Origin of the sequence: Kamptonema formosum PCC 10802 (assembly GCF_000332335.1) — a bacterium.
Taxonomy (GTDB): Bacteria; Cyanobacteriota; Cyanobacteriia; order Cyanobacteriales; family Oscillatoriaceae; genus Oscillatoria.
Genome location: NZ_KB235948.1, coordinates 1,741,644 through 1,833,254 on the forward strand (window position 1 = coordinate 1,741,644; position 91,611 = coordinate 1,833,254).

The 91,611-nt window shown below is 53.8% G+C and carries 74 protein-coding genes, 1 rRNA gene and 1 CRISPR repeat array (1 of these 76 cut by a window edge); of the genes, 38 read left to right on the plus strand and 37 right to left on the minus strand.

Going from position 1 to position 91,611, the window contains the following annotated elements:
• Nucleotides 1-1,072 (plus strand): 16S ribosomal RNA (locus OSC10802_RS39085) (it extends 479 nt beyond the left edge of the window).
• A 285-nt stretch (nucleotides 1,073-1,357) separates the two neighbouring features.
• Here OSC10802_RS39085 and OSC10802_RS39090 read toward each other — a convergent pair.
• The 4 genes from OSC10802_RS39090 to OSC10802_RS0107455 all read right to left on the minus strand — a co-directional run bounded on the left by OSC10802_RS39090 (nucleotide 1,358) and on the right by OSC10802_RS0107455 (nucleotide 9,198).
• Nucleotides 1,358-5,350, minus strand: coding sequence for a non-ribosomal peptide synthetase (locus OSC10802_RS39090; protein ID WP_017716158.1), 3,993 nt, complete (start codon nucleotides 5,348-5,350; stop codon nucleotides 1,358-1,360).
• Between the two features lie 146 nt (nucleotides 5,351-5,496).
• Complete coding sequence (locus tag OSC10802_RS0107445; protein WP_017716159.1) at nucleotides 5,497-6,852, minus strand: ATP-grasp domain-containing protein; 1,356 nt, start codon at nucleotides 6,850-6,852, stop codon at nucleotides 5,497-5,499.
• A 143-nt stretch (nucleotides 6,853-6,995) separates the two neighbouring features.
• Nucleotides 6,996-7,832, minus strand: coding sequence for an O-methyltransferase (locus OSC10802_RS0107450; protein ID WP_017716160.1), 837 nt, complete (start codon nucleotides 7,830-7,832; stop codon nucleotides 6,996-6,998).
• A gap of 4 nt (nucleotides 7,833-7,836) precedes the next feature.
• Nucleotides 7,837-9,198, minus strand: a complete 1,362-nt coding sequence (locus OSC10802_RS0107455; protein ID WP_017716161.1) for a sedoheptulose 7-phosphate cyclase — start codon at nucleotides 9,196-9,198, stop codon at nucleotides 7,837-7,839.
• Nucleotides 9,199-9,850: 652 nt separating this feature from the next.
• On the opposite strand from OSC10802_RS0107455, the gene OSC10802_RS0107460 reads away from it, so the two are divergent.
• Nucleotides 9,851-10,078, plus strand: coding sequence for a hypothetical protein (locus OSC10802_RS0107460; protein ID WP_017716162.1), 228 nt, complete (start codon nucleotides 9,851-9,853; stop codon nucleotides 10,076-10,078).
• Nucleotides 10,079-10,302: 224 nt separating this feature from the next.
• On the opposite strand, the gene OSC10802_RS0107465 is transcribed toward OSC10802_RS0107460, so the two are convergent.
• From OSC10802_RS0107465 to bchL, 6 genes are all read right to left on the minus strand, one after another.
• Nucleotides 10,303-10,668 carry a hypothetical protein gene (locus OSC10802_RS0107465; RefSeq protein ID WP_017716163.1) on the minus strand — a complete coding sequence of 122 codons (366 nt, stop codon included), beginning with the start codon at nucleotides 10,666-10,668 and terminating at the stop codon, nucleotides 10,303-10,305.
• Entirely contained in the window at nucleotides 10,658-10,849 is a 192-nt protein-coding gene (locus tag OSC10802_RS49100; protein ID WP_155967439.1) for a hypothetical protein, read from the minus strand. Before OSC10802_RS49100 ends, OSC10802_RS0107465 begins: the two co-directional genes overlap by 11 nt.
• A gap of 508 nt (nucleotides 10,850-11,357) precedes the next feature.
• Nucleotides 11,358-11,981 (minus strand): retropepsin-like domain-containing protein, encoded by a 624-nt coding sequence (locus tag OSC10802_RS0107475; RefSeq protein ID WP_026098253.1) that lies wholly within the window; start codon nucleotides 11,979-11,981, stop codon nucleotides 11,358-11,360.
• Nucleotides 11,982-12,382: 401 nt separating this feature from the next.
• Nucleotides 12,383-13,777 carry a ferredoxin:protochlorophyllide reductase (ATP-dependent) subunit N gene (locus tag OSC10802_RS0107480; RefSeq protein ID WP_017716166.1) on the minus strand — a complete coding sequence of 465 codons (1,395 nt, stop codon included), beginning with the start codon at nucleotides 13,775-13,777 and terminating at the stop codon, nucleotides 12,383-12,385.
• Between the two features lie 55 nt (nucleotides 13,778-13,832).
• A complete protein-coding gene (locus tag OSC10802_RS47455; protein ID WP_017716167.1) occupies nucleotides 13,833-15,233 on the minus strand; it encodes a DUF5331 domain-containing protein in 1,401 nt (466 codons plus the stop codon).
• Nucleotides 15,234-15,811: 578 nt separating this feature from the next.
• Nucleotides 15,812-16,678: a ferredoxin:protochlorophyllide reductase (ATP-dependent) iron-sulfur ATP-binding protein gene (gene bchL / locus OSC10802_RS0107490; RefSeq protein ID WP_017716168.1), complete on the minus strand. Its 867-nt coding sequence runs from the start codon at nucleotides 16,676-16,678 to the stop codon at nucleotides 15,812-15,814.
• A 291-nt stretch (nucleotides 16,679-16,969) separates the two neighbouring features.
• Here bchL and OSC10802_RS55480 point away from each other — a divergent pair, with 291 nt between their 5' ends.
• Nucleotides 16,970-17,098, plus strand: coding sequence for a hypothetical protein (locus OSC10802_RS55480; RefSeq protein ID WP_255349123.1), 129 nt, complete (start codon nucleotides 16,970-16,972; stop codon nucleotides 17,096-17,098).
• Nucleotides 17,099-17,769: 671 nt separating this feature from the next.
• Here OSC10802_RS55480 and OSC10802_RS0107510 read toward each other — a convergent pair.
• Together OSC10802_RS0107510 and OSC10802_RS0107515 are read right to left on the minus strand one after the other, a co-directional pair.
• Nucleotides 17,770-18,111 carry a type II toxin-antitoxin system PemK/MazF family toxin gene (locus tag OSC10802_RS0107510; RefSeq protein WP_017716172.1) on the minus strand — a complete coding sequence of 114 codons (342 nt, stop codon included), beginning with the start codon at nucleotides 18,109-18,111 and terminating at the stop codon, nucleotides 17,770-17,772.
• Entirely contained in the window at nucleotides 18,098-18,295 is a 198-nt protein-coding gene (locus OSC10802_RS0107515) for a hypothetical protein (protein ID WP_017716173.1), read from the minus strand. Before OSC10802_RS0107515 ends, OSC10802_RS0107510 begins: the two co-directional genes overlap by 14 nt.
• A gap of 232 nt (nucleotides 18,296-18,527) precedes the next feature.
• Here OSC10802_RS0107515 and OSC10802_RS0107520 point away from each other — a divergent pair, with 232 nt between their 5' ends.
• Nucleotides 18,528-19,301, plus strand: coding sequence for a Uma2 family endonuclease (locus tag OSC10802_RS0107520; protein WP_017716175.1), 774 nt, complete (start codon nucleotides 18,528-18,530; stop codon nucleotides 19,299-19,301).
• A 200-nt stretch (nucleotides 19,302-19,501) separates the two neighbouring features.
• Entirely contained in the window at nucleotides 19,502-22,123 is a 2,622-nt protein-coding gene (gene clpB, locus OSC10802_RS0107525) for an ATP-dependent chaperone ClpB (RefSeq protein ID WP_017716176.1), read from the plus strand.
• Between the two features lie 23 nt (nucleotides 22,124-22,146).
• On the opposite strand, the gene OSC10802_RS0107530 is transcribed toward clpB, so the two are convergent.
• Nucleotides 22,147-22,704: an SRPBCC family protein gene (locus OSC10802_RS0107530; protein ID WP_017716177.1), complete on the minus strand. Its 558-nt coding sequence runs from the start codon at nucleotides 22,702-22,704 to the stop codon at nucleotides 22,147-22,149.
• A 1-nt stretch (nucleotide 22,705) separates the two neighbouring features.
• Here OSC10802_RS0107530 and OSC10802_RS55485 point away from each other — a divergent pair, with 1 nt between their 5' ends.
• Nucleotides 22,706-22,828, plus strand: coding sequence for a hypothetical protein (locus OSC10802_RS55485; RefSeq protein ID WP_255349124.1), 123 nt, complete (start codon nucleotides 22,706-22,708; stop codon nucleotides 22,826-22,828).
• A gap of 539 nt (nucleotides 22,829-23,367) precedes the next feature.
• Nucleotides 23,368-23,568, plus strand: a complete 201-nt coding sequence (locus tag OSC10802_RS0107535) for a hypothetical protein (RefSeq protein WP_026098254.1) — start codon at nucleotides 23,368-23,370, stop codon at nucleotides 23,566-23,568.
• Nucleotides 23,569-23,672: 104 nt separating this feature from the next.
• On the opposite strand, the gene OSC10802_RS0107540 is transcribed toward OSC10802_RS0107535, so the two are convergent.
• Nucleotides 23,673-24,620 carry a YihY/virulence factor BrkB family protein gene (locus OSC10802_RS0107540; RefSeq protein ID WP_017716179.1) on the minus strand — a complete coding sequence of 316 codons (948 nt, stop codon included), beginning with the start codon at nucleotides 24,618-24,620 and terminating at the stop codon, nucleotides 23,673-23,675.
• Between the two features lie 354 nt (nucleotides 24,621-24,974).
• On the opposite strand from OSC10802_RS0107540, the gene OSC10802_RS39110 reads away from it, so the two are divergent.
• Nucleotides 24,975-25,556 (plus strand): hypothetical protein, encoded by a 582-nt coding sequence (locus OSC10802_RS39110; RefSeq protein ID WP_017716180.1) that lies wholly within the window; start codon nucleotides 24,975-24,977, stop codon nucleotides 25,554-25,556.
• On the opposite strand, the gene thrC is transcribed toward OSC10802_RS39110, so the two are convergent.
• Nucleotides 25,501-26,634: a threonine synthase gene (gene thrC, locus OSC10802_RS0107550; RefSeq protein WP_017716181.1), complete on the minus strand. Its 1,134-nt coding sequence runs from the start codon at nucleotides 26,632-26,634 to the stop codon at nucleotides 25,501-25,503. The two genes, OSC10802_RS39110 and thrC, sit on opposite strands and share 56 nt — an antisense overlap.
• Before the next feature lie 203 nt (nucleotides 26,635-26,837).
• On the opposite strand from thrC, the gene OSC10802_RS0107555 reads away from it, so the two are divergent.
• Nucleotides 26,838-27,089 (plus strand): hypothetical protein, encoded by a 252-nt coding sequence (locus tag OSC10802_RS0107555; RefSeq protein ID WP_017716183.1) that lies wholly within the window; start codon nucleotides 26,838-26,840, stop codon nucleotides 27,087-27,089.
• A 256-nt stretch (nucleotides 27,090-27,345) separates the two neighbouring features.
• On the opposite strand, the gene OSC10802_RS0107560 is transcribed toward OSC10802_RS0107555, so the two are convergent.
• Together OSC10802_RS0107560 and OSC10802_RS49105 are read right to left on the minus strand one after the other, a co-directional pair.
• Nucleotides 27,346-27,786 carry a hypothetical protein gene (locus OSC10802_RS0107560; RefSeq protein ID WP_017716184.1) on the minus strand — a complete coding sequence of 147 codons (441 nt, stop codon included), beginning with the start codon at nucleotides 27,784-27,786 and terminating at the stop codon, nucleotides 27,346-27,348.
• Nucleotides 27,787-28,170: 384 nt separating this feature from the next.
• Nucleotides 28,171-28,389 carry a hypothetical protein gene (locus OSC10802_RS49105; RefSeq protein WP_155967440.1) on the minus strand — a complete coding sequence of 73 codons (219 nt, stop codon included), beginning with the start codon at nucleotides 28,387-28,389 and terminating at the stop codon, nucleotides 28,171-28,173.
• Between the two features lie 21 nt (nucleotides 28,390-28,410).
• On the opposite strand from OSC10802_RS49105, the gene OSC10802_RS0107570 reads away from it, so the two are divergent.
• From OSC10802_RS0107570 to OSC10802_RS0107580, 3 genes are all read left to right on the plus strand, one after another.
• Nucleotides 28,411-29,457, plus strand: a complete 1,047-nt coding sequence (locus OSC10802_RS0107570; protein WP_017716186.1) for a fatty acid desaturase — start codon at nucleotides 28,411-28,413, stop codon at nucleotides 29,455-29,457.
• Between the two features lie 205 nt (nucleotides 29,458-29,662).
• Nucleotides 29,663-30,208 (plus strand): hypothetical protein, encoded by a 546-nt coding sequence (locus tag OSC10802_RS39115; protein WP_017716188.1) that lies wholly within the window; start codon nucleotides 29,663-29,665, stop codon nucleotides 30,206-30,208.
• A gap of 204 nt (nucleotides 30,209-30,412) precedes the next feature.
• On the plus strand, nucleotides 30,413-31,057 hold the full coding sequence (locus tag OSC10802_RS0107580; protein ID WP_017716189.1) for a Uma2 family endonuclease: 645 nt from the start codon (nucleotides 30,413-30,415) through the stop codon (nucleotides 31,055-31,057).
• A 179-nt stretch (nucleotides 31,058-31,236) separates the two neighbouring features.
• Here the strand turns inward: OSC10802_RS0107580 and OSC10802_RS45995 are convergent, their stop codons facing one another.
• On the minus strand, nucleotides 31,237-31,560 hold the full coding sequence (locus OSC10802_RS45995; protein WP_026098256.1) for a GIY-YIG nuclease family protein: 324 nt from the start codon (nucleotides 31,558-31,560) through the stop codon (nucleotides 31,237-31,239).
• A gap of 375 nt (nucleotides 31,561-31,935) precedes the next feature.
• Between OSC10802_RS45995 and OSC10802_RS0107590 the strand changes: the two genes are divergently transcribed.
• A complete protein-coding gene (locus OSC10802_RS0107590; RefSeq protein WP_017716190.1) occupies nucleotides 31,936-32,772 on the plus strand; it encodes a pentapeptide repeat-containing protein in 837 nt (278 codons plus the stop codon).
• Between the two features lie 351 nt (nucleotides 32,773-33,123).
• Here OSC10802_RS0107590 and OSC10802_RS52670 read toward each other — a convergent pair whose 3' ends face one another.
• Nucleotides 33,124-33,282 (minus strand): hypothetical protein, encoded by a 159-nt coding sequence (locus OSC10802_RS52670; RefSeq protein WP_017716191.1) that lies wholly within the window; start codon nucleotides 33,280-33,282, stop codon nucleotides 33,124-33,126.
• A gap of 273 nt (nucleotides 33,283-33,555) precedes the next feature.
• On the opposite strand from OSC10802_RS52670, the gene OSC10802_RS0107600 reads away from it, so the two are divergent.
• Nucleotides 33,556-33,903 (plus strand): DUF433 domain-containing protein, encoded by a 348-nt coding sequence (locus OSC10802_RS0107600; protein WP_017716192.1) that lies wholly within the window; start codon nucleotides 33,556-33,558, stop codon nucleotides 33,901-33,903.
• Nucleotides 33,904-33,906: 3 nt separating this feature from the next.
• A complete protein-coding gene (locus tag OSC10802_RS0107605) occupies nucleotides 33,907-34,248 on the plus strand; it encodes a DUF5615 family PIN-like protein (RefSeq protein WP_017716193.1) in 342 nt (113 codons plus the stop codon).
• 184 nt (nucleotides 34,249-34,432) lie between these two features.
• On the opposite strand, the gene OSC10802_RS39125 is transcribed toward OSC10802_RS0107605, so the two are convergent.
• Nucleotides 34,433-36,877 carry a hypothetical protein gene (locus OSC10802_RS39125; protein ID WP_155967441.1) on the minus strand — a complete coding sequence of 815 codons (2,445 nt, stop codon included), beginning with the start codon at nucleotides 36,875-36,877 and terminating at the stop codon, nucleotides 34,433-34,435.
• 62 nt (nucleotides 36,878-36,939) lie between these two features.
• Nucleotides 36,940-38,175 carry a glycosyltransferase family 4 protein gene (locus OSC10802_RS0107615; protein WP_017716195.1) on the minus strand — a complete coding sequence of 412 codons (1,236 nt, stop codon included), beginning with the start codon at nucleotides 38,173-38,175 and terminating at the stop codon, nucleotides 36,940-36,942.
• 319 nt (nucleotides 38,176-38,494) lie between these two features.
• Here OSC10802_RS0107615 and OSC10802_RS0107620 point away from each other — a divergent pair, with 319 nt between their 5' ends.
• The 4 genes from OSC10802_RS0107620 (at nucleotide 38,495) to OSC10802_RS0107635 (ending at nucleotide 45,437) form a co-directional block, all read left to right on the plus strand.
• Nucleotides 38,495-39,460: a glycosyltransferase gene (locus OSC10802_RS0107620; RefSeq protein ID WP_017716196.1), complete on the plus strand. Its 966-nt coding sequence runs from the start codon at nucleotides 38,495-38,497 to the stop codon at nucleotides 39,458-39,460.
• Nucleotides 39,461-39,907: 447 nt separating this feature from the next.
• The gene (locus OSC10802_RS0107625; RefSeq protein ID WP_232731641.1) at nucleotides 39,908-40,957 is read left to right on the plus strand and encodes a hypothetical protein; all 1,050 of its coding nucleotides are present in this window, start codon (nucleotides 39,908-39,910) and stop codon (nucleotides 40,955-40,957) included.
• Nucleotides 40,958-41,134: 177 nt separating this feature from the next.
• Nucleotides 41,135-43,261 (plus strand): P-loop NTPase family protein, encoded by a 2,127-nt coding sequence (locus OSC10802_RS0107630; RefSeq protein WP_017716198.1) that lies wholly within the window; start codon nucleotides 41,135-41,137, stop codon nucleotides 43,259-43,261.
• A 106-nt stretch (nucleotides 43,262-43,367) separates the two neighbouring features.
• Nucleotides 43,368-45,437 carry a P-loop NTPase family protein gene (locus OSC10802_RS0107635; protein ID WP_017716199.1) on the plus strand — a complete coding sequence of 690 codons (2,070 nt, stop codon included), beginning with the start codon at nucleotides 43,368-43,370 and terminating at the stop codon, nucleotides 45,435-45,437.
• A gap of 92 nt (nucleotides 45,438-45,529) precedes the next feature.
• Here the strand turns inward: OSC10802_RS0107635 and OSC10802_RS52675 are convergent, their stop codons facing one another.
• The 3 genes from OSC10802_RS52675 to OSC10802_RS0107650 form a co-directional block, all read right to left on the minus strand.
• Nucleotides 45,530-46,360: a ParB N-terminal domain-containing protein gene (locus OSC10802_RS52675; RefSeq protein ID WP_017716200.1), complete on the minus strand. Its 831-nt coding sequence runs from the start codon at nucleotides 46,358-46,360 to the stop codon at nucleotides 45,530-45,532.
• The gene (locus OSC10802_RS0107645) at nucleotides 46,361-47,989 is read right to left on the minus strand and encodes an AAA family ATPase (protein WP_017716201.1); all 1,629 of its coding nucleotides are present in this window, start codon (nucleotides 47,987-47,989) and stop codon (nucleotides 46,361-46,363) included.
• 335 nt (nucleotides 47,990-48,324) lie between these two features.
• The gene (locus tag OSC10802_RS0107650) at nucleotides 48,325-48,762 is read right to left on the minus strand and encodes an HHL1-like protein (protein WP_026098258.1); all 438 of its coding nucleotides are present in this window, start codon (nucleotides 48,760-48,762) and stop codon (nucleotides 48,325-48,327) included.
• Between the two features lie 289 nt (nucleotides 48,763-49,051).
• On the opposite strand from OSC10802_RS0107650, the gene OSC10802_RS0107655 reads away from it, so the two are divergent.
• On the plus strand, nucleotides 49,052-49,984 hold the full coding sequence (locus OSC10802_RS0107655; RefSeq protein WP_026098259.1) for a ParA family protein: 933 nt from the start codon (nucleotides 49,052-49,054) through the stop codon (nucleotides 49,982-49,984).
• A 158-nt stretch (nucleotides 49,985-50,142) separates the two neighbouring features.
• Here the strand turns inward: OSC10802_RS0107655 and OSC10802_RS0107660 are convergent, their stop codons facing one another.
• Nucleotides 50,143-51,072: a ribonuclease D gene (locus tag OSC10802_RS0107660; RefSeq protein ID WP_017716204.1), complete on the minus strand. Its 930-nt coding sequence runs from the start codon at nucleotides 51,070-51,072 to the stop codon at nucleotides 50,143-50,145.
• Nucleotides 51,073-51,362: 290 nt separating this feature from the next.
• Here OSC10802_RS0107660 and OSC10802_RS0107670 point away from each other — a divergent pair, with 290 nt between their 5' ends.
• Complete coding sequence (locus OSC10802_RS0107670; RefSeq protein WP_026098260.1) at nucleotides 51,363-51,596, plus strand: hypothetical protein; 234 nt, start codon at nucleotides 51,363-51,365, stop codon at nucleotides 51,594-51,596.
• A gap of 205 nt (nucleotides 51,597-51,801) precedes the next feature.
• On the opposite strand, the gene ileS is transcribed toward OSC10802_RS0107670, so the two are convergent.
• A complete protein-coding gene (gene ileS / locus OSC10802_RS0107675) occupies nucleotides 51,802-54,711 on the minus strand; it encodes an isoleucine--tRNA ligase (protein ID WP_017716206.1) in 2,910 nt (969 codons plus the stop codon).
• 873 nt (nucleotides 54,712-55,584) lie between these two features.
• Between ileS and OSC10802_RS39135 the strand changes: the two genes are divergently transcribed.
• The 3 genes from OSC10802_RS39135 to OSC10802_RS0107690 all read left to right on the plus strand — a co-directional run bounded on the left by OSC10802_RS39135 (nucleotide 55,585) and on the right by OSC10802_RS0107690 (nucleotide 58,854).
• Nucleotides 55,585-57,558 carry an AAA-like domain-containing protein gene (locus OSC10802_RS39135; RefSeq protein ID WP_017716207.1) on the plus strand — a complete coding sequence of 658 codons (1,974 nt, stop codon included), beginning with the start codon at nucleotides 55,585-55,587 and terminating at the stop codon, nucleotides 57,556-57,558.
• Nucleotides 57,559-58,029: 471 nt separating this feature from the next.
• Nucleotides 58,030-58,317: a type II toxin-antitoxin system TacA family antitoxin gene (locus OSC10802_RS0107685; protein ID WP_017716208.1), complete on the plus strand. Its 288-nt coding sequence runs from the start codon at nucleotides 58,030-58,032 to the stop codon at nucleotides 58,315-58,317.
• 3 nt (nucleotides 58,318-58,320) lie between these two features.
• On the plus strand, nucleotides 58,321-58,854 hold the full coding sequence (locus OSC10802_RS0107690) for a GNAT family N-acetyltransferase (RefSeq protein WP_017716209.1): 534 nt from the start codon (nucleotides 58,321-58,323) through the stop codon (nucleotides 58,852-58,854).
• A 173-nt stretch (nucleotides 58,855-59,027) separates the two neighbouring features.
• Here the strand turns inward: OSC10802_RS0107690 and OSC10802_RS0107700 are convergent, their stop codons facing one another.
• Nucleotides 59,028-61,607, minus strand: coding sequence for a penicillin acylase family protein (locus OSC10802_RS0107700; RefSeq protein ID WP_017716211.1), 2,580 nt, complete (start codon nucleotides 61,605-61,607; stop codon nucleotides 59,028-59,030).
• A 187-nt stretch (nucleotides 61,608-61,794) separates the two neighbouring features.
• Nucleotides 61,795-63,399, minus strand: a complete 1,605-nt coding sequence (locus tag OSC10802_RS52680) for a Ycf66 family protein (protein WP_017716212.1) — start codon at nucleotides 63,397-63,399, stop codon at nucleotides 61,795-61,797.
• 614 nt (nucleotides 63,400-64,013) lie between these two features.
• Here OSC10802_RS52680 and gnd point away from each other — a divergent pair.
• A complete protein-coding gene (gene gnd / locus OSC10802_RS0107710) occupies nucleotides 64,014-65,510 on the plus strand; it encodes an NADP-dependent phosphogluconate dehydrogenase (protein ID WP_017716214.1) in 1,497 nt (498 codons plus the stop codon).
• 397 nt (nucleotides 65,511-65,907) lie between these two features.
• Here the strand turns inward: gnd and OSC10802_RS0107720 are convergent, their stop codons facing one another.
• Nucleotides 65,908-67,869 (minus strand): serine/threonine-protein kinase, encoded by a 1,962-nt coding sequence (locus tag OSC10802_RS0107720; protein WP_017716216.1) that lies wholly within the window; start codon nucleotides 67,867-67,869, stop codon nucleotides 65,908-65,910.
• Nucleotides 67,870-68,054: 185 nt separating this feature from the next.
• On the opposite strand from OSC10802_RS0107720, the gene OSC10802_RS55490 reads away from it, so the two are divergent.
• Nucleotides 68,055-68,177, plus strand: a complete 123-nt coding sequence (locus OSC10802_RS55490) for a hypothetical protein (RefSeq protein WP_017716217.1) — start codon at nucleotides 68,055-68,057, stop codon at nucleotides 68,175-68,177.
• 569 nt (nucleotides 68,178-68,746) lie between these two features.
• Here OSC10802_RS55490 and OSC10802_RS0107735 read toward each other — a convergent pair.
• Nucleotides 68,747-70,621: a WD40 repeat domain-containing serine/threonine-protein kinase gene (locus OSC10802_RS0107735; RefSeq protein ID WP_017716218.1), complete on the minus strand. Its 1,875-nt coding sequence runs from the start codon at nucleotides 70,619-70,621 to the stop codon at nucleotides 68,747-68,749.
• Nucleotides 70,622-70,971: 350 nt separating this feature from the next.
• Nucleotides 70,972-73,041 carry a serine/threonine-protein kinase gene (locus OSC10802_RS0107740; protein WP_017716219.1) on the minus strand — a complete coding sequence of 690 codons (2,070 nt, stop codon included), beginning with the start codon at nucleotides 73,039-73,041 and terminating at the stop codon, nucleotides 70,972-70,974.
• A 284-nt stretch (nucleotides 73,042-73,325) separates the two neighbouring features.
• Between OSC10802_RS0107740 and OSC10802_RS0107745 the strand changes: the two genes are divergently transcribed.
• The 3 genes from OSC10802_RS0107745 (at nucleotide 73,326) to OSC10802_RS0107755 (ending at nucleotide 76,428) form a co-directional block, all read left to right on the plus strand.
• Entirely contained in the window at nucleotides 73,326-74,408 is a 1,083-nt protein-coding gene (locus OSC10802_RS0107745) for a tocopherol cyclase family protein (protein ID WP_017716220.1), read from the plus strand.
• Between the two features lie 385 nt (nucleotides 74,409-74,793).
• Nucleotides 74,794-75,414, plus strand: coding sequence for a DNA endonuclease (locus OSC10802_RS0107750; protein ID WP_026098262.1), 621 nt, complete (start codon nucleotides 74,794-74,796; stop codon nucleotides 75,412-75,414).
• 441 nt (nucleotides 75,415-75,855) lie between these two features.
• Nucleotides 75,856-76,428: a YdcF family protein gene (locus tag OSC10802_RS0107755; RefSeq protein WP_017716222.1), complete on the plus strand. Its 573-nt coding sequence runs from the start codon at nucleotides 75,856-75,858 to the stop codon at nucleotides 76,426-76,428.
• A 108-nt stretch (nucleotides 76,429-76,536) separates the two neighbouring features.
• Here the strand turns inward: OSC10802_RS0107755 and OSC10802_RS0107760 are convergent, their stop codons facing one another.
• The 4 genes from OSC10802_RS0107760 to fabD form a co-directional block, all read right to left on the minus strand.
• The gene (locus tag OSC10802_RS0107760) at nucleotides 76,537-76,833 is read right to left on the minus strand and encodes a DUF2288 domain-containing protein (RefSeq protein WP_017716223.1); all 297 of its coding nucleotides are present in this window, start codon (nucleotides 76,831-76,833) and stop codon (nucleotides 76,537-76,539) included.
• A gap of 183 nt (nucleotides 76,834-77,016) precedes the next feature.
• Complete coding sequence (locus OSC10802_RS0107765; RefSeq protein ID WP_026098264.1) at nucleotides 77,017-77,655, minus strand: lysophospholipid acyltransferase family protein; 639 nt, start codon at nucleotides 77,653-77,655, stop codon at nucleotides 77,017-77,019.
• A gap of 129 nt (nucleotides 77,656-77,784) precedes the next feature.
• Nucleotides 77,785-78,723: a phosphate ABC transporter substrate-binding protein gene (locus tag OSC10802_RS0107770; RefSeq protein WP_017716225.1), complete on the minus strand. Its 939-nt coding sequence runs from the start codon at nucleotides 78,721-78,723 to the stop codon at nucleotides 77,785-77,787.
• Nucleotides 78,724-78,960: 237 nt separating this feature from the next.
• Entirely contained in the window at nucleotides 78,961-79,833 is an 873-nt protein-coding gene (gene fabD, locus OSC10802_RS0107775; protein WP_017716226.1) for an ACP S-malonyltransferase, read from the minus strand.
• 95 nt (nucleotides 79,834-79,928) lie between these two features.
• On the opposite strand from fabD, the gene OSC10802_RS49125 reads away from it, so the two are divergent.
• The 6 genes from OSC10802_RS49125 (at nucleotide 79,929) to OSC10802_RS0107795 (ending at nucleotide 86,893) form a co-directional block, all read left to right on the plus strand.
• Complete coding sequence (locus tag OSC10802_RS49125; RefSeq protein WP_155967443.1) at nucleotides 79,929-80,084, plus strand: hypothetical protein; 156 nt, start codon at nucleotides 79,929-79,931, stop codon at nucleotides 80,082-80,084.
• 356 nt (nucleotides 80,085-80,440) lie between these two features.
• Nucleotides 80,441-82,135 (plus strand): Cas10/Cmr2 second palm domain-containing protein, encoded by a 1,695-nt coding sequence (locus tag OSC10802_RS39145; RefSeq protein ID WP_044170637.1) that lies wholly within the window; start codon nucleotides 80,441-80,443, stop codon nucleotides 82,133-82,135.
• Nucleotides 82,128-83,114 (plus strand): hypothetical protein, encoded by a 987-nt coding sequence (locus OSC10802_RS0107785; protein WP_026098265.1) that lies wholly within the window; start codon nucleotides 82,128-82,130, stop codon nucleotides 83,112-83,114. Before OSC10802_RS39145 ends, OSC10802_RS0107785 begins: the two co-directional genes overlap by 8 nt.
• Before the next feature lie 18 nt (nucleotides 83,115-83,132).
• Nucleotides 83,133-83,615 (plus strand): RAMP superfamily CRISPR-associated protein, encoded by a 483-nt coding sequence (locus OSC10802_RS56345; RefSeq protein WP_017716229.1) that lies wholly within the window; start codon nucleotides 83,133-83,135, stop codon nucleotides 83,613-83,615.
• Nucleotides 83,602-85,173, plus strand: coding sequence for an RAMP superfamily CRISPR-associated protein (locus tag OSC10802_RS39155; RefSeq protein ID WP_017716230.1), 1,572 nt, complete (start codon nucleotides 83,602-83,604; stop codon nucleotides 85,171-85,173). Before OSC10802_RS56345 ends, OSC10802_RS39155 begins: the two co-directional genes overlap by 14 nt.
• Before the next feature lie 7 nt (nucleotides 85,174-85,180).
• Nucleotides 85,181-86,893: a hypothetical protein gene (locus tag OSC10802_RS0107795; protein ID WP_017716231.1), complete on the plus strand. Its 1,713-nt coding sequence runs from the start codon at nucleotides 85,181-85,183 to the stop codon at nucleotides 86,891-86,893.
• Nucleotides 86,894-87,027: 134 nt separating this feature from the next.
• Here the strand turns inward: OSC10802_RS0107795 and OSC10802_RS49130 are convergent, their stop codons facing one another.
• Nucleotides 87,028-87,180 (minus strand): hypothetical protein, encoded by a 153-nt coding sequence (locus OSC10802_RS49130; RefSeq protein WP_155967444.1) that lies wholly within the window; start codon nucleotides 87,178-87,180, stop codon nucleotides 87,028-87,030.
• A 240-nt stretch (nucleotides 87,181-87,420) separates the two neighbouring features.
• On the opposite strand from OSC10802_RS49130, the gene OSC10802_RS0107800 reads away from it, so the two are divergent.
• Both OSC10802_RS0107800 and OSC10802_RS0107810 read left to right on the plus strand, forming a co-directional pair.
• Nucleotides 87,421-87,870: a hypothetical protein gene (locus OSC10802_RS0107800; protein ID WP_017716232.1), complete on the plus strand. Its 450-nt coding sequence runs from the start codon at nucleotides 87,421-87,423 to the stop codon at nucleotides 87,868-87,870.
• Nucleotides 87,871-88,368: 498 nt separating this feature from the next.
• Complete coding sequence (locus OSC10802_RS0107810; protein WP_017716234.1) at nucleotides 88,369-88,782, plus strand: hypothetical protein; 414 nt, start codon at nucleotides 88,369-88,371, stop codon at nucleotides 88,780-88,782.
• A 168-nt stretch (nucleotides 88,783-88,950) separates the two neighbouring features.
• Here the strand turns inward: OSC10802_RS0107810 and OSC10802_RS49135 are convergent, their stop codons facing one another.
• Complete coding sequence (locus OSC10802_RS49135) at nucleotides 88,951-89,106, minus strand: hypothetical protein (protein ID WP_155967445.1); 156 nt, start codon at nucleotides 89,104-89,106, stop codon at nucleotides 88,951-88,953.
• 585 nt (nucleotides 89,107-89,691) lie between these two features.
• Between OSC10802_RS49135 and tnpA the strand changes: the two genes are divergently transcribed.
• Nucleotides 89,692-90,114 (plus strand): IS200/IS605 family transposase, encoded by a 423-nt coding sequence (gene tnpA, locus OSC10802_RS0107815; RefSeq protein WP_017716235.1) that lies wholly within the window; start codon nucleotides 89,692-89,694, stop codon nucleotides 90,112-90,114.
• 927 nt (nucleotides 90,115-91,041) lie between these two features.
• Nucleotides 91,042-91,587: a CRISPR direct-repeat array (repeat unit 36 nt; unit sequence GGTTTCCATTAATTCGACTTCCGGGCGGAAGCCAAG).
• The last annotated feature ends 24 nt before the right edge of the window (nucleotides 91,588-91,611 follow it).

The window sequence follows — 91,611 nt, forward strand, 5'->3', positions numbered from 1 at the left end:
GAAGAATTCTGACGGTACCTGAGGAATAAGCATCGGCTAACTCCGTGCCAGCAGCCGCGGTAAGACGGAGGATGCAAGCGTTATCCGGAATTATTGGGCGTAAAGCGTTCGCAGGTGGCTGTTCAAGTCTGCTGTCAAAGACTGGGGCTTAACCCTGGAAAGGCAGTGGAAACTGAACGGCTAGAGTGCAGTATGGGTAGAGGGAATTCCCAGTGTAGCGGTGAAATGCGTAGAGATTGGGAAGAACACCGGTGGCGAAAGCGCTCTGCTGGACTGCAACTGACACTGAGGGACGAAAGCTAGGGGAGCGAAAGGGATTAGATACCCCTGTAGTCCTAGCCGTAAACGATGGATACTAGGCGTTGCTTGTATCGACCCGAGCAGTGCCGTAGCTAACGCGTTAAGTATCCCGCCTGGGAAGTACGCACGCAAGTGTGAAACTCAAAGGAATTGACGGGGGCCCGCACAAGCGGTGGAGTATGTGGTTTAATTCGATGCAACGCGAAGAACCTTACCAGGACTTGACATGTCGCGAACCCCGCTGAAAGGTGGGGGTGCCTTCGGGAGCGCGAACACAGGTGGTGCATGGCTGTCGTCAGCTCGTGTCGTGAGATGTTGGGTTAAGTCCCGCAACGAGCGCAACCCTCGTTTTCAGTTGCCATCATTAAGTTGGGAACTCTGAAGAGACTGCCGGTGACAAACCGGAGGAAGGTGGGGATGACGTCAAGTCAGCATGCCCCTTACGTCCTGGGCAACACACGTACTACAATGCTGCGGACAGAGGGTAGCGAGCCGGTGACGGCAAGCCAATCCCGTAAACCGTGGCTCAGTTCAGATCGCAGGCTGCAACTCGCCTGCGTGAAGGCGGAATCGCTAGTAATCGCAGGTCAGCATACTGCGGTGAATACGTTCCCGGGCCTTGTACACACCGCCCGTCACACCATGGGAGCTGGTTTAGCCCGAAGTCGTTACTCTAACCGCAAGGGGGAGGACGCCGAAGGCTGGGCTGGTGACTGGGGTGAAGTCGTAACAAGGTAGCCGTACCGGAAGGTGTGGCTGGATAACCTCCTTTTTAGGGAGACCTGCTTGCTGAGAACCGCCCAACAGTTTCAAGGTTCCAGTCAAGCCATCCCTAGGTCGTTCGAGATTGAATATCCTGGCTTTCAAACTATTAATCGGTTCGGCATATCTCGCCTGAATTTCACCGGCGGGTCTAATTTTTTAACCACTTCTAATAATATTTCGCACTAGCACGCGGCTGAAGTAAGAACTCTTTCGCCGGTTTTTTGCTTTTCGGAAAGCTTCAAGAAACTCAAGAAACCGGGTTTCTTGAAGAAACCCGGTTTCTGGCCACGCCCTAAGTCAAGCAAGCGCCTAAGCGTTCTGCCAGAACTTTAACGTGAGGTTCGAGAACGAAAGAGTAATGGTGTCCCGGAACATTAACAATCTCGATTTCCTGAGCGTCGAGAATGGAGAATAGCTCAACCCAGACCAATTTGGGGTCAGGAGCCATGATGTGCTTCTCCTGCGCTCGGAAAACAGTGACTTTTCCCGGATAAGGGCGGCGTTTATAAGCGTAAGTCGCCTTCAGGGTTCCCACCAGAACATCTAAAATCCGGCGATTTTGCTGGTATTGAGAATCTTGTGAAAAAACTCCCACCTCCCGCGCCTTATTGATAATGTATTCCAGTTGCTCTGGCACGCTCAGCCCCTTTAATTCTTGTGGCTCTACCAGATTGTCACGTCCAAACATCCCGCCATACACGCGGGAAAGAACCCCCACCAAGTAAACGTCATCAATGACTTTAGTGCCATCTAGCAAAATCGGCACATAAGAGTCCAGCACCGCCAGCAAACTCACTTCTTGCCCTTGCTGCTGTAACTGTTGCGCTGTCTCGTAAGCCACCACTCCACCAAATGACCAGCCGCCAATTTGATAAGGTCCTTCCGGTTTAAACTCGCGGATGGCTTTCACATAGAGACTCGCCATGTCCTCAACCCGCGCTAAAGCTTCTTCCCCTTGATTAAACCCGCGCGCTTGCAAGCCATAAAACGGCTGGCCAGACCCCAGATAGCGGGATAAATTCATATAGCAGAGAACGTGACCGCCGGCTGGATGCACGCATAAAAATGGGTTCTTGGTTCCTTTTGGCTGAATGGGAACGAGAGGGGAATAGGCGCGAACTTGTGTTGCGGAGCGCAACTCGTTCGCCAAATCTTCAATGGTGGGGCTGGCAAACAGCGTCGCCAGGGGCAAACTCTTGCCAAACTGCTTCTGAATTTTCGCCATCAAGTTGAGCGCTAACAGAGAGTGCCCCCCCAATTCAAAGAAGTTATCCCTCACCCCCACTGGGTTCAGTTTCAAAACTTCTGACCAGATTTCAGCGAGTTGCTGTTCGAGATCGTCGCGGGGAGCAACAAATTGACTTTCCCCAGTGAAGCTGGACAGATCCGGTGCCGGTAAGGCGCGACGGTTGAGTTTGCCGTTGGGAGTCAGGGGAAGAGACTCCAGCATCACAAAAGCGGCGGGAATCATGTACTCTGGAAGCTTCTGTTTCAGGAAGCGGCGCAGTGAAGAGGGAGCAGGTTTGTCCGGCGTGGCGACGACATAGGCGACAAGCCGTTTTTCGCCAGATTTTTCCGCTCGCGCAATGACTGCAGTTTCTAGCACCTGTGGGTGCTGCAGCAAGGCAGCCTCAATTTCTCCCTGTTCGATGCGGAACCCGCGAATTTTCACCTGACTGTCAATACGGCCTAAATACTCGATGTTTCCATCGGGCAGATAGCGAGCTAAATCCCCTGTTTTGTAGAGAGGATTCAAGTTGGCTTTGTTAAAGGGGTTGGCGATGAATTTATCGGCGGTTAATTCGGGCCGGTTGAGATAGCCTCTGGCAACTTGCACCCCACCGATGTGCAGCTCACCGGCAACACCGACCGGCACTAATTGAAGCTGGGAATCTAAGATATAAAGCTGGGTGTTGGCAACGGGCCGGCCAATCGGGACTGTTCTGAGATTGCTTTCTGGCCGGCATTGCCAGAAGGTGACATCAATTGCCGCTTCTGTTGGGCCATACAGGTTGTGCAATTCGCATCCCATGCGAGCGAAAAAGCGTTCCTGAAGTTCAAAGGGTAGCGCTTCCCCACTGCAAAATACGCGCTTCAAGCTGCTGCTGCGTTCTAAGCCCTTTTCTTCTAGGAAAACTTGCAGCATTGAGGGGACAAAATGCAAGGTGGTGATTTCCTCTCGCGCAATTAAATTGGCGAGGTAGGCACTATCTTGATGTCCGCCCGGGTTAGCAATAACCAGACGCGCTCCGGCTAGCAGTGGCCAGAAAAATTCCCACACAGAAACGTCGAAACTAAAAGGAGTTTTTTGCAAGACACGATCGCTGGGTGCTAACTTATAAGTGTCCTGCATCCACAGCAAGCGATTGCAAATCCCCCGGTGGCTGTTCGCCGCGCCTTTTGGCTTGCCGGTGGAACCCGACGTGTAAATCACATACGCCAAATTGTGCGGTTCCGCCCCACTCACCGGATTTTCTGGATTTTCCAGAGCAATTTCTTCCCAGTCTTTATCCAGGCAAATCGCACGGGCGCTGTGAGCGGGAAGTTTCTCAAGGAGTTTCCCCTGAGTTAGCAGCACCGGCACGCAGGAATCTTCTAACATATAAGCAAAGCGTTCTGCCGGATACTCCGGGTCAATGGGCACATAAGCCCCACCGGCTTTGAGAATTCCCAGCAGCCCCACGACCATTTCCAGGGAGCGCTCCACACAAATCCCGACCAGAACCTCCGGTTTCACTCCCAGCTTTTGCAGGTAGTGCGCGAGTTGATTCGCCCGCAAATTCAATTCTCGATAGGTCAGGTGTTCATTTTCAAACACCAGGGCGATCGCCTCCGGCGTTTTCTCTACCTGAGCTTCAATTAATTGAGGCAAACAGCGAGACAGATCCCAGTCAGTTTGGGTAGCATTCCACTCGAACAGCAACTTCTCTCGCTCGCTTTCACTCAGCAAGGGGAACTGACCGACCGGCTGTTCTGGATTGGCGGCAATCCCTGCGAGTAAATTCTCAAAATGTCCGCTGAGCTGATCGACGGTTTCAGAGTCTAATAAATCGCTGCTGTACTTAAAGTAACCCAGCAGAGAGTCCTGTAACTCCATGACTTCCAGATTGAAGTCAAAATCAACCTTTTGCTGGGGTAGATCGAAGTATTCTAGCTCCAGTTTACCACACACAACTGGCTTTTGGCTGACCGCAGACTCAAATAACTTGGAAATATTTTCTAAATGCTGGGTGCGGTGTAATTTAAAGGAAACTTGACAAATGGGCGAGTGACTTTGATGCGCCCCTGACTGGAGTTGCTTCACCAGTAAGGGGAAGGGATAATCCTGATATTTTCTGGTTTCCAGCACCGCCTTACCCACCCGAATCAAAAACTCTTTAAAGGTGAGCTGGCTGGAAATGCTGTCCCGGACCACAGCTGCATTGAGGAAATTCCCCACCACTCCTTCAAATTTTGGTTTCCGAAAGGTGAGCGCGCCGGTGAGGATATCTTCTTCCCCCGTGTAGCGGTAAAGGAGAACTTTGAACGCAGCTAGCAGGAGAGTATCGAGGGGGACTTCTTCTCTCTGGGCGAGTTCTCTGAGCTGTTGAGTGAGTTCAGGGCTCACCGCAAACCGGTGAGATGAACCATTATAGGTGCGCCGCACTGGACGAGAAGAGAATGCCGGCAACTCTAATACCGGTAACTCCCCTGCTAAGCGATTTTTCCAGTAGGTTTCCAGTGTTTTCCCTTCTGGACTGTTGAGCCGGTCTAATTCTTGCTGAACCCAGTTTTGATAGGACTGGTTAACCGGCGGTAAGGGGCTGTTACTGTACAGGCTGAAAAATTCATCCGCCAAAATGAGCGAGGACTCCCAATCGCTGGCAATCTGGTGAGCGGTGAGTAAGAGAATGCGATCGGTTGCGTGCCGGTTAAACAAACTCACCCGCAACAGAGAACCCTGCGCCAAATTAAAAGGACGCTCAGCTTCTTGCAAAATCTTTTCGCTCAAGTCCTCCCCACTCCAGTGGGAAGCATCGATGACTTGGAAATCCAATTCAGCAGTTTCGGAGGTTTCCTGAATCAGCTGTCCCTCATCGCGACAGGTGCTGCGCAGAATTGAATGCCGGTGAATCAGGGCAAGACCGGCGTTTTTAAGCGCCTCAACATCTACAGCTGACTTAATCGCTACCGCAAAAAAATTTTTATCGGTTAATCCTTGGGGCTGCAAGTGATGGAGAAACCAAATCGCCTGCTGAACTTGAGAAAGCGGAAATAGCCTTTTCTGGTTTACTAATTGAGTCATGGTTTTCCAGGATAGTTCAGGGGGGTGAGAAACCGGGTTTCTTTGGGCGGGGTCAGCGAAATAGCGGCTGTAGAAAGAAACCCGGTTTCTGGGACCGCTCGACAGTCAAATCTTTCATCGCCGATAGATCGGCACGTCCAACCCGCCTAATCTCCGCCCAACTCCACCAACTTGCCGATATTGAAATCTATCCTAATCCAGCCTTTCAATTTTCGCATATTGTCCAGCAGAAGTAAAGGAATTTGCCAGTGGTGCACCATCAAAAACGGCAAGGGGTCACTCACCTGAAACATGGCGTCAGTCCCCCTGACAATTTTATCACACCACGCTCGCAACTGACTCAGTGACCTCACCTCAGTCAGCCGCCAGAGTTCGTGGTACAGCCAGTAAGTGGGCTTGCTGTCAGGAAGTGGCTCTAGTGGGGGTTCGCTCTCATCTTCGCTATCCTCAAGATAAGCGCCGGCAACCCCTGGATGGTTGTAGAACATTGTAATCGCTGTGTGAGTGCGCGGGTTGCACTCAATGGGATAAACTGTGCCGTCCTCCGCCTGAATAAAGTCAAAGGAAATTTGGCCGGTCAGGTTTAATTCCTTGACAAACCGCTTCACCCACTGTAAAATTTCAGGCTTATCTACCTGCTCGTAGTTCACTTGGAACGCCGAGGACTCAGAACAGCAGTGCAGCCGTATCTTTCCCTTGCGAACGGTGCTGTGGGTGCAGTATTCCTGTCCGGGGATAAACTCCTGCATCACCCAAGGTCTGTCCTCGCTAATCGGCAATCTGCTGACATAACTTTCCATGCCCTCAAAAGGCAGCTTCGTCATGTCCAAGCGAGTCACGGAATCATACCGTATGCTCTTCAGTATATACTTGCGGCGCTCGCCTGTAAAGTCAAATTTAAGAATTTGTTCCGGGTCAGTAATCAGGAAGGACTTCGGCGCGGACAAGCCGAAAGAGCGAGCTGTTTCGCATAAGGTGTACTTATTATCCAGCATTTGGGTGATGTCTGGATCGAAATGCACCACTTCACAGTGGGGCGACAGCAGGGGTTTGGCCAAAGAGTCGTAGTAACTGGCAACGGGACTGGATACGGGAATAAAAACATTGATGTTTTCCCGCTTGACAATATCCAGCAATCCCTGACAGTAGCCATCCGGGTCTTTTTCCGGTGCGGGTACGGTGTAGAACCCTGAGACGGCATTAGAAAACCTGTGCCCCGACAGCCAGTATTTGTGGGTTTCTACCAGAAAAGCCCTGTGACCGGCGGCGTGAAATGAGCGGGCGAGCTGAAGGGATTTCGTCATCTTCGCGCCCGTGATCAAGATGGTTTTGGGATTTTCGGCTACTGCCTTTTTCCGAAAGGGAGCCCCGACCCAACTTAGCAGCAGTGCGGTTAGGACGGCAAGGCAATTGATGGGGAAGGCAACCAGCAGTAATGCCAGAGTGCCGATATTTTTGAGCAGGGCAGAACTTCGCCCCCCTACAAACAGGAGCTGTGCCATGAGCTAAGAAACCTAAGTGGATTGAAAAAGAATGGCAGGGATTTTTTGATAAACGTAACGGATGAACTGGGATTGTAGAGACGCGATTCGGCGCTCTACAAGTCCCAGAATAAACGACCGGCTCGCCGGCGCGCTCGAAAGCCCTACTTGCGCCTGATGATGGTTAACCCATCTCGTAAAGGCAAAATCACCTGTTCAACTCGCGGATCTTCAGCCACAGTTCGGTTGAACTGGGCGATCGCCTCTCCATTCGGGGTGCGAGAGTGTGCCGGCAGATATACTTGCCCTTGCAACAGCGTATTGTCTGCGCAGATAAACCCGTCAGGAGCGAGCAACCCAGTGTCCAGCAGCATGTGGAAATAACTGACATACTCCTTTTTATCGGCATCAATGAACACCAAATCAAAGGACTCACCGGCATCTGCCAATTTACGCAGCGTCTCCAAAGCTGGGGCGACTTCTACAGCGATTTTGCTTCCGTGAGGGGACTCTTGAAAGCAGGCTTTTGCAAAGTCTGCCACATAACTGTCCACCTCACAGGCAACTAAGCGCCCATCTGCCGGCAAAGCTTCTGCCATTGCCAAAGCTGAATAGCCGGTGAACATGCCAATTTCCAAGATGCGCTTGGCTTTGGTCATGCGGACAAACATTTTCAAAGTTTGTCCCTCAATATGTCCGGAGAGCATTTCCTGCTCTAGCTGGCGCACCGTCTCACCATCAGAAAACCGCTTGCTCCAGTCTTCTTTGCAAGTCTTCTGCGCCAGTGCTGTTAAAGCTGGGGACTCGCCGGTGGTACACTCATTCAAATAAGGGTCAAGTCCTGCAGCCAGTTCGTATGCCTGCTGGAGAGAAGCGGCGAGGGAAGCCGGCACATTCCCCTGCTTTGCCTGGAGGACAATGCTCTCAAGCTGCTCTACTAATATCCCCAAAGGAGTGACAGGTCGAGCGGTGTTTGCTGTTTTTTCAAGTGTTTCAGGCATGCAGCTACTCCAGCCCCAAATCGCTGAGATACATCTCAATACCGGCTCCCCCATCAGGCAAAGAAGCGCACAAAATTTTGTATTCATCAAGAGCAGCTTGCAGCTCTTCGGGCGACACATCTTGCGCGTAGTCGCAAGAACCTATATGTCCCTGTGGGAGCGGTGCCCACAGCCCGCCATCTCCGCGCTTGCGGCGCATGTTTTTCTGAGCTTCAATCATCAGGTTGAGGTCTGACAAAATCGGATGGTAAACCGCCAGACCTAAGGAGCGGGTGAGCGCTATGAGCCGGTCGCGATCTGCCGGTTCCAACCAGCCCAGCTGCACCGATAAAGCCGCCCCGAAACACATCTCAATCGCGATCGCGTGACCGTGCATCAGCTTCACCGCCGGCTCGTAGCGGGGGCTCCAAGTGTGACCGTAGGCGTGGGGGCGATCCTGATAAGTCTCGAACATATTTGTCCCCTCGTGCTTCATATAAGAGAACAGAGTCCGGTAGATCACCTCATCAGCAATTTCAGCCAGTTTTTCGTCGCCATCGAGGGTGGCGAAGTGGGTTTCCAACAGGCGCGGACCGTACTGTTCGAGCATTTCAAACAGGACGATATCGTCTGTTGTCGCCATTTTGATCATCTCCGCCATACCGTTGCGGATGTGGCCAGTGGCGAGCGTGCGGAAAAAGCCGCGATCGACTAGGGTGACAACCGGCGGGTGATAGGCACCAATGCTGTTTTTGAACAGGTTGCCGTTAACGCAGGTGCGGGGCGAGGGACCGGCGTCAATGCTGGCCACAACCGTTGTGCCAACCATCACATATGGTGTGCGCCGGTGCTGCAACGCACAAGCCATCCCCGCCACATCGCTGAGCACTCCGCCTCCAACAACCAGCACCGGCTCGTTGCGCGAAACATCACAGCCATCTTTGCCCAAGAAATGAAGCAGCCGGTGGACTGTTTCCGAGGTTTTGTCTGCTTCCCACGCCCGACAGGCTAACATTTGCAGCGGGATTTCATAGTGAGCGAAATAGTGGCGCAGCGCTTCGCCATAGAACTCGTCTACCGCCTGGTCTACGATCGCCACACAGCGAGTGCGAGTTTTGTAAATATCAGCCAGGGCTGGGTTGGAGGTATCGAAAACTCCATCCACTACCTTAACTTCCGCTTTCAGGTTGAAGGTTGCCGATATCTCGAATGAACGACCGTCCTCGCCCGCCGTAATTTCTCCATGACCGGTGTACCATTCCGATGTGCGGTACTTTTCTGGGTGACTGACCTCAATCGTCGCTGTTTTTTGCTTGCGTAACGCCTCTACGGACGCTTCTTTCGTCAAAATACCGGTCAGTTCTGTCTGAGGAATACTGGTTAGCATTGTAGTTTTTCCCTGAAGCTTGCTTGGACTTAACTGAGATAGCGAGCGCAATTGGGTAAAGTGAGAGGTCGTTCGCGCTTCCCCCTAACGGGAGCCGCAACTGGCGAAATCTCGGAAAGGATTGAAGTCTGAGTTGGACTCGGGAAAGAAGTTGGATTGGCGAGTGAAAGAAGGCGCTGCACCTGAAAACAGGACAGTTTTACTGCCACCGAAGCTTCCCTCCCCCAGCCGGTGCGCACTCACCTGCAAGTTCTAAGGATTCTACCGGCATGCGTCAGAAAAACAGGCCCATCGCTGCCGAGCTACAAAACTCGAATTATCCTGGATTGCTTATGAATCCGGCATAGTGCCTGCTGTTTTTTGGCATGACTCAGTTACGCTCCTGAACCCGACACTTCTCAATTTAGCACAGCTTCACAAAACTTAACAATACATTAATAATCCTAAAACTTCTTATCTGACAGATAAGTTAAGCAAATCAATTGAGGCAGAAAAGCGGGGTTTTTGAGGGACGGGTTCAGCGGGGAAAAACTAAGATAGCGAAGCTTTTGTCAATCAGGGGAAATACTTACTAGGAAGCTGATCGAGCCATCCTACTTGACAAAAAGCTAGTGAGGGAATATAGCGACTTTTATTTCGCACAGAAAATGAAATGATACTGATTGAGGGGAATGACAGCAGCGCAACTAGAAGTCTAGGCATAATTGCCCAGAGCGTCAGCGAAATCGGGCTTTCCAAAGCTGGCGGCGATAAGTTGTTCGGATATCCACCCAAGCCGAAACAAATTTCACCCCCCCAACCCCCTCGTGCGCCGCCCTCCGCCTGTGCCAACACCGGCAGCACCCCCGACAGCCCTCAGCCTGTCCCAAACAAGACGTAGGACAGGCGGGACGCCTGTCCCACACAAAACGCTGGACAGGCGTCCCGCCTGTCCCAACCTATATATAGATAGAAAACTTCAGATGGCAGGTGGGACAGTTCAAGATGGCCCGAGGCGCAGTCCCTTTACCCTTGGCACCGGCAGTTCCCACCCGCCCCCGCTTCACCCCCGATCCAATAGCGTGCCGGCACCTGCTGGGGCGCAAGCCGGCACAAAACAGCGATTTACAGCCCGATTTTCGGCAATATCGCTCTGATTTGCTCAGCCGGCAAGCCGGTAATCTGGGACAGTTGCTGGGCGAAGGTGTCCTGAACGGGCAGCATAGCAGCCTTTTTTTCCCGATCCGCCCTTCCTATCTCCGCTATCTCTTGGGCAGTCAGCGACCGGCCCAAAATCGCCTCAATTTTAGGGATGATATTCTTGTCAGAGCTGTTCTGTTGGCCAATTCTCGGCAGCATGGCTCTAATCTGAGCTTCAGAAACGCCAGTCGCCTGCGAAACCTGCTGCGCGAAACGGTTCTGAGCCGGTGTGAGAGCTTCCCGCGCCGCTCGGCTCGCTTGCGCGATTTGCCGCTTTTGTTCAACGCTCAACGGTGCGCCCAACTGCGCCTCCAGCTTTTGAATCAGGCCAGAACCGGCCCCATTTGGTCTTTGGCGCTATGCTGCCGGCGCTCGATGAAAGCGCCACAGCGCTGCCGGTGACGTCCCAGGGCAGCGTTAAGGCACTGGCGGCGCACATCAAAGCCAAAAAAGCGGAAAATCTTATTTTCATATTATTCTAATATAAGCTCCCCTCGTATCGCCACTTTGGACAAGTTGCTCCGGAGACAGGTTGCAAATAAGCTGCTAGGGAGCCGGTGCAGTCCAAGAACAGCCGGCAGCAGGCAGTGCGCTTCACGGCTTTATTCAGTATAACTTGTCAACCGGCACGCCTTACCGTTTTCTTATCAATTCTTAACCAGCAGTCAATTAACCAGCAGAAATAGGCTTAACGATGGCAGCGGGAGCCAAAAGTTGAATAGTTTTCATGCGGACTGATGACTTCTGCTTTGTGCTTTGTTTTGGGATTTTCGGATTTCTAGCAATAGCCAGGCACGCTTTTGCATGGGATTTTCGGCATTCGCGCCGTTCGGTAATTTCATGGTACACCGGCTCTCCTGACTGACTGATTCTATTTTAGTAGCATTGAACCGAAACCATTAACCCATATCGCAAGCGGGGAAAGAGGGGGAGCGCATGGGTTGCCGGTGGTGTTTGGGGCTACTGCTCAGGACACTCCCCTACTGAGAGTCCCCGCGCCACGTCAAAATAATTTCCTCGTCAGCTTGCCTGAACTCAATATTAAACTTATCAAACACAACCTCTCGCCCCAAAAGCATCACATCCGCCGTATTATTTTGCAGCCACGCGACAGGAGCAGTAAAAGTGTGCCGGTCAATCGTCATTTCAATCCGCCGCAAAACATACTCCACTCTTCCGCCTATCGCCTGCCCTACTAATATCTCCTCATTCTCAGCTAAAGCGTATCCCAACTCTTGACCCGCCTTCAGGGAAATAACACTAAAATCAGCCCCTGAATCCACAACCATCGTAGCCTCTATTTGAAATCCTTTATTCTTGAGAGTTACCGCATAATTTGGCGACCACTCGTGGCGGCTGAGTGTGCGAAAATAAATCGGCAAAATTACAATAGAGCCGGTAAAACCCGGAACTAAGTAAATTAAGAAAATCTCTCCCGAGTCTTCTGCAGCCTGCAAAACTTCCCGCAACTTATCCCCGTGAGCGATAATTCCGCTCGCATTGTAGGCTATAAATTGATGGGCGTACTGGTTCAACTGCCGGCGGTTCTGATTCAGCCACTTCAGCATCTCCCGGCTTTCCTCTTTAGAAGGAGTCCTACTCATATACCTTGCCCTTCATAAAGTAATCAGAGCAAACGCACCGGCCATTGGTGTCAACTTAAGCTCCCGGCGATTGGAAATCGCGGCTACACAAACCAAGTCCGCCTACGCGGACTTAAGAGAAGAGCGGGACTTTTAAAACCCGCGCAGGCGGGTTTTGTCTGTATAGCGGCGGTTTCAACCGCCCAGAGACTACGGGACACAGCTTAAGTTGACACTAATAACGCACCGGCTCGCCCCTACAAATATTATAAGCTGTCCTGCATTGAACCTGCGGCAGCAAAAGAGGGAGGCTCTGCCTCCCTGTTGGCAACGAGCTTAACGAAAGTAGGACGTAGCACAGGCGTCTCGCCTGTGCCCGCCAGAACGCCGGTGCCCGCATCTCACCTTTGCTGGCGACCGGCTCACACCTTCGCCTCATCCTTCACCAACTTTGCCCAACCCAAATCCTTCAGGCTGTTATTCCGGCGCAGGGGACGAGTCACCAACTCCAGAATATCACGCGCATTCGTAAAACCGTGAATCTGAGCGAAAGTGAACTCAACCGACCATTTAGTATTAATCCCCCGCGCCTCAAGCGGGTTGGCATGCGCCATGCCGGTGATCACCAAATCCGGCTTCAATTCATAAATCCGCTGAATCTGATTGTAATTGTCCGGCTTCTCCACAATCCGGGGCACCGGCACCCCCATCTCCTTACAGGTTTGCTCCAGCAACGCCAGCTCAGCAGCTTGATAGCGCTTATCCATATAAGGAATCCCAATTTCAGGGCAAGTCATGCCGCAGCGAATCAAGAACCGAGCCAGAGAAATCTCCAGCAAATTATCCCCCATAAAAAAGACAGACTTGCCGCGAACCAGCTGGATATAATCCTCCAAACTCGCCCAGATTTGCTCCTCCCGCTCCTGCAAACCCTTCGGCTCAATCCCGAACACCGAGCAGATTTTCTCAATCCAAGCCCGCGTGCCATCTGGCCCAATCGGGAAGGGAGCGCCAATCAACTTGGCCTTGCGCCGGCGCATCATCGCCGTCGCCGTGCGGCTGAGGAAAGGATTCACACCGGCAGCAAAATACCCCTCCTCAATCACCGGCAGCTCCGTGTAGCGCTTGCTCGGAAGCCAGCCAGAAACCTTAATCCCTTGCTTCTTCAACTCCAGCGTCAGCTGAGTCACCACCGGATCTGGCAGCGAACCGAAAAGAACCAGCGGCGGGTGCTTGACATATTCCGACTCTTCTGCTACCACATCTTCCTTCTTCTTGCCGAAGTTGAGCAGTTGCTGAATCCCACCGCGCTTTTCCTTCTCCACTTCGGGAGCCTTTTCTGGACAGCGAGCAGCCATCGCCGCCAGAACCGTATCTTCCCCTTGCGTAAAAGCGTAGTCCAGACCGTTGGCGCGAGCCACCACAATCGGAATGCCGATCTCAGATTCCAGCTTAGGAGCCAGCCCTTCCAAGTCCATCTTGATGATTTCCGTGGTGCAGGTGCCGATCCAAACAATCACGCTCGGGTTGCGGTCGCGCTTAATCTGCAAGCACAGGCGCTTCAGCTCTTCATAATCATTCAGCTGAGCCGAAATATCCCCTTCCTCCAACTCCGCCATTGCATAGCGAGGTTCTGCAAAAATCATCACCCCCATTGCATTTTGGAGGAAATAGCCGCAGGTCTTCGTGCCAATTACCAAAAAGAAACTGTCTTCAATCTTCTGGTAAAGCCAAGCCACACAGCTGATCGGGCAAAACGTGTGGTAATTGCCGGTCTCACACTCAAAATTTAGGGCTTCTGGTTGAGCAACAGTCATGGCGGATTTTTTTCTCCTTAATATTGGCTGCAGGAAATCAAGGCTGAACAAGCTATTACAAATCCGACAGCAAGTTAGAAAATTCTGAATCTTCGTCGTCGGAAGCCCACTCGTCCCGCGCTAGCGCTTCGAGGTCATCATCCAGCTCGTCCGAGGGCTCCTCACTCCCGTCATCGAAAGCCAGATCGTCAAACTCATCATCGGCTGACTCTTCCCCGAGGTCTGAAGACATGGCATCATCCAGGTCCCCCAACCCCATATCATCCAGCTCATCAGAAGACTCTTCATCGAGATCGCCGAGTCCCATATCGCCGAACTCATCACTGCTTTCGTCGGCAAAGTCATCGGCAGACTCTTCATCGAAATCGGCACCGAGATCGCCGAATTCGTCAGAGGTTTCTTCTTCAAAGTCAGCGGCAGACTCCTCACCGAGATCGCCACCGAGATCGCCGAAATCCTCGTCGGAGGTTTCTGCTTCAAAGTCAGCGGCAGACTCTTCACCAAAGTCAGTGCCGAGATCCATATCCTCCAGCTCGTCGGATGGCTCTTCACCAAAGTCAGTGCCGAGATCCATATCCTCCAGCTCGTCGGATGGCTCTTCACCAAAGTCAGTGCCGAGATCCATATCCTCCAGCTCGTCGGATGGCTCCTCACCAAAGTCAGTGCCGAGATCCATATCCTCCAGCTCGCCGGATGGCTCTTCTTCCCGACCGGCTGTCGCCGCATTCACGAGCGCCGCCGTTCCCGCTACCGCACCGGCTACCCCGAGCACCCCAGCCGCACCGATGGCTGCTGCTTTGAGCCCAGAGAACTTCTCTGGACTCGGCGCAGAAGGCGTCTCGTCAGCCAGGGCAAAGGGATCTGCTACTGCCGGTGCCGGTTGTGGCGCAGCTGGCGGGGCAGCTGGCGGGGCAGCTGGCGGGGCAGCTGGCGGGGCAGCTGGCGGGGCAGCTTGCGGGACAGCTTGCGGGACAGTTTGCGGGACAGTTTGCGGGACAGCTTGCGGGGCAGCTTGCGGGACAGTTGGCGAGAAAAACGTTTCGCCGGTGACTTGTGGTGCCGGCACTGCCGGCGCAAAGGGTGCCGGCGCTGCCGGCGCTCCTGCCGACGCTACCAGAAAGGGTGACGGAGGTGCCGGTGGGGCTTGACGGTCTGCCGGTGCTTCCGGTGCCGGTGGGTTGCCCAGTGCTATGTCCGGGTCAAAATTCAGGCCCAAAACATCTATCAGCGTCTCTGCATCTGGATTCAGCCTGGAAAAGGGCAACATCAGCTGCGCTAGCTTCGGTTCGAGCGCATTCATGGCTCCCAGGATGAAGTAAGAAGGGGGACGCCGGCCACCATCGGGTGTTTTAACAGATGCCGACCTCATATGCAGGCTCAACCAATCATGATTGGCTTGGTAGTACTGCAACCACTGTTGCTTTAGCGCCGATGTGAAGTCTTCAAAAAAAGCCATAGTGTCTGATACATTTACGCGACATTATCCGAGGTATTCCCGGACAATGCAACGATAGCACGCTTCCCCGGTAAAAGTGATAGAGGCGGTATCCCGCAAAGCTTTCAGGAAAATCCCATGCAGCACCTTTCCTGTCCCGCGAAGCGCGTAAATCCACAGCTAGGACAGTGGAAAACTTTAGAGCCACCCCAGCGGGTGTGGACATTTTGAACGTTTGAACTGGTAGTGCGCCTACCCTGCATCGCTCTCGCCGTTTTACACCTTATTTTTCACAAAGCCAAGGCAACAGTGTCGGAAGTCAAGGGAGGTTGGCAGAAAAATAAGCGCGGTAATTGAAGTCGCGATTTGCCTGTTCGGAGCTGACCGGGGCCTCTGTCAATTTCTCAGATCGGTCTGTCTTCTATCACGTTTTGTAAGATTGCGCAAGAAATCCAGGATTAAATTTTCCCTCCCCTGGGTTGCTGGAATAAAATATGATTCTTTTGGTCTGGACGCCCAGTGTCGTCCTGAATCATACTAGCCAATTCAGCAACCCTCGCTTACCCCGATCTTGGAGGCCCGGAATAGCGCAGGTCAGTCTACACCATCATCAGGTCTAGCTCTTCCTCCTCACTCATCACCTTGGGCTGGGCCGGGTTGAGGTAGAAGTCCGACAGCAACGAGAACAGCTCCCGATCCGGGGAATCGTTGGGCACAACCCCCTCAGGACGGGCCAGAATTTGGTCGGCGATGTTCAGGTAGTAGTCGCAGACATAGTTGAGGGAGGGGTCACTCTCGGCCATCTCGAACAGCGTCTTGCCCTTGACGCGGGAGACGCGAATGTCCTCAATCAGCGGCAGGACTTCCAGCACCGGCATGGGAACGGACTCCACATACTTCTCGATCAAGTCCCGCTTCGAGGTGCGGTTGCCAATCAAGCCGGCGAGGCGCAGCGGGTGGGTGCGGGCTTTCTCGCGCACGGATGCCGCAATCCGGTTGGCGGCAAACAGGGCGTCAAACCCGTTGTCGGTGACAATCATGCAGTAGTCGGCATAGTTCAGCGGTGCCGCAAACCCGCCGCACACCACGTCCCCGAGCACGTCAAACAGAATTACGTCGTATTCGTCGAAGGCGTTGAGCTCTTTGAGCAGCTTCACGGTTTCGCCCACCACATAACCGCCGCAGCCGGCACCGGCAGGGGGTCCTCCCGCTTCCACGCAATCCACCCCGCCATAGCCCTTGTAGATCACATCTTCGGGCCAGACGTCTTCGTAGTGGTAGTCCTTGGCTTGTAGGGTGTCAATGATCGTGGGAATCAGGAAGCCGGTCAGGGTAAACGTGCTGTCGTGCTTTGGATCGCAGCCGATTTGCAGCACTTTCTTGCCGCGACGCGCCAGCGCCACCGAGATGTTGCAGCTGGTTGTGGATTTACCGATTCCGCCTTTTCCGTAAACTGCGAGTTTCACCCTTGTGTTCTCCTGAATGCTTGCTTCTGAAAACTCGGATCTCTATTTTCTGTCTGCGAGTGGGCCGGCTGCGCTCCCCCACAGCTGGCTGTGGGTGGCGCGCGCTCTCGCCTCTGAACGCATTATTGTCTAACTTCGCAGCAAAAAACAGGGCTTCAACAGATGGAGCGGGGCTTAAACCAGACTTTTTTGGTCCATACGATCAACTTTACCATTTTTTCCCGCCTATTTGGCTCTAGCAGTCTTAAAAAACCCTAAAAAGTTACTTTATTTCATTTAATTTATAAAAATATGTGCGAAAAGCAAAAAAGTCCGAGCAGCAAGCCGTACAGCCTCACCGGCAGCGGCTCAGAAGTCCTGCCGGTGCTGGATTCTGGCTTACAAGAGCCTCGCAGCCCCCCTGGTGCAGCGCCGCGATAACTCCAATTGGCCTCGACTTTCGGGGGCTGTGGCGGAAAACTTTGGTTAGCTCGCACCCTCAGGTCGGGGTTGGCAAACTGATTTGGGATTTTTGTAAATAATTGTGAATTTTTTCCCAAGCCTTTACAGGCGGGGGCCTGGGGATCGTGGGGGTTGGGGGTGCCGGTGCCCCAGTCCTGAGAGGATACCGGTTTCTTTAAGAAACCGGGTTTCTGGGCCATAGTGCATCCAACTGAGAACCGCCACATATCACATTTGATAGCGGCTGTCAAGCTAAACCTGTAAGGATTTTTAAGATCGCACCCTGGGAACCCCCTGCGGGGGGGAGCATTGGGTGAGAAGCTGTGGCATGGAACCGAGCAAGTGTCAAGAGCCGGTGCGCGCCGCGCCGGGTGTGCTTCCCCCTTCTTGAACCCACAAGAAACCGGGTTTTTTGTGCTGGGTCAGCGGTAAAACTCAGCTTGACTGCAGAAAAAATCTGGTTTCTGGCCCTCTCGAGGTCTTAACAATTACTTTATAAACCCGCTCCGAGCGATGGGATTCTATCATCTGATTAATTGATCGTAATAAACCTAACCCCCCAGCCCCCTTGCCTTTAATGGAAGGAGGAGTTAGGGGGGGTAGGTTTTCCAATTAATCAGGCGGATAGAATATTAGCGAACCGCTGCTGTCTACTCTTCGCTATCTGGCTCGTAATTGCTAAGTCCAAGCCACAGCCTTATCACAGCTTCTATGGCAGATAACTGCTCTGGGGTTAGCGACCCTAATTTTCTTATCATTTTGGCGCGAGGAACTGTAAGCATATTTTGCACGTCAAAGACGCCGGCGCGAAGAAAGCTAACTTCTACCTTTACCTCAAACCTCGATTGTCGTGGGCTTGTTGTGTGGGCGATTAGAGTAACCAAGGCGCGATCTTCCTGTAACACAGGAATGCTAACCACAAGGCACGGTCTGACTTTGGCTGCATAGCCAAGATCGACCAGCCACACCTCCCCCCGATTAGGATTGCTCATCTGACAGCTCCCTCATATCGAGTTCTAGAAAGAGTTCCTCGGCGCTCTGAGCCAGTTCTTCATCTGTTAAAGGGGGAAAATCAAAGCTGAGAGTGCGTTTGAGAATCTCTAAAGCGATTTCCCACTTCTCAGATGGGCTGAGAAGTTCAAACGAGTTGAGAATAGTCCGCACAGATGTACTCATAAGTTATGCCAGCAGGTAACGGCAAGGAATCAGCAGATTGAGTCTATTATAACCCAGGACATTGAGTATTGGGCATTGGGGATGCCCGGATGCCCGGATGCCCAGATTGATTCTTTTGCCCCATGCCCCATGCCCCATGCCCCATCCCCATAGGGCATGTGCGCCGGCCCCACAAAAGGCCATCCCCTCCTCTCCCCTACAATAAAATAAGAACACAGTTTCCCCCACAACTATGACCTCTACCATCATCCAGGCAGACTTAACCGGCCAACTTCCAGATCACACCCAGCTACCAGAATCGGATGGCACCTTTGTGAAAAACTTCCAAGAACACCCTCAAAGTATTCTGCTGACTGACTCCCTGCAGCCCATTTTGCGGCAGGTCCATCCCGACGGTCAGTATTGCATCGGTCAAGATTCTGGTATCTACTGGCGCATGACCGACCCGCCGGAGAAAGGGGCAGAAGCGCCAGACTGGTTCTATGTGCCCAATGTACCGCCAACACTAAATGGTGAATTCCGGCGGTCTTATGTGTTGTGGCAAGAACTTCTCGCCCCGCTGATTGTCTTAGAATTTGTTTCTGGAGATGGAACAGAAGAGCGAGACAGAACCCCCATTACCGCCGTTCAGAATGGAAAAGGGCAGAAATGCGGCAAATTTTGGGTCTACGAACAAGTAATCCGAGTTCCTTTTTACGGCATTTATGAAGTCAAAAAAGCAAGTGTTGAGGTGTATCACCTGGTAGATGGCTTCTATCAAGTCCTAGAGGCTAACGAGCGGGGACACTACCCCATCCCCTTCTTGGGAGTTGAATTGGGCATCTGGCAAGGTCAATATCAAAATCTCACCCTGCCTTGGCTGCGCTGGTGGGATTCCCAAGGCAATCTCTTATTAACGGGTCACGAACGGACTGAACAGGAGCGGCAGCGGGCTGAACAGGAGCGGCAGCGGGCTGAACGTCTAGCGGCGCAGTTGCGGGCGTTGGGAATTGAGCCGGAAGCCTGACAGAGGACGGCAATACCCATCTCAAAAGCCGCAAACACCGATCCAGGCAATCGCCCCTATCTCCCTACAATGACCTTCAAGAGGTTATACAAAATCACTACCTTTTTCCGCGCCACCCCGCCCCCACCCCCGACGTTGGACAGGCGTCCCGCCTGTCCACCCCCACCCCCTAAACCCCTAACTCCTCAACCAGAGCGACTATGCAACCAACCAATCCCAACCAATTTACCGAAAAAGCCTGGGAAGCGATTGTCCGCACCCCAGACATCGCCAAACAAGCCCAGCAGCAACAGCTGGAAAGCGAGCACCTGATGAAATCCCTGCTGGAGCAAGACGGGCTCGCCACCAGCGTCCTCAACAAACTGGGCGCTGACGTGCAGCGACTGCGCGATCGCACCGGCGACTACATCAACCGGCAGCCCAAAATTAGCGGTGCCGGCAGTTCCGTCTACCTGGGGCGCAGCCTCGACACCCTGCTCGACCGGGCCGATCAGTACCGCAAAGACTACGGCGACGAATTCATCTCTATCGAGCACCTGCTGCTGGCGTATGCCAAAGACGAGCGCTTTGGCAGAAGCTTATTCCAAGAATTTAAAATAGACGAAAGGAAGCTCAGAACTACCATTGAAGAAATCCGGGGGAGCCAAAAAGTGACCGACCAAAATCCAGAAGGCAAATATCAAGCCCTGGAAAAATATGGCCGCGACTTGACAGAAGCCGCCCGCCAGGGTAAACTCGACCCCGTAATCGGACGGGATGACGAAATTCGCCGCACGATTCAAATTCTCTCCCGCCGCACCAAGAACAACCCGGTGCTGATTGGCGAACCAGGAGTTGGTAAAACAGCGATCGCGGAAGGGCTAGCCCAGCGGATTGTCAGCGGCGACGTTCCCCAATCCCTGAAAGAGCGCAAGCTGATCGCTTTGGACATGGGCGCACTGATTGCCGGTGCCAAATACCGGGGTGAATTTGAAGAGCGCCTGAAAGCCGTGCTCAAGGAAGTCACCGACTCTCGCGGGCAAATCATCCTGTTTATCGATGAAATCCACACCGTCGTAGGTGCCGGCGCGACTCAAGGCGCAATGGATGCCGGCAACCTGCTCAAACCCATGCTCGCGCGGGGCGAACTGCGCTGCATCGGCGCAACCACCCTCGACGAGTACCGCAAATATCTGGAAAAAGATGCGGCATTAGAGCGCCGGTTCCAGCAAGTCTACGTCGATCAGCCGGGCGTGGGAGATACTATCTCCATTCTGCGCGGTCTGAAAGAGCGTTACGAAGTCCACCACGGGGTTAAAATTTCTGACAGCTCTCTCGTCGCAGCAGCCACCCTTTCCTCCCGCTACATTAGCGATCGCTTCCTCCCCGACAAAGCGATTGACCTCGTGGATGAAGCCGCCGCCCGGCTGAAAATGGAAATTACCTCCAAACCGGAAGAACTCGACGAAATCGACCGCAAGATTCTCCAGCTGGAAATGGAGAAGCTGTCGCTGCAAAAAGAAAGCGACCCCGCTTCCCACGAGCGACTGGAGCGCCTGGAAAAAGACCTCGCCAATCTCAAAGAAGAGCAGCGAACCCTCAGCGCCCAGTGGCAGTCTGAAAAGGACGTCATTACCAAAATTCAGAACATTAAAGAAGAGATTGACCGGGTTAATGTCGAGATAAGCCAAGCGGAGCGCGACTACGACCTCAACCGCGCTGCTGAGCTGAAATACGGCAAGCTGACCGATTTGCACCGGCAGCTGGAAGCCGCTGAAACCCAGCTGGCGCAAACACAAAAAACCGGCAAATCCCTCCTGCGCGAAGAAGTCACGGAAGGCGACATCGCCGAAATTATCTCCAAGTGGACGGGAATTCCGATCAGCAAGCTGGTAGAATCGGAGAAAGAAAAACTCCTGCACCTGGAAGACGAACTGCACCGGCGGGTCGTCGGTCAAGAGGAAGCCGTCACAGCGGTTGCGGACGCGATTCAGCGCTCGCGTGCCGGTTTGGCTGACCCCAACCGGCCCATCGCCAGCTTCATCTTCCTCGGACCCACCGGCGTGGGCAAAACCGAACTGGCAAAAGCTCTCGCCACCTATCTTTTTGACACAGAAGAGGCGATGGTGCGGATTGACATGTCCGAGTACATGGAGAAACACGCTGTCTCCCGTTTGATTGGTGCGCCTCCGGGATATGTGGGTTACGAAGAAGGCGGACAGCTGACGGAATCGATCCGCCGGCGTCCGTATGCGGTGGTGCTGTTCGACGAAATCGAAAAAGCTCACCCGGACGTGTTCAACGTGCTGCTGCAAATCCTCGATGACGGTCGGGTCACCGACTCCCAAGGGCATACGGTAGACTTCAAGAATACCATCATCATCATGACCAGCAACATCGGGTCGCAGTACATCTTGGACATTGCCGGTGATGAGTCTCGCTACGAAGAGATGCGCAAGCGCGTCATGGACGCCATGCGGGCGAATTTCCGTCCGGAGTTCCTCAACCGGATTGATGAGATGATCATCTTCCACGGCTTGAACCGGCAGGAGCTGCGGCAAATTGTTAAACTGCAAGTGGCTCGTCTCGACCGGCGGCTGGCTGAGCGCAAGATTTCTCTGAAACTTGCCGACGCAGCCCTTGACTTTTTGGCAGAAATCGGGTACGATCCGGTGTTCGGCGCTCGTCCGCTGAAGCGAGCGATTCAGCGGGAGCTGGAAACCCAAATTGCCAAGGCAATCCTGCGCGGCGAGTTCAACGATGGCGACACCATCTATGTGGATGTGGAGAACGAGCGCCTCGCCTTCAAGCGCTTGCCGGCGGAGTTGCTGGCGGCGAAATAGTGGGGCCAGAAACCCGGTTTCTACTAATACCGGCAGAGAATGTGGCGCATTTGCCGCAAATTTGCCGGCAATTCCAGAAGCATCGCCTGTTCAATGAACATCGGCGGCACCGGAATTGTAGGAGTCGCCCGCACCGAGTAGGTGAGTGCCGTGCCGGTGCGGCAATCTTGCAATTTTAAGTCTGCCGCAAAATCCACAAAGCTGCCTTTTTCCAGCCGGAACTGGATGTGCCGGTGCAAGGTTTCAACTACCTTTAGGTAGATTTCTACCTGAACGCTCAAAAATAGAAACGCCTTGGTAGCAGCTTGGTAGAGACGTTTCGCCCCTTGATTGAAACCCAACACCTCACTGCGGGTGACATCTGGGAAATAGTGCACCCAGCGGGGGTAATCGGTGAGCTGCTGCCAAGCTCCCGCTCGCGCCAAAGGCAGGTACATGGAAGCGGTCACCGCCCCCCCCCAGAGCGTGTGGGATTGAGTGTTTAGCAAAATCTCCCCTCGCAGGAGTGCGGCAATTTCAGCCTGATTCCACTTTGAACCGGCAGCCGAATCAGCAGAGTTTGATGCAGTTAATTCAGTCATTGTGGCTCCCAATAAAACTCATTTAATCGAGTCTGGAACGGTGACATTTTATATGAAGTTTGGTAAAAGGCCCATCACATCTTTCAGTCAGGGCAGCCAGCAGCCGGCAGTGGCGCTGTTATAGCAGTAGGCACTTAGGGAAAGGACTTGGGGTTTAACATGATGTAGGGGCGGGAACACCGACAAAGAGTGCCACACAGTTACAACACCGATAAACCCGCCCCTAACCTCTGATATAGCAGCCGGCAATTGGGCCATAGCGTGTCCTAACCAATATGACTGCTGCTATAATCCTCCGCCCAGATCCGCTGTAGCAGCAGTTCAAGGACATGATATGAGAGCTAAAAAGGAATTGCGCTGCTCCGGAGAGCGAGCCGGCTGTCTCCGAGCGCTCTTGCTAACCCGTTTCTCGCGAGGGGGTTTCGGATAAAAAACGGGGGAGCTACCTCAATTGTGGCTCACCTGCCGGTGGAACAGCTTTATTTGGCCAGAAAAATATTGTGACACAGTGCTGGGGTCAGTCAGAAGCGATCCAAACATTTTTAGAAAGCCGTCAAGGTTGCTTTTAAGGTTCAGACAAGTCAGGATTGGGTTGGAGTGGGAGCAGGCGAGCTGCTATCGTTGGTGTGGGTACTTGCGGCGATCTTACCAGGAGTTAAGTGCATGAGTCGATCCTCCAATTCCTTCACTGAGATGCTTCCATACATTTTTGGCATTGTCCTGGGGACAGCAGTGCTTGTGTGGGTGCTAAGGGGTTTCGGCGTTCTGACGTTTATTCCCGGATCGGCGATCTGGATGTTAATGTTTCTTTCCGTCGCCACCGGCATCGCCTGGCGCGTTTATGGCCCGAGAGGGCGCTACTAAGTATGGGGCATGGGGCATGGCGGCGGGCAATCGGGCATGGGGCATGGCGGCGGTGAATCAGCGGGACGAAATATCAGGGGCGGTTAGCCGGATTTGATATCAGTTCAATCTCCTTTGGCCTCAGATGGCTCAGAGTCTGGCAGGATTGCCGAGTTGAACTTGGCCCGCTGCATGGCCTCCCCCACAGTGACGTTGAGCTGAGCGCCAATCAGCATCACCCACGAACTTAAGTACAGCCAAAGCATTAAAACTATCACAGCGCCAACGGCTCCATAGGACCGGTTGTAGTTGCCGAAGTTGCTGACGTAGAGCCGAAACAGGCCGGAGATCGCCGCCCAAGAGACTGCGGCCAAAATCGCTCCAGGCATAATCGGCGTGCCTTTGCGCCAGTAGCTAGGGCCATAGCGATAGATAAAGCCAAAGGCAGCGGAGACGATGCCCAAAGCAATTGGCCAGCTAAACAGCTGCCACACCGACAGGAAAGTTGGCACCAGCTTGCAGCTGATATTTGGGTCGAGCCGGCAGCTCCCCTCCGCCACCATTCGCACGATCAGGTCGCTGACAAACACCAGGGCGCAGGCGGCGATCAGCAGCAGGATGGTGCCAACACTCAGAACCAGAGAGACGAGCTTGGCTTTCCAAAAAGGTCGCGCCCGCTCTAGGGGAATGAGGTAGATGCGATCCAGGGCAGCCATCGCGGCGCTGATGGCTCCAGAAAAGGCCCAAATTGCTCCAAAAAAGCTGATAGAAAACAGGCTCTGGTTTTTCGAGACGGTGATCTCACTGATAAACCCGCGAATCAGCGTCTGGACTTCGTAGGGGGCGAACTTGCCCAGCTGGCGCGCCAGGTGGTTGAGGGTGGACTGCAAGGATTCAAATAGCCCAATGGCCGTCAGAACTGCCAAAATTGCTGGAAACAGGGCTAACATGGCGTTATAGGCCATTTCAGCGGACAGGCCGGCCAGCCGCTGCTCGCCGGCACGCTGAAAAACTTGCCGCAGGGTTGCCAAATTCAGGTGGCCAAAAAAACGGACAAAGCGGGGAGATGGCATTGGATTTGGGATGGAACGATTTTCGATTCATCCCCAATTTAGAATCTAAAAATTAAACCCTAAAATTCTAATATCTCCCACCCAGTTTCTAGAATCTCTCTCCCCGTTTTTGGCGTAGGGCAGGCGTCTCGCCTGCCCACACGAGCCTAAAATTATAACATCTCCCAGCCAGTTTCTGGAATCTCTCTCCCCGTTTTTGGCGTAGGGCAGGCGTCTCGCCTTCCCACACGAACATAAAATTATAACATCTCCCACCCAGTTTCAACAAGCCTTCTCCCCCTCCCCGAAGCGCAGGCAGGGGGGAGGGCGGGGTACAAGGCCACCGGCAACAGCTCAGTAAAATTGAAAATTCCTATGAGTCAGAACTTCTCGCAGTGGTTGGAGGAAATCAAGACTCTGCAACAGCAACTGGCAGAGCGAGAGCAGGAGCGGGATGCGGCTCTTGCCAGCGCCGATCGCTGGCGCGAACTCTACAATACAGAAGCGCAGCAGCGCCGCACTGAGGCCAAGCTCGCTCAGGAAACTATCGAATCCCTGAAGGCAGAAATCCAGCGCCTTGAGGGGGAAGCCGCCAGAGCCAAACAGGAAGATGCCGGCAGTTTGTCTGCCATCGAGCAAGAGTTGGGCAGACTGGGCCCTGGTGAGTTGACAGCCAAACTGGCAAAATTGCTCAGCTCGCGCTTGGAGGCGCTGCAAGAAGTGGAGCGTCTGGCTCTTGCCCTCAAAGAGGAGCAAGCCGCCCACGCCAAAACCCGCGACAGTTTGACGATCGCTTTAGGGGATACGATGGACCGGCTCAAAGCCGCCCGCGCCGCCCTCACCAGTGAGGAAGGGGCGGCGGACTTTGCCGCTGGCAGCAGCGAACAAATGCCGGGGGCGTCTAAAATCCCATCACTGAAGCTACCTCGGATAAGACCGGCTCAACCCCCTGCTTGAGCGGGTTGTTGCTGTGATTGATGGCCGTATCTGGGTCTTTGAGACCGTTGCCGGTGAGGACGCAAACGGCGGTTGCGCCGGCGGGCAAAAGGTCTTTGACTTTCAGCAAGCCGGCGACGGAGGCGGCGGAAGCAGGCTCGCAGAAAATGCCTTCAGAGCTGGCCAAGAGGCGGTAAGCGTCGAGGATTTCGGCGTCGGTCACGGCGTTGAACTGCCCCTGACTGGCGGCGGCGGCGGCGACGGCTTTCTCCCAGGAGGCGGGGTTGCCAATGCGAATGGCGGTGGCCAGGGTTTCGGGATGGGCCACGCGCTTGCCGGTGACGAGCGGTGCGGCACCGGCGGCTTGGAATCCCATCATCCGGGGCAATTTCTGGCAGATTCCCGCTTGGTGGTACTGACAGAACCCCATCCAGTATGCTGTGATGTTGCCGGCATTTCCCACCGGCAGGCACAGCCAGTCGGGGGCGTCGCCGAGGGCGTCTGCGATTTCAAAGGCAGCGGTTTTCTGACCTTCCAGGCGGTAGGGATTGAGGGAGTTGACCAAGGTCACGGGGTAGTGGGCGGACATTTCTTGGACAATTTCCAGGGCGCGGTCAAAGTTGCCTTTGATGGAGAGGACTTCGGCTCCGTAGACCAACGCTTGGGCCAACTTGCCCAGGGCCACATAGCCGTCGGGAATCAGGACAAAGGCTCGCATACCGCCGCGTCTGGCGTAGGCGGCGGCGGCGGCGGAGGTGTTGCCGGTGCTGGCGCAGATCACGGCTTGCGCCCCGGACTCTTTGGCTTTGGAAATGGCCATTGTCATCCCCCGGTCTTTGAAGCTGCCGGTGGGGTTGAGTCCGTCATATTTGACAAATACTCGCACCTGTCTGCCCACGAGCTGGGCTATCGAGGGCACGGGGATGAGGGGGGTGTTGCCCTCAAGCAATGTTACCACCGGCGTGGTTTCACTCACAGGCAAGTAGGGCCGGTAGGTTTCGATCAGGCCGGGCCAGCCCTTGGGGGCGGCGAGCCGGTCGCCCGCACTCGGGATTGCGCCCTTGGCGTGGGATTCAGCAGCGGACAGACTGAGAGTCACAGTAATTAGTCTTTCAGGTGCAAACAGAATCGGTGTTAGCCTTTAGTGTACCTTGAGAATCTGGCAAGGGAGCGCCGGTGCCAGGCGGGTTGGAAAAATTGCAGTCACTTGGAAAACTGACACATTCGCAGAAAACTGCAGCATTGGATGCAATTTAACTTAGAGTTCAGGTTAAAATGCCCTCAAGGTGTGAGTAAGTAGAAATGACCAGCCAGGTAGTAGAGATGTCAAGTCGCGCATCCACTCTGTCCAGTGCCCCCAGCACTGTTGCTAAGCCCGCTAGGGCGCTCGATGCAACGGTATCGCCGTCCAGCAGAGCTGTGCCGGTCGAGCAGGTGTTGTCCCCGTATAGAGCAGATCAGCAAGTCAAGTTCCTGCACTTGCAGGCTGAAGTGGAATCTCTATTGCTACAGTTGCGCTCGCTCAAGCAGCAGCGGCAAGACCAAGCGCCATAGGCTGCAGGGTGTAGAGACCGAACATGTTCGGTCTCTACAGGGGGAGCATCCCGGTTGTGCAAAGAAGCCCATATTAATGCGATAATGATTTTAGCAGGGGGTAGGAGGAGAAGATTTTTGACCAGCTGAATCCCGGAAACGGGATTGAAACTCTACAGTCGCGTCCGCACAGTAGCTTTTCTCTGCCTCTCCCCGTTCCCGGGAGCAGTCAAATGTGCATGTCCTGGATATTTGCGGGCCGGTTGGGGCCCAGCTCTCAACCGGCATCTTTGTGAGAAGAGAGGCGTTTGACGCGCAACCCCTGCCACCCGCACTGCCGGTTGGCGCACCTGTAGCGAAACACCGGCACGAAGCTATTAATCAAGCGATCGAAAAGTTGGCGGTGGTTTCGGTGCAGCTTGCTGCCGCAGGCAGGACATTTCAAACTCACCAATTGCTCTGAGGTTTGCAGGCGGTAGCGGATGCGATTAACCAATAAAACGGCACTAACAGCTAGCAATAGAACAGCGATAGCGTCAGAAGCCGCGATCTGGCGGAGGTTTTTGAGACTCTCCAGTCCAGCCCGAGCCGCCTCCGCTCCCAGACTCCCCAGGGTGGCGCGAATCTCAAAAGGCTCCACGAGCAAGAAGATTCCCAAACCAGCCAAAAACAGCGCAACAAATTCAAAAAAATTTTTCTGGCGGAAAGGCTTGAGCATAGATAAATACCTGGGGCTTGCTGATTTTTCCTATCATTCTACCCTCTCACTCCTGACTCAGAATGACTTGCCTTAACGTATAAATGTTCTCGCACAACTCTTGGACATCTGGGATTGAGGAACAAATCTAGAATCCAAGGAGTTTTATGAAAACCAGGAAGTTTTTATAAAAAGATATTAAATATATCAGTGATAATTGCAATTTAGATGATATGATAGAGAAAGGGTATGCAACAATTTTGGTTATCTAGCGCTAGCCACAGAGGTTAGGACATCAGTACCCTATGGATATAAGGCGTAGGACAGGCGTCTCGCCTGTCCTGCCAGTGTGAGCAATTGGCCCCCGTATTCCCGCATATTGCGGTCAATTAACCGGACTTTATATTAGACGCCTTGGGGGGCAACCGGCGGTGGGGCGGGCCGGTGGAGGGCCAGGGTGCGCCGGAAGTGGGGGGCGCGGTGGCCGACTGGGGAAAAATTCACCGCACAGTAGCAATATTGTGATATAAAAGTTGAGGTTTTGTAACCAGCAGTGCTGTTTGCCCATCCTACTGCTAGCAGGCTGTTTGCGTGAATCCACTGATTGACTTGTCCGAATAGCACCTGGAGAATCTTAATTTATTCATGACTGCATCGACCGTAACGCCCCAGAAGTTGGCATCTGCGCCCACCGGCTCAGACTTGCGGCTCAAAGACATTATAAAAATCCTGCCGCGTGAATGCTTTCAGAAAGACCGGCGCAAAGCTTGGCTTTCAGTGGCGATCAATGTCTTATTGGTTGGCGCGGGCTACTGGGGGCTGGCCATTGCGCCCTGGTTCCTGCTGCCGTTCCTGTGGATTTTTACCGGCACAGCGCTGACCGGCTTTTTTGTGATTGGCCACGATTGCGGGCACCGGTCATTTGCCAACCGCAAGTGGGTGAACGATTTAGTTGGCCATATCATGATGCTGCCGCTGATTTATCCCTTCCATAGCTGGCGCATCCAGCACAATTACCACCACAAGCACACCAACAAGCTGTCGGTGGACAATGCTTGGCAGCCCTGGAAGCAAGACGTGTATGCCAGTTGCGGAGGCGGGTTGCAGTGGATCTACCGGCGGCTGCGGGGGCGGTTTTGGTGGCTCGCCTCGATAGCCCACTGGGCGAATTTGCACTTTGACTGGACGAAATTTGAGGGCAAACAGCGATCGCAGGTGAAGTTTTCTGCGCTGTTTGTGCTGGCGGGCGCTGCGATCGGCTTCCCGCTGCTCATCGCCACCACCGGCATCTGGGGATTCGTCAAATTTTGGCTGCTGCCCTGGCTAGTTTACCACTTCTGGATGAGCACCTTTACTCTGGTGCACCACACCGCGCCCGAGATTCCCTTCACCCCAGCAGAGGAGTGGAATGAGGCGCAAGCGCAGCTGTTTGGCACGGTTCACTGCGATTACCCCCGGTGGGTGGAATTCTTCTGCCACGATATCAACGTGCACATCCCCCATCACATTTCGACAGCGATTCCTTCTTACAATTTGCGGATGGCGCATCGCATTCTCAAAGAAAAGTGGGGGGATTCTCTGGTGGAGTGCCGGTTCTCCTGGTCTTTGATGAAGACGATTACTGACCGGTGCCACTTGCACGATCCGGATGAATGCTACCGCAGCTTTAAGGATTTCCACGCCGCAAAGTGAAGCGATAGCGGCGGGTTCGCCTCATGCCATACGCCCCTTCTCCAACCGGAGTTGGGCAGAAAGAAAACCGCAGTGCCGGCGTTGAGCGGAAGTTCGGGATTCCCCGGGCTTCCCGACAGTGCCGGCACTGCGGCTTTTGCTGCAAGCCGAAATGATATAAAAGATTGATAGGCTTAAAAATTCGACTGCCCCAGGGTAGGTTGCCATGAGCGATCCGATTGTCCAGCGAAATGCCAGCGACGCCGCCAAGCCTTCGCGCGGTAAAGACGCGACTGGGCGTTCTACAAATAGTCTCAGCTATCAGGGGGTTTACAGCTGCCCTGTGTGCCGCAAGGGTGAGATTTCAGCCATGCCGCTGATGGAGGCGTTTGCTTGTGACTTTTGCCGGCACATTTTCACGGCGAACCTGGAAAAACAGGTGCTGAAGATGGCAGATAGTTCGTTACCCCTATCATGGCACTGGAATGGTCGCACTTGGCAAGGTGCCCACCGAGCCGGTGCTCAGCTGGGTTGGGGGATTTGGGTGGCGGCGCTGGCTTTTGTGATCTTTCCGCCCATGCTGGTTGGGCTCGGTGCGTATATTTTTCCCCCGTTACCGGGGAGTCGCTTGTTTTGGCTGCCGGCATTTTGGACGGGGCTGACATTTTTCTCCCATCTCGCTTGTGTTGGTTGGCTGGTTGTGGAGTCCTATCAATTTCCAATATTTGCGTTTTTGAGGGTGTGGCGGCGTCGGTTGCTGGGAAGCCGGTAGCTGACTGGCGCTTCCGGAGATGCCGGTGCCGGCGGGTTTGGGACGTAGGACAGGCGTTCCCCCCGCCCCCTCCCCTGTGCCAAAAACGAGAAGGCGGTTCTAGAAACCGGGTTTCGCAGAAGTTACCCGGTTTCTAGGCTCTAACAACTCAAAGATAAACGCTATATAATGGAAGTGAGTGCGAGCTAGCGAGGGGGTTGTAAGATGACGGCTATAACAGAAATTCCCCAAAGTGCGATTGATAATAAAGAGCAGCACCACTACTCTCCTGAGGAGTATTTTGAACTAGAAACCTCGGCGGAATACAGGAGCGAATATTGCGCCGGCAACATAATTCCTAAGACTGGCGGAACACCGAATCACAATCAGATAGCTCTTAATTTGGCTGGGGCGCTGAATTTGGCTTTGAAAGGGCAGCCCTACCGAGTATTTATGACCGACTTGCGCTTGTGCATACCCCAAAAGCGAGTCTACACCTATCCAGATGTGATGGTAGTGTCGGGTCAGCTAGAGTTTGCTGAGGGTCGGAAGGACACGATTACAAATCCTGTGATGATTGCCGAGGTGCTGTCAGACTCTACAGAAGATTACGACCGGGGGAAAAAGTTCAAGTTGTATCGGAGCATTCCCAGTTTTAGGGAATATCTTCTCATTTCGCAGTCGGAGAGATCCGTCGAACAGTTTTCAAAGACGGCTGATAACAAATGGCTGTTGTCTGAGTGGGCGGGGGAAGATGCTGTGCTGGCGTTAAGTTCTGTTCAGTTCCAAATTTCTTTAGCAGACCTCTATGATAAGGTTGAGTTTGAGTCGGGGGGTGAAGAGGGTGCCGGTGGTACTCTGTTAGGCTAATAATGCTGCTTGTTTGCCCGAAGGAGGCAGAGCCTCCTGGACAGCGTTCCCAGCCTGAGGCTGGGAACGAGGGAAAATCCTCTTTAATACTATTTTAGCATGTCCTGACCTAAATGACCAGTGCTATACCTTGCAAAAAACTGGTGGGCATGATGTCTACCCACCAGCTTCTAGTTCCTTTAAAAGTCCTCTAAATACTTGATTTCACGCTTTCTGTTACCAGCAGGGGAAAGCCTTGCCAGTTCCGCTGCCTCAGAGCCATGTGGATTATCTGAATAGCCAAATGAAAACCACAAGTCATGACCATAAGCTACTAACATGGCGATTGTTTTGCTCCCACGACCAGTTAAATGTTCGTTGAGTCTACGACGAATATTTTTTGATCTTCCAAGGTAGGCAGGCATATCTCCTGCCGTTTCATCGTAGATGCAGTAGATCCCACCTGCATCTGATGCTGAATCCACATTGCTACTGTTAAATGGTTTGATTTCGCCTGCTCTCATTACTTTCTCCTTTTGCGTTGCGGCATAACGGTTCGGGTCAGCGGTTGCCAGATCCTTTGTATGTGTTAAGCAGACCGCCAGCGTTCATCCTAAGCCAGGATAAAACTCTCCATGTGCCTAAGTCCCGTAGTTGTCTCACACTCTAGCAACATTTCTCCAGCCTTACCAGGGATAAAAAGTGATAAAAAGTGATAAAAAGTGACAGAGTTGCGCCGGCTGTGCTAGACTTTCCCTGAAAGATGCGTCTGGGGGTAGGATACAATGAATTCCACCGGCACCGGCACCTCCCGCCTCTTGGCCCTCGGCATGGCAATCCTCAGTGGCCTTTGCTAAATCACTGCCGGATGAAACATCACTTTTCAGGGAATTTGACCCATGACTGCTGACGAAGCACTGGCCATTGTGGAAGCCATCTTAGATGATGAACGCCTAAACGACGTTCAAGAGCTAATCTTCCGGCAATGTTGGGAAGGGCGACAGTCTTATGAGGAAATTGCTCAACTCTCTCAATATGATGATGAATATATCAAGTCTGTCGCTGCTAAATTATGGAAGCTCCTCTCAGACGCATTTGGCGAAAAAGTAAAAAAAGCTAATCTCCACTCAGTCATCAAGCGATACGCACGGCGAATTAAAGTGAACTTACAGCGAAATCTGGTGATTGAAGTGAACCTCACCGGCGCAAATCTCAGTGGAGCCAACCTAAGTGGAGCGCGACTGTTCGCAAACTTAAATGAAGCTGATTTTGGTCAAGCCGATGTACACCGCGCAATAAGAGCTGATGATCAGACTGAATCAGCAAAAGAAATCATCCAGCCCGAAAAAGCGGAGAGCCAGGAAAGTACATCTACCCCTGAAAACCGGCTCCACTACTGGAATGGCTATCACCTGAGTTCAGACGAACACCTGAAAATAGCCGAAGCGCTCGAACGCACCGGCATCCTCTTCATCCCCAACCCCAAGTTGCGCCTCACAACTCCCGAAGGCAGAGAAAACCAAGAATTTGACTTTATGATACTCCACCAAGGCAAGTGGGGGATTCTTCAGATAGATAGCGAGGAATCGCAGCAAGAGCCGGTAAAAGAGGAGGAACTCCACCGGCTTTTTAAATATCACGGCATCCGGATTGTCCAGCATTGCGACGCCAGCCGGTGCGGGGAAGAACCGGATAGGGTTGTTCAGGAGTTTTTGGAAATGTTGAGTCAGGCATAGGGGTGAAACTTCGCCCACGCCTACTCTGCTTTCAAATTAATTATATAGCGTTTCTATTTGTGAGGCGCGTAGAAACCGGGTTTCGCCGAAGTTACCCGGTTTCTGGCCACATTATTTATAACCGCTATATCATGGCTTACCCTCGTTCCCAGCCACCCTTACGGGAAGCCTGCGTGCACTGTGGGGAACGCCCCTTTGTCGGCTCCGCCGATTTAAGTAGCAACTTGGGTTATCTATTGTTATGCGTCCCTTTTATTATACTGCTGTTCCGATGGGTTGTCAAGTGCTTTTTCGCATTTTCCGCAGCCACCGGCATCAAGTTTCTCTCCCGGCGTTCTGTTCGCACTGCTGTCAAAATCCTAACTCCGCCTTTAACTCTTCCAGACTGATGGTTTCTCCCGCTTTTGCTTGCCGGATTCCCTCTATCAAGTGATCCATAAATTCCTTATCGGAGAGAATTTCCAGTGTTTCCAGCAGAGATTGAAACTGTTCGCAGCTCATGGCAATCATCACCGGCTTGCCATCCTGAGTAATGATTGCCGGCTCATCTGCCAGCGAGCGCCGGCAACTCTGGCAGCTGTTGTTGCGCTTCCGTTACAGTCAGGTACTTGGGCATATTTATAGGGAGTGATATTTGCCTTCAGTATAGCATAGCGTTACTCGCACCGGCTTGCTCGCAGTCAGGTGAGAAACGCCCCAGAACTCACCCCATCCCCCACGTCCCAACCCCCCACGAGCGGGAAAGTGCTAGAATAATTGTGGCATGACTCAGAGGCATTAATTATGATTGCAGTCAGCGCAAAGATTACACTCAAAGAATTGCAACCGCAACTGCTTGCCCTCACCCCGATAGAGAAAATTCAAGCCATACAGCTATTAGCGCAAAGTCTAGCGAACACTTGGCCCGGAATTGAAAAAACCCCCGGCGTGTGTGGGGGTAATGCCTGTATTGGCAACACTCGCATTCCCGTTTGGCTGCTCGTGAGCGCTCGTCGGTTAGGAATTTCCGAAGCCGCTCTCCTACAGGACTATCCGACTCTGGGTGCCGCAGACTTGGCGAATGCCTGGGCTTATGCTGAAGCGCACGCCGATGAGATTGAAACAGCAATACGAGAAAATGAGGAAGCTTGAAAAGTGGCGCGTCTATATGCAGATGAACAGTTCCCACGGCGGGTTGTGGAATTCCTGCGGGCTTTTGGGCACGATGTCCTGACAGTACAGGAAGCAGGAAACGCAGGACTTAAAATTCCTGATGAACAAGTGCTAGCCTTCGCAGTGAGCAACGACCGCGCAGTTCTGACGCTCAATCGAGTTGATTTTATCCGCCTGCACAACTTACAGCCCGAGCATGCTGGTATCATTGTCTGTACAGATGACCCGGACAGGGAAAGGCTAGCTACACGCATTAATCAGGAAATTTCTAATGCCGAAACCTTGAGAGTCCGGCTGATTCGAGTCAAGCGTCCGTCGCAGTGAAGATGAGAGCAATAATTTTCCTCTCGGCACTGAAGGTCGGCTCTGCCTCCCCATCTTCACTCCCAGCCCGAGGCTGGGAGCGAGAAATTAGCCCGCGAAGGCGGGCTTTGTTTATATAGCGGCAGAATTTATTCTGCCGCTATTTATTCTGCCGCTATTTACTGTGCGGCTATTTATTCTGCCGCTACTCAAACCGGCCTGTTTCCCCCACCCAACGCTTGAGACTGTAACCGGCATTCCCCCTGACCATCAAATCCACCGGCAGCTTGTCCTGCAAATCAACAAAGCCGGTGACAGACTGACCGGCAGCCGAAGTCAATTCGCTGTATATCAAAGCGCCGGTGTCATCAAAAATCAGAGTGCGATTCCCAGAAGAACCGCCTGGATTTTTCCCGCTAGCGAAAGCATCTGAACTGAGCGTCAGCACTGCCTCGGGCTGCTTATTCCCCGTCAGATCGATCAGCTGCACCGGCCAATCCCCACTTTGCTGCAGTATCCGCTCAACATTCACCGCCCGGTTCCCAGGCAATTGCCCCGCTGCTTGCAACTCCTCCGAGAGACTGTCCAGCATGCCTGCCACCAACTCGGGCCGGTCCTTCTTCAGCTCAGCGAGGACAGTCAGTTGCGGCTTCAACCACTGGACTTTTTTCGCCGTAAAAGCCACACCCCTCGGCCAGCTTTTCCCGGCAGAAAAATCTGCAGGCGTCGCACCGGCAATCCCATCACCCTCCGCCAGCAACTGCAGGGCACCGTTGCGGAATTGAACCGCTTTTACCGTCGCCGCCACACTTCTTTCTTCCCCATTAGCCGCCCACACCCCTATCTCGATCTGAGAGTCCAGATTCAGCCCCAAAACCTTCCACAGACGCCGCCCGGGCTCAATCCGAGGCACCTGCAAAGAAGTAAACGGCGCTCGCACCCAGTCCTCACCGTCGTGAAAAGCCGCCACCCGCACCTGATACCACACTTTGCCCTGCGCCAATTGCAAAGAAACATTGGGTTGGGATTGCAGCCAATCTGCCGGTTTCACCGCAGCCACCGGCACTGCCGACCCCACAATTCTGCCCGGGTGATCGATCAGAGTTGACTCTGAAAGCGCCACATCGAGGCGTTCGAGGAGTTTATCGACCTGCCCGACTATAGCAGAAGAGTTGTTTCCCTGGGCGTCCAGCCATGCTAGCGCTTGCGCTTTACCCTCCTGCGCCGCCACAATCAGCGCCCCCCAACCTTTGGCAGCCGTTCGCTGCGGATTGACTTTCAGCGCTGCTTCCACCCGTTTCCACAGCTCCCCTTTATCCGCTTTCAGCATCAGGGCTGTTTTGTAGCTATCATCCAAGTTAGCCTCAAATATCTCCAAGGCTTTTTCCCAGCGAGCGTCGAGCAGCGCCATGAGAACCCGATCTTTGGGGTCAGCCCAAGAAGCGTCCGCCTGCTTCTGGCTCATCTTGGCGTGAAAGGCGATCACATCCATCTGAAGTTGAGCCGCCTTTGGCCACCCTTGTTTATTCTTGCCGCGCTCAGCTTTCAGCGACTGCATCTGCTTCCAAGCGTCCGACCACAAGCCGTTTTTGGCCAACTGGAGGGCTTCCCAGTAAGACTCGTCAGGCAAAGCCGGCTCCTTCAGGGAAATAGGCTCCAGCTCAAGTGGGTTGGGCAGAAAATTCCGGCGTCGCAACTGGTAAACCTCGAAGTGCAGATCCTTACCCTGCGTCTGGTTGACAACCAATTCCGGCTCCCCCCCGCCCGTGACTTCCTGCCAAATCGGAACCGTGCCTGCAGGAGAAGTCCACTCCACGAGCAGGCCCAGGTGAGAGTGTTCTGGGTTGTAGTGATAGAGTTGTCCGTAAGCGATTTTAGTCTTTCCGTAAGGCCGGTAGCCGGTGAAATTCAGCCAGACGCCCGTCTTGGGCGCTTCACCCCGGACCGGTTCGAGCGCGGTCAGGGGCAGGGGGCGAGAGGAGCCTTGCACGTCGTATGAGGATTGGATAACCGGAGCCAGCACAAAAGATTCTGCCGGTCCAGGTGCCGGCACCTGAGTCACCAGGCGAAAATATTGCTCTGTTTCTGAACCGTCGTGCCGTGGCGGCGAAGGCTGGTAGATTCTCAGTTCCTGAATCGGCTGGCAGGGAGACTGGCACTTGAGAGACTTTGGCGGCTTGGCCACCAGCACCTGCATCAGCTGTTCCGGACCGAGTGCGCTGGGTATCAGTTCCTGTGTCTTGGTGTTCAGCGGCACCAGCAACGCCGGCAGCAATCCCGACTTCCGCAGCTCAGTCCGGATTTCTGTTAGACTCACAGTCGGCTGGATATCATCGTTTACCGGCACTTCACTTTTGCCCGGTAACTGACTCACCCAGGTTGCCGGTGCGGGGTTCGTTATCAGCTGCACGCTCAGCCACGCACCGCCCGCCAGCAAGCCGGTGCCGGTGACAAACGCCGCTAGGGACATCAGCCCCTGCGCCCCACTCCTGTGCGCCCCCGGGGATTGGGTTTGCTTGCCGGTGCGGGCTGGCAGGTTAGCCTTAGCCAAAATGGGGGGCTGTTTTGCCTTCATAGCTGTCAGGCTGTGTTTCCGGGATTTTGATGTCGGATCGGGGGTAACACCGCTATTGATCAGGTTATTGTTCATCCGCGCTCTGGAGTTAGTAGGGGCTAGCGGTCAATGGCTTACGGGCGGGCATTGGCCCTGTTTCAGTTTTTACCAGCAATTAACAATTTTTCATAGCGCTGACCGGCTCGCTCCCAAGTATATTCGGTTTCAATCAGCGCTCGCCCGTTCTCCGACAGTTGCTGGCGCAACTGCGGGTTTTCAAACAGCTGGCCTATCGCCTCAACATACTCCTGAACTCGGTTGGCCCGCAGCGCTCGCACCGGCACGCCGGCACCGCCCACCTCCAGCCCTTCCAAACCGCGGTCGCTCGCCACCACCGGCACTCCCGCTGCCATCGCCTCCAGGGTTTTGTTCTTTATCCCGTAGCCGGTGCGCAGGGGAATCACGCAGACGGTAGCTTGATGTAAATATTCTGCCATTGAGGGAACCGCGCCGGTGACCGTGACGCCCGGGCGGTCTGAAAGCGCCAGCACCTCGGGTGCCGGTCGAGCCCCGGCAATGGTGAAGGTGGCGTCGGGATACCGCTGTTGCAGCTCTGGCAGCACTTCTAGCGCAAAGAACCGCGCCGCGTCAATGTTGTGCGAGGCGTCCATCGCCCCGACAAAGATTAGCCCCCAACCCCCTGGCTCTTGACGGCGAGCCGGAAACAGCTGCAAATCCACGCCATTGGGGATGACCTCAATCCGGGCACCGGGACTGAGTGCGAGCAGTTGACTTCTGTCATCTTCTGTGGTAACGGCAAGCCGGTCGAATTTGGAGCAGTAGCGTTTCTCGTAGCGGTTTAGCAATAAGTGGAGGTAGAGGCGATCGCGCAGGGGGTTGGGGGAGGCTCCCATTTCCAGGTGATTGCGAATCCAGCCCGAGACAGAACTGTGGATATTGACCGCTGTGAGCGCTCTGTTGCGGAACTCGGGGCGGATGTAGATTTCATTAACGCTGTGCTCGCAGGTGATGGCGTCGCACTTGCCGGCACTGACGTGACTGTCCACCCAAGCTTGCACCGCCGGCGAGTAGCGGTGCAGCACGTTGGGCGGTGTGGCGAGAGCCAGCGACTGGAGGAAGCGCCCCACCTTGCCGGCGGTGCCGGCTATCCCAGCTTGGGGCTGCGGTTCGGGGGGGAGCGGAAAAATTGCCAGATCGCTGACACAGCTGCGCAGCTCTTCGACTTCGGCATCTGTGACACCGGCATGTCGCTGCGCCACCAGCGTCACATGGTGGTGCCGGTGCAGGTATTTGAGCAGGTTAAAGGTTCTGATTTCCGTTCCCCCCCGGCTGGGCGGATAGGGGAAGGTGGAGGAAAGCATGAGAATATTCATAAAGGATTTCTTAAAGTTTGCTCATTGAGGAGCTGCCGGTGACAAAATCCTTGGAATAGTGTAGCTCTTGTGCGGGGAAGCGTCAGAGGTTGGCCCGGGAGCGCCCCCAGGATTTAGGCGCTTGCCGAGAAGCGCCTCTGGAGCATCCCAGGCTCAGCAGGTATAGCATTGCCGGGGCGCAGTCCCCTCGCCCCTGCCGCAGGATGGCTCACCCTGACGCCAGAGAGCGGCGACTGGGAACTTCTTCTAAAAATGTTTGCCGGCTCTGTGCCGGTTCATCTAAAATCTAAAAGAGTCTTAACCCTGGCAGGTTTCAACCATGACTGAAAAACCGATTCTGTCTGTCGTCACACCTACTTTAGGAACTTTTTCCGAGTATTGGATCGAACAGCTGTTGAAAGTTCGGGGAGAGGTTCAGTTCATTTTCGTTTATCCGCCCGGTGCCACACCCCAAGTCCCAGATGACCCCAGAGTAAAAGTTCTAATCAGCCCCTATAAAGGGGAAGTCATGCAAAGATTTGTTGGGTTGCTCAACGCATCGGGAGAGTTTTTGATAGCTTTAGATGACGATGACTTTATCCACCCGGATGTGGCCGAGATGACGTTTAAATACTTCCAGAGATTTCCTGAAAGCTGGGTGTTAAAACTTTTCCGGAACAATATCAATTATTTAGACAGAGAGAGCATCGAGAAGGAGTGGGCTGATATTCCTGACATCAGTCAATTAGAAATAGACAGGAAAACAGAGGATAACCCCTATCCCTTCCAGCGGGGAAACTACAAAGGCTTGCTGGAAATCCCGGTCGCCCCTTTAGACACACCATCCAACGTGAGTTACGCTATCTGGCCTTTCGCAGAAAGGAAAGATATGCACGGACTGCACTTTGAAAACTTTAATAATATGGTTTGGAAGACTCAGATAGTCCAGCAGGCACTGCCAGATGTGTCTGCCTCAATGAAGCTCTTGGGCAATATCACCTGGCTGCCGGCGTGGAATCTGGATAGATTGTTAGGCTTGTTTGTCCAGGCCAAGTTTTATCAGAAGGATTTAATTATAGGCCACGCCCCGCCCAAGCCAGAACAAATTAGATACATAGAGAGGCCGGCTAATTTGAAACAAATCAGGTTTCATCTCTCATCAGATGCGCTATTAGTTAAACGTTTCCCGCAGTACGGATATTTCTGGAATCTCTTTTTTAATTTGTCCTGGGACGGACTGAGAATTGTCGGGAAAATGGCCAGACGCAGGCTTTCAAAGTTAGAGCCGGAGAGGGGGGAGAAGTAAACTAGCCATGTCGCGTCTCCTTTCAATCCCGTTGCCGGAATTGCTGCAGGCAAAAATATTCTTGTCCTGCTGCCAGCTGAAATCATTATCGCATTCATTTCGGCTTCGCAGGCATCGGGCGGGATGCTCCCGGCAAATATACCCCCAGAGTCAGAGAGTGGGCTGTCAGAAACCGGGTGTCTCGGGCTGGCAAGAGAAACCCGGTTTCTCACCCCCTGCGGACATGTACAATCACTTTATGACACGTTATAGTATAATGTAAAGCTCAAGTGCGGGGACGAAATCGAGACTTACGCACCATAATTAAAGAAACGGGCTTTCTGGTTGTGGAACTAGGGCTGAAAGTCAAGAGGCCGGGTAGGAAACCCGGTTTCTGCGTATGGCCAAAGCCGGCTCTGGGGCACAAACACCCCCTCGCGCCCCGGGTGCGAGAGTGAATCCACAGAAATGGGACTGAAACCGGGCGGGCGCACCCCACTTAACCCTGGCCTTGTGCGTCAGGGGGTATCGCCGCAATCTAAACTAGGATTTGGGCGTAATTGCCAGGAGGGCAAGGGCGAGCGAATGGACGTGCAGGAGCTGAAGTTTCTCTTAAAGTTACTGGGCTTTCCCGACGGTCGGGCACCGGTGAGCGAGATTAAGCCCAATCCAAAAATGAAACCCGCCGAGCGAGACAGCATCTGCCGGTCGCTGCGCGAGCGGGACTTGGTGGCTTATTCTTCGGAAGTGATAAAATTCACCATTGCCCCTCCGGGGAAATCCCTGCTCAAGCTAGACACCACCGGCTTGCCGATTACAGACAAAGAACTCAAGGTGCTGCACGCTTGCGCCTCCGCGACGATTACCCCCGCCGAAGCTGGCATCCCCGCCGCCAACCGGCAGGAGATAGTCCAAGGGCTAGCAGAGCGGGGCCTGATCAAGGCGGAAAAAACCCAAATCAAAGATGTCTGGCTGACAGAGCGAGGAAAGGAGTATCTCCTCGACGAGTACATTCCCAAGGGGAGCGCAGTCGAGATCAGCTTGGACATGCTGGCCAATTACCTGCGCTTCTTGCGGAAATCCCTGCGGGTGGCTGTCGGGCCGGCAGCCCCCCTGCAGGAAGGGGGGCCGGCAGTAGAGGGCCATACCTTGCGGGAGCGCCCCGCCGGCACCGCCGTCAGACAGGCGGGAGATTCCCCCCCCTCTTCGCGCCAGACAAAGGAACAGCCGGCACCGGCAGCGGAAAGCCAGCTGACTGACGCCGATATTTTGCAGGCGATCCGGGATTTGGACAGGCAGCTGGATACGCAAAATTACTTACCGATTTTTCATCTGCGGCAGAAATTAGAGCCGCCGCTGTCCCGGGAGGAATTAAACCGGGCCCTGTATCGCCTGCAGCGGAGCGATAAAATTGAGCTGAGCTCCTTGCAAGAAGCGATCGCATACACCCCAGAACAGCTTGAGGCCGGCATTACCCAAGATGTCGGAGGGCCGCTATTTTTTATTATTGTGATTTAGTAGCCCTGTATGTAAATAACCCCGCAGGGCATCACCCCCTCTCCGTTTTTGGGACAGGCGGGACGCCTGTCCTACGCCTCCTCACCCTATTCTCGTTCCCAGCTTCAGGCTAGGAATGAAATAGGGAGGCTCCGCCTCCCCCAATTCCAAATCTAAAGTCTAAAATCTAAAATCGCCGTGGCATCCATAGATCAAATAATTCAACGAGACCCCAACCCCTTTGACGCCGAGACTTTTTGGTCGGGTAACTTTTGGCAGGAGCAGCAAAACCCAGCGCTCACTGTTGATTCCATTCATCAAGAAGCGATAGCTGAAATCGAACTGTTTCTCGACTTCGTGGCGAAAGATCACCGCACCCGCACCCTGATGCTGGAAGGCGAAACCGGCTCGGGCAAGACCTATTTATTAGGCCGGCTCAAACGCATCCTCAATCCCAAAGCCTTTTTCGTCTACATCGAACCATTTACCGCCAGCGACCACATCTGGCGGCACATCCTGCGCTACACTGTAGATAGCTTGCTGGAAGTTCCGCAAGGGCGAGAGGAGTCCCAATTGCTCATCTGGCTCAAGGGTCTGTCGGAATTCAAACAGCGCAGCATTTTCGACATGATCCGGGGCGACCGGCAACTTTTCATTCGCAACCTCAGGGAAAGCTATCCCGCCGGCATCTACAACGCAGCGGAATTTTTTGGCGTATTGTACGACCTCACCAATCCCAAACTGTCCTCCCTCGCCTGTGAGTGGTTGCGGGGCGACGACTTGGACGAAGAGAGTTTAAAGCTGCTGCGCGTCGGGCACTCGATTGACACCGAAGACGCCGCCCAGAAAATTCTCGCCAACTTTGGCAGAATTTCTGCAGAAACCCAGCCGATTGTGCTATGTTTTGACCAGCTAGACAACATCGCCCGCTTGCCAGACGGAGCGATTGACCTGCAAACGCTGTTCAGCGTCAACTCCGTCATTCACAACCAGAAGCTGAAAAACTTTCTGGTCATGGTTAGCATTATAACAGATACTTGGCGGCAGAATGCGAGCCGCATCCAGCCGACAGATAAAGACCGGATTGACGGGACGATTAAACTCAAGCAAATCAGCCTCGATCAAGCCGAATCGCTGTGGATGAGCCGGCTGTACACCCTGTACCGGCAGGCGTCTCCCCCGCCTCCCTCACCCATTTACCCCTTAACCAGGGCAATGCTGGAAGAGAAATTTCCGGGCGGCAAAACCAGGCCCAGAAATGTCCTGATTTTGGGCCGGCAGCTATTTCAGGACTTCAAAGTCGGGCTCGTCCGGCACGATGTCGGGCAAACCGAAATCATTGCAGCCGCACTCCCCCAACTCCCACCGGCTCGAGGGGAGGCGCTGAAAATTGCTGCACCGGCAGTTGCACCGGCAGTTGCACCGGCAGTTGCACCGGCAGTTGCACCGGCAGTTGCACCGGCTGCTGTTGAGAATGGGTTCGACGCCATCGCCGCCTTCAAATTGGTGTGGTTGCGGAAATTAACTCAAACCCAGCAGAGAATCACTCGAATTCGCCAATTCTCCTCCCCGGAACTGATACAGATGCTAGCAGAAGCCCTGGGGGCTTTGCAAGTAGAAGATATTCAGCCGCGACTGCTGCCGAGCCGCACCTATGCCAGCTATTCGCTAAGCTACTGGCTGCCGGAACAGTCCCAGCGGGTTGGGGTTGTCTGGAGCGAAGACATGAACAGGACCAAATTTTGCAACCTGATCAAGGTCTGTCAAGAAGCGGTCGAGGAAAATCTCTGCCAAACCCTGCAGCTGATTCGGTTTGAGGGAGTCGGGACACCCAGCAATATGGGGTACAAGCTCTACACGCAACTGTTCAGCGATACCCCCCACAATCACCTGATGCCGGACTTGTCCTCGGTGCAGTACCTGGCAACTTATCACAGTTTGGTGAATGACGCTTATTCTGGGGATTTGGTCGTTGGGCAAGAAACTCCCGATATTAAGGAGCTGGAAGCCTGGGTGCGGGAGTCCAAGATTTTGCAGGACTGCCAGCTGTTGGGGGATTTAGGGATTGTGCGGGTTCCCCTATTCAGGGAGGAAAACAAGGCGGAGTGGCTGCCGGTGGAAGATTTCTTGCTGAATCGGGTGCGCAACCAGCAGTGCCTGGCTCGACAGCGGCTGATCCAAGAAACGGTCAGCCAGTTTTCTTATATGAGTGAAGAGCGCGTCAACCAGCTGATTGAACATCTGTGTGAGGAGAATCACCAGATTAAAATTCTCGACCCACAGGCGAAGCTAGATGACCAGCTGGTGTATGTGCGGCAGAAGTAGTGACGTGTCTCTCGTTGCGCGGGGCCAAAAAAATGCGCCCCTACAGTAGGGGCGGGCCAATTTCGCCCGCCCAGAACGAAAAAAAATCTTCCAACGAGGTGGCAGTGTGGCATCCATTTATCAAATCATCCGACGAGAAGTGAACCCATTTGACTCTACAACGTTTAGACCTGGTAACTTTTGGCAAGAGCAGCAAGATTCGGCGCTGACGGTTGAGTCGATTCACCAGGGAGTGGTTGCGGAAATCGAGGAAGTTCTCGACAGAGTGGCCAAAGACCACCGCACTCGCACGCTCCTGCTTGCCGGCGATTCCGGTTCCGGCAAAAGTTATCTGTTAGGCCGGCTGAAACGGCTGTTTAACTCGAAAGCCTTTTTTGCCTACATCGGGCCTTGGCCAGACAGTGACTTCATCTGGCGTCACACTCTGCGCAATACCGTGGACAGCCTGATGTGCGTCCCCGATGGCAAACAAGAGTCCCAGCTGTTGCTGTGGCTCAAGAGTCTGCCGGCGTTACGAAGCGAAAACCCCATCAAGCAACTGCTGGGTGAGCGGCAATTTTTTATCCACCACTTAAAGATCACTTACCAAAAGGGCATCTACAATGCGAATGAATTTTTTGGGGTACTCTACGCTCTCACCAATCCAGAACTGTACCCTTTAGCCTGTGACTGGTTGAAAGGAGACAACTTGGATGACGAAGCTCTCGCTGCTTTGCGGGTTAAACGCGCCATCGAGACAGAAGAGATGGCGCGGAACATTCTGGCGAATTTTGGCCTGATTTCTGCGGCAACTCAGCCGATTGTCCTGTGCTTCGACAATCTCGACAACATCGACCGGGCGCTGGATGGGTTTATCAATCTGCAAGCCCTGTTTAATGTCAACTCGATTCTTCACAACCAAAAGCTGAAGAATTTCATGGTGATTGTCAGCATTGTTACGAATACTTGGAAGGAAAATTCCAAGCGCGTCCAGCCGGCGGACAAAGCCAGACTGGATTCGGAAATTCGCCTGCAACCGATTAATATAGATCAAGCGGAGGCGCTGTGGGCGAGCCGGCTTTACCCCCTGCACCGGCAAGCCAACCCCAAACCCCCATCGCCGATTTACCCCTTAAGCCGCAAACATTTAGAGGAGAAATTCCCCGGAGGCAAAACCCGCCCCCGCTATGTGCTTATGCTGGGTCGCCAGCTGTTCCAAGAGGTAAAAACTAAGGGGCTGGCAGATAGCTACTGGGATGCCGGTGACGACCCGCTAGACCCGCTGGCCGCTTTTCAATTGCTCTGGCTCAAGGAATTCAGTAAAATTGAGGACAAGATTTTTCGCATCCGCCAGCTTTCGGCACCGGAGCTGATTCAGATGTTGCGAGAAGCTTTAGCCGCTCTGCAAGTGCACGGGATTATGCCGAAACTCTTGCCGAGCCAGACTTATGCCAGCTATTCCCTCAGCTATCACTTACCGCTTCAGCTGGGACGAATCGGGGTTGTCTGGACGGAAGACCCGAACTTAACCAGCTTTTGCAATATGATGAAGGCTTGTCAGAAGGCGGTGAGGGACAATCTGTGTCAAACGATATATCTATTTCGGGCTGAAGATATAGGATCGCCGAAAAACCAGGGGTACAAACTCTACAGTCAATTTTTCACCGGCACCCCCCACCGCCACCTGGTTCCCGATATGACTTCTGTCCACTATCTGGCAACTTATCACAATTTTGTCAATGCAGCTTGTGCCGGCGAGCTAGTGGTGGGGGACCGCACTCCCAATTTGAGCGAGTTAGAAGTCTTGATTCGCAAGTCAAAGGTTTTGCAGGACTGTCCTTTATTGCAGAAGTTAGGGATTTTTACGGGTTCTACCTACGACATCCCCTCCCAGCCGCCGGTGGGATCTCCCGCCGGCACTCCCGCAGTGCCCGCACGCCAACGGCGGGGAGAGGCGGAGCGCAAGCATCTCGCTCAGCCTTTTAGGGAAGTTAAGGAGTTTTTGCTGAATTTGATGAAAACTCAGAAGATGATGGGGCGCACGGTTCTGGCTCAGAATGCTGTGGAGCAGTTTCCTTTGGTGGGCGAATCTCAGGTTGCGGAATTGATTGAGCAGCTGTGTCAGGAGAATCACATCGTGATTCTGGAACCCGACGCGCCGGTGGAGGCGCAATTGGTTTGTTTGGTGAGTAAATAGTAGGGTGCCGTATGTTCTTGAGGGCAGGCGAGACGCCTGCCCTACGGGTTTCCCTGCCGGTGCCTCGTTCCGAGGATAAACTCCCCTACAGCCTAATCAAGGATCTCTCCAATCTCTTGCAGCTTTTGGTAAGTTCCCTTCGCAAAGCCCTCAATTTTATTAGGGCCCGTCTTAGTAGATTTTTCAAGGTTATCCCAACTTAAAATTTTCCCGGGTTTCTTCCAGTATTCAATGGCTTGGCATGAGGCTTTTATTTGATTGGGTGTGGCTTTAATCTCTTTCAATGCCCGCTGAATTTCTGCGCGGGTTGCCTCCCGTAAATTCAACTTGGCGGGTTGGGCGGGTTTGGCGGATTTCGGTGTTTGGACAGCTTCAGGCTCTCTCTCAGGTGCCGGCTGGCTGATTTCCTGCGGTTCCAGTTGCTTTTTCACAGCATCTTCCACCATCCCCCTGAGAGATTGCTCCATTTTATGGCTGATGGCATCTACTCTCTCCTCCAAGGATTTCCCCAGTTGCAGCAGCAGATTTTTTATCTCTTGCATGTCCCCAGAAGAAGACGTTAGGGGAGGTTGGGCTTCAATGCTAGAAGCCGCCGGCTGCCGGCTGTCAGATTCTCGCATCCTGAGCGCTTTAATTTGCTCTAGGAGGACTTCCTCATTCTCAGCATCAATGATAAATGCCCCGATCATCTCGCCCTTCCGAGGATCTATCTCCCTCGCTCTTGCAGCAACATGGTACTCAAAATCTCCGCCCACCACCTCGTAAGATTCCAGACTCGTCCTCCGAATAACGAGGGGGTTGATGATTCCTTCGGCTTTTAAGACTAACTGGGCAGCCCGCTCCAACTCCTCCTCGGAAAAATTCGAGCGGGGGACCGCAGAGTTAATCTTTTTCACAGCGACAAGCGCAGTTGAGAGTTTCATTTATTCAGTCCTATTGCCTATTGCTTTCAAAACTTCTTTAGCCAGCTGTTCAAATTCTTTGGCGGATTCGCCAAAGGGCTTAAAATCAAACACAGACCTGGGGTCTGGAATCTGCAAGTCTCCTACATATAGCGTCTGCTCTAGGCACTTTGACAGCTCATCCCTTTGATAGATAATCGTATTCATTACCTTCAAGTCATACCGTTTTGGCACGATTTCTATGTGTCTGGGTAAAGTATATTCTATGAATCGAGCATTTGTCGAGATTTTACAAGGAAGAACTCCCAGGATCTCTATGGGTTGCTTGCTGATAAACCTCCTGAACTCATTTGTCTTTTTTACGAAAGTTTTTACATTGACCAGCCCCTGGTTGGCAAAGGGCTTCAGATCCGAAGGAACGATCAGGTAGTCCGCTGTAATCAGCGCAATCCGGGCGTAAAGGTTCAGCGATGGGGGCGTGTCAATAATTACAATATCATATTTATCTTCTACATCCTTGAGTTTCTTTACGAGCATCAGCTTGCTGTAATCCAGCCGGTTCAGCTCATCTTCATACTGCATCAAAGTGATGTGGGAGGGCACAACATCAATTTCTGGATCGTTATACTGGGATTTCTTCGCAACTTCTTGGATGGAGTAGAAGTCTTCTGACTGCAAGACGTGGGCGACATGGCAGTCTTTGATATCATCAAACTCCTCATCCTCAAATTTTACCAGGCCGGCGGCAAATGTCGTGTTGGCTTGGCTGTCCAAATCGATGACCAGGACTCTCTTGCCTTTTTTTCTCAGCGCAGCTGCTAGGTTGACCACAGTTGTTGTCTTGCCTACGCCACCCTTGTTGTGATAAACTGCAATTATTTTCACAGGATGTTGCCTCTTGACTTCGGAACTTGGAGCGCAGATGGGTTGCGGGTTGACTTGAACCGGCTGAGGTGCCGGCTCAGGTGCCGGCTCAGGTGCTGCTACCCCCTCAAAAGTTTGCTGGGAGATGGGTTGAGGGTGTTGCGCACCAGAAGGATGATTGAAACTTTTCCCACTCCTCGAAAATCCCCTCTCGCTCCCCCTCCCCGTGCGCGGGGAGGGGGTTGGGGGGTGGGGTTCTTCATCGCACAAATGTGCGACGCCTGGTTGAGAGGGGAGTGGGTTCGGCTGAGACTCTAGCACTGCGGGAGACCTTAGAGCCGGTCTTGTCTTCAGGCTGTCTTTCCCAATTATAGCTTTAATCTCTTCGATTTTAGCATCAACTTCTTTCCCCTCACACTGAAAGACTAGCTCAATATCATCACTTATTTTTTCATAGATTCGGAGTTCTTTGCCATTCGTCAGCAGCCCGTACCGGATATTCAAGCTTGTCAGGTAACGCCTGAATTTCCGGAGATGCCGGTCTAATTTTTGCCGGGGGGACTTCGCCTCGATAACCACACTCAGCGGCGAGCTGGCATCCAGCACAAATGGCAGCCTTTGGGTGGCAAATGCTAAGAAATCTAAACGGATCGTCCCAAAACTGACTTCTTGATGCCAAGTTTCGGGAGGGTAGCCTAACTTCGGGAGTAGATAGCTGACAATGAGTTTGCTTTCTACTTCGCTCTCGTTGCGGCAAAACTCAGGATTGAAACTCAATTCTGACATGACTTTGTAGTGTGGGACCCCCTTGGGGGGATGCTTCTCCCTTGCGCACCGCGAATATGTTCTGACTCAATCTCACCCATCCGCAACCTCTCGCCCGATCTATCTGCCTTCCTGAGACGCTCCCCGAGAACACCTCTTAAGTTTCATATTATCTCTTAGAGCGATCTTTGGCAAGACCCTGCTGTCACTTAAATTGGCTAACTGTAGCGTTCCTCCTTGGGGGGAACGCTACCCACTTACCTGCGAAACATATAACCGGCAATTTGTCAAGCCTTTACCCAGAAACCAGAAACCCGGTTTCTTCAAGAAACCGGGTTTCTCAACGCTCGGCTCGATTAAGCCTGCTTCTTGAGCAGCGCAGAGAAGCTCTCCCTCACCCGGTCGATCGCCCCTTGAAGGATGCCGGCGGGAGAGGGCTGGGGCTCAACCGCCAGCTGGATTGGCTCATCGGCAAAGTCAGCTCCCTTGAGCCGGTAGCCGTATTCCAGATTTTGCTGGTTCTTGCGCAGCACCGGAAACAGGCGAAAAGCCCCTTGGCGCAACTCTTGGGCGCTGTCGGAGATCGCTTTATTAATCTGGCTGGACCGGCTCACCGCCAGAGATCCCACGGGATACCAGTTCTTCTTGTCCTTAATCCGAATGTAGATATTAAACTCTGGCATGCCGTCCGTCTTCATCTTTTCGTACTGATCGGCGGCTTTGGCGCGTTTTTGGGCGCTTTGGCTCGATTTCTTGGGGGTCTGAACTTTGCCGAATCCAGTGCCGGTGGTCATAGTGGTTGCTCCTTTGCGCTCTTTACAAAATTTTACATCATTTTCATAAATCTGGGAAGTGGTGCGAAACATTGCGCTGCCGGCGGTGCCTGGGGTAAAGTAGGGTGCGTGCCGCTCCGCCGGTTGAGCAAGTCCGCCACCAGACCAGCAAAGGTGCCGGCAAGCAGCCCCGACTGGATTGGCCCCAGGCCCTGACAGTGTTAATATCTGTTAAACAGCTACCTCTGGGTAGGGCCACGAACTCTGCCCCGACTCACTCAGGGACAGCATCACGCTTAGGACTCAACGGATGGGATATATAATCGCAACTACCAACATGAAAGGCGGGGTCGGCAAAACCACCCTCACCGTCAACCTGGCCACCTGTCTGGCCAAAATTCACGGCAAGCGGGTCCTGGTCGTGGATCTCGACACTCAAATCAGCGCCACGCTCTCCATGATGTCGCCGGCGGACTTTGCCAAACTGCGGCGAGACAGACGCACCTTAAAGCAGCTAGTTCACGCAACCATCAAATCGGATGGCAGGAGGTTAAATGATATAATTATAGACACGGTTTATGGCTTCGTTTGCAATATCAAAGGTCTGGACTTGTGGCCCGGAGATATAGAGCTGTATGATGAATTTATCGTCTCGGAAGTCTTGCACGAACAAGCGCTCTATAACAGCGATCGCAGCTTTCAAGAAGTTTGGAACCGGTTTGAAAAGCTTTTAATCAAAACCATGTTACAGCCGGTGAGGAGTTCCTATGACTTCATCTTGCTCGATTGCGCTCCCGGCTACAATCTCCTCACCCGCAGCAGCCTCCTAGCTTGCGATTTCTACCTGCTGCCGGCCAAACCCGAACCCCTGTCCCTGCTGGGAGTTCAGCTGCTAGAAAGGCGGATTTCCCAACTCAGAGACACTCACGAATACGAGACTCCCGTGAAGCTAGACATGCTCGGCATTATCTTCACCATGTCCACCAGTCTGCTCGGCGGCAGATATTACAAACAAGTCATGCAGCGAGTGCGAGAGGATTACAGCGAAAACAAAATCTTCAGCACCCACATCCCCACTGATATCAATGTCTCCAAAGCAGTTGACCGCTTCATGCCGGTGGTGCTCACAGATCCCAAATCAGCCGGTGCCCAAGCATTCGCCGCCTTGACCCAAGAGTTTTTACAAAAAATAGAGCAGGCGACAGACCAGGAGCGAAAAAATACCAAATTCCGCTTCGCCTAGCTCCATTAATATAGCAATAGACAGCTCAGTAATGGACACGCTCGATACGAAGTATAGGCGTAGGGCAGGCGCTCCCTCCGTGCCCTCAAGGTCTCGCTTGACAGGCGAGACGCCTGTCCTACGTCCGTGCCCAATTGCCGGCTGCTATAACTCTCGTATCACTCTTCGCTCCCCTCATCTCCCTCATCCCTGTGCTTCTTGGCATGCAAGCGCCAGTTAACAACCCTCTCTTTCACTGAAGGCAGCTCACCGGCAAACGATCCGAGCTGGCTGCGCATCTGTTTCGTCAGCGCCACCGTAAAATCGAAATCCAGCCCCCACTTGAACACCACTTTGGCCAGCTCCGAAAAAGGCACCTTAACACTCACCCGCTCCTCACCGCAGAGCTTCCAGTGTTCCGTCTCCGACACCCCCTGAACCAGCATCGCTTCTTTCAGGCGCTTTTCCAAATAGCTCACCTCTGAATTGAGCAGCTTCAGCTGGTGCCTGAGCTCCCAGTATCGCTGAGAAACCGCCGCAATATCCTCCGTCGCCGGCTCCCAAACGGACTCCCGGGCCAAATCCAGCAGCAGCCGGTGGGCGTGAGCCAAATAAACCGGGTCCATCGTAGCGTAATACAGCTGGTTCTCACTGAGCGGGCGCTGGCCCCAGTCGCTTTGCTGCTCAGATTTTTCCACCTCTGGCAAGTGGCACAGCTGCACCGCCAGAGTTTTCAGCTTCAGATTGCGCACCGGCAGGAGGTACGCCGGCAGCTTCCTGGCCATTTCCCAAGTGCAGGTAACATTCTGCGCCCGGTCCTCCCCCAGGAACCGCAAATCGTAGGCAGCATTGTGAAACACCTTCTCAATCTCGGCGCTGACCATAATCCGCTCAATGAACGCCGCCGCCAGTTGTGGCCTGTCCAGCACGTCCAGCACCCAAACCCGCTCGCCGGTGCGGTCCGCAGGGTCATCCAGCAGCTGAATCAGCGACAGTCTGGGAGTCTCACTCAGATAGTCCGCGATTTCTGTATCCACCCAGAGCGTGCGCGCCTTGGCACACTCACCGATCGCCGCTGCGATCTCCGACGCCTCTGTCAGGTACGGCATGGGCTAAACCCCCCTCTCCCGCTAAAACGGACTCGTTTCAACTCCGCGACCTTCCAGTATATCTTTTTGAGCTCGAACTGTCAACAGGGAATCTTTCATTTCCCTGTGTGAGCTGCGTCACTGCTCCCCCTCCACAGAGTCACAAATTCCAGAGCGCCGGCGTCACCCGAAAATCCCCAAAACATCACGGGGAGCCAAAACGAGCGTCACCGATCAATCTTTTGCCTTCCCCGACACTAGAGATATAAACCTAGTGCATTCACCAACAGAGTGAACTGAGAGGCGTTATGATGGTACTGATTCGTGAAGTTGTCGAGCAAGCTCTGAGAACTGGCTACCTCACCGTAGAAGCCGAAGAGGAGCTGCGCCAGCTCCTAGCCCAAAAATACGACTTAGAAGACCTCAACGCCTTTATGCTCTTGCAGCACGCAGCGATGTCCGGTCGTGTCAAGCAACAGTCCAGGGAGCTGTTCCGCCGACAGAGAGAGGCACAGGAGACTGCCGGTGCGGAGTGGCAGAACTAAGGTGCCTTCCGCCGGCGCTCACCCCCCACAGAACTAGGGTGCCTTCCGCCGGCCCTCGCCTCCCTTATGTGAGGCAAAAAGCGGAGCGGCGCAGTGCCCGCTCCGCCGGCGGCCTCCCGCCTCACCCAAATGAGGCCGCCTCGGCTGCCCAGTGCCCGCCCCCTCCCGCCACACACAAGTGAGAGAGCGCAGCGGGCGCAGCAACTCAGAACTGACCGGCTAGCGCTGGGACGCAGCGCTCGCACAGCAAAGGATGCTCCTCAGATTTGCCCACCTCCGCCGAATAATTCCAGCACCGGTCGCACTTCTGGCCATCCGCCCTCACCACACCGGCACCCAGCGCCTCAGACAGGAAAACAAACTGCAACCCTTCCAAAGGTGCCGGTTCCTGCAGCAATTCCACCTGAGAAGTCAGGAAAAGATAGCGCAGCTCATCGACATTATTTGATGCCGGGATTAGGGGATTTGGGGATTGCGGGTTGAGCGAATGCAGCTTTTGCCGGAGTTCGGCATCCGCCACATACAGCTGCACCTTAGCCTCCAGAGAGGAGCCAATCGCCTTTTCCGCGCGAGATCGCTCCAGCACCTTATTCACCTCACCGCGAAGAAGCCGCAGCTGCTGCCAGAATACAGCCAGTTCTGGGTTTTTCCACCCCTCTTCCAAACGCACCCAGCCGGCTTCAAACACAGACTGGTACGGTGTCGGGTAGGGGAGGTACTGCCAAATATCCTCTGCCATGTGGCACAGCACCGGCGCAATCGCCCGAGCCAGATTTTCCAGCGCCACCGCCAAAACCGTCTGACAGCTGCGCCGGCGGAAACTGTCCGCCGCACTGATATAGAGCCGGTCTTTGGCAATATCCAGATAGAAATTAGACAAATCAACCACGCAGAAATTCTGCACCGTTTGGAAAAAGCGGGAGAACTGGAAAGTCTCAAACGCTTCCGTCACTTCCCCAAACACCTCTGTCATCCGGTGCAGCAGGTAGCGGTCGAGTGCCGGCAGTTTCTCGTAGGGAACCGCATCCTTCGCCGGGTCGAAGTCGTGCAAGTTGCCCAGCAAAAAGCGAGCCGTGTTGCGGATTTTGCCCCGGATGTCGCCCAGCTGCTTGAGCATGTTCTTGCCAATCGGAACATCCGAGGAATAATCTACCGAAGACACCCACAGGCGCAGCAAGTCCGCACCGTATGCCGGCTCCTCTTTTTGATTTTTGCCGCCTTCGATGACAATTTTGGGGTCCACCACATTGCCCAGAGATTTGCTCATTTTGCGCCCTTGCTCGTCGAGGGCAAACCCGTGAGTCAGCACGGTTTTGTAAGGGGCGCAGCCGTTGGTGGCCACACTGGTGAGCAAGCTGGACTGGAACCAGCCCCGGTGCTGGTCAGATCCTTCCAAATACATATCGGCGGGATAGCGCAATTCTGGGCGCTGCGCCGCGACTGCAGCCCAAGAGGAGCCGGAGTCAAACCAGACATCCATCGTGTCGGTGCCTTTGCGGTAGGTTTTGCCGGTGTTGCGATAGGCTTCTGGCAAGAGGTCTTCAACCGGCAGCTCCCACCAGGCATCGGAACCTTTTTCGGCGACAATGGCTTGGACGTAGGCGATGGTTTCTTCGTTGAGAAGGGGTTCGCCAGTTGATTCCTCATAGAATACTGGGATGGGGACGCCCCAGCTGCGCTGGCGGGAGATGCACCAGTCGGAGCGGTCCGCCACCATTGCGGTGATGCGGTTTTCGCCTTGGGCGGGAATCCATTTCACTTCTGCGATGGCTTTGAGGGCGGCTTCGCGGAAGCCTTCCACGGAGGCGAACCACTGCTCTGTGGCGCGGAAGATGGTGGGTTTTTTGGTGCGCCAGTCGTAGGGGTATTTGTGAACGTAGGGCTCTTCTTTGAGGAGGGAGCCGGCACCGGCGAGCGCCTCAACGACGGCGGCGTTGCCGTCACCGAGGACGTTCAAACCGGCAAACTGGCCAGATTCCGAGGTGAAGTTGCCGTTCTCATCCACCGGCGCGAATACCGGCAGCCCGTAGCGCAGCCCTACTTGGTAGTCTTCCAAACCGTGCCCGGGTGCGGTGTGCACCAAGCCGGTGCCCGAATCTGTGGTGATGTAATCGCCGCCGACGACAATCTCGCTCACTCGGTCATACAGCGGGTGTTTGTAGGTTGAGTGTTCAAGCGCTGCTCCTTTGACTGTGGAGAGGACGGTGAGGCTTGTATTAAGGGTGGCGGCGAGCCGGTCAGCCAAATCAGCCGCCACAATCAGGTATTTTTGACCGGCAAGTTCCGAACCCGCTTCCACCACAGCATAGGTTAGGTCGGGGTTGACGCTCACCGCCAGGTTCGCCGGAATTGTCCAGGGTGTGGTTGTCCAGATCGCCACTTTCAGTTCCGGCAAATAAGTTTGCCATTCTGCGGGAAGTGTGGATGCCAGACTCACCATCTCAAAAGCGGCGTAGAGGCTGCGGGAGGTGTGAGTGGGGCGACCTTGGGAATCTTCGGGATATTCCAGTTCGGCTTCGGCGAGGGCGGTTTTGGAGCTGGGGCTCCAGTGCACCGGCTTGCGCCCCCGGTAGATGTAGCCTTTGAGCACCATCTTGCCAAAAACGCCAATTTGTGCTGCTTCGTATTCGGGAGTCAGGGTGAGGTAGGGGTGCGCCCAGTCGCCCCAGACGCCGTAGCGCTGGAAGTCTTGTTTTTGTTGAGCGACGGTTTTGAGGGCGAAGTCGCGGGCTCTGTGGCGCAGTGTCAGGGGCGTGAGCTCTCTGCGCTCCTCTGGCTTCATGTCTTGCAGGACTTTGAGTTCGATGGGCAAGCCGTGACAGTCCCAACCGGCAACGTAGCGTACTTTGCGCCCTTGGAGGAGCTGGTAGCGGTTGATGATGTCTTTGAGGATTTTGTTGAGGGCGTGACCGATGTGGAGGTTGCCGTTGGCGTAGGGCGGGCCGTCGTGCAAAATAAACAAATCACCCGGATTTTCCTGTGAGAGTCGCTCGTAAATCTTGTGTTCCGCCCAAAATTGTTGCAGTTCCGGTTCGCGTTTGAGGGCGTTGGCCCGCATGTCAAAGTCGGTCTTGGGCAGGTTTACGGTGTCTTTGTAACTCTTTGCTTCTGTCACAGTTGTAACGCCGGTAGGGGATGAGAGTTCTGCTGGATCTATATTATAAAAGCTGCGGGGAGCACCGGCTGCTGGGGGGGCCGGGTGCCGGTGGGGGTTTGGTGAGCCACCCCCCTTCCGGTTACGCCAAGAGAAGAGCGCGTTCGAGCTCAGAGCTCCATCGTTCGAGCTCGGAGGTCCACCGTTCGAGCTCGGAGGTCCACCGTTCGAGCTCTGAGGTCCATCGTTCGAGCTCGGAGGTCCACCGTTCGAACTCGGAGGTCCACCGTTCGAGCTCGGAGGTCCATCGTTCGAGCTCTGAGCTGCATCGTTCGAGCTCTGAGGTCCATCGTTCGAGCTCTGAGGTCCATCGTTCGAGCTCGGAGGTCCATTTCCCTCGTTCCGGGGCTACCTTATGGGAGACGCAGAGCGGGAGGCGCTGACTTGAAAAGGTTTGTAGTTGGGCTTTAGCCCACACCGGCTGGCCAGAAGGAACTCGGCAATCAGGCTAATATGAAAGATAGGGTTATCGCTGTTAAGCCTGAATCGGGGCCAGAAAATGGGTTCTTCTGTAGGAATGCTCAGGTTATCTGCTTACCCTGTACAGGAAACCCGGTTTCTTGTGACTCATGGGGCGAGAAACCGGCTTTCTTTTGTAGGAATGCTCTCTTTGGGCTAAAGCCCAACTACGAACGGTGGGGCTCAAGCCCAACTACGAACGGTGGGGCTCAAGCCCAACTACGAACTTTGGGGCTAAAGCCCAACTACGAACTTTGGGGCTAAAGCCCAACTACAAACGGTGGGGCTAAAGCCCTACTACGAACGGTGGGGCTAAAGCCCTACTACGAACGGTGGGGCTAAAGCCCTACTGCAAACGACCAGGTGAAGCATCCCATGAACACAGAAGAAAACTCAATCTATCACATTGGCGGCTCTCTCCCCGCTGACGCCCCGACTTATGTAAAGCGACCGGCTGATGGCGAACTGTATGAGGCGATAATGGCTGGGGAATTTTGCTATGTGCTCAATTCGCGGCAGATGGGCAAATCCTCGCTCAGGGTGCGCACGATGCAGCGGCTGAAAGCTGAAGGGGTTGCCTGCGCGGCGCTCGATTTAACGGCAATTGGCAGCCTGGACTTGACTTTAGAGCAGTGGTATGCCGGCATGCTCCGAACTCTGGTCAGGAGTCTGGAACTAGCGGACAAGGTTAATGTGCGGAATTGGTGGAAAGAGCGGGAATTTCTCTCGCCGGTGCAGCGGATGGATGAGTTTATCGAGTCGGTGCTGCTGGCAGAGATATCTGCTAAAATTGTAATATTTATAGATGAGATAGACAGCATTCTCAGTTTGAAGTTTGACACGGATGATTTCTTTGCCCTGATAAGAGCCGGTTACAACAAACGCGCGGACAAGCCAGAATACAGCCGGCTGAGCTTTGTGCTGCTGGGGGTGTGCACTCCCTCGGATTTGATTGAGGACAAGAACCGGACGCCGTTTAATATTGGCAGGGCGATTGCGATGACCGGCTTTCAACTGCCGGCGGCTCTCCCCCTGGCTAAAGGACTGTCAGGGGCGGTAGAGAATCCAGAGCCGGTGTTGGGTGAGATATTGGCGTGGACAGGGGGGCAGCCGTTTCTCACGCAGAAGGTGTGTAAATTGGTTGGTGTGAACCGCCAAGACGCAGAGAGCGCCAAGAAAGAGGGTGAGGCGTCTTGGGTTGGAAAGTTAATACAAGTGCGGGTGATTGAAAATTGGGAGGCGCAGGATGAGCCGGAGCATTTAAAGACGATTCGGCTGAGGATTCTCAGAAGTGAGGGACGGGCAAGCCGGCTGTTGGGATTGTACCAGGAAATTTTGCGCTCAGGGGGAGTTGCGGCGGATGACTCACCGGAACAAATGGAGTTGCGGCTGTCGGGGTTAGTGGTGAGGCAGCTTGGGAGGCTGGAAGTGGCTAACCGCATTTACGGGGAGGTGTTTAATGCCGGTTGGGTGGAGAAAGAATTAGGCAATCTCCGCCCTTATGCGGAGGTGTTCCGAGCTTGGCTTGCTGCTGGCAGACAGGATGAATCCAGGCTGTTGCGGGGACAGGCGCTGCGCTCCGCGCTCGCCTGGGCGGCGAGTAAAAGTTTGAGCAATGAAGACTATCAGTTTTTGACAGTGAGCCAGCAAGTGGATTTGGCGGCGGAGCAACAAGCCAGAGAGATCGAAAAGCTGGAAGCGGAGATTGCTCTGGAGGCGGAAAAAAAGGCAAGGGTAGACGCCGAGCTGGATCGGGAGAAAAAAGTCCGCCAAGTCGCTCAGGGAAGAAATAGAATTGCGGCGGTTTTGCTGCCTTTGGTGGCAGCGGTGAGCGGTTTGGCAGTGTTTCAGTGGGGAGAAGCCGAAAAGTTTCAAAAAGCCAAAGCGCTAGATCCGAACCGGGAACTCAATCCCGAAGCTGACGCACGGCAATTTGCCGCGAAATCTTTGATTTTCAAGGGACGAAGCCTTGTGCGGGAGGGAAAAGTCAGGGAAGCTATAGCAGCATACGCCCAAGCGCAGAAGCTGGCTCCAGCGCTGGAAATTTCAGCTGGTTTTTGGAATTCCCTCTGTCGGTACGGCAGCCTGCACCGGCATGCCACAGACGTGATGTTTGCCTGTGAGAAGGCGGTGGCGCTTGCGCCTGAGAATGGAAGTTATCGGGACAGTCGCGGTGTTGCTAGGGCGATAGCCGGCAATAAAAAAGGAGCAATTGAGGACTTTCAGGCATTTATCAAGTGGACTGACAGTGCTGATGATAAATCGCAACGGCAGCGCTGGATTGATGCCCTCCGCGCGAATAAGAATCCTTTCACAGATGAAGAGATTTCGAGGCTGTTGAAGAAGTAATATTCCACCTTCCAGCCTCAGGCTGGGAACGCCACTCGGTCAGCTCTGCCTCCTTTTGCTCGCGCCCAACGCGAAATTCAGAAACCCGCGCTTTTCTCGCGCTCGCCGGCGCGGGTTTACAAATATATTTTGCGCTCGCCGCAAATCCCTTTGGCGAGCCCGCCCCTACAGGGTGCCGGTGCGGACTTTTGAACTTCTTGAAACCCGCGTAGGCGGGTTTCGTCTGTATAGCTGCGGTTTCCAACCGCCAAGCCCCCCCAACTTTAAGCGATAAATCCCCGGCGAATGGAATAGCCTCTTTCCCATCGCCAGGAAACAAGCCAAAGTCAGATGCTCCCAGCGGAATATCGCTTAATAGCTTCCTGGAGAGGGAGGCAATGCCCCAGGACCATCCGAGTCAAGAGTTGCCGGCATGTAACATGACTCCAGAGAGTAGTGCTATACTGGTAATAGCGCGAAGCAGGAGAAGTTATGACAGCACCGGCCCATTCCCAAGAAACCACAATCGAGCTGAAAATCAGCGAAGAACATAAGGAAACCTTAGAAAAAGCTGCCGCGATGACGGGACTCAGCCTTAACGACTATGTGGTTCACCAAGCCCTGACTGCAGCTATGGATCACATAGCGTCCTATGGTAAAATGGTTCTGTCCGATCGCGACAGAGAAATCTTCATGGCAGCCCTGGAGAACCCATCAGAACTCAATCCGAGACTGAAAGCAGCTATCAAAAGCTACAGGGATGAATGCGGACAGGCGTGAGTGATGGAATGGACTTTTTGTTCTATTGATGATGACCGGCTCAAAAAGAATGATTTCGACTGCGGCGTGCCAGCCTTAAATGATTACCTGATAAAATACGCTCGCCAAAACCATAAGAAAGGGATAGCCAAAACCTTTGTGGCGATTGCGAACCCTGGAAATTGGGAAGTGGCAGGCTATTATTCCCTCAGTATGGGAGAAATTGAATTTGAATCCCTTCCCGAAAGGTACAGGAGAGGATTGCCCCGCTACCCCCTTCCCGCAGTGCGTATCGGAAAGCTGGCTGTATCTCAATCAATGCAGGGAAGAAGACTGGGAGAGAAACTCCTGATGGACGCTCTCAATAAAGCTGTTCGACTTTCCCAGGATATCGGCGTATTTGCGGTGACAGTTGACGCCCTCAACGAGCCAGTAAAGCAGTTTTATCTGAAATACGGGTTCCTGCCATTAGAGAACAGCGATCTCTCACTGTTTATTCCCATCAGAAGCATAGTGGGAGCCTTTGAATCGGCTAAAAAGATGGTATTTATCGCTTAAAGTTGGGGGTGGTTTGGCGGTTGGAAACCGCAGCTATACAGACGAAACCCGCCTGCGCGGGTTTCAAGAAGTTCAAAATTACGCGCCGGCAGACTTCCTTTGACGAGCCGCGATTTCCCTTTCCAATCGCCTGGAAACTAGCCAAGGGAACCAAAAAGGATGATTTCAACTCCTCAAGGCTGCAGCGTCAGGCGCTTCCCACCGGCACCCACAGCCTCCCGCTCCCACAGCATCGGGTGATATTCAATCTGACGCCACAGCTCAATCATATCATCATAATGCCCGTGAAAAGCGTGCCCCGACTGGCCGGTGCTGTTAATAGAAAGCGAATTTTCCAACTTAGCCAAATCCACCACCATCCGCATTGACGGCAGCCAAGTCACTGCGAAAGACTCAGCCGCATTCCACTGAGTTGCATTCACAATTGAACTCCCACCGGCAGTCGGAAAAGCCCCCCGATTTAACAGAAACTCAATCGCAGCAACCCCCGATTTCCCCAAAGTCAAATTGCGGAAAGTAATGGTGTGCAAATCGCCCCAGCGCCACCGACTCGCATCTTTCCCCAAACTCCGCTCCAACTCAGCCACCGCCTCCGCAAACGCTTGGCGAAAGATGTCGTCCCGACTCTCAACCGCACGGGTTGTCTTATTATCCCACCAAAAACTCTTCGGCTGTCTCACCAAATTTCGCACCACCTCCACCCAGCGATCGTCCCCATCTGGCCAATATTGTTTCGGCAAATCATCCCCAAATGTATCCGCCAGCAGATGTTTCCAAAACGCCTCAAAAACAGCAGGAGCCGCCCCATCCATATTTTCCTGAAAATCCCAATCCCGCAATAAGCTGCGCACGCTTTCCAGCCGGTTACTGTTCAGGGGAACGCCCAGCAGTGCCGGCACCAGCATCTCGGCGTTGAGATTTTTACTGTCTCCCTGCATTTCCCGCACATCAGCAATATCGATTGGAGTTTTATGCCCTTCAATCATCCCCACAATCCGCTTAGCGCGATATCCGTAATCCCACTCAGTTGTAATAAAATAGGGATACTCCCCGCCCACCGCAGGATTGTTAGCCGTGGCGATATAGCCTTGGGAGGGATTGAACGCAAAAGGCAACTTTTCAAAGGGAATATACCCTTTCCACTCAAAATCGTCCGTCCAGCCGGCAGCCGGATAGCGCCCGTCACCGCCAGCGCGAATGGGAATTTTACCCGGCATCTGGTAGCCGATATTCCCTCCCAGATCCGCATAGACAAAATTTTGCGCCGGCACGTCAAAATTCCTAACTGCTGCGCGAAACTCCTGCCAGTTAGTCGCGCGATTTATCTGCGGAATTGCGTAAACAAGGTTAGAAGGTTCCAGCGCAGTCCAGCGCAAGGCAAGCGCGTAAGTTTTGGGCACCTGAATGCCTTTTTGCTCGTCAAAATCTTTGAGCCTTTTGTAAGTGTCGGAAATCACCGGACCGTGACGGGTGTAGCGCACGGTTTGGGAGACAGACTTGCCACCGGCAACCTGAATATTCTCTTCAACCAGCTGCATATTCTCCCATTTCCCCCTAACTTCATACTGGTTGGGATTCTTGGGATTAATTTTCTCCACATACAAATCCATCACATCCGGGCCAACGTTAGTGATGCCCCAGGCAATGCGGTCATTGTGACCGACAATCACCCCCAGCATGCCGGCAAAAGAAAAGCCGGTGACATCGTAAGGGCAATCAGCTGCTTTCGGGGTGCAGTGCAAGCCGATTTCGTACCAAATTGAGGGCATTTGCACGCCCAAGTGAGGGTCATTTGCCAAAATAGGTTTCCCCGTGCCGGTGCGCTGTCCTGAAATCACCCAGCTATTAGAACCGATGCCACTCCCGCGAGGTCCTAACAGCGCATCCAAGCCGGTAAAATTTGCGGCAGCCAGCTGCAAAGCGGGGGCGATATCAGCAGCTAAGGCAGGATTCATTTCACCTTCCCCAGCACCGGCATCCCCGATCATTTTCCCTTCATCTCCCGATACAGCCGCCATCAATCCCGTCCCCACAACAGGGCTATCTTCAGCTTTCCTGGTGTATTTGGGAAGAATCACCGGCTGGTCTGCGCCATAGGGGGGAAAAAGCTCATCCACTTGTGCCGGTGTCAGAGTTTTCAGCAAAATACTGCGCTGGATTTCCGCACTCATATTATATCCCAAATCCCAAGCCATTGCTTTCCCCCAAGTCAGGGTGTGGAGAGGTTGCCAGGGTTCTGGCTGGTAGCTGGGGTTGAGCAGTTTCAGCACAGCGTATTCCAAGCTGAGGGCGCTGCCTCGGTGGCTGGCAAGATAGGAGTTTACGCCGCTGGCATAAGCTTGCAAATTAGCCGTCATTTCGGCATCGAGTTGCGCTATCTCTTTTTGGGCAATCCGCGCCCATCCCAGCGTGCGGAGGAATTTGTCAGTATTGAGTTGGGACTCACCAAACATTTCCGCAAGGCGTCCCGAACCGATATGCCGCCAAACATCCATTTGCCAGAAGCGATCTTGGGCGTGGGTGTAGCCCTGAGCCATAAACAAGTCGTGCTGGTTGCTCGCGTAAATGTGGGGTACGCCCCACTTGTCGCGCACGACTTCCACTTTATCTTTTAAACCTGCGATTTGAATCGCACCCGTTTCTTGCGGCCAAGATTTCCGGACTGTGCCGGTGACAGCTCCTGCAGCCACAAGGATCAGCGCCAGGATAACTGCAGCAACGATTTTGAATATTCGCCTGAACTTGCCCTTCATAAAAACCACTGAAAAAGTGATATAGCGTTTCTCAGTTGGATGAACTATGGCCCAGAAACCCGGTTTCTTAAAGAAACCGGGTTTCTGAGTGCCTCACCAATCTGAGAAAGGCTATAAGTGAAAGCGCAGAAACCGGGTTTCTGGAAGAAACCCGGTTTCTGTCAGCACTCAACAATCTTTCTTGCTGTTAACTGTTTTCCTCACCGGCACCGGCAGCCTCACTGTCTGCCGGCGGGGGAGTGACAGACTTCGCCTCAGCCGGCTTTTTCTCGGCTTCTACCACTGCGGGATCGGGCCGTTTGGGGCGCAGCAGCGGAGCAAAACCCTCCTCTTTTTTGGGCGCTTCGGCGTCGGAGGGCGGTGCCGGTGGGGCTGCTTCTGGCACCGGCACGGCTTCCTCCAGGGGAGAAACCTCTAGCGCCGCTGCGGGTTGCGGTTCAGCTGCCGCCGGCGCTTCAATTTGGCCTTCCGCACATAAAGCCGGTGGGGCCAGTTCCGCTTCCGGGGCGATTTCCTCAACCGGCACCCCCGCCGCATCTCTCACGTCTTCAGGGGATTTTGTGGCGGCTTCTACCAGTTCTGGACTGGGGGGATTGGGGCGAACCAGTTCTGGCTCTGCCGCCGTGGCGGAGTGTGCCGGTTCAACCCCTGTTGCCACTCCCTCAACGATGACTTCTGTTTCGACAGTTGCCACTTGCAGCTCCACCTCGCCGATGGCCGGTTCCTCCAATTCGTCTGTTACCGGCTTTCCGGGTGCCCGAGGTTCAGATCCCACTGGAATGTGAATCGATTCTGCGGAAGCCGGCTTTGGGGGCACGGGCTCAAAAGTCACATCCATTTCCAGCGGGAAGGCATCGTCATCGCTCAGTTCTCCTGCTGTGTCGGGAACGGCTTTTGCTGGGGGCGTCTTGGGGGCGGGCGGGCTCTTGGGCTTGTTGATCTTGCTCACCAGCCCCTGAATTCCCTGTTGGAGTTTGGCGATCGCTTCGCTCACCGGCGCGAGGATTTTGCCCGCACCGGCACCCGATGCCGGTTTGGCTTTACCCATCGCCGGCAATACCGCAGCTGCTGGGGGTTTTGCCTGTGCGGAAGGCTGTGGGGGCTCGGGCTCAAAGCCTTCTTCCTCCAGTGTTTCTTCTGCTGGTGCGGCAAGGGATTCAGCGGTTGCTCCCTCTAGGGCTGCGGCTGCCGGTATTTTTTCTGGCTCGCTTTGGGGCGGAGGTGGTGCCGGTGCGGCGGCAGCCGGTGGAGCCGGCTGTTCTGCTGCGGGCACTTCTGGCGTCAGCGCTTCAGCAACAGTTGCCGTTGCGGCGACGATCGCTTCTTCCGAAGGCGGGATTTCTTCTGAGAGCGCTTTTGCTGCGGCAGCTTTTTCCGGTTCGGGTGCCGGTGCCGGGGTTTCCACTTTCGGCTGAGGAGTTTGCGCCGGCCCAGCTTTTGGCTGTTGCGGTTTGCCCTTGAACAAGCCGGTGACGCCCCCGCTCAGCTGGGACATGCCGGCGGACAGCTTCTCTTGAGACACCTGAGTCCGCTCTCCGCTTGGGGTGATTTCCCGTCTCAAGCGCAGGGTTTCCCAGCCGAACCAGCCCAAGAGGGCGACGCTGGCGGCTTCTCCAAGGAGCACAGCGCCGGTGATCCGCCCAGCACAGAACCACAACACCAAGGCGTAGAACATTGCCACGCCACTCCAGATAAAGTCCCCTTTGCGATGGACCTCTGGGAAGAAGAAGGCGGCCATGTAAAGGGCAAAGCCACCGATACCTACTGCCAGGGCTAGAATATATGAGAGCATGTTTGCCGGAACCCCCCGCGTCGCACAAGATTTTTCAGCGATTTTTCGTAACCAGGCTTATTTTATCGTTCCCTTCGTCTCTCGATCTCTTTCTTTCGGGGCACTCAGCTGCCCGGTGCCCTCCGCCCGCGTGCGTTCTGCTGTCCTCAGCTGCACGGTGCTACCCTATCCTTTGAGCCTTGCGCAACAGTCTCTAACCCGGAACCGGCACCACCTCCCGGATTCTGTCTGGGCGTCCCCGCCTAGGGCCGCTACCATGCAGGCTCTTGAGCGGTTCCGCCCGCTTAACCCGCCGGTGCCTTTTCTAATTTACGCTTAATTAGTTGCCAATTATTTAATAGCCTTTTGCCTTTTAAAGCTTAAACTATCGAGTAAATCTCTACTCAGTTCAATCATTCTACCAACAGATATAAGATCAGCTTTTTTGAAATCCCCCGGCCAGACTGTGGCGAAAGATACTGTTTCCGGTGAATTGCCGGCAGTTAATTTCTCACGCCCTCAGCGGCTCTCGGCGACTCTTAATGTCTTCTTTACAGGCTCTCCCAGTGAGCTCGGGCTACTCTGAGTGAAGGAGCAGTTACTGTTCTGGAAATTACAGAGTTGAAGATTAACTTATGACAAAGCAGAGCTTTGGTGTGATTGGTTTAGCCGTCATGGGGGAGAACCTGGCGCTGAACGTTGAGCGCAACGGTTTCCCCATCGCGGTGTACAACCGCACTCCCGAGAAAACGGATGCCTTTATGGCCATCCGAGCCAAGGGCAAGAATGTCAAAGCCGCCTATTCCCTGGAAGAATTTGTCCAGTCGCTAGAGCGCCCCCGCAAAATCCTGATTATGGTGAAAGCCGGCGCGCCGGTGGATGGGGTGATTGAGCAGCTCAAACCCCTGCTGGAGCCAGGTGACATCATTATAGACGGCGGCAACTCCCTGTATGAAGATACCGCTCGCCGCACCCGCGACTTGGAGGCGACTGGGTTCCGGTTTATCGGGATGGGAGTCAGCGGCGGTGAGGAAGGGGCGCTGAATGGCCCGAGCCTGATGCCGGGAGGCACGAAAGACTCCTACGAGTATTTGGAGCCAATTTTAGCCAAGATTGCCGCGCAAGTCGATGACGGCCCCTGCGTCACCTATATTGGCCCTGGCGGTGCCGGTCACTACGTCAAGATGGTGCACAACGGCATTGAGTACGGCGACATGCAGCTGATTGCAGAAGCCTATGACCTGCTGGAGAATACCTTGGGGCTCGACCACAACCAGCTGCACGAGGTGTTTGCTGAGTGGAACACCACCGAGGAGCTAAACTCCTATCTGATTGAGATTACAGCGGACATCTTCAAGCAAATCGACCCAGAGACAAACAAGCCTGTGGTTAATTTGATTCTGGATGCGGCTGGGCAAAAAGGCACGGGGCGCTGGACGGTGCAGAGTGCCTTGGAACTGGGCGTGTGCATCCCGACGATGACAGCGGCGGTGAATGGCCGTATTATGTCTTCCTACAAGCAGGAGCGGGTGGCGGCCTCCAAGATGCTCACCGGCCCTTCTGGCAAGTATGAGGGGGATACTAAAGAGTTTATCAACAAAATTCGCGACGCCCTCTACTGCTCAAAGATTTGCTCCTACGCTCAGGGCATGGCGCTGTTGACCACAGCGTCCAAGACGTATGGCTACAACTTGAATCTGAGTGAAATTTCCCGGATTTGGAAGGGCGGATGCATTATTCGGGCAGGGTTCCTGAATAAGATAAAAAGCGCTTTCAATGAGAATCCGACTCTGCCAAATTTGCTGTTAGCGCCAGAATTCAAGCAAACGATTTTAGACCGGCAGGATGCCTGGCGGGAGGTAATCGCCGTGTCAGCGAAGCTGGGAGTGCCGGTGCCGGCGTTCAGCGCCTCGCTGGATTACTTCGACAGCTACCGGCGCGACCGCTTGCCGCAAAATCTCACCCAGGCTCAGCGCGACTACTTCGGTGCCCACACCTACGAGCGCGTTGACAAACCCGGCGTCTTCCACACTCAATGGACTGCGGCGTCTGAGGAGACGCTGCAAACTTCCACGCCTCAAGGCCAGCAAGCAGCCAAACCGCTGGAAACCACCGGCTCTATTAAAAGTTAGGTAGCCGGCGCTCTGCGGTTCCCGGGAGGCTCCGCCTCCCTTTAGTCTAATTTTGAATTTTGGATTTTGGATTTTGGATTTTGGATTTTGGATTTTGGATTTTGGATTTCGGATTGGGCATTTGGACGGGGTTCAATTATCACTTCCCTCCTGAACCCTAACCCCTAACCCCGCAGCCCCTAACCCATTCAAGCTAATTTCGGTTAATTAACTTGACATAATTAGCAGTTTAAATGATTTGTGAAAATCTCTATATTCTCTTCCCTTGGCGCTCTTGGCGTCTTGGCGGTTCATTAAAATTATAAACGCTAGATTGCGGGGAATTAACCCAACGCGAAAAAAACAAAGCGGTCGCCAGGCGGAGGCGACCGCAGGAAAAAGGGCTAGCAGCTAATCGCTAAGGGCACAGACGCCAGAGCTTGATAGTGTCATCAAAACTGCCGCTGACGAGAGTTTTACCCACAGGGCTGAACGCCAACTTGACCTCCGATGAGTGCCCCTTGAGCGTGCCCCGCTCCATGCCGGTGTCGGGCTGCCAGAGTTTGATAGTGCCGCTATAATCGCCGCTGGCGACCGTCTGGCCATCCGGGCTGAAGGCGACCGACCAAACTTTATCTGAATGGCCCGTGAAAGAGTTAAGTAACTCGCCGGTTTTTAAATCCCAAATCTTAACAGTGCGATCCCAGCTGCCACTGGCGATTTTTTGGCCATCTGGGCTGACCGCCACGGACCAAACCGCCTCTCCATGACCGTGAAGCGTGCGCCGCAGCTTGCCGGAACGAGCGCTCCACAGCTTGACAGTGCCGTCGGTACTGCCGGTCACCAGGATTTTGCCATCGGGCGAGAAAGCGACCGACTGAACGTCTGCGGTGTGCCCCCGCAGGGTGCGCAGCAATTTGCCGGTGCGGGCGCTCCACAGTTTAACGGTTTTGTCTTCGCTGACACTGGCGATTTTCTGGCTGTCAGGACTGAGGGCAACAGCGAGTACCGCCCCTGAATGGCTGTAGAGCGTGCTTTTCAACTGGCCGGTTTTGAGATTCCAGAGCCTGACCGTCTTGTCCTCGCCGCCACTGGCCAGAATCGCGCCGTCCGAGCTGATGGCCACTGACCACACCGCTCCGGAATGCCCCGCCAGAATGTTAGTCAGCTGGCCGGTGTTCAGCTGCCTGAGCTGGATTGTCCCGTCATAACTGCCGCCGGCGACGGTCTGGCCATCGGGGCTGACGGCCACCGTCCAAAATGGGCCGCTGTTCCCCTCAATGGTGCGCAGGGGTTGAATCTCGTCCCACATGTAGGGGGTTGAGTACCCGATTTCTGGGGGAGCGAGCAGCACCTCTGGGGGCATTAAAGCGGTTTGCGGCACCCGAGCCGGCACGCGAGAGGTGAGGTTCCCCACCAGCAGCGCCACCGCCGCCCCGCCCAAAGCGCTGACCGCCAGCCGCTTCTGGCGGGGGCTGACCGGCGGAAGCATCCACGAATTCAGGTCTTTGAGGACTTCATCGGCGGATTCATAGCGCTGCTTGCTGCTGCGCTGCACCATTTTGTCGAGAATCTGGCCCAAAGAATAGCTGACCGGAGTTTTGATGTAGTCCCGCCACACCCAGGCATCGGCTTTGATATCGAACATATCAAAGGGAGACACTTGAGTGAGCAAATAAATGCAAGTGACGCCCAAGCTATAGAGGTCGCTGCTGCTGGTGGCTTGACCTTTGGTCTGTTCCGGTGCGGCGTACTCGGCAGAGCCGCTGACCGGCCCTTGGGTGCCGAAGCTATAGCCGGTGCGCAGGGAACCGTCTCCAAAATCCACCAAAACCAGGCGGCGGTCCGACCGGCGGCGAATGATATTTTCCGGCTTGATGTCGCCGTGAATCATCTGGCGCTCGTGAACAAACGCCAGCACCGGCAGGATATCCCTGAGCAACTTGCGGATGCTGCTCTCGCTGAACGTGCCGCTAGTGGCCAGGGAGCCGGCTAAATTTTCCCCCTCGATATACTCTTGCACCAAATACTGGTGGCCATCTTCCTCAAAAGACGCCCACAGTTTGGGGATGTGGGGGTGTTTGCCCAACTCATCGAGGCGGGAAGCAAAGATGCGAAATAGCGCCGAACCCCCTCCTTTGACGGAGGTTCCCGAGGGCGTGCTGGCGTCTTGCGGGAAAAACTGCTTGATCGCGCAGCGCGGTTGGGCCGGCTGGTCCTCATCCACGGCGAGATAGGTTCGGCCAAGGGCACCCTGGCCAAGCAGTGCGATGGCCCGGTAGCGGTCCTTGAGCGACAATTTTGACCCACAGGTGAGGCAAAACCCTGTCCCATCAGGATTCTGGGGATTCTGGCAATCGGAATTGAGGCAGTAACTCATACCGCAATGCAATTATAGGTCTGAATTCTATAGTAAGACTTCCCCAGAATTTTCCCCTTTCCGGGTTCGAGCGGCCACAAGTGCCGCCGTCTCTGCCTTTTGACGCCCTTCCCCCTCGCCACCCCCCAGCGGTTGACAATTAAGAATTCTAGCTTGTCGGAAAACAAAGCATTCTCAACTGCAGCTTGGGGCGACTCTCCCTGCGCCTGTCCCGCCTGCAGGGTGCGCTAACAGCGCCGCTCGTCGAGCGGGGAATTGCCACCAACCGGCAGCCGCCGGCTGCTGATAATTTTACCGGCTTTAGTTAGAGGTGAGAGCGCAGGGATTGAGAGCCGGTGCGCTCCCTTGCCGGCCCTAAGACTGCCCGGGAAATTAGGGATAGATTATTATAGCGCTTCTCAGGTGGATGAACTCTGGCCCAGAAACCCGGTTTCTTAAAGAAACCGGGTTTCTCAGTACCTCACTAAGGATGAGAAACGCTATATATCGTCGCGGGCTGATTAATGGGAAAAACCGCGCTCTATCTCCGGGCAGAGGAAAGGAAAGGAGCGAAAATCTCCCTTTGGGGGGAAGAAGAATGTATTCCCGCTCTGTCCCATGAGAAAAAATTCTTCTCGATCTTTCCCCCACCCCCTTTGCCCCCAAGCGGAAGGGGGGGCTTGCTTTGGGCAGGTTTTTGATTTAGCTTATATTAAGGTCAATTCACCCTATAAGAAGGAAGAAAAGTTATCCAGAGCGACCGGGCGACCGAGTGCCGAGCGCACGCGAAACAGGGGGTTGGGGGGGGAGGGTTGAGGACCGGCTGCGGAGTCAGAATTGAGATGACCCCAAGTGCCGGGGCTGTCAAGGCGTGTCGGGGGCTGTCCTGTGAGGTGTCTCACGGCATCTCGCACTGCCAAACCTTGATTTTTTTATCCTGAGCGCAGCTGATCAGGGTTTTGCCATCTCTGGTGAAATGAAGACCAAACACGACGCTGGAATGACCGGGGATGGTTTGAATTGCCTTGCCGGTGCGGGTATTCCACAGCCTGATCCGGCCATCCTTGCCGCTGGTGGCGAGGACGAGGCCATCGGGACGAAAGGTGACCGCCCGCAGGGATTTGATGTGGCCCTTGAAGGTGTGGATCACTTCGCCGGTGCGCAGGTTCAGCAGTCTGGCCATCCTGTCTGTATCGCCGGTGACGGCGAAGGTCTGGCCATCGGGGCTGACGGCGACGGAGTGCCCCCAGACTGCCTCCGCCATGTAGTTGTAAATCCGTTTGCCGCTGGTGACGTGCCAGACTTCACCGCTGGTGACGAGGAATTCGCCATCGGGGCTGAACGCCAGAGCGTCTAACTCGTGGCAAAGCTTCTCGCTCTCGGCGCTCCCCACGGTGTCAAGCAGGGCTCCGCTGCTGAGCTCCCAAAGCTTGACGGTGCCGTAGCGCTCTCCCGTGGCCAGCATCTGCCCGTCCGGACTGAGAGCGAGGGCTGTGATGCTGTGTTCCAGCTTGGCGAGGGTGCGCAGACACTTGCCGGTTTGGGGATTCCACACCTGGACCGTTTGGTTGTTGCTGCCACTGATCAGGCTCTGCCCGTCTTGGCTGAACACTAAGGCGTGCACGTCGTAGCTGTCGGCTTCGATGGTGCGCAGCAGGTTTCCTGTTGGCAAATCCCAGAGCTTGATTGTGCCGTCGTGGCTCCCGGAAGCGAGGGTTTGCTCGTCGGGAGAGAGGGCGATGGCGCGAACGGTTAGGGTGTGCCCCCTGAGGATGTGGGCGCATTTCCACTCCACCGGCTCGACCGGCATCGGTGGGGGCACCGGCAGCAGCGGCTGTGCGTGCCGGGAGGCTCCTGGCTTTGACCCGGGCTGCAAGTCGATGAGGACACCTGCGGCGGATTGATAGCGGTGATGGGGCTGGCGCAGCACCAGCTTGTTGAGTGTCCGGCGCAGTGAGGAGCTGAGGTTGTGCCGCAAGTAATCCTGCCAAACCCAGATATCCTGCCGGCTGTCTAGCAGTTCCAGGGGGTGAATCTGAGTCAGCATCTGGATGCAGGTCACGCCTAAACTGTACAAGTCACTGGCTGGGGTCGCTTTCCCCGAAGCTCGCTCGGGTGCCGCGTGCGGGGAAAGGGCGGTGCCGGGGGCGGTTGCGCCCCTAAAACCCACCAAAACAAAGAGCGGCTCCGGCAGATCGCCGGTGGCGCTGCCGCTGCGGCGGATAATATTTTGCGGCTTGATGTCTCCGTGAACGAGCTGTTTTTCGTGCAGGAGCTGCAGCGCCGACAGCACGTCACTGAGCAGCTTTTGCATTTCCACTTCGGTGAGGGCACCCTCTTTGACTAGCAGTTCCGCCAGGGACAGCCCCTCTACCCATTCGCACACCAAATACTGCTGGCCATCTTGCTCGCAATGCGCCAGCAGTTCCGGAAACTGGGGGTGCTTGCCCAGTTCCGCGAGATGGGCGGCGGTTTGGTCAAATAAGTCGCTTTCCTCTGTTTTGATTGGCTCCGAGCCCGCCCCACCCCAGAGAACTGGCAGCGACGTTGAGGCCGGCGCGCTTTTGCCTTGGGGGGCAAACCGCACGATCGCGCATTGCGGTTTAGACCGCTTGCGCTCATCCGTGGCCAAAAAAGTGCTGCCGCTTTTGCCGATTGGCTGGATGGGCCGGTAGCGTGCCTTGAGCAGCAATTTTGACCCACAACTCTGGCAGCGTTTGGCGTCATCGGGATTTTCGGGGTTCTGACAGTCGGGATTGAGGCAAAAAGTCATAGGTGCAAGGAATCAGCAGCTAGATTCTATGTTAAGCCTTCTCCAGAATGTTGCGGCGGTTATAGCAGCAGTCATATTGGTTAGAACAATTGAAGCTTCGGGAGCGGGGGAGTAAGGGAGGCCGGAATGTACGTTTCCTAAATGCTTACTGCTATATAGACGTAGGTACGGCGTCCGCCGAGCCTGAAAGTCTAATGTTCTAACCTAAGTGCATACTGCTATAAAGCCTAGGAGTGCCGGCGGGGCGATCGCAGCCCGCCCGCAGCTCCCTGAGGTGCGATCGCATCTGTCAGGTGTTAGGTTTCAGGTGTCAGGGGAAAGCCAATGCCCCACGCCCGGTGCCCGGTGCCCTACTTTGGCATGCGCCAAATTTTGATGGTTTTGTCACCGCCGCCGCTGATTACTGTCTGCCGGTCGGGGCTGATGGCGACAGACCAAACGGAGTTGGTGTGACCGGTGAGGGTGATTTTTAGGGTGCCGGTGGCAAGATCCCACACTTTGATGGTGTTGTCCCAGCTGCCGCTCACCAGGGTTCGCCCGTCCGGACTGATGGCCACAGAGGTCACGCGGTCGGTATGGCCTGTGAGGGTGGTTTTTAGGGTGCCGGTGGCGAGATCCCACACTTTAATCGTTTTGTCCCAACTGCCGCTGACGGCGGTTCGCCCGTCCGGGCTGATGGCGACAGCCCAAACTGAGTCGGTGTGATCCCTCAGGGTGGCTCTCTCTTTGCCGGTGGCGAGATCCCACACTTTGACCGTGCTGTCATCCCCACCGCTCACCAGGGTTCGGCCATCTGGGCTGATGGCCACAGTGTTGACATCGTTGCTGTTACCCCTGATCGCGATCTTTAGGGTGCCGGTGGCAATATCCCACACTTTGATGGTGCTGTCCCAGCTGCCGCTGACCGCAGTCCGCCCGTCGGGGCTGATGGCGACCGCAGAAACCCCGCCAGTGTGACCGGTGAGGGTGGCTCTCACGGTGCCGGTGGCGAGATCCCACACTTTGACCGTGCTGTCATCGCCGCCACTCACCAGGGTCTTCCCGTCCGGACTGATGGCGATAGAATTAACATCGTTGGCGTGACCTGTGAGGGTGGCTCTCACGGTGCCGGTGGCAATATCCCACACTTTGATGGTGTTGTCCAGGCTGCCACTCACCAGGGTCTGCCGGTCGGGGCTGATGGCAATGCAGCCCTCAAAACAGATTGAGTCCGTATGTCCGGTGAGGGTGTTCAGGAGGATAGAATTTTTCGAGGCGACAGTTTTAGCCTGGATAGAAATCGGCGGACTTGGGGTTGGGCTAGCAATGGGTTGAGTTGGGGTTGGGCTAGCAGTGGGTTCACTGGGGCTGAGCGGTGCGGTGAGCTGACTGGAGCTCAGCAGTGCGGTGAGCTGGCTCAACAAGTCAAAATCTGGCTGCGTGGCTTTCCAATACTGATATCCAGCAACGGCTAGCAGCAGGATGGCCGCACCGGCAAATACGCTATTTTTTGGCAGCAACACCCGCTCCGGTTTCAAATCTCTTAGCACTTGCTCAGCCGACTGGTAGCGCTTGTGGATATCTTTTTGCAGCAGTTTGTCGAGCACCCGAGCCAATTCCTCACTAATCGGACTCTTCAAATGTTGCTGCCAATTGGCAGTCGGGCTACTGCCATGTTCCGCAAGCAGCTGCAACGGATGAATCCGGGTGAGCAGCGCAAAGCAAGTCGCACCCAAACTGAACAAATCGCTGGCGGGAGACGCCTCACCCCCCTGTATTTGTTCCGGCGCTGCGTAGCCCTGATTCCCCAGCTTCGCCGCCAGTTTGGCGCTCTCGGCTGCCGGCACCTGCTTGCAGCCGCTAAAATCAATCAGCACAAACTGACCCCCCTTTACCTCGTCTGGGTTGGGGGATGAAGGGAGCCGGCGAATAATATTCTCTGGCTTGATGTCTCGATGAATCACCTGTCTCGCATGAATAAACTTGAGCGCCGGAAGCAAGTCGAGTAACAGCTCCCGAATCTGGCTTTCTTTCCAAACTCCCTGCAATTGCAACAGCTGCCACAAATTCTGCCCGGTAATAAATTCCCGCACCAAGTACAGGTAGCCGTCTTGTTTAAAATAGGCGCACACGGAGGAAATTTGCGGGTGTTCGTTTAGCTGCTGCAGTTGCTTGGCCTCTCGCTCGAACAGTTCTACGGCTTTCTTCAGCCTTCGGGTTTCCTGGACATTGGGTGCTAGCTGCCGGACGACGCAGTGCTGGTTTTTCTTTTCTATATCTTGTGCCAGATAGGTCCTGCCCGCAGTTGCTCGCCCCAGGGGCAGGACGAGGCGGTAGCGCCCTCGCAGCAAGGGCACCAGGAATGTCCCGCAACTCTGGCAAAAGCTTAAGCCATCCGGATTTTGGGGATTGGGGCAATCGGGGTTGAGGCAGCAGACCATAACTGTGCGTCTATCGGCGGATTGACTCTATCATAAGTTTGACCTATCAGGGGTCAGGGGTTGGGTGTTGGGTGTTGGGTGTTGGGGCATGGCGCATAGGGTGTGGGGCATAACGTATGGCCCCGGGCGCATAGGGCATGGGGCATGGGGAAGAGTTTCAGCTTTTGCGTGATGCCCCATCGCCCACTGCCATGATGCCAATGCCATGATGCCAATGCCCGATGCTCAATACCCGATGCCCGATGCCCGATGCCCAATGCCCAATTCCCAATTCCCCATTCCCCATGCTAAATCCCTTGCAAACCCCTCACAGCGGCTACCACTGGGACAAGAGCAGCCGGCGGTTCTTTGAAGGTTGGTACTACCGCGTCACCCTACCGGCACACGGCAGCACTTTCGCTTTCATGTACTCTATCGAAGATCCTGGCGGTGGCAGCCCCTACAGCGGCGGCGCTGCCCAAATCCTAGGACCAAAAGACTCCTATCTGTGCCGCACGTTTCCAGATGTCCGCCGGTTTTGGGCTTGGCGTCACGCTTTGGGACTGGGCCACTGGGGCCGCTGCCAAGGGGGGGAACTCAGATCGCCCGGATTTCTGCCGCCGGCTGTGTTTGACCGGCATGTCCCGGAAGGCTACCAAGCAACCGCAACCTGGCATCAGGGCGTTTTGCGCGATCCCGCCACCGGCATGAAAGCCCGCTGGCAGTATTCTATTGCGCCGGTATACGGCTGGGGCAGCACCGGCAGCTTCCAGCAATCTACCGCCGGCTGGCTGTCTTTTTTGCAAATTTTTGAGCCCGGATGGCAAATTTTAATGGCTCACGGTCTGGCCACGGGCTGGATTGAGTGGGGCGGGCAGCGCTATGAGTTCACCGACGCCCCCGCCTACGGGGAGAAGAACTGGGGCGGCGCTTTCCCCAAAAAGTGGTTCTGGCTCAACTGCAATTGCTTTGACGGCGAGCCGGATTTGGCTTTGACTGCCGGTGGGGGGCGGCGCGGGGTGCTCTGCTGGGAGGAGGAAGTGGCGATGATTGGGCTGCACTATGGCGGCAGGTTCTATGAATTCGTTCCCTGGAACTCCCGCGTCACCTGGGATATCCAGCCTTGGGGACTCTGGCGCATGCAAGCGAGCAACAGCCAGTTTGCTATCGAGCTCGAAGGGAGGACGGATCTCCCCGGCACTCCCCTGCTGGCACCGGCGCAAAAGGGTTTGGCTCAAGTCTGTCGCGACACGATGGGCGGGCACCTGTCTGTGCGCCTGCGGCGAACTGCCGGTGGGCAATCCTCAACTCTCCTGAACGCTACCAGCTCTCTGTGCGGTTTGGAGACGGGCGGGGGGGCGTGGGACTCTCCCTGGCAGTCTCCCTAGCTTTCCGCCGCTGCCCAGAGCCCTCTCTGCCAGCGGTTTAATTTGTCAAAATTTCCAGATGTTACTGGCGCAAGGCTGCTAGTGCTGCTATCATTAACATTTAGTTGGGGCTGTAGCTCAGTTGGATAGAGCGAGCGCCTCCTGAACTATCGGGCACCGTGGGGGAAACTCTGCGTGTGAATGTGGTCAAATTCAAGGAAGCCTACGTCTGGCAACAGATAGGGTAATCTTGAGCCAAGCCAAGGTTAGGGCTGAGTCCGCACTGCTGAGGGCTGCCATGTCAGCGTTCAGTGCTGGGTGTTGAGTGTCTTGCGCACTCAAAACTCTCCCGCAAAACTCAAACCGCTTTGGAAGGTGCAGAGACTGGTTTAAGGAGTACAAGAAGATAGACTTTCATGTCTTATCAAAAGTAGAGCAACGAGGTGTTCTGGTTGGAATGCTCTTGGGTGATGGCCGCAGAAGTCAGAAGAACTTCTTTATCCAGCACTCGTTGGAGCTAGAGGACTATATTCTGTACAAGAAAGACGTTCTCGAACAAATCACCAGAAGACCAGTACATGTCCGGAGATGGGAGACAAAGGAGGGCTGCGGCCTGATTCGCATCGAACCCAAGCTAATTCCTCTGGCACGGGTCTTGGTTAACAAGCTGTACAGCGGCGGAACTAAAACAATTACTAGAAAGTTCCTCAACCTGTTAACCCCCCAAGGAATAGCAATCTGGTTCGCGGATCGTGGGGCGAAGTCCTTTAAGAAGAAAAACGGTAATGTCCGCGCTCTGGAAGTCACCCTGAATACTTATATCTCCAAGGAAGAAAATGAGATTATCGTGTCTTATTTTTTAGAGGTGTGGGGGTTTAAGTGGGGGCTAAACAGGAGTAACGGCGCTTACCGGCTCCGCATGGGCACGAAAGAAGGAAAACGGTTTCTCGCTTTCATCACCCCTTTCGTTCCGGAATGTATGCTCTGCAAAGTGCAAACCTCTTTAAACATAACGGCCACCACCTAAGGGCTGTTAGCCTATGGTGAAGGAATAGTCCAGAGAGTGAGGAAACTCACACGAATCTGAAGCGCTAGGCCGCCGGTTCGACTCCGGCCAGTCCCGTAAATAGAGACGCACAGGGCATGGGGCATTGCGCATGGGGCATTGCGCATGGGGCATTGCGCATGGGACATTGCGCATGGGGCAGAAGCAATCAGTCCCCAATCCAAAATTCCCAATCCACCCCTGCACGCACCCACGCCTGCAAAATCGCCCAGTGCTCAATGTCCAATGAGATGCCCAGTCAGATGATGGGCTAAATTGTTCAAGTTAATCAACAAAGACTCGATACGATCCGGAGCGGGCACCTGCTAGGGTAGATTGGGTGTGTGATGGAGTGAGTTGTCTGTATCTATGTTTTTGAGGCTCTGGCCGAGAAATCGACGTTACCGCCGGAACAAAAACGCGATGCATCGCCAACAGACGCGATCGTCAGGCCGGTCTTTCTTTGTTCTGCTGCTGGGACTTTCTGTGATCTGCTGGTTTGGCTACCGGCAAATCAAAAGCCAGATCGACCAGCCTGAAGCAATGTTGGTGCTGGGTGGGGACACGAAACGAGAGGTGTTTGCGGCTAAGTTGGCTCGCGAGTATCCGGATATAGAAATTTGGGTGTCTGGCGGGAGCAATCGAGAATACGCAGAATGGGTGTTTTCCGAAGCGGGAATCGATAGGAAGCGGCTGCACCTGGACGAGCGAGCGGTGGATACGGTGACGAACTTCACCACGCTGGTGGATGAATTGCAAGCCAGAAAAATTAGCAGTATCTATTTGGTAACATCCGATGACCACATGCGCCGAGCTACCGTGATTGGCGAAATTATTTTAGGCAGCCGGGGCATGACTTTCAAGCCGGTGCCGGTGCCTTCTGGGCGAGATCCGGAACCTATCAAGAAATCGATTCGAGATGGAGCCAGAGCTATTTTGTGGGTGGCCACCGGCCACACGGGTTCCAGTCTCAGCCGGCATTTCGAGCGCCGCTAAGCCGGCAGGCACAATCAAACATAACACAGCCCGCCTCCGAGTAACCCGGTTTCTTAAAGAAACCAGGTTTCTATATCTTCAGTTGCGCCTCAAGGCACTCTAACAACTTCACGCAGCGGCGGGTTCTTGCACCAGAACAAAAGGCTGCACTATTAGACTATTAAAGCGTTTGGTTCGGTTAGCGTTCCAGTCCGAAAGCTGGGCGGTGGAAGGTTTGTAAATCAGTTGCTCGCCAATCCAACCCTGTACAGACGAGACGTTATCACTCGCCATCGCCAGCGCTACATCGATCAAGTCCAGCTCTTGCGACACCACAATCACCGCCTCACGCTGGGCGTGGGGGATGAGCCACTCCCACTCCGCCTCGTCTACTGTTGCCGCTAATTCTGCTCTTAAATCTTGCATTAGGTTATAATTCCTGCTTACTTTCGGGACATTAGAGTTTGAGGGCAGGCGAGACGCCTGCCCTACGCCTATACTTCGCAGGACAGGCGTCTCGCCTGTCAAGCGTGTCCTAAACTGACTGTCTATTGCAGTACCACGGCAAATGTTTTTTGTCAAGGGGGAAATCGAAAATCCCCAACCGGCTCAGCGCCCCAAGTCGTGCATGCCGTTGATGATATCGGCACACCGGCGCGTCAGCGCTTCCAATTCCTCCCGGTTTGTTGAGGTGGGGGCGTCTATCACTTGGCCAATGCGCACTGTCACCGGCACGGGGCGGGGTATGGCAGAGCCTTTCTCTACAATCCCTTGAGTCCCCCACAAACTGACCGGCAGCAGGGGTGCCTTGGCTTTAGCCGCAATCAGCGCCGCCCCCAGTTTGGGATCTGTAATCCGCCCGTCTGGGGTGCGAGTGCCTTCCAAAAATAGGCCGGTGGCCCACCCTTTTTCCAGAGACTGCAGTGCTGCGCGAATCGCACTCCGATCTGCGGAACCCCGACTCACGGGGTAAGCGCCGTACAGGGCAATGGCTTGTTTCAAAACTGGAATTTGAAACAACTCTTCCTTGGCCATAAAAGCCACCGGTCGTCTCATGCAGCAGGACAAAATTGGCGGGTCAAAAAAACTGGCGTGGTTGCTGACTATTACGAGTGGCCCTTCTTGCGGCACGTTTTCGGCACCGTAAATGCGCCCCCGAAAGTAAGCGTGCAGCATGGGGCTGACTACTGACCATTTGAACAGGTGGTAGAGAATTAAGCTCTCAACGGGTTCACGGCTTTTGGCCACAGAAGATGCTGGGGGTGAGTCCATAGATGAAATTTAGGGCAACTATCAGCTTATCAATATCAGCCGCCCTATTTTCGATTCGGGATTGTGCCGGCGCGGCACCGTTTGCCTGACGCCTGACGCCGCCCCTCAACCGCCAGAGAGCATGGCTTGCTGTCCTTGCGGGGATGCGGTGTATCCCAAAAAGGCTTGAACTGCTTGGCTAGCCGGGTTTTTGTAGACGTAGTACAGTGTCCGCTGAAAGGGATAGTTGGGGCTGTCGGGGGTGATGTTATTCACCGGCACGACGCGCACGGTTTGCTGTTTGGCCACTTGAGCGTAGGTGGCGTAGCCAATGCCGTCGGTTTTCAGCTCTCGCAGCAAGCCGGTTGTCTCATCCCGTGGCAGTGTGGTGATATTGGGAGTGGTGCCAAAATTGCCGCCAGAGAGCACGAGTTCCTTAAATGTCTGGTGGGTGCCGCTGACGGAAGGGCGATTAATCACCCGGATTTGTCCGGCGGAACCGCCCACTGCTGACCAGTCGGTGATATCCCCCTCGAAGATATCTTTAACTTGCTCGCGGGTTAATCCGCCTTTCCAAGGATTGTTAACCCCGACTGTTACTGCGATGGCGTCTTGCGCCACCGGCACGGCGACCAAACCTGACGACAGTTCTTGGGGCGTCAGAGGTCGGGATATGGCGGCAATATCGACGCTTGCCGCCTGAAGATCCTGAATTCCTTTGTCGGTTCCGCCGGCACTGGTGGTTACGGCGGTTCCGGGAAACTGTTTTTCAAAGCCATTCTTTAGGTTAACATTAATTGTCACCATGCTGGTGGAACCGTCTATCCTGACATTGGTGCCCGCCGGCACGGAAGTGGGAGCAGGAAAGGATGCCGGTGCGGTGGGGGTTGAGCTGCCCACTATCGGTGCGCCTGGAAGCCGATTTGGGGATGGGCTTGTGTTGGGGGCGGGAATGGTTCCCTGCTGGCTGCTGTTGCGCAGGAAAAACCACCAGTAGCCACCGGCGGCTAGCAAGAGAAACAGGAGGATAAATACAATTGCAGGAGGACTGCTGTTTTTTGCCATAGCTTTTGCTATCTCCTCGGGGAGAAGTCACCCGATTTTGTAAATCTATTCATTTTTTGTAGCACAGGCGTCTCGCCTGCGCCAGAAACAGAGGTCTGGGACAGGCTTTTCGGCCTGTCCGTTCAAGAGATGGGTTTACAAAAATGGCACGCTCCCGGCGGGGGGAAATGATTGATTCGCCCTGGGTTTTCCCCACCGGCTTGTGGGGGAAAAGGGGGACGCGCCTATGGCTGGTGTTTAGTTGCTGGGGGCTTCGCTGACATTTTCTAAGGATATATCGGGGCAGGTGCGTTTAATCAGGCCGGTGAGGACTTTACCGGGGCCAATTTCTACGGCGCGCTCTATGCCTTGCACCGGCAGTTGCAGCATGATTTCTCGCCAGCGCACGGAGCCGGTCATTTGCCGCGTCAGGCGCTCTTTTAAGATGGCGGCTGCTGTTGCCGGCACCGGCTCGACGTTGGAGAGCACCGGCACGCTGGCGTCTGCAAAGGTGACGGTTTCGAGAATTTGCTGGAATTCTCCTGCTGCCGGTGCCATTAAATGGGAGTGAAAAGCGCCGGAAAGTTTCAATTTTACGGCTTTTTTTACTTTAATATTGGATAGGATAGTTTCGACGGCTTCTGGTGTGCCGGAGATGACGGCTTGTGCGTCGCTGTTGTCATTGGCGAGGACAACATCGGGGGTTTGGGCGATGGCTTCTTCGAGTTGTTGCCGGTCGAAGCCCATGAGGGCTGCCATTTGACCGCCGGCGGCGCTGTCCATCAGTTCGGCGCGGCGTTTGACTAGGCGCAAGCCGGTTTCAAAGTCAAGTGCGCCGGCGGCGTAGAGGGCGACATATTCTCCGAGGCTGTGACCGGCAACCAGGTGGGGCTGTTCGCCGCGCTCGCGCATTATATCAGCGAGGATGCTCTCTACGACATAGAGGCAGGGTTGTGTGTAGAGGGTGCGGGAGAGTTTTTCTTCATTTTGGCAGATGTCGGGGACAGACCAGCCGAGAATTTGCTCGGCTTGCTGGTATTTTGCAATGCCGGTGGGGAGCTCTGCTAAACCGGCTCCCATGCCTGCCGTTTGCGAACCCTGTCCTGGAAACACCCATGCAGTTTTAGTCATTTAGTGCGCTGCGATTTGTTATTCTTCTCTGACATTTTCCTATGTGGCGGTGCTTTTGGGATAGGGGGGACAGGCGGGACAGGTGAGGGGGACAGGTGAGGGGGACAGGCGAGGGGGACAGGCGAGGGGGACAGGCGAGACGCCTGTCCTACGTCGGGATGGGTTGGGGACAGGGACAGGCGGGATGCCGGTCCTGCGCCTGGATGGGATGGGTTATTCTCGCTCTGGTTTCCTTGATTGCTCGCGCTTAAGTACCTGCGGAAGCCCCTGCTAGTATATGGCGAACTTGTACGCTGGTTGGGCTTAGACTGTACCGCCCTCAAAAATTGGCTTTTTTGCAAATAACTATTTCTATTTGTTGCGGATGCGTCCTTTAAAGTTGAACTTTTTTAAGTTATTTAATTTTTAAGTTGCAATTTGTTACATTAGGGAGCTTGTTAAGTAAATATCGGGCGTGATATCTTAAAGTAGTCTTGAGCGGAGTAGGAATGAATCTCTATCACCGCAAGCTTTAGGCGCTGCCGCACAAATCAGGAGTTTTGCCACTCCCAGGCAATCCAGGCCAAACCATCGAGTGTTTAAGTCACTGTCGAAAGGATTGGATATCGTGAGTAAATATATTTTCGTGACTTTCGCTCCCATTCAGGGCTTTATCGAAAAATCCCGCAAATTGCGAGATTTATATGGGGCGTCGTTAATTTTATCCTATCTGAGTACCGAGATCCTCAAAGCCGCCAAAAACAAGAACGCCGAGGTGATTTCACCTGGACTGCCCGGGTTTTCCAAAGGAATGCCCAACCGGATTCTCGTGAAAGGCCATTTTCCTGAAGAGGTGGCCCGTGAGGCTCTTATCGAAGCGTGGGGCAAAGTTTTAAAGCAGTGCAGGACTTATCTAGAAAGGGAGATCGATGAATTTCTCAAAGGCCAGGGCAAAAAAGTTTATAGCTATACCTGGGATACCTGGGAGATCGAATGGGATAAATGGAAGAATCATACTTGGGAGCTTTTTTGGGGAGAGGGCGATACCCCCGATGAAGCGCGAGAAAACCTAGAAAGGCGCAAGCTGTCCAGACGGTGGACGGCAATTAACTGGATCGGCGATAGTTCGAGCCTCAGCGGGGCTGATGCGATTGCCTATCCGCGTCTGGAAGCCAAAGATATCAAATTCAACAGTGCCGGATTCTCATCTGGAGAAAAAGAGCTAGTCAAGGATTTTTATCAAACCTTGGCGGCTCTGTTCGATGGCAACAGCCAGTGGAAACAGGATACGGAAAATTTTGAAGTTGAAGGAAAATTTATTGCTGAGAACGAACGACTCAGCATTCCCGAACTCGTAAAGCGTCTGGTGACTCACCGTGACGTTGGCAGCCCAATTGGAATTCGTCCGCCTGAAAATTTTAATGATATTGTCCGTCTGGCGCGGAATACAGAGCAAGATATCCAAGGCCACTGGACGGGCTGGTTTATGGGGGATGGGGATCGCATGGGCGACCATCTCAAAACCCTGGCCCAAAAAAGCGATGGCGAGATTTATAAATTTAGCGAAATTATACGGAATTGGGGGAAAGACTTCGACCATAACTTTCCTAGGGAGAGAGGCCGAGTTATTTATGCGGGAGGCGATGATTTTCTGGGAATCATCTATAGCGGGAAGCCAGAAGAACCCATTGCCGGTCGTGTGGCTTTTGAAGAATTGATTGAAGTGCATAAAAACTGGCAAACTATTCAGCCGAAGATTAGGCAACTGCTGGGAAAAGAAGTTACAATAAGTGTAGGATTTGTGTGGGTGGGTGCCGGCGTTCCGCAGCGGGACGTGCTGCAACACTGTCGGGAAGCGCAAAAACGAGCCAAGAATCGAGGGCGCAATCGGGTAACGATCCGAGTCGTCTTCAATAATGGCCAGTATATCGAGTGGACAACCCCTTGGGAGTATCTGGACATTCTAACGCACTACAGAGACTTAGACGGCAAAGATAATTGGAGTCACGTCTATGGGGATTTGGCCCAGCTGAAGGCTCGCCATGCTTTTGGTTTTGGGGTGAATGATTTAGAAGACCTTGACGGCGTTCGGATTGTGGATTTTCTAGATGGAGCATTGGAGTTTTTAGAGATTTACTTTCCCACCTATAAAACAAAAATTTATAGCGCTATGGAGGATATCGTCGGGTATGCTGGCGAGGATGCTAAAAGACGAAAAGAATTAATTTTGTGGGTTGAAAACTTAATTAATGTCGGGTGGCATCTGTTAGGGGACGCGCCGTCCGATTTATCGCGGGCATCAAAGGAGGACGGCTGTGTTTAAATACGAGATTTTAGTGCGCCCGTTAGGGATGATGTACGGGAGTGCGGGAGGGTTTCTGTCTCCAGAAAATCTGGTGGGGCGGTCCGGGGCTAAGTTTCCCCCAGACGCTGCGACTCTGGCGGGACTCTTTTTTAGCACTCACTACGGGAATGCCGGTGTCAAAGCAGAACTGAAAGAAAAATTATATGTTGCCGGCCCGTTTTGGGCAGAGCAAAGCATGCCAAAGAAAATTTCCGTCCCCATTCCTTGGAATTTAATCATTGGCGAAAAAAACTGGGACAGATGGTATTTAGAATGGCAAGGTGAAGAACCAATCTGGCAGCGAGAGCATAAGGATTGGGGACTGGAACCTGATTATAGCTGGCAACCCATCTCATTGTGGGACGACCCGGAAGGTATTTTTAAGAAGCCTATCACAAAAATCCCTTGGAAGTATGCGCCCATTTTGCATCCGCAAATGAAAAAAACGGAGCGCAGCGCCCTTGATGAAGATGGCTTATTCTTAGAAAATGCTGTTGAAGTCGATCCGGAGGTATGTTTGGTTTATCTCTCCACCTATCCCTTAGAGCCGGGATGGTATCGTTTTGGAGGTGAAAGTCACTTGGTTGAAATTAATTGTATCGACCTCAAAGGGAGAATGGCCGAACTGTTAGGAGAACCGATTCAAGAGGCTTTTGCTTTAATCGTTCCGGGGGTTTGGGGGTCAAATCGATTTTCCTATCGCTCTCCCTACCACGCCAACTGCCGCGACTTTCCCAAAGTGATAGAAATGCTGACGGATAAACCCGTTCCTTATCGATACAGTGCGGGGGGTCAGCTCAGTCGCGGACGCTATGCTGTACCCGCCGGAAGCGTTTGCGTTTTAGACCGTCCGATTGACAAGCCGTGGTGCGAGTGGCCCAAAGAGTGGTTCCCGCAAAATGGATTTCTCAAGCATGTTGGCGGGGGATTGTGTTTGCCGGTAAAGATTACTAAGTGATGAGAGAGGAGTGGCATAATGTATAAATATACGAAAGGCTGCGGAATTATTGAAACCCTCGCTCCCCTTCACGTTGGGGCGACGGCAGGGGAAGAAACGGGCAATCTGAATCTGATTTTTCGAGATCAGTTTACTCAAACCGGCATCATTCCGGGGAGTTCGATTCGCGGCAGACTGCGTTCCGACTTGTATCAATCCGGAGAGGACGGCGAGAAACTCGCTGAAAATTGGTACGGTCGTGCGGCAGAACGCAGTAAGGACATAGAGAAAGAGATAGAGTTTGAGTCGCGCATCAAAATCGAATACGCTTCTATCGTGTGGCTGCCCCAAAGCGATTGCCAGTCCCAAACCGCAAACTGTATCCCAACTGGCATTCGCCCGTGGGCCCAAAACGCCGGTTGGCGCGAACTCAGAATGCAATCCTCTGGCAACTCCTCCCAAATTTGGGAGGGGAGTGCAGACAAAAGAGTATTGCATCAGTTGGCGCTTGGTATCGAATAGCGGGCAAGATGCCAACATCATTCGCCCAATTATCGGGGCGAAGGGCTATCCTTACTATCCGGGATCTAGCATGAAGGGCGCATTCAGACAGGCGTGCGAATCGGAAGCGCAAGCTTTGCACTACTGCGGTGGCGAAGTTCCGGTCGGAGATGGCGAAAATAAACTGCAACCGGGCATCCTTCGCTTCCACGGCGCTTATCCGGTCGATACATCTTGGACAAATTGCCTTGTCGATCCAGTCCACTCTCAGCAAAGTAAGCAAGTGATTGCTTACGAAACGACAAATGCCAATGTGCAAATCTCGCTGTATCGGGTGAAGTTGCGCTTTGGAATTTCTAGTGCTATACTGGAACCAACCGATCCGAGATGGGAGGAAATTTGGAAAATTTGGGAGAAGGCGCTCTCTTCCGGTTTGGGCAGCCGGGTTAGTGCGGGATACGGGTACTTTGATGTCTCTCATCAGGTTCCTACACCTGAGGAATTGCAGCGCGTCGAGCTAAAGGGACGGGGAGTGGCTTCTACTCTGCTCCAGAAGGAACGACCTGAAGACAAGACAAACACGCCAGAATTTCGCCCCAATATGTTTAAAGCCTGCTTGCGCGGTCACACTCTGCGCCTGTTGGGGGGGATGACTGACCCGCAGACAGCGCAATATTTGACTAAGATATTGTGGGGTGGTTTTGGAGACGACCGCTCGAATGGGAAAAATGCGATCCAAGGATTGTTGCGAGTGCGGTTTGAGGGTGATTTAGAGAAAGCCATCGGACTGCACGAGTACATCCCCAAGCCGAACCCGGGCGAGCCCAAGCCGAACCCGGGCGAGAATCGCTCTCCCACGCCTCAATACGCGCCGGTGTACAATTTGGATCGCGGCGTGCTGCGCATTTTGTTAGCTGACCCAAATATCGCAGAGGAGCACCGGCAAAAATTAACGGAGTTGACAGCGGCTCTGATTCGATTTACAATGCTTCTAGGTGGGTTTGGCAAGTCTTGGCGCAGAATTGACCATCGTTTGTTTGCCCCGAACTATACAAAACACAAGCCTCCCATCGGCTGTCATTGGGAGTTCGCACCGGCTTCCGAATCCCTTTACCTTCCCATCCACACTTTACAAGATGTTACTCGATTTATCGATAGCGTTCGCGACTGCATACAATCTTGGGCTGATTATCGAGGAGTCCAGTTAGGCAATGCTATTGCCGAGCGCTGGCGCGAGGCATGGCATCCTGACAATAATAGTGGATGTGGGGTGCAGGTGTGGGGGCGCATCAGCAAAAGTAAGATTAGCAAAGCCCTTCCCTGGTTTCACCTTCCCTATCGGAATAAGGATTCGATTTACAAGTCTTGTTTAACCGGCGGAATGAATCAGACGGGAAGAATCTGGCATCGGATGTATCCCCATTATGACGTTGATTCCCAGGGTACGGCGCGACTCACAGGAGGCTATGTCGAGTTTCTCACGATTTTTCCGGGGGAGACACAAAGCGATGGCTCTGACACAACAAGTCTGTTTTTGACCTTTTTAGACCGAGAAACTGAATTTCAACAACTTTGGTGAGGCAACTATGTCTATCTGGATTGTGACGACAGGTAACAGCGACGTGCAGCTTACGACTGACGAACATTGGGTGGATTTGTACAATGCAGCTGTGGGGGAAGAAGATAGCTCAATTTTAGAAGTCTGTGATGATTTGATTTCGGCTCCTACACAAGATCGCGCTACCGGCTTGTATCCCGCGCCGGCGAGAGCGCTGGGTTTGGTTTATCGCGCCAAGTGTTTCGACGACTACTATACAGATTTAACCTTTCCTTTACTGCACACTTTCATTCAAGGCATTAAAGAGCGTACCGAGTCAGATTGCCCCAGCAAAATTATCGTTCTGCTCACCGACCAAACTCAGATTTTTACGCCCAAGCAAAAAGGATATACCGACTGTCCATTTTGGCAAGATACAGTTGAACTGCGTGAGATTTTGACGCGCTACTTCCAAAATAATTTGGGCACCGTACCCAACTTTTATTGCATTACTCCGGCACCGGCACAAGGCCAAGATCAGACTGCGACAGCAGGGGCAGACAATTGGGAGTATATGCTCAAAAAAGTTAACGAAACCTTAGAGCGAGCCTTATCGGAACTCGGCGTCGATCGCGAGACGGAAGAAACTGTCTACGTCAGCCACCAAGCTGGAACGCCGGCCATTTCTTCAGCTGTCCAATTCTTGACGGTGAGCAAGTTCAAAAACGTTAAGTTTTTGGTTAGCAATCAATATTACCAAGGCTACAACCCAGTTTCCTCTCCAGATGTTATTGAAAGTTCCAATTACTGGCGGGGATTGCAGATTCAGAAGGCCAAACGCCTAATTCAAAACGGACAGCCCGGTGCGGCTTTGGAAATTCTTCAGAATATTCCAGATATCCAACCTGACATTATAACCCAATTGCAACAGCTAGTCAATCGCTTCAATATCAAAGCTGATGATACGAACAAGGACAGCCTGTCCATCGATCGCGAGTTTGAACCCGAAGCTGCTATCAAGCGAGTTCGCGATGCCCTCGACATGATTGAGTTTTTTTTCAGGAATGAAAATTATTTGCCAGGAATTAATTTACTGGCAGCTGCTCATGAAACTTTTCTAAAAGCAGCTATTTTGGTGGAGGTAGAGAAAAGATGCCAAACTGAAACCCCTCTGGATATTGCGGAATTAATTAATTGGGATGAAGAGGGATTCTTTTTGTTAAACCCCCAAGAACAGCAGGATTTATTAACAGATAGGCTGAGTTTTCCGATACCTGCAACGGTCGATAAGGACAAGAGCCAAGAGAGTAGTGGAGACTATATAAAGTGGACAAAATTCAACCAAAAGTTTGAACTTAATAACAGTCGGTTGCGAAAATGGCTGCGTAACCTCATAAGTTTTGACGAATGGAACCTATTGAAGTGGTCGTGCACTCAGTACAGAACTAAGAAATACGATTTGCGAAACCAGAATATGCACAATCTACGGGGAGTCGAAAAAATTGACGTGATTAGATATCTTTTAGGAAACCCGAACGATGCAAAGTTTGTAATGGCTAGCGTTCCCAATGCGAAGCAAGAGTATCCTAAGTATTTACTGCGCAAACAATCTTTAAGTGCTGAGGAGGTAGTGGAAGTTTATTCGTGCTGGGTAAAAAAGCCCTTTACAAAAGCTTTGAATGATTTAAATTTGCTCAATACTGAGGCCGATGAGGAATCTCTAGAGAAGCAAATTCAAAAGATTGTCAACTTGCTGGGCTGAGTTTAACACCTTTTCTTTGCGTGTGTTTAGCTGTTAGGATCAGGACTTACGCAGCGACACTTAATGTGGTGTAGGGTGGGTTACGCTATCGCTAACCCACCCTACATATAGAGGCGCAAGCGTAAGTTCTGAGGCTAATAATGCTGCATGTGGTCGAAAGGAGGCAGATCCTCCAGAGTCGCGTTCCCAGCTAAAGCCCTGGACGTGTAACTGGGGTGGGCGACGGCATCCCCAGAGCGCAACTCACCGGCACTTCCCACCCCCCCTTGACACTGGCCCACTGGCACCGGCTATCCTGGAAATACCGGCCAACCTCTAATCCCGTCATCCCACCTCAAAATCCCAGCCCTTCGAGTTGCAAAAAAAATTTCCGCTACCCGTTGACGCCGGCAGTTGAAATATGTAATACTACAAAACAGAGAAGCCCAAGAGGGCAAAGCAACCTAGAAGTCCGACTTTTTTTCCGGTTGGGCGAGGCCAAGCCAAAGGCCAATCGGAGTGGACACCGCTAGAGAGGTTGCTAGTAAATGATCGGCAAAATCCTTGCAAAACTTGGCTTCTCCCGCACACAAAAGTCACTAGCACGACTTCCAGAACAGCAACTGCTCCTCCCACAAGTCGCACGGCGGCTGAAAAAAGCAGAGCGACTGGAGCGAAAGGTAGCGATCTACGTCCCGACAACGGTTGATGTGAATGTCCCAGCGGATACGTCACTCCATGTGGAGCAAACGCGGCAGCTGATGACTCAGCTGTTCGGCGGCGCAACCTGGAACGAACAAGACGGAGCTTACATGAGCGATGTCGCGGGGATGGTTCGGGAAAAGAGCATCGTGGTACGGTCCAATACCACCACAGAGGTTCTCGACCGGCACTTCCTAACCCTCGTGGGCTTTGTCGGCGAACTCCAGTACCAGCTGCGCCAAGAAACAATGGCGATGGAGCTGGATGGCGAAATGCTGCTGCTTCAGTTTGCCTGAAGCCGGTTATAAAAAATCTATCTCCCCCTTCCCTATCCGGGCTGGGGGAGATTTCTTTTGCTTCCTTTTCCCTTTCTGAGTTGGGTGCTGGGGGGTTGGATTTGTGATGGGCTTGAGGGCAGGCGAGACGCCTGCCCTACGCCTTATATCCGGAGGGTACTGATGGCGGGGAAATCCGCTGGGTGAATTGCCGGCAGCCGGCAATTCACCGCACAAAAAAAGCTCCCTCACCCCCCTTGACACCGGCCCGGTGGCACCGGCTATCCTGGAAGTGCCGGCTAACCTCTAATCCCGTTATCCCACCTCAAAATCCCAGCCCTTCGAGTCGCAAAAAAAATTTCAGCTACCCCTTGACGCCGGCAGTTGAAATATGTAACACTACAAAATAGAGAAGCCCAAGAGGGCAACGCAACCTAGAAGTCCGACTTTTTTTTCCGGTTGGGCGCGGCAAAGCCAAAGGCCAATCGGAGTGGACACCGCTCTAGAGGTTGCGAGTCGATGATTAGCCAAACTTTAGCCGAACTTCTCTCCTCCGGTTTACTAGAGTCACTAGCACGACTTCCGGAACAGGAACAGCTCCTCCAACAAGTCGCACGGCGGCTGAAAAAAGGAGATCGAGTGGATCGATGGGTAGCAATCCATCTCCCAACAAAAGTTGATGTCAAGGTGCTCGCGGATTTCTGGCTCTATGTAGAGCAAACGCAGGAGCTGATGGGTCAGTTGTTCCGCGATGCAATCTGGAATAGACAAGATGGAGTGAATATTGTGGTGCGTTCCAGTGTCACCACAGAGGTTCTCGACCGGCACTTGCCAACCCTCGTGGGCTTTGTCTGCTATCTCCAGTACCAACTGCGCCAAGAATCAATGGCGATGGAGCTGGATGGGGAAATCCTCTGGCTTGAGTTTCCCTAACGCTTTGGAGAAAAGCGATTCGGTTCCCAATCCTGCTACAGCTGAAGTTGGGAGCCGGTTATAAAAAATCTATCTCCCCCTTCCCTATCAGGGCTGGGGGAGATTTCTTTTGCTTCCCTTTCCCTCTCTGAGTTGGGGGCTGGGGGGTTGGGTTTGTGATGGGCAATTCTATAGGATTTGAGATGCCGGTGGGGAAATCCGCCGGGTGAATTGCCGGCTGCCGGCTGGTTTTTTATATACTTTTAGGGGTGCGGGTGCCGGTTTATTCAGGATATCTGCCGGCACCCTGTAGGGGCGGGTTCGCCAGAGATATTTGCCACACAACGAAATATATTTCTAAACCCGCCCCGGCACAGCGAGAGAATCCCCGGCTCTAGTTACTGCGACAAACTCAGCCCACCGGCACCTAATATTGAACTTCTTGAAACCCGCGCAGGCGGGTTTCGTCTGTGTAGCTGCGGTTTCCAACCGCCAAGCTCCCTAACTTTTAGCGATAGATACCCGGCGATTATAAAGAAGCTGTTGGCGAATCGGTGAGGGGTTAGACCTCTGACTAGTTGGCCAGGTTCCTGGCGATTGGAAATCGCGGCTATACAGACGAAGCCCGCCTTCGCGGGCTAAAGAGTAGAGCGAGACTCTCACAAGCTGCGCGGTTTTTCCTCCTCCCAGCTTGAGCTGGGAAGGAGGAAACTTGGGGGTGAGGTCTTACCCCACATCAAGCACGCCAACAGTCTCTTGGAAATCGCAACTCATCAAACGAAACCCGCGAAGGCGGGTTTAAGATTATAGATGCCGCTGATTGTTGATGGGAGCCGGTGAGTGTTGATGTCCCTTGGCGAGTGTTGACACCCACCGGCAAATGTTGATACACCCCGGCGATTGTAAATGCGGGTTTAAGAGGAATGAGAAATGAGAGGAAATTTTACGCAGTTGTATGTCCATTGTGTTTGGGCGACATGGGACAGATTGCCTCTGATTACGCCAGATATCCAGAAGCCGATTTATCAGGCAATTGTTGGACAGTGCAACCAGCTGGGATGCACGACAATCACCATTGGCGGCATCGAGGAGCATGTACATCTATTAATCGGCTTCCCGCCCACTCTGGCCATATCTGATATAATAAAACAAATTAAGGGCAGTACGTCACATTTGATTACTCACGAAATTAAACCCCGTCAGTTCTTTAAATGGCAGGGCAGCTATGGGGCTTTTACTGTGAGCGAGGGTGCCATCGACTCAGTGGCTAACTACATCAGGAACCAGGCAACCCATCACCGCCAACAATCAATTATTCCTGTTTGGGAGTTAACTCCTACCTACCCAGAGTAATTCCGATTTTGTGCCCACCGCCAGACTTCCTTACAGCTAGTTATCAGGTGATTAGCTACTTTCCTGGCGATTGGAAATCGCCAGGAACCTGGGCTAATCGCCGAGGAACTAGCACCCCAACTTTTAGCGATAGTCTCCGGCGATTATAAATCGCGGCTATACAAACGAAGTCCGCCTTCGCGGACTTCAGAAATCCCGATTTGAGGAAAAGACACCGGCAATTGGAAATTCCCTGCGACAAACTCAGCCCACCGGCACGTAATATTGAACTTCTTGAAACCCGCGAAGGCGGGTTTCGTCTGTGTAGCTGCGGTTTCTAACCGCCAAGCACCCCGGCGTTTTAGCGATAGTCTCCGGCGATTATAAATCGCGGCTATACAAACGAAGTCCGCCTTCGCGGACTTCAGAAATCCCGATTTGAGGAAAAGACACCGGCAATTGGAAATTCCCTGTGACAAACTCAGCCCACCGGCACGTAATATTGAACTTCTTGAAACCCGCGAAGGCGGGTTTCGTCTGTGTAGCTGCGGTTTCTAACCGCCAAGCACCCCGGCGTTTTAGCGATAGATACCCGGCGTTTTACCGATAGATACCCGGCGTTTTACCGATAGATACCCGGCGTTTTACCGATAGATACCCGGCGTTTTACCGATAATCCCCGGCGATTATAAATCGCGGCTATACAAACGAAGTCCGCCTTCGCGGACTTCAGAAATCCCGATTTGAGGAAAAGACACCGGCAATTGGAAATTCCCTGCGACAAACTCAGCCCACCGGCACGTAATATTGAACTTCTTGAAACCCGCGCAGGCGGGTTTCGTCTGTGTAGCTGCGTTTTCTAACCGCCAAGCCCCTTCAGAAATCCCGCTTTCGGGAAAGAGACACCGGCAATTGGAAATTCCCTGTGACACCTCCATCCTTCCCAACGGTTTCCATTAATTCGACTTCCGGGCGGAAGCCAAGCTCTTGTAAGAAAGAGGTAACTTGGGACAAAAAACGGTTTCCATTAATTCGACTTCCGGGCGGAAGCCAAGGTTCAACCGTTCTCCTCTCGGACGGTAGCCAGCATTTCATGTTTCCATTAATTCGACTTCCGGGCGGAAGCCAAGCTGGAAATCCTCCCGCAGGTTTCCGCCATCTGGGATAAACGGTTTCCATTAATTCGACTTCCGGGCGGAAGCCAAGCCTCATAAACTAACCCCTCAAGACATGATTGGGTTTCCATTAATTCGACTTCCGGGCGGAAGCCAAGTTGAAGCACCAAGACACTCGGATGCAAAAATTCTAACTGGTTTCCATTAATTCGACTTCCGGGCGGAAGCCAAGACCAGAAAACAACCAGTATCGTGAATTATCTCAGGAGGAGTTTCCATTAATTCGACTTCCGGGCGGAAGCCAAGAGTAGGAAATTGTCATGGAAACCCATCAACCGACAGAAGTTTCCATTAATTCGACTTCCGGGCGGAAGCCAAGCTGTGGTAGATGGTCGCAAGATAT

Coding starts and splice junctions, on each gene's coding strand:
- OSC10802_RS39090 (WP_017716158.1), bottom strand. CDS start 5,350: ATGACTCAATTAGTAAACCAGAAAAGGCTATTTCCGCTTTCTCAAGTT.
- OSC10802_RS0107445 (WP_017716159.1), bottom strand. CDS start 6,852: ATGGCACAGCTCCTGTTTGTAGGGGGGCGAAGTTCTGCCCTGCTCAAA.
- OSC10802_RS0107450 (WP_017716160.1), bottom strand. CDS start 7,832: ATGCCTGAAACACTTGAAAAAACAGCAAACACCGCTCGACCTGTCACT.
- OSC10802_RS0107455 (WP_017716161.1), bottom strand. CDS start 9,198: ATGCTAACCAGTATTCCTCAGACAGAACTGACCGGTATTTTGACGAAA.
- OSC10802_RS0107460 (WP_017716162.1), top strand. CDS start 9,851: ATGATACTGATTGAGGGGAATGACAGCAGCGCAACTAGAAGTCTAGGC.
- OSC10802_RS49100 (WP_155967439.1), bottom strand. CDS start 10,849: ATGAAAATAAGATTTTCCGCTTTTTTGGCTTTGATGTGCGCCGCCAGT.
- OSC10802_RS0107475 (WP_026098253.1), bottom strand. CDS start 11,981: ATGAGTAGGACTCCTTCTAAAGAGGAAAGCCGGGAGATGCTGAAGTGG.
- OSC10802_RS0107480 (WP_017716166.1), bottom strand. CDS start 13,777: ATGACTGTTGCTCAACCAGAAGCCCTAAATTTTGAGTGTGAGACCGGC.
- OSC10802_RS47455 (WP_017716167.1), bottom strand. CDS start 15,233: ATGGCTTTTTTTGAAGACTTCACATCGGCGCTAAAGCAACAGTGGTTG.
- OSC10802_RS55480 (WP_255349123.1), top strand. CDS start 16,970: ATGTGCGAAAAGCAAAAAAGTCCGAGCAGCAAGCCGTACAGCCTCACC.
- OSC10802_RS0107510 (WP_017716172.1), bottom strand. CDS start 18,111: ATGAGCAATCCTAATCGGGGGGAGGTGTGGCTGGTCGATCTTGGCTAT.
- OSC10802_RS0107515 (WP_017716173.1), bottom strand. CDS start 18,295: ATGAGTACATCTGTGCGGACTATTCTCAACTCGTTTGAACTTCTCAGC.
- OSC10802_RS0107520 (WP_017716175.1), top strand. CDS start 18,528: ATGACCTCTACCATCATCCAGGCAGACTTAACCGGCCAACTTCCAGAT.
- clpB (WP_017716176.1), top strand. CDS start 19,502: ATGCAACCAACCAATCCCAACCAATTTACCGAAAAAGCCTGGGAAGCG.
- OSC10802_RS0107530 (WP_017716177.1), bottom strand. CDS start 22,704: ATGACTGAATTAACTGCATCAAACTCTGCTGATTCGGCTGCCGGTTCA.
- OSC10802_RS0107535 (WP_026098254.1), top strand. CDS start 23,368: ATGAGTCGATCCTCCAATTCCTTCACTGAGATGCTTCCATACATTTTT.
- OSC10802_RS0107540 (WP_017716179.1), bottom strand. CDS start 24,620: ATGCCATCTCCCCGCTTTGTCCGTTTTTTTGGCCACCTGAATTTGGCA.
- OSC10802_RS39110 (WP_017716180.1), top strand. CDS start 24,975: ATGAGTCAGAACTTCTCGCAGTGGTTGGAGGAAATCAAGACTCTGCAA.
- OSC10802_RS0107555 (WP_017716183.1), top strand. CDS start 26,838: ATGACCAGCCAGGTAGTAGAGATGTCAAGTCGCGCATCCACTCTGTCC.
- OSC10802_RS0107560 (WP_017716184.1), bottom strand. CDS start 27,786: ATGCTCAAGCCTTTCCGCCAGAAAAATTTTTTTGAATTTGTTGCGCTG.
- OSC10802_RS0107570 (WP_017716186.1), top strand. CDS start 28,411: ATGACTGCATCGACCGTAACGCCCCAGAAGTTGGCATCTGCGCCCACC.
- OSC10802_RS39115 (WP_017716188.1), top strand. CDS start 29,663: ATGAGCGATCCGATTGTCCAGCGAAATGCCAGCGACGCCGCCAAGCCT.
- OSC10802_RS0107580 (WP_017716189.1), top strand. CDS start 30,413: ATGACGGCTATAACAGAAATTCCCCAAAGTGCGATTGATAATAAAGAG.
- OSC10802_RS45995 (WP_026098256.1), bottom strand. CDS start 31,560: ATGAGAGCAGGCGAAATCAAACCATTTAACAGTAGCAATGTGGATTCA.
- OSC10802_RS0107590 (WP_017716190.1), top strand. CDS start 31,936: ATGACTGCTGACGAAGCACTGGCCATTGTGGAAGCCATCTTAGATGAT.
- OSC10802_RS52670 (WP_017716191.1), bottom strand. CDS start 33,282: ATGATTGCCATGAGCTGCGAACAGTTTCAATCTCTGCTGGAAACACTG.
- OSC10802_RS0107600 (WP_017716192.1), top strand. CDS start 33,556: ATGATTGCAGTCAGCGCAAAGATTACACTCAAAGAATTGCAACCGCAA.
- OSC10802_RS39125 (WP_155967441.1), bottom strand. CDS start 36,877: ATGAACAATAACCTGATCAATAGCGGTGTTACCCCCGATCCGACATCA.
- OSC10802_RS0107615 (WP_017716195.1), bottom strand. CDS start 38,175: ATGAATATTCTCATGCTTTCCTCCACCTTCCCCTATCCGCCCAGCCGG.
- OSC10802_RS0107620 (WP_017716196.1), top strand. CDS start 38,495: ATGACTGAAAAACCGATTCTGTCTGTCGTCACACCTACTTTAGGAACT.
- OSC10802_RS0107625 (WP_232731641.1), top strand. CDS start 39,908: ATGGGACTGAAACCGGGCGGGCGCACCCCACTTAACCCTGGCCTTGTG.
- OSC10802_RS52675 (WP_017716200.1), bottom strand. CDS start 46,360: ATGAAACTCTCAACTGCGCTTGTCGCTGTGAAAAAGATTAACTCTGCG.
- OSC10802_RS0107645 (WP_017716201.1), bottom strand. CDS start 47,989: ATGTCAGAATTGAGTTTCAATCCTGAGTTTTGCCGCAACGAGAGCGAA.
- OSC10802_RS0107650 (WP_026098258.1), bottom strand. CDS start 48,762: ATGACCACCGGCACTGGATTCGGCAAAGTTCAGACCCCCAAGAAATCG.
- OSC10802_RS0107655 (WP_026098259.1), top strand. CDS start 49,052: ATGGGATATATAATCGCAACTACCAACATGAAAGGCGGGGTCGGCAAA.
- OSC10802_RS0107660 (WP_017716204.1), bottom strand. CDS start 51,072: ATGCCGTACCTGACAGAGGCGTCGGAGATCGCAGCGGCGATCGGTGAG.
- OSC10802_RS0107670 (WP_026098260.1), top strand. CDS start 51,363: ATGGTACTGATTCGTGAAGTTGTCGAGCAAGCTCTGAGAACTGGCTAC.
- OSC10802_RS39135 (WP_017716207.1), top strand. CDS start 55,585: ATGAACACAGAAGAAAACTCAATCTATCACATTGGCGGCTCTCTCCCC.
- OSC10802_RS0107685 (WP_017716208.1), top strand. CDS start 58,030: ATGACAGCACCGGCCCATTCCCAAGAAACCACAATCGAGCTGAAAATC.
- OSC10802_RS0107690 (WP_017716209.1), top strand. CDS start 58,321: ATGGAATGGACTTTTTGTTCTATTGATGATGACCGGCTCAAAAAGAAT.
- OSC10802_RS0107700 (WP_017716211.1), bottom strand. CDS start 61,607: ATGAAGGGCAAGTTCAGGCGAATATTCAAAATCGTTGCTGCAGTTATC.
- OSC10802_RS52680 (WP_017716212.1), bottom strand. CDS start 63,399: ATGCTCTCATATATTCTAGCCCTGGCAGTAGGTATCGGTGGCTTTGCC.
- gnd (WP_017716214.1), top strand. CDS start 64,014: ATGACAAAGCAGAGCTTTGGTGTGATTGGTTTAGCCGTCATGGGGGAG.
- OSC10802_RS0107720 (WP_017716216.1), bottom strand. CDS start 67,869: ATGAGTTACTGCCTCAATTCCGATTGCCAGAATCCCCAGAATCCTGAT.
- OSC10802_RS0107735 (WP_017716218.1), bottom strand. CDS start 70,621: ATGACTTTTTGCCTCAATCCCGACTGTCAGAACCCCGAAAATCCCGAT.
- OSC10802_RS0107740 (WP_017716219.1), bottom strand. CDS start 73,041: ATGGTCTGCTGCCTCAACCCCGATTGCCCCAATCCCCAAAATCCGGAT.
- OSC10802_RS0107745 (WP_017716220.1), top strand. CDS start 73,326: ATGCTAAATCCCTTGCAAACCCCTCACAGCGGCTACCACTGGGACAAG.
- OSC10802_RS0107755 (WP_017716222.1), top strand. CDS start 75,856: ATGCATCGCCAACAGACGCGATCGTCAGGCCGGTCTTTCTTTGTTCTG.
- OSC10802_RS0107760 (WP_017716223.1), bottom strand. CDS start 76,833: ATGCAAGATTTAAGAGCAGAATTAGCGGCAACAGTAGACGAGGCGGAG.
- OSC10802_RS0107770 (WP_017716225.1), bottom strand. CDS start 78,723: ATGGCAAAAAACAGCAGTCCTCCTGCAATTGTATTTATCCTCCTGTTT.
- fabD (WP_017716226.1), bottom strand. CDS start 79,833: ATGACTAAAACTGCATGGGTGTTTCCAGGACAGGGTTCGCAAACGGCA.
- OSC10802_RS56345 (WP_017716229.1), top strand. CDS start 83,133: ATGTATAAATATACGAAAGGCTGCGGAATTATTGAAACCCTCGCTCCC.
- OSC10802_RS0107795 (WP_017716231.1), top strand. CDS start 85,181: ATGTCTATCTGGATTGTGACGACAGGTAACAGCGACGTGCAGCTTACG.
- OSC10802_RS0107800 (WP_017716232.1), top strand. CDS start 87,421: ATGATCGGCAAAATCCTTGCAAAACTTGGCTTCTCCCGCACACAAAAG.
- OSC10802_RS0107810 (WP_017716234.1), top strand. CDS start 88,369: ATGATTAGCCAAACTTTAGCCGAACTTCTCTCCTCCGGTTTACTAGAG.
- tnpA (WP_017716235.1), top strand. CDS start 89,692: ATGAGAGGAAATTTTACGCAGTTGTATGTCCATTGTGTTTGGGCGACA.